Genomic DNA, 97010 nt, shown 5'->3' with positions numbered 1-97010 from the left:
GGCCCACCGGGTAGCAGCCCGAGGAGGCCAGCACCGCCAGTGGTGCGCCCAACTGCTGTTCCAGGCGTTCCACCAGCGGTGCGCCGAGGCTGAGCACGTAGCCTTCGATGTTCTCGGAGAACTGGAAACCGTGGACGCACAGCGGCGGCGTCACCTGGATGGAGGGTTCGTCGACGGGGCTGTGCCGGCCTTCCACCTCCACCACCGCCTGGCCGCGCTGCACGTAGAGCAGTTGGAACAGGTCGGCATGGCGGTGCGGCTTGATCTCCCAGTGGTGCAGGCTGCTGCGCTTGGGAATGGACTCGCAATGCAGCAGGTCGGGGGTCGGCCAGGCCTGGTTCTCGCCGTAGAGCTTGAACACGGGCACGCCGGGGATGCGGTCGGTCATGGAGGGTCTGGCACGGATCAGCGGTGGATGGCTGCCCGATAATCGGACGCTGTTTTCAAAAGTGCAATTCCTGGTACGGAAAACACCCTTCTTTTCCCAATCTTGTCGGTAAAAATGCAGGGGCATCCAAGCCACTCGTTTGCGGTCGCTGCCAGCCATCGGGCCGCAACGCCTCACTGAGAGACAAGAACAATGAAAACCCAGGTTGCCATCATCGGTGCCGGCCCCTCGGGCCTGCTGCTCGGCCAGTTGCTGTACAAGGCCGGTATCGACACCCTCATCATCGAGCGCCAGACCCCCGACTACGTTCTCGGCCGCATCCGTGCCGGCGTACTGGAGCAGGGCACGGTGGACATGCTCCGCGAGGCCGGCGTGAGTGCCCGGATGGATGCCGAGGGGCTGGTGCATGAGGGCGTCGAGCTGGTGGTCGACGGCAAGCGGGTGCCGATCCACCTGAGCGAACTCACCGGCGGCAAGAGCGTGATGGTCTATGGCCAGACCGAGGTCACCCGTGACCTGATGGAGGCCCGCGCCGCCAGCGGTGCGCCGACCGTCTACGGTGCCCGCAACGTGGCGCTGCACGAGCTGAAGGGCGAGCGCCCCTGTGTCACCTTCGAGCACGCCGGCGAGCAGGTCCGGGTCAACTGCGACTACATCGCCGGCTGCGACGGCTTCCACGGCGTGTCGCGCCAGAGCATTCCGGCCGGGGTGCTCACCGAGTACGAGCGCGTGTACCCCTTCGGCTGGCTGGGCCTGCTGTCCGACACCCCGCCGGTTCACCAGGAACTCATCTACGCCCAGCACCCGCGCGGCTTTTCCCTGTGCAGCCAGCGTTCCCTGACCCGCAGCCGCTACTACCTGCAGGTGCCGCTGACGGACAAGGTGGAGGACTGGTCCGACGAGCGTTTCTGGACCGAGCTGAAGGCACGCCTGCCGGGCGAGGTGGCCGAGCGACTGGTGACCGGGCCGTCCCTGGAGAAGAGCATTGCCCCGCTGCGCAGTTTCGTGGTGGAGCCCATGCAGTACGGCCACCTGTTCCTGGTGGGGGATGCCGCCCACATCGTCCCGCCCACCGGCGCCAAGGGCCTGAACCTGGCGGCGTCCGACGTCTGCTACCTCTACCGCATCCTGGTCAAGGTCTACCGCGAGGGGCGCACCGACCTGCTGGAGAAGTACTCCGAACTGGCCCTGCGCCGGGTCTGGAAGGGCGAGCGCTTCAGTTGGTTCATGACCAACCTGCTGCACGACTTCAACGGCCATCAGGACGCCTGGGACCAGAAGATGCAGCAGGCCGACCGCGAGTACTTCCTCAGCTCCCGGGCGGGGCTGGTGAGCATCGCCGAGAACTATGTGGGCCTGCCTTACGAGCGGGTGGAGTGAGGCCTGCCCGGTAGCTGTGAAAGGCCCCCGGTGGCTCAGGTTGCCGGGGGCTCTTTTATGAGTCGAGTGCCGTTGCGGCGGCGCTCGCCCGCCTAACGCGGCAGCTCGATCCGCTCCTGTTCCCCCGGCACCACCGGCCAGTCGGCCGCTGCCCAGCGCTGGCGGGCCGCGTCGATCAGGGCCGGGTCGCTGGCGACGAAGTTCCAGTTCATCCGCCTCGGGCCGTCCAGGGGGGCGCCGCCGATCATCACCAGGTGCGCTTCGCTGCAGGCGCTGAGGCTGAAGGTTTCGCCCTCGGGGAGCACGGTGAGGCTGTGGCGTTCCAGGGGCTGGTCGTCGAGCAGGGCTTCGCCGTCCAGCAGGTAGAGGGCGCGCTGCGGGTGTTCGTCGGGCAGCAGCAGGGTGGCGCCGGTCTGCAGGCGCAGCTCGGCGTAGAGGGTGGGGCTGGTGACCGGTACGGGGGATTCCAGGCAGAAGCCGTGGCCGGCGATGAGGCGGATGCTCACCCCCAGGCTGTCCTGCTGCGGCAGGCTGGCGGCGGGGTGGTGGCTGTAGCGGGGGGCGCCTTGCTCCTGCTCGCGGGGCAGGGCGAGCCACACCTGCAGGCCGTGCAGGCGCGAGCCGTTGGCGAGCAGCTCGGCCGGGGTGCGCTCGACATGGGCGACGCCGGCGCCGGCGGTCATCCAACTGACGTCACCGGGGCCCACGCGCTGGTCGGAGCCGAGGCTGTCCTTGTGCTGCAGCGTGCCCTCGAACAGGTAGGTGAGGGTGGAGAGGCCGATGTGCGGGTGCTGGCGCACGTTCATGCCCTGCCCAGGGGCGAAGGCGGTGGCGAGCATGTGGTCGAAGAACACGAAGGGGCCGACGCTGCGGCACTGAGCCGAGGGGATCGGCCGGAGGATGGGCAGCCCCGCCACGTCTTCGGGGCGGGGGCGGATCACGAGGGGGCTGGTCATGGGGCGGCTCCGGCGGGCTGAGCGGCAAGCATAGCGCCGCGCCGGAGCCGGTGGCGTCACTGGCTGAAGTTGCCTTCGGCCAGGCGCGTTTCGATCTTCACCTCGGCGGTGGTCATCAGCTTGTGGATCGGGCACTTGTCGGCGATGCGCAGCAGGGTGGCGCGCTGCTCGTCGGTGAGGGCGCCGCGCAGGGTCAGCTTCACGCTCACGCCGTAGTGGCCATCCTTCTCGCGGCTGCTGTCGTGGAGCACTTCCACGCCCACGCCGGTCAGCGGGATGTCGTGCTGGCGCGCGTAGTAGGTGACGGTCAGCGCCTTGCAGGCGCCGAGGGCGGTGTCGAAGTAGTCATGGGGTTCGGGCGCGCTGCCGTCGCCGCCCAGGGCCCTGGGCATGTCGGTGAACAGCGCGTGGGTCTCGTCGACGCGGATGGCGTGGCGGTAGCCGTCGGCGGATTCGGTGGTGACGGTGATGGTCATCGGCAGTCCTCGGGTGGTGGGTTCATGGAGCACCCGGCGTGCGCACGGGGGCCGTGGTGTTTGGAGCCTGCAAGCGGGCCGGGTGTTCCCGGGATTTTTCATCCGCCCTGGCGCTGTGGGTGCGTGCCGGGTCTGTCGGCGGGTGGTACCAGAGCTCGGCGCGGCCCAGGGGCACCGTGTCGGGCAGGTCGGGGTTCTGCAGTTCGATCACCCGGCGCTGGTCCAGGCGGGCGCGGCGGATGCTGTCGCCGTGGCGGCGTTGGAACAGCCTCTCGAAGCTGCCATCGGCAATGGTCCGCTCCAGCCCGCGCTCGAGGGCGGCCGTGAGGTCGGGGCGCGACTTGGAGGTGAAGAAATAGAGGGCAGTGGGGTAGTGCAGCACCAGGTGCTCGTCGACGGTGAGGTCGAGGCCTTGCTCGCGCGCGCGCCGGGCCTCGACCCAGGCCACAACCACCTCGCGTGGGAAGAGTTCGAAACGTTTGGCCTGGAGCATGCGAAACAGGCCTTCATAGCTCGGCGAGGTGAGTACGGTCAGGCCGTTGGCGCGCAGGATGGCGGTGTCGGGCCAGTCATGGCGCTGGCCGATGCGCAGCGTCTTGAGGTCGTCCAGGCTGGCGATGCTGGCCAGGCTCTGGGCCCGGTCTGCCCGTACCAACGGGACGCGCCAGCCGATCAGGCCTTTGTAGATGGGGATGCGGATGGGGGCGAGCTCCGCCTCGCGCTCGCGGGTGGTCATGGCCCACATCACCTGTAAGGTGCCGTCGTTCTGCTCCAGCGAGTACTGAGCGCGCGACTGCGGCACCGGTTCGAGGCTGCGCTCCAGGCGGTAGTCGACGCCGCTGCGGTCCAGGGCCAGTTGCAGCAGCTCGACCACATACGCCTCCGGGTCGGCGCCATGGGAGTGCTTCGGGTAGACCAGGCGCTCGGCAGCGCCGACGGTGCAGGCAACACAGGCGAGAAGCAGCGGAAGGCAGCGTTTCATGGCGAAAGCTCTCGTGACAGCTGGGCAAGCATAATCCGTAAATCCGGGCGGATCATTCTCTGAACCCCGCAGGCGAAGCGCGGGTCTACCTTGGCAAGCCCCCTGGAGGACCTGGCCTTGCCCCTGATCCGAACCTGCACGGCCACGCTGCTGGCATGCTGCGCGCTGGTGGCGCAGGCGCGTGACTACCACTACAGCGACGCGCACCTGCACTACGTGGACTTCTTCCAGGAGAGCGACGGCATGCGCCCGCTGCTCGAGGCCATGGACAAGGGCGCCATCGACCACGTGATGATTGCCGGCGTGCCGGTGGCCAAGAAGTGGCACGAGGACGAGCCCAAGCGCCCGCGCTACTACGCCGGTGACGATGCCGGCGCCTACTGGTACAGCGCCACCGACGTGCTGGTGGCCGATGCGGTGAAGCGTCTGCAGGAGCACCAGCGCGGGCGCTTCCACCCCTTTCTCAGCGGCTTCAACCCCAACGACAAGAACGCCGATGCCCACATCCGCCGGATGCTGGAGCTGGACCCGGGGCTGTGGCAGGGCATCGGCGAGGTGTTCACCCGCCACGACGACCTCACCGCCCTGACCGACGGCGACACGCCTCGGGCCAACAACGAGGCCATGGCCCGCGTCTACCACCTGGCCGCCGAATACGACCTGCCGGTGATGTTGCACTCCAACATCACCTCCAAGCGCGAGCGCAACCCGCTGTACCTGGCGGAGCTGGAGGAGCCGCTGCGCAACCACCCCCACGTGCGCTTCATCTGGGCCCACGCCGGCACCAGCAAGGAGATCCACCGCCACCAGACGAAGCTGGACTTCCTCCTGCCGACCCTGGAGCGCCTGCTGGAGAGCTACCCGAACCTCTATGTCGACCTGTCCTGGACGGTGCTGCAGCCCTATCTGCTGAACCGGGACGGCCGCGCCGACCCGCAGTGGGTGGCGCTGGTGAAGCGCTACCCCGAGCGCTTCATGCTCGGCTCCGACGTGGTCGGCCGCTTCGACGGCCTGGGCGAGTACCTGAGCGCCTACGATCCCTTCCTCGACGCACTGCCCGAGGCGGTGGCGCGCCAGGTGGCGCGGGACAACTTCCTCGCCGTGCTGCCACGCTACGGGCGCCCGGCCAGCGGAACGGCCGAATGAGCCGGCCCGGCCCAGGGCGCCTGGGCCGGGCGGGGACTCACAGGGTGAGCTGCAGGCGTTTGACCAGGGCGCCGGGGAGCAGCGAAGAGAGGGTCTGGCGTTCGCCGTAGGTGCTGGCGGAGAGGCGCAGTTGGCGTTCGACGGTGAGGGCTTCGAGCTGGTCGCCGAGCAGGTCGAAGAGGCTGTCGTCGAAGCGCATGGTGCTGACCGGTGCCTGGATGCGGCCGTCCTCCACCCAGAAGGTGGCGAAGCGGGTCATGCCGGTGATGCGGGCGGCGGGCAGGTCGGACCAGTTCAGGTACCAGAGGTTGCCGATGTAGAGCCCGGTGCCGAGGGCGGCGAGGGCGTCCGCCTCGGGCAGGGTGCCAGCGTCCATCACCAGGGCCTGGGGGCTCTCGTCACCGCTGGCGCCGTTGCCGGGCATGCCGTATTCACGGGCGCTGCGCGAGCCCACCAGGCGACCGGTGAGGCGGCCCTGCTGGATGAGGGCGACGTCGCTGCGCGGCGAGCCTTCGGCGGTGAAGGCCGGGGACAGGGCGCCGACCACCTGTTCGTGCAGGCCCAGCAGCGGGCTGAAGCGGGCGCCGTCGCCGTCCAGGCGTTGCAGCGGGCTTTCCTTGGTCGCCAGGGCACGGGCAGAGAAGCCGCCCCAGCAGAGCATGCCGGTGATTTCCTCCAGCGCAGCCGGGGCGATGTAGGCGCGGTAGCCACCCGGCGCCAGCACGCGCAGCGGCTTGCCCAGGTGCTCCAGTTGGGCGCGGGCAGCGGCGAAGCGGCGATGGAATTCCTCGTCGTTCCAGCCCTGGCCGGCGTAGTCGGCCTTCACCGCCTGGCCGTTGGCGTGGAACAGGCTGAAGTCGAAGTTGAAGCAGTGGGCGCTGTGCCAGCCGAAGGCGCCCCAGCTGTTGGCGAAGCCCCGATAGAGCGGGCCGGCGGCATAGATGCCGACCAGGTCCAGTCCTTCGGCGGCGGCGCTGATGCAGGGCAGCACGATGGCCGGGTCGGGCAGCGGCTGGGTGTCGACGTGGCGCCGCTGCCAGGGCGTGCGGTCGGGCATCAGGTAAGGGTCGGGCGGCAACTGGCCGATCACCGCGCGCAGGCGGTCGAGGCCGTCCGCCAGGCGCTGGCGGTCTTCGTCCGGCTGGCCGGAGAGGGTGACGGCCATCTGCGCCTGGCGCTCGGCGGCGATCAGTTGCAGGGTGGCCCCGGCCTGGGACACCTGGCCGGCCTGGCGCACGCGGGCGTGGTTGAAGCGGATGAAGTCGGAGGCCTCGGCGCTGTACCAGAGGGTGAAGTCCTCGCCGGGGCGCATGGCCTGGCGCAGGGAGTCGGCGAGGGCGGCGAAGCCGGCTTCGCGGGCGTCGATCTGCACGTTCATCAGGCGGCACCTCCGAATACGTCGACCTGGCTGAATACGCAGGCGGGGGAGGCGTGGCCCACCCGCACCACCTGGTTGGGCTCGCCCTTGCCGCAGAAGGGCGTGCCGAGCACTTCGAAGGTGCTGGCATCGCCCACCGCCGCGAGGCTGCGCCAGAAACTGGCGGAGATGCCCCGGTAGTTGGGGTTCTTCACCACGCCCTTGAGCTCGCCGTTCTCGATGAGCTGGCCCCATTCGCAGCCGAACTGGAACTTGTTGCGCGCATCGTCGATGGACCAGGAGCGGTTGGTGGTCATCAGGATGCCGCGCTCGATGCCGCCGATCAGTTGATCCAGGCGCTGGTCGCCGGGCTCGATGTTGAGGTTGGCCATGCGGTCGATGGGCGCGCGGTTCCAACTGCAGGCGCGGCTGTTGGCCACGCCCGGCAGGCCGCTGCGTTGCTGCGAGAGGGCGCCGCCGAGGGGCCGCAGGAGCAGGCCCTTGTCGATCAGCAGGGTCTTTTGCGCGGGGCTGCCATCGTCGTCGTGGCCGTAGCTGGCCAGTTCCTCGGGGATGCCCGGATCGAAGCTGACGTTGAGCAGCGCCGAGCCGTACTGGTAATGACCGAAGTCTTCCTGGCGGATGAAGCTGGTGCCGGCGTAGTTGCGTTCGTCGCCGAGGATGCGGTCCAGCTCCAGCGGGTGGCCGATGGATTCGTGGATCTGCAGCATCATCTGCTCGGGCATCAGCAGCAGGTCGCGCGCACCTTCCGGGGTGTTGGGCGCCAGCAGCAACTGCAGCGCCTCGTCGGCCACGCGCGGTGCCGAGCCGCGCAGCCCCAGGCGCTGGATGACCTCGGCGCCGCCCTGTTGGCCGCCGCTGTAGCCGCCGAAGCTGCGGGTCTGGCTGTCGTGGCCGTCGAAGGCGGTGACGCTGGCGCCGGGGTAGACGAATTGCAGCTCCTGCCAGTGCTCGGCGCCGACGCTGTTGAGGTAGAGCTGCTCGTGGCGGTCGACGCTGAGCAGCAGGGTCCAGTTGACCAGGCGCGGGTCGGCGGGCACCGCGGCGGACTCCTCGCGCAGCAGCTCGATGCGCTCGGCGATGCCGGGCAGCGGGGTGTCGAGGCCCGGGGAGCGGTACTCGGCGCGGCCCTGGGGCGGGGCGACGCGGGCGTCCACCAGGTTGTACGGGGCGATCAGCCGGGCGCGCGCTTCGGCCAGGTCGAGGGCGCGCTGCAGACCGGCGGTGCTGAGGTCGCTGGTGGCGGCATAGGCTTCGACGCCGCCGATGCGCACGCTGAGCATGGCGCCCAGGTCGCTGGAGAAGAGCGGCGGCTCGGCGACGTTGCGCCTTACCTCGCAGTGCTCGCCGCTCTGGCGGACGATGCGCAGGGCGTGGAAGTCGGCGCGGCTGCGCAGGGTGGAGAACTGCTGCTTGAGTCGTTCGAACACGGGGCACTCTCAGGATGCGGAAAGGCGAGCGCGCATGGTCGCGCGCCGCGCGTGGATGGACAAGAACGGGTACGGAAAGGAGATGTGACATTTGCGCAGCAGGTCGCCAAGGGCCGTCACCGCTCAAGGGCGCGACCTCGCTGGGGTCAGGAATGGGTAAATAGGCGGTAAAGAGGCTTTGCCTGGCCTCGCCGAGTGCTTATCGTGCTCGCTCTCGCACGAACCGACCGCAGAATCATGCCCTCGATCCAAGACCCGCACGCTCGTCCCGCCCGGCGCTGGCCGCTCATCCTCGTCTGTCTGTTCGCCCTGGTGGCGCTGATCTGGTGGCTGTGGCCCGCCGCCTCCGGCCACAAGGCCGATGAGCCCCGCACCCGTCCGGGAGCGGCCGGAGCGGCCCGCCCGGGCTTCGGCCCGTTCAGCGGCCCGGTGCCGGTGCGCGTGGCCGCCGCCACCCAGGGTGACTTCCCCGTCTACTACAAGGCCCTTGGCACGGTCACCGCGCTGAACACGGTGAACGTCAAGGCCCGCGTCAGCGGCGAGGTGGTCAAGCTGGCCTTCGAGGAGGGCCAGCAGGTCAAGGCCGGCGATCTGCTGGCGGTGATCGACCCGCGCCCCTACCAGGTCGCCCTGCAGCAGGCCGAAGGCACGCTGTTGCAGAGCCAGGCCCAGTTGAAGAACGCCGAGATCGACCTGGCCCGCTACCGCGGCCTGTATGCCGAGGACAGCATCGCCAAGCAGACCCTGGACACCCAGGAAGCGCTGGTGGGCCAGTACAAGGGCACGGTCAAGGCCAACCAGGCCGCCGTCGCCGAGGCCAAGCTGAACCTCAGCTTCACCCAGGTGCGCGCGCCGGTGGCCGGCCGCGTCGGCCTGCGCCAGGTGGACCTGGGCAACCAGGTCGGCACCGGCGACACCACGCCGCTGGTGGTGATCACCCAGAACCGCCCCATCAGCGTCACCTTCACCCTGCCGGAGAACCAGTTGCCCGGCGTGGTCAGCCGCTTCCGCAGCGGCCAGACGATGCCGGTGGAGGCCTGGGACCGGGGCGACACCCTGAAGCAGGCCGAGGGCGTGCTGCAGAGCCTGGACAACCAGATCGACACCACCACCGGTACGCTGAAGTTCAAGGCGCGCTTCGCCAACGACAGCGAGACCCTGTTCCCCAACCAGTTCGTCAACGTGCGCCTGCTGGCCGACACCCTGGCCGAGGCCGTGCTGGTGCCCTCGGCTGCGGTGCAGTTCGGCAGCCAGGGCACCTTCGCCTACGTGCTGGACGGCGAGAAGAAGGTGCGCGTGCAGAAACTCGAGACCGGCCCCAGCGACGGCGAGCTCACGGTGATCCGCAGCGGCCTCAAGGCCGGCGAGCGGGTGGTGCTGGAAGGCACCGACCGCCTGCGCGACGGCAGCGACGTGGAAGTGGTGCACGACAGCGATGCCGTGCCGGCCGCGCCGAGCGAGCAACTGCAAGGCGCCGACAAGGGCGAGCAGGGCGGCAAGGCTGAAAAAGGCGTATGAACATCTCCCGCCTGTTCATCCTGCGGCCGGTCGCCACCACGCTGAGCATGCTGGCGATCCTGCTGGCCGGCCTGATCGCCTACCGCCTGCTGCCGGTGTCGGCGTTGCCGGAGGTGGACTACCCGACCATCCGCGTGATGACGCTCTACCCGGGTGCCAGCCCGGACGTGATGACCAGCGCCGTGACCGCGCCGCTGGAGCGCCAGTTCGGGCAGATGCCGGGGCTGGACCAGATGTCCTCCACCAGTTCCGGCGGCGCTTCGGTGATCACCCTGCGTTTCAACCTGGACGTGCAGTTGGACGTGGCCGAGCAGGAAGTGCAGGCGGCCATCAACGCCGCCACCAACCTGCTGCCCAATGACCTGCCGGCACCGCCGGTCTACAACAAGGTCAACCCCGCCGATACCCCGGTGCTGACCGTGGCGGTGATGTCGCGCACCTTGCCGCTGCCGCAGTTGCACACCCTGGTGGATACGCGCATGGCGCAGAAGCTGTCGCAGATCAGCGGCGTCGGCATGGTCAGCATCGCCGGCGGCCAGCGCCAGGCGGTGCGCATCAAGGTCAACCCGGAGGCCCTCGCGGCCAACGGCCTGAACCTCTCCAGCGTGCGTTCGCTGATCACCGCGTCTAACGTCAACCAGCCCAAGGGCAACTTCGACGGCCCGACGCGCACTTCGATGCTGGATGCCAACGACCAACTGAAGTCGGCGGACGAGTACGCCAACCTGATCCTCGCCTACAAGAACGGTGCGGCGCTGCGCCTGAAGGATGTGGCCACCATCGTCGAAGGCGCGGAGAACGAGCGACTGGCCGCCTGGGCCAACCAGAACCAGGCCGTGCTGCTGAACATCCAGCGCCAGCCCGGCGCCAACGTCATCGAGGTGGTGGACCGCATCCAGGAGCTGCTGCCGAAGATGACCGCCAACCTGCCGGCGGGCCTGGACGTGATGGTGCTGACCGACCGTACCCAGACCATCCGCGCCTCGGTACGCGACGTGCAGCACGAGCTGATGCTGGCCATCGCCCTGGTGGTGATGGTGACCTTCTTGTTCCTGCGCCGGGTCAGCGCGACGCTGATCCCCTCCATCGCCGTGCCGCTGTCCCTGGTGGGCACCTTCGGGGTGATGTACCTGGCCGGCTTCTCGGTGAACAACCTGACGCTGATGGCCCTGACCATCGCCACCGGCTTCGTGGTGGACGACGCCATCGTCATGCTGGAGAACATCGCCCGCCATCTGGAGGAGGGCGCTACGCCGCTGGAGGCCGCGCTCAAGGGCGCCCGGCAGATCGGCTTCACGCTGATCTCCCTGACCTTCTCGCTGATCGCCGTGCTGATCCCGCTGCTGTTCATGGCTGATGTGGTGGGGCGGCTGTTCCGCGAGTTCGCCATCACCCTGGCGGTAGCCATCCTGATCTCCCTGGTGGTGTCACTGACCCTGACGCCGATGATGTGCGCGCGGCTGCTCAAGCCCGAGCCGGAGCCCAAGGACCAGGGCCGTTTCTACCGCGCCAGCGGCGCTTTCATCGACGGCATGATCGAGCGCTATTCCCATGGCCTGCGCTGGGTGTTGCGCCACCAGATGCTGACCCTGTTGGTAGCCCTCGGCACCCTGGCGCTGACCGTGGTGCTGTACCTGGCGGTGCCCAAGGGCTTCTTCCCGGTGCAGGACACCGGCGTCATCCAGGGCATCACCGAGGCGCCGCAGTCGGTGTCGTTCCGCGCCATGGGCGAGCGCCAGCAGCAGGCGGCCGAGGTGATCCTCAAGGACCCGGCGGTGGCCAGCCTGACCTCCTACATCGGCGTCGACGGCGACAACGTCACCCTCAACAGCGGGCGCATGCTGATCAACCTCAAGCCCCACGGCGAGCGCGACGTCACTGCCAGCGAAGTGATCCAGCGCCTGCAGCCGCAACTGGAGCGCCTGGTGGGCATCCGCCTGTACCTGCAGCCGGTGCAGGACCTGACCATCGAGGACCGGGTCAGCCGCACGCAGTTCCAGTTCAGCATGGAGTCCCCGGACGCCGACCTGCTGCGCGAGTGGACCGGCAAGCTGGTGGATGCCTTGCGCCAACAGCCGGAGCTGTCCGACGTGGCCAGCGACCTGCAGGACAAGGGCCTGCAGGTGTATCTGGACATCGACCGCGATATGGCCGGGCGCCTGGGGGTGGAGGTCTCGTCCATCACCGATGCGCTCTACGACGCCTTCGGCCAGCGGCAGATCTCCACCATCTTCACCCAGGCCAGCCAGTACCGCGTGGTGCTGGAGTCCGCCACGGGCGATCGCGTCGGGCCCAAGGCGCTGGAGCAGTTGCGGGTGGCCGGCACCGATGGCGTGCAGGTGCCGCTCGCGGCCCTGGCGCGCATCCAGGAGCGCCAGTCGGCCCTGGTGGTGAACCACATCAGCCAGTTCCCGGCGGTGAACCTCTCCTTCAACCTGGCGCCTGGCGTGGCCCTGGGCGAGGCGGTGCAGGTGATCGAGCGGGTGCAGCAGGAGATCGGCCTGCCGGAAGGCGTCCAGACCCGCTTCCAGGGCGCGGCGGCGGCCTTCGAGGCGTCGCTGTCGAGCACGCTGCTGCTGATCCTGGCGGCGGTGGTGACCATGTACATCGTCCTCGGCGTGCTCTACGAGAGCTACATCCACCCGATCACCATCCTTTCCACGCTGCCCTCGGCGGGTGTTGGCGCCTTGCTGGCGTTGCTGCTGTCGGGCAACGACCTGGGCCTGATCGCCATCATCGGCATCATCCTGCTGATCGGCATCGTCAAGAAGAACGCGATCATGATGATCGACTTCGCCCTGGAGGCCGAGCGCCAGCAGGGCATGGCGCCGGAGGAGGCCATCTACCAGGCGGCGCTGCTGCGCTTCCGGCCGATCCTGATGACCACCCTGGCCGCGCTGTTCGGTGCCGTGCCGCTGATGCTCGCCAGCGGTTCCGGCGCGGAGCTGCGCCAGCCCCTGGGCCTGGTGATGGTGGGCGGCCTGCTGGTGAGCCAGGTGCTGACGCTGTTCACCACGCCGGTCATCTACCTGTTCTTCGATCGCCTCTCGCGGCGCTTCACCGGCCGCAGCGCGGCAGGGGTGGCGGCATGATGCGCCTCTTGCCGGCTGCCCCGGTCGGAGCGACGCCGTGAACCTGTCCGCTCCCTTCATCCGCCGGCCGGTGGCGACCCTGCTGCTGAGCCTGGCGATCATGCTGCTGGGCGGGGTGAGCTTCGGCCTGTTGCCGGTCTCGCCGCTGCCGCAGATGGACTTTCCGGTGATCACCGTGCAGGCCAGCCTGCCCGGTGCCAGCCCGGAGATCATGGCCTCCAGCGTCACCACGCCGCTGGAACGCTCCCTGGGCACGCTCTCGGGCATTACCCAGATGACCAGCCGCACCAGCCAGGGCTCGACGCGGATCGTCATCCAGTTCGACCTGGATCGCGACATCAACGGGGCTGCCCGCGAGGTGCAGGCGGCCATCAACGCCTCGCGCAACCTGCTGCCCAGCGGCATGCGCAGCATGCCCACCTACAAGAAGGTCAACCCGTCCCAGGCGCCGATCATGGTGCTGTCACTGACCTCCGACGTGCTGGAGAAGGGTCAGCTTTACGACCTGGCCTCGACCATCCTGGCCCAGAGCCTGGCCCAGGTTCAGGGCGTGGGTGAGGTGCAGATCGGCGGCAGTTCGCTGCCGGCTGTGCGGGTGGAGCTGGAGCCGCAGTTGCTCAACCAGTACGGCATCGCCCTGGACGACGTGCGCAGGACCATCGCCGCTGCCAACCAGCGCCGCCCCAAGGGCGCGGTGGAAGACGCCGAGCGCCACTGGCAGGTGGGCGCCAGCGACCAGTTGGAGAAGGCCGCCGACTATGCGCCGCTGATCCTCCGCTACCAGGATGGCGCGGCCTTGCGTCTGGGCGATGTGGCCAAGGTGCGCGATGCCGTGGAGGACCGCTACAACAGCGGCTTCTTCAATGACCAGGACGCGGTGCTGCTGGTGATCAACCGTCAGGCCGGCGCCAACATCATCGAGACCATCGAGCGCATCAAGACGCAGTTGCCGAGCCTGCAGGCGGTGCTGCCGGCCAGCGTCAAGCTGAACCTGGCCATGGACCGCTCGCCGGTGATCCGGGCGACCCTGCACGAGGCCGAGCGCACCCTGCTGATCGCCGTGGTGCTGGTGATCCTGGTGGTCTACCTGTTCCTCGGCAGCCTGCGCGCGTCGCTGATCCCGGCGCTGGCAGTGCCGGTGTCGCTGGTGGGCACCTTCGCGGTGATGTACCTGTGCGGCTTCTCCCTCAACGTGCTGTCGCTGATGGCGCTGATCCTCGCCGCCGGCCTGGTGGTGGACGACGCCATCGTGGTGCTGGAGAACATCGCCCGGCACATCAATGAGGGCATGCCGCCGTTCAAGGCGGCGCTGCAGGGCACCCGCGAGGTGGGCTTCACCCTGCTGTCGATGAACCTGTCGCTGGTGGTGGTGTTCGTCTCCATCCTGTTCATCGGCGGCATCATCGACCGCATGTTCCGCGAGTTCTCCCTGACCCTGACGGCGGCCATCCTGGTGTCGCTGCTGGTGTCGCTGACGCTGACGCCGATGCTCTGCGCACGCTGGCTCAAGCCCCACGTGCCGGACAAAGACAGCCGCATGCAGCGTTGGAGCGAGGCGATCCACCAGCGCATGACCCGGCTCTACGACGTCAGCCTCGGCTGGGCCCTGCGCCACCCACGCCTGACCCTGGCCAGCCTGCTGGTGACCATCGGCCTCAACGTCGCGCTTTACGTGATCGTGCCCAAGACCTTCATGCCGCAGCAGGACACCGGCCAGTTGATCGGCTTCATCCGCGGTGACGATGGCCTGTCATTCAGCGTGATGCAGCCGAAGATGGAAATCTTCCGCCGCGCGGTGCTCAAGGACCCGGCAGTGGAAAGTGTGGCCGGCTTCATCGGCGGCAGCGGCGGCATCAACAACGCCTTCATGATCGTGCGGCTGAAGCCGATCAAGGAGCGCCAGCTTTCCGCCCAGAAGGTGATCGAGCGCCTGCGCAAGGACATGCCCCGGGTGCCCGGCGGCCGGCTGATGCTGATGGCCGACCAGGACATCATGACCGGCGGCTCCCGCGAGCAGCGCAGCTCCCAGTACGAGTACGTGCTGCAGGCCGGCGAGCTGGCCGACCTGCGCACCTGGCTGCCCAAGGTGACCGACGCGCTGAAGGCGCTGCCGGAGCTGACCGCCATCGACGCGCGGGAAGGCGAGGGCGCCCAGCAGGTGACCCTGAAGGTGGACCGGGACGCAGCCAAGCGCCTGGGCATCGACATGGCGATGGTCACCACGGTGCTCAACAACGCTTACAGCCAGCGGCAGATCTCCACCATCTACGACAGCCTCAACCAATACCGCGTGGTGATGGAGGTGAACCCGAAGTACGCCCAGGACCCATCGACCCTGGAGCAGGTGCAGGTGATCACCACCGACGGCCAGCGCGTGCCGCTCTCGGCCATCGCCCGCTACGAGCGCAGCCTGGAGAACGACCGGGTCAACCACGAGGGCCAGTTCGCCTCGGAGAGCATCTCCTTCGACCTGGCGCCGGGGGTGAGCCTGGACCAGGCCACGGTGGCCATCGAACGGGCCGTGGCGGCCATCGGTATGCCCAGTAGCGTGATCGCGCGCCTGGGCGGCACCGCCGACGCTTTCGCCAGTGCCCAGCAGAACCAGCCGTGGATGATCCTCGCCGCGCTGCTGCTGGTCTACCTGGTGCTGGGCATTCTCTACGAGAGCTACATCCATCCGCTGACCATCCTCTCGACGCTGCCGTCGGCAGGGGTCGGTGCGCTGCTGACCATCCAGTTGCTGGGCGGCGAGTTCAGCCTGATCTCGCTGCTGGGGCTGTTCCTGCTCATCGGCATCGTCAAGAAGAACGCCATCCTGATGATCGACCTGGCGCTGCAACTGGAGCGCGGTGAGGGGCTGGCTCCGGCAGAGTCCATCCACCGCGCCTGCCTGCTGCGCCTGCGGCCGATCCTGATGACCACCCTGGCGGCCATCCTCGGTGCCGTGCCGTTGCTGATCGGCGGGGCGGAGGGCGCGGAGATGCGCCAGCCGCTGGGCGTGACCATCATCGGCGGCCTGGTGTTGAGCCAGGTCCTCACCCTCTACACCACCCCTGTGGTCTACCTGTACCTCGACCGCCTGCGCCATCGCTTCAACCGCTGGCGCGGCGTGCGCACCGACGCTTCGCTGGAGACACCGCTATGAACCCCCATGCCCGCCCTCTGTTCCCGGCCCTGGCCCTGGCGGTCGCCCTGGCCGGTTGCGCCGTGGGCCCCGACTACCAGCGCCCGGATGTGGCTCGCGCCGCCCAGTTCAAGCACGTGGAGGGCTGGAAGGCCGCCGCGCCGGCCGACACCCTGGCCCGTGGCGCCTGGTGGGAGCTGTACAACGACCCGGTGCTGAACGACCTGCAGCAGCGTCTGGAGCGCTCCAACCAGACCCTCGCGCAGTCCGTCGCTCAGTACCGCCAGGCGCAGGCGCTGGCCCGTGGTGCGAGTGCCTCGTTCTTCCCCTCGGTGAACGCCAACGCCAGCAAGACCCGCTCCGGCCAGGGCGGCGGCAGCAGCACCGTTCGGTTGTCCGACGGCTCCACCGTGAGCAGCGGCGGGGGCAGCGGCGCCATCTCCAACAGCTACAGCGCCACCCTGGGGGTGAGCTGGGAGCTGGACCTGTGGGGCAAGCTGCGCCGCCAACTGGAGGCGGACGACGCCAGCCTTCAGGCCAGTGCTGCTGATCTTGCTGCCGTGCGCCTCAGCCAGCAGTCGCAGTTGGCGCAGAGCTACCTGCAGTTGCGGGTGCTCGATGCCCAGAAACGCCTGCTGGACGCCACCGTCGAGGCCTACAAGCGTGCGCTGACGCTCACCGAGAACCAGTTCCGCGCCGGCATCGTCACCCGCGCCGACGTGGCCCAGGCCACCACCCAACTGAGGAGCACCGAGGCCCAGGCCATCGACCTGAAGTACCAGCGCGCGCAACTGGAGAACGCCATCGCGGTGCTGATCGGCGAGCCGCCTTCTGCCTTCAGCCTGGCGGAGGTGGAGGGCATCCCCAACCTGCCGGCGGTCCCGGCCCTGGTGCCGAGCCAGTTGCTGGAGCGCCGTCCCGACGTCGCCTCGGCCGAACGCAAAGTCATGGCCGCCAACGCCCAGATCGGCGTGGCCAAGGCCGCGTACTACCCGAGCCTCAACCTCACCGCCAGTGGCGGCTACCGCACCAGCAGCCTGCACGACTGGATCACCACGCCGAACCGCTTCTGGTCCATCGGCCCCGAGTTCGCCCTCAACCTGTTCGACGGTGGCCGCATTCGCTCCCAGGTGGAACAGGCCGAGGCCGGCTACGACCAGACCGTGGCCAACTACCGGCAGACCGTGCTCACCAGCTTCCGCGAGGTGGAGGACTACCTGGTGCAACTGGCCGTGCTGGAAGAGGAAAGCGGGGTGCAACAGCAGGCGCTGGACGCTGCCCGCGAGGCCCTGCGCCTGGTCAGCAACCAGTACAAGGCCGGTATGCAGGACTACAGCAGCGTGGTCAGCAGCCAGGCCACGGCGCTGTCCAACGAGCGCAGCGTGCTCACCCTCACCGGCAGTCGCCTCACCGCCAGCGTGCAGCTCATCGCGGCCATGGGCGGCGGCTGGGATCGGGCCGGGCTGGAGCAGGTGCAGGCGGACGACGAGAGCCTGCCGACCCGCTAGGGCCTGCGTGCTGTCGGGTGAGCTGGGGCAATCGAGGGCTGCCGGGGGATGGGCAGCGAGGGAAGCCCGGCGCGGCGAGCGCCGGCCGGGCGGGGGATCAGCGGGACTTGCGGTTGACCACCTGGGCGGCCTTGACGATGTCTTCGCCGATGTCGGGGGTGTACTGGTCCCAGACCGGCTTCATGGCGGCACGCCAGGCCGCGCGTTCCTCGGGGGTGAGGGTGATGATCTGGGCCTTGCCGGCTGCCTGGATGCGCTGGCGGTCTGCCTGGTTCTGCTGGGCGGCGGCGTTGTTCACGGCGAAGGTGACCTCGTCGATGATGGCTTCCAGCTCGGTGCGGGTCTGGTGCGGGATGGCGAACCAGAAGCGCGAGTTGCTCACCAGCATGTAGTCCAGGGCGCCGTGGTTGGTCTCGATGATGTAGTGCTGCACGGTGTCGAGGTTCTGGCTGGCGAAGTTCGACCAGGTGTTCTCGGTGCCCTGTACCTGGCCACCCTTGAGCGCATCGAAGGTTTCGGCGAAAGGCATGGGCACGGCCTTGGCGCCGATCTGGGCGAACTGCGACTCCAGCACGTTGGACGCCTGGATGCGGAAGGCCAGGCCCTTGGCATCCGCCGGGGTGTGCAGCGGGCGACTGGCGGAAAGCTGCTTCATGCCGTTGTGCCAGAAGGCCAGGCCGATGATGTTCTTGTCCTCCATGGCGCGCAGCAGTTGGCGGCCCTTGGCGCGCTTCTGGAAGCGGCTGACCGCGTCCTGGTCATCGAACAGGAAGGGCAGGTCGAACAGTTGCAGTTGCTTGGTGTACTGGTCGAACTTGGCCAGGGAGGGGGCGAGCATGTCCACCTTGCCGTCCTGCAGGGCCTGCAGCTCGTCGGCGTCGCCGAACAGCGTGGAGTTGGGGTAGACCTCGACCTTCACCAGGCCGGGCAGGCGTTTTTCCGCCAGTTCCTTGAACAGCAAGGCGCCCTGGCCCTTCGGCGTGTCGTCGGCGACGACATGGGAGAAACGGATGGTGATGGGGCCGGTTTCCGCCGCCAGGGTGTGGCCGCTGGCGAGGGTAAGCGCGCAGGTCAGGGCAGCGATGTACTTCTTGATCATGGTGTGTGCCTTTTTGTTCTGGGCAGACAGTAGGTGGCCGCGACATGCGGACAGTGCCGGCTGGACGGTGCCGTTCGTGGCAGCACCGACAGGCGCGGTTCTCATGGTATCGCCCCGTCCGGTACATGGCCGGGAGGTGACGGTTCGGCAGGGTGTGGCTGGGCCAGGCAGTCCTTCGCCGACCGGCGATTATCCCAGAGTAGACGCTGCTGCGAGGGGTAGCACTGCTCAGTTCTGCGATGCGGTCGTGGTTGTGAGGGGGAAGTCCATCTGCAGGCGCGTCCAGCCGTCTGCGCTCACGCAGCGGACCTCGCCACCGTGGGCGCGGACGATGGAGCGGGTGATGGCCAGGCCGAGTCCGGCATGCTCGGCCTGGCCTTCGCGGCGGGCCGGGTCGGCGCGGAAGAAGCGGTCGAACAGGCGCGGTTGCAGTTCGGCGGGGATGGCCGGGCCCTGGTTGGCCACCTCCAGGCGCAGCGAGGGGCCGGCGGGTTGGGCGCTGAGCGCGATGGCGCCGCCGGCCGGGGTGAAACGCAGGGCGTTGTCCAGCAGGTTGGAGAGGGCGCGGCGCAGCATGGCGCGGTCGCCCTCCAGGTGGCCGCTGCCGGTGCAGGTGAGGCGGATGCCGCTCTCCTCGGCCAGGGGGGCGAAGAACTCGGCCAGTGCCTCCAGCTCGTCGGCCAGCACCAGGGGCTCACGGCGGGTGGTGAGCAGCCCGTGCTCGGCCTTGGCCAGGAACAGCATGTCGTTGACCATCTGCGCCAGGTGCTGCAGTTCCTCCAGGTTGGAATGCAGGGCCTCGCGGTAGGTGGCCAGGTCGCGGGGCTGGGCGAGGGTGACCTGGGTCTGGGTCAGCAGGTTGGACAGCGGGGTGCGCAGCTCGTGGGCGATGTCGCCGGAGAAGGCGGAGAGCCGCTGGAAGGCGTCTTCCAGGCGCGCCAGCATGGCGTTGAAGGCGCCCACCAGGTCGCTCAGCTCGGCCGGCACGCTGGTCGGGTCGAGGCGGGTGGTGAGGGAATGGGCGGAGATGCCGGCGGCCACCTCGGCCATCTGCCGCAGGGGTCGCAGGCCGCTGCGCACGGCCCAGGCGCCGAGCAGTGCAGTGGCCAGGGCGCTGAGGCCGACGGTGAGCCAGATCAGCCGCTGCATGCGTTCGAGGAAGTGCTGGTGGTGGGTGATGTCCAGCCGCAGGTCCAGGCGCGGGCTGTCGGCCTGGCCGGGGAGCAGCTCGGTGCCGTAGGCGCGCCAGGCGGTTTCGCCATGCTGGGCGTGGGCGGCGACGGCCTGGCTGTCGAACCACAGCTCGCCCCGGGGGCCGAGGATGCGCAGGGCGAGGTCGGGCTGGCGTTGCAGCTCGGCGTGCAGGTCGTCTTCCCGCGTGGCTAACGCTTCGGCGCTGCCCACCGGGCCGAGCAGGCTGCGCAGGGCTTCGGCACGGCTGGCCAGCAATTGGTTGTCCAGTTCGAGGAAGTGCGCCTCGCTGGCCCGGTCGAACAGGGCGCCGGCGATGAGCGAGACGCTGGCGGTGGCTGCGGCGAACAGCAGGCTGAGGCGGGCGCCGAGGGACTGGCGCATCAGGCGTCCCGCGCCTCGAGCACGTAGCCCATGCCGCGCACGGTGTGGATCAGACGGGTGGGCCAGGCGTCGTCCACCTTGGCCCGCAGGCGGCGGATGGCGACTTCGATGACGTTGGTGTCGCTGTCGAAGTTCATGTCCCAGACCTGGGAGGCGATCAGTGACTTGGGCAGCACTTCGCCCTGGCGCCGCAGCAGCAGCTCCAGCAGGGCGAACTCCTTGGCGGTGAGGTCGATGCGCTGGCCGCCGCGCTCCACCCGGCGCCGCAGCAGGTCGAGGCGCAGGTCCGCCAGTTGCAGGCTGGTTTCCTGCTGGCCAATGGTGCCCCGGCGCAACAGGGTGCGCACCCGCGCCAGCAGTTCGGCGAAGGCGAAGGGCTTGACCAGGTAGTCGTCGGCGCCCAGCTCCAGGCCGCGCACGCGGTCCTCGACGGCATCGCGGGCGGTGAGGAACAGCACGGGCGTCTCCAGGCCGGCTTCGCGCAGGGTGCGTAGCACCTGCCAGCCGTCGCGGCCGGGGAGCATCACGTCGAGGATGATCAGGTCGTGGTCGCCGGTCAGCGCCAGGTGCTGGCCGGCGATGCCGTCGCTGGCCAGGTCGACCAGGAAGCCGGCTTCGCCCAGTCCCTGGCGCAGGTACTGACCGGTCTTGGGTTCGTCTTCGACGATGAGCAGTTTCATGGCGGGCCTGTGTCGTGGGGTGTCCTTTATACCGTGCCGGGCGGGCGCGTTGGGCCTGGCTGACAAAGTTGTAATGTGCCGGTAAGCCAGGCGCCAGTGGCAGGGCGGCAGGATGGGGGCCTGTCCATCAGGAGACCCTGTCATGAAACGATCCGCCCTTGTTCTCGCCTGCGGCCTGTTCCTCAGCCTGCCTGTGCTGGCCGATGGTGCCGCTACCTTCGCGTTCGGTCACCCGGCCAAGGCGGCCGAAGCCGGCCGTACCGTGGCGATCACCCTGGGTGATATGTACTACGAGCCCGCCAGCCTGCAGGTGAAGGCCGGCGAGACGGTGCGCTTCGTGCTGAAGAACACCGGCAGCCTGTTTCATGAGTTCAACCTTGGCGATGCGGCCATGCATGCCCGCCACCAGCAGGAAATGCTGAAGATGCAGCAGATGGGGATGCTCACCCCTACCGGCATGAACATGAAGCACGACATGGCCGGCATGGGCATGGTGGGCATGGACCATGGCGCGATGATGAAGCATGACGACCCCAACAGCGTGCTGGTGGAGCCGGGCAAGACGGCCGAGCTGACCTGGACCTTCACCCAGGCCACCGGGCTGGAGTTCGCCTGCAACATCCCTGGTCACTACCAGGCCGGCATGGTCGGCAAGGTCGAGGTCAAGCCCTGATGCGTGCGCTGATGGGGGCCGGATTGCTGGCCCTGGCGGCCGACGCCGGGGCCGGGGCCGGCACCTATGAGCTGGTGATCGATGAGGGGCGCGTGGCCTTGAGCGATGGCAGCCGGCCGGCGTTGACCATCAACGGGCAGTCACCCGCGCCGGAGCTGCGTTTCAAGGAGGGCGAGGAGGTGCAGATCCGCGTGACCAACCGCCTGGATCGTGACACCTCGCTGCACTGGCACGGGCTGATCGTGCCCTACGACCAGGACGGCGTGCCGGGCATCAGCTTCCCGGGCATCAAGCCTGGGCAGACCTTCACCTACCGTTTCCGCGTGCAGCAGTCGGGCACCTACTGGTACCACGCCCACAGTGACTTCCAGGAGCAGGAGGGGCTGTACGGGCCGCTGGTGATCGAGCCGAGCGGGCGCGAGCCGTACCGCTACGACCGCGAGTACACGGTGATGTTGTTCGACTGGCAGGACGAAAAGCCCGAGCGCACCCTCGCCAACCTGAAGAAGGACGCCGAGTACTACAACGACCATAAGCGCACCCTGGGGGATTTCTTCACCGATGCCGCCCGTGATGGCGTCTGGACGACGCTCAAGGACCGCTGGGGTTGGGGCGACATGCGCATGTCGCCGACGGACATCGCCGATGTCAGCGGGTTTCGCTTCCTGGTCAACGGCCGCGACGCGGAGCAGAACTGGACGGCGCTGTTCAAGCCGGGCGAGCGGGTGCGCCTGCGCCTGATCAACGCTTCGGGCATGAGCTACTACGACCTGCGCATCCCCGGCCTGCCGATGACGGTGGTGCAGGCGGATGGCAACGACGTGCTGCCGGTGACGGTGGATCAGGTACGACTGGCGGTGGCCGATGCCTATGACGTGATCGTGCAGCCCCGGGAGGATCGGGCCTATACGCTGTTCGCCGCCTCCATGGACCGCCGTGGTTACGCCCGCGCCACCCTGGCGCCCAGGCCGGGCATGGTGGCCGAGGTGCCGACCCTGGGGCCGCCGCGCCTGCTGAGCATGGCCGACATGGGCATGGATCACGCCATGCCGGGGATGGGCCACGGTGCGATGGCGGGCATGGGCGATGCAGAAATGGCCGGAATGGACCATGCCGCGATGGGCCACGGAATGCCGGCCGCCGGTGGCAACCCGGACTATGCGCCGGGCAGCGGCATCGCCCCGGAGCCGGTGGAGGGCGGGCGGGTGCTGGTCTACGGCGATCTCAAGGCAATGCGCCCGGATGCCCGTTACCGCACGCCGGACCGCACCATCGAGCTGAAGCTCACCGGCAACATGGAGCGCTACTTCTGGTCTTTCGACGGGGTGAAGTACTCCGAGGCCGAGCCCATCCGCCTGCGCTACGGGGAGCGGGTGCGCTTCCGTTTCGTCAACCAGACGATGATGAACCACCCGATGCACCTGCACGGCATGTGGATGCAACTGGACAAGGGCAACGGCCGGCTCAACCCGCTCAAGCACGTGGTCAACGTGGCGCCCGGCAGCACGCTGGAAGTGGACGTGCCGGCCGATGCCATCGGCCAGTGGGCGTTTCATTGCCACCTGATCTACCACATGGCCAGCGGCATGTTCCGCAAGGTGATCGTCGAGGCGCCCGACGGCAGCAGCCACTCCCTGGGCGAGGCCATGCAACCGATGGAGGAGGCTGCTCATGCGGGTCATTGAATGGGGGGTACTGGCGGCATTGGCCAGCCCGATGTCCTGGGCGATGGAGATGGACGCCATGCCGGTCGGCTACCTGGGGTTCGATCGCCTGGAGCAGCGCTTCCACGGCAACGACGCCCAGCTGGCCTGGGAGCTGGAGGGCTGGTACGGCACCGACACCCACAAGCTGGTGTTGAAGAACGAAGGCGCCCGGGATACCGGTGGGCCGACCACGTCGAGCCACACCGAACTGCTGTACCGGCGGATGTTCAGCGACTTCTTCGACTGGCAGGCGGGCGTCGCCCATGACGACCAGCCGGGGCCGGCGCGCAGCCATGCGCTGGTGGGGGTCAAGGGGCTGGCACCGCAGTGGTTCGAGGTGGAGGGCAACCTGCTGGTGAGCGAGCGGGGTGATCCCTCGCTGCGCCTGGAGGCGGAATACCAGGTGCTGCTGACCCAGCGGCTGGTGCTGGAGCCCCGGCTGGAATACGACCTGGCCCTGGCGGACGACCGCGACCTGGATCGCGGCGCCGGCAGCGGCACGCTGGAGGCGGGGTTGCGCCTGCACTGGCGGGTGACGCCGGCGTTCTCGCCTTACCTGGGCTATGAGTGGGAGCGTACCCACGGCCGCAGCGGGGACTGGCTGCGTGCAGCCGGCGAGCCTGACGAGGAGGGGGCCTGGGTGGTGGGGCTGCGCTTCTGGCTGTGATGGTCCGGGTGTGTCGCCGAGGTTTTGCGGCAGGCCCGGGCTGTATACAATTGCGCGGTTTTTTCTCCCGCCAGGTCGCCTCTCATGCAGCATCCCGCCGAACACTCGCCGCTGGGCAAGTCCAGTGAGTACATCAGCACCTACAGCCCGCAGCTGCTGTTCCCCATTTCCCGCGTGGCGAAGTGGAACGAGCTGGGGCTGACGGCGGAGACTCTTCCTTATAAGGGCGTGGATTTCTGGAACTGCTATGAGCTGTCGTGGCTGACCCCGTCGGGCAAGCCGGTGGTGGCCATCGGCGAGTTCGCCATTCCGGCCGATTCGCCGAACATCATCGAGTCGAAGTCCTTCAAGCTGTACCTCAACTCCCTCAACCAGAGCGCCTTCGCCTCGGCGGCGGAATTGGTGGCGGTGCTGGAGAAGGACCTGTCGGCTGCTGCAGGGGCCGAGGTGAAGGTGCGCGTGCGCAGCCTGGCGGAGGTGGAAGCCGAGGGTGTGGCCCGCGCCGCCGGGACCTGCATCGATGACCTGGATGTGAGCATCGACCATTACGACCATCCGCAGCCGGAGCTGCTGCGCGCCAACGCCGCCGAGGTGGTGGAGGAGGCGCTGCACAGCCACCTGCTGAAATCCAACTGCCCGGTTACCGGCCAGCCGGACTGGGGCACGCTGGTGGTGCAGTACAAGGGGGCTCGCCTGGAGCACGCCAGCTTCCTGGCCTACCTGGTGAGCTTCCGCCAGCATTGCGACTTCCACGAGCAGTGCGTCGAGCGGGTCTTCCTCGATCTGCTGCGCCTGCTCGAGCCCGAGCACCTGACGGTGCAGGCACGTTATGTGCGCCGTGGCGGGCTGGACATCAACCCCTACCGCAGCACGCACCCCATCAGCCCGGACAACGGCCGGTTGGTGCGGCAGTAACTGATTCCGGGCTGCGCCCGGCCGCTCGCTGAAACGAAAGAACCCCGGCACCTGGCCGGGGTTCTTGCATTCGGGGTTGGGGGTCAGATGCCCATGCTGACCAGGCTCTGCATGATGTTACGCAGCGTGCCGGCCAGTGTCGGGTGGCTCAGTTCGAAACGCTCGACGGCGAGGTTGACGCCGTCTACCAGGCTGTCTTCCGAGGTATGGGCCTCGTTCGCCAGCTTAAATTCGATGTCGCGGATCAGGTCGTTGAGGTCGGCGCGCTCTTGTGCATCCATCGGGGTGTCTTGGGCCAGTTGGTCGCGCAGTTCGTTGAGTTGCTGCTGCAGGCGTTCGGACATGGTGTTCTCCCTTTTGACAAGACTCAGGAGTGGACCGCCGTCTGACGGCAAAAGGTCCCGGTGCCAGTGAGATTAATCCAGGCGGGGCGGCGCTGCCTGATCACGATCAATGCCGTTACAAAAGCGCGGCGGTCGGGATCAGGGCTTCTCGCCCTTGTGGCGGCGGTTCGCCAGGTCGTCGAGGCAGTCGGGCAGCTCGCCGAGGTGGTCGATCACCGAGTGGGCGCCCAGGTGGTACAGCTCCAGGGTGGCGCGGGCGCGCCGGGCGTCGCGTTCGCTGGCCGGCAATGCCTGCCAGTCACCCAGGGCGTGGCCGCAGAGTCGGCCGCTGGCGGCGAGGCCGACGGTCCAGAGCCCGGCGTTGAGGCCGGCCTGGAGCAGGCGGGGTTCGCCGCTGACCAGCACGCAGCCTTCCAGGCGTTCGACGCCGAGGCCGGCGAGGGCGTTCCAGCAGTTGTCCGGGGCTGGCCAGGGGCGCCCGGTACCGGTCTGGGCCGGTGGGAGCGAGTCTGGCAGCGACTGGGCGAGCACCGTGGTGACGTGTTCGGGCAGCTCTTCCAGCCAGGCTGCGGGGATGTCCTGGCTGGCCAGCCGGTCGAGGAGGGCGTCCAGGCCCGGTGCCGGCTCGGCACGCTCGTGGGCGGCTTCGACCAGGGCATCCTGCAGGCGGGCACGCTCGGCTGGGCGGGGGCGACGCTTCAGCAGCGCTTCCAGTTGGTCGGACGGGGAGAGGGCGGCGACTTCATCCGGCTGTCCGTCGTCAAGGCGAACTACGGTGCGCTGCAGGGCCAGGGGTAGGGTCCGGGCGCCGAAGTCCACCAGGCAGCCGGTCAGGCCAAGGAGCAGGGCGGTGAAGGGAGGCGGCGGGGTGCTGGGCATGGGCGGGTCATCCTGACGTGAGCGCATCCAGCCTAGCTGCCCGGTATGACGTGCAGGTTACGGTTCGGTGATGGCTGGCAAGCCCCGGAAGATGCGCCGCAGGGATTCCGGCACAGGGACCGGGCGGTTGCTGGCGTGGCAGGCAACGCGGGCTTCTACCAGGTACTGGATATAGAGGGTGTTGTTGACGTGGCCGTAGCTGTCCATATCGCCCCAGCGCACGGGGATATGGGCAACATGGAGTAAATTCTTTTCCGCCATTGGTCGCGTTACCTATGCTGCCTGTTGACCATCCAATGGCCGTATAATGCGCGCCCTGTCGGGCGGCCCGCTGGGGGCGCCACACTACTTTTCCCTAGGAGAGACTGCAATGCGAATGATCGGTGCGGGTTGGCTCGATCGAATGGGCCGTCTGCTGGCGGTCGCTGGCCTGGTGGCGCTGCCTCTGGTGGCCCAGGCTGCGGATGAGGACCCGTGGGAGGGCGTCAACCGCGCGGTGTTCAGTTTCAACGACACGGTCGACACCTACGCCCTGAAGCCGATCGCTCAGGGCTACCAGTACGTGACGCCGCAGTTCGTCGAAGATGGCGTACACAATGTCTTCCGCAACGTCGGCGACGTCGGCAACCTGGCCAACGACCTGCTGCAGGGCAAGCTGCACGCGGCAGGCGTGGACACCAGCCGGCTGATCTTCAACACCACCTTCGGCCTGCTCGGCGTGTTCGACGTGGCGACCCGCATGGGCCTGCAGCGCAGCGACGAGGACTTCGGCCAGACTCTGGGCGCCTGGGGCGTGGGCAGCGGCCCCTACGTGGTGTTGCCGTTGCTGGGCCCGAGCACCCTGCGCGACGCGCCGGCACGCTTCGTGGACAGCTACACCACGCCCTATCCCTACATCGACCATGTGCCAACCCGTAACGTGACCCTTGGGGTGAACACCGTGGACACCCGTGCCAGCCTGCTGTCGGCCGAGAAGCTGATCACCGGCGACAAGTACGTGTTCATCCGCAACGCCTACCTGCAGAACCGCGAATTCAAGGTGCGCGACGGCGAGGTCGAGGACGACTTCTGATCGTTCACGCCGTATCGCAGGTATGAAAAAGGCGGCCCAGGGGCCGCCTTCTTTCTGTGTGCGCCGGTCAGCTCATCGAGGTGATCGCGAGGCCGATGGACATGCGCCCATCATCGCCGGCCGATATGCGGACCACCTCGGCTTCGGCATCCAGGCCCTTGAGCTCGGCGTGGTCGGACGGAATGTGGACGCGCACCTTGTCCCCTATCGACAGGTGGGCATCGGCTTCCAGTTGCATGCCGGTGCTCGACAGGTCGCGGCACAGGGCCGGGTACTCGCGGCCTCCATGATGCAGAACGACCTGCGCCTCGACCTGCATGCGGATGAAGTCGCGCTTCTCGCTGTAAGAACGATGATCGTTCTGACTCATTATCTGCTGTCCTCTGGTATTGGATGGACTGACCCCGGCCTCTTATAACTCCCGCTCTTTTCATGTGTAAAGGCAGGTTTCGACAATCGGCACACGCTTGAATCGCCCTGCGGATGGGAGTACCGTCTGCGCCTTGAAGCGAACCCCTTACCCGCATCCGGCCTAGGTCGGTGCCTCAACCAGCCCACCCCCGGCGCCGTTTGCCTGGATACTCCATGCACAAAACCAGTGCCAAGCTGCTGATCATCGACGACGACGAGGTTGTCCGCACCAGCCTCGCAGCCTATCTGGAAGACAGTGGTTTCAACGTCCTGCAGGCAGGTAACGGGCTGCAGGGGTTGCAGGTCTTCGAGCAGGAACATCCCGATCTGATCATCTGCGACCTGCGCATGCCCCAGGTCGACGGGCTGGAACTCATCCGCCGTATCAACCAGTTGGAAACCGACACGCCGGTGATCGTCGTGTCCGGTGCCGGCGTGATGAGCGACGCTGTCGAAGCCCTGCGCCTCGGGGCGGCGGACTACCTGATCAAACCCCTGGAAGACCTGGCGGTGCTGGAGCATTCCGTGCGCCGCGCACTGGATCGCCATGCCCTGCGGCAGGAGAACCAGCGCTACCGCGAAGAGCTGGAAGCGGCCAACCGCGAACTCCAGGCCAGCCTGCACTTGCTGCAGGAAGACCAGAACGCCGGGCGTCAGGTGCAGATGAACATGCTGCCGGTCACGCCCTGGATGGCGGATGGGCTGCACTTCGCCCACCAGATCATTCCGTCCCTCTACCTGTCGGGGGACTTCGTCGACTACTTCCGGGTCGACGAGCGGCGCATCGCCTTCTACCTGGCGGACGTCTCCGGCCATGGTGCCTCGTCCGCTTTCGTCACCGTCCTGCTCAAGTTCATGACCACCCGGCTGCTCTACGAGTCGCGCCGCAGCGGAACCTTGCCGGAATTCAAGCCCTCCGAGGTGCTCGACCACATCAACCGTGGGCTGATCAACTGCAAGCTGGGCAAGCACGTGACCATGCTGGGCGGCGTGATCGACGAGGAGAGTGGGAAGCTGACCTACAGCATCGGCGGGCACCTGCCCCTGCCTGTGCTCTACAGCGAAGGCCAGGCCCATTACCTCACCGGGCGCGGCCTGCCTGTCGGCCTGTTCGAGGAAGCGAGCTACGAGGATCAGGTCATGGACCTGCCGGCCTCGTTCAGCCTGACGCTGATGTCCGACGGCATCCTGGACCTTTTGCCGGGCGACACGCTCAAAGAGAAAGAAGCTGCACTGCCGGAAATCGTGCAGTCAGCCGGAGGAACCCTGGATGGCCTCAGGAATGCCTTTGGCCTGGCCAACCTGGGGGATATGCCAGATGATATCGCCTTGCTGGTGTTGAGCAGGAACCTTGCATGAGTACCGGTAAAATCCAGTTTGCCGAGCAGGATGGCACCTTTGTCCTGAAGTTCGTCGGTGAAATCCGCCTGACCCTGTGTTCGGCCCTGGACACCACTATCGAGAAGATCTTCTCCGCGCTTAATTTTTCGGCGATCGTCATCGACCTGACCGAAACGCGCAGCATCGACAGCACCACCCTTGGCCTGCTGGCCAAGTTGTCGATCCTCTCCCGGCAGAAAGTCGGGCTCTTGCCCACGGTCGTCACCACCCACCCGGACATCACCCGGCTATTGCAGTCGATGGGCTTCGACCAGGTGTTCAACATCGTCGACAAGCCGCTGCCGTGCCCTGAATGCCTGGAGGACCTGCCGCCCCAGGACCAGACCGAAGACGTGGTGCGCACCAAGGTGCTCGAAGCACACCGCATCCTGATGGGGTTGAACGACTCCAACCGCGAAGCCTTCCATGACCTGGTCAGCGCGCTCGAGCGTAGCTGACCTTTCGACTTTCCCCCGCTTGAACCTGGTGCGCCTGGCCGTTGCAGCCAGGCGCTTTGGTTTCAGGCGCGTGCCTTGAGCAGGGCTTCGAGCTTTTCCTGATCGCGGGCGAACAGGCGAATGCCCTCTGCCAGCTTCTCGGTGGCCATCGCGTCTTCGTTGAACTGCCAGCGGAAGGTTGGCTGATCCAGCGTCTGGCGCGGTTCTGCCGTGCCCTCGGCGCGCAGTTGGCGGGCCAGCTCGCCGTCATCCTCGGCCAGCTTCTGCAGCAGGTCCGGGCTGATGGTCAGGCGGTCGCAGCCCGCCAGGGCTTCGATCTGCCCCAGGTTGCGGAAGCTGGCACCCATCACCACCGTCTCGTAGCCGTGGGCCTTGTAGTAGCGGTAGATACGCGAGACCGACTGTACGCCCGGGTCCTCGGCGCCCACGTAGTCGCGGCCTTCGGTCTTTTTGTACCAGTCGTAGATGCGACCGACGAAGGGGGAGATCAGGAACACCCCGGCCTCGGCGCAGGCGACCGCCTGGGCAAAATTGAACAGCAGGGTCAGGTTGGTCTGGATGCCGCTGCGCTCCAGGCGCTCGGCGGCGCGGATGCCTTCCCAGGTGGAGGCGATCTTGATCAGCACGCGCTCGCGGCCGATACCAGCCTTGTCATACAGCTCCACCAGGCGCTCGGCGCGGCGCAGGGTCGCCTCGGTATCGAAGGACAGGCGCGCGTCCACCTCGGTGGAGATGCGCCCCGGAATCACCTTGAGGATCTCCTGGCCCACGGCCACCCCGAAACGGTCGCACGCCAGCCCCAGGTCGCCGGCGCTGCCCGCCACGGCCTGGTCCAGCAGATCGGCGTAGCGGGGCAGGGCTGCCGCCTTGAGCAGCAGCGAAGGGTTGGTGGTGGCATCCACCGGCTTGAGACGGGCGATGGCATCCAGGTCGCCAGTGTCGGCCACCACGGTGGTGAACTGCTTCAGTTGGTCCAGCTTGGAAGTCATGACGAGGCCTTGTCGTTGCAGGTTGCGTGACCTTACCCGAGCAGCCAGGGCAGGCTCAACGGGCGGTCAGGGGAATTTCATGGCGGTACTGCTGCCACGTTCGTCAGACCATGGCCGCGAAAAAAATTCCGTATTTACTTGCGGGTTTTCCGTGCTGGTTCGTCTTTATTGATGAGGACCCGCTGAGCGGGTGGGGTGGCGCAGGAAGGCCGCCTCGGTGCCGACACGCCACAGGCAACAGACCAGAAGGAGCTTCGCCATGCCCCACAGCGACCATTCCCGATTGCGCCAGATGCTGCAGGACGCCGGCCTGAAGGCCAGCCTGCCGCGCCTGAAGGTGCTGGAGATACTCTGCGACGCGCAGAACGAGGACGGCGGCATTTCCACCCGCCTGCTGCACCAGCGGCTGAACGCCGCCGGCGAGCCGCTCTCCCTGGTCAGCGTGCGCCAGGTACTGGGACGGATGCTGGAAAGCGGCCTGGTGGTGCCGGAAGGACACAAGGGCTATGCCCTGGCCCCGCAGAACGCGGCTCAGTGGCCGCGCAGCAGGTCGATGGCCTGATCGAGCAGTTCCAGTGGTGCCTGGGTCTTGTGCACGTCCACCGAGAGCAGCTGGCGGAAGCGTCTTGCCCCCGGGAATCCCTGGGCCAGACCCAGCACGTGGCGGGTGATGTGATGCATCTGCCCGCCCTCGGCGATGTGCCGCTCGATGTAGGGGCGCATGGCCTCCAACGCGGCGGCGCGGGTGATCGGCTGGGCCTCCAAGCCGAACAGGCGCCCGTCCACCGACGCCAGCAGGTAGGGGTTGTGGTAAGCCTCGCGTCCCAGCATCACGCCATCGAAAGTGGCCAGGTGCGCCTCGCACTCATCGAGGGTCTTGATACCGCCGTTGAGGATGATCTCCAGGTCCGGGAAATCCCGCTTCAGCTGGGCGGCCACGTCGTAGCGCAGCGGCGGGATCTCACGGTTTTCCTTTGGTGAAAGGCCTTCGAGGATGGCGATGCGTGCATGCACGGTGAAGCTCCGGCAGCCGGCCTCCCGCACCTGCCCGACGAAATCGCAGAGCGCCTCGTAGCTGTCGCGGCCATTGATGCCGATGCGGTGCTTGACCGTCACCGGAATCTCCACCACATCGCGCATGGCCTTCACGCAGTCGGCCACCAGCGCCGGGTGTCCCATCAGGCATGCGCCGATCATGTTGTTCTGCACCCGGTCGCTGGGGCAGCCGACGTTGAGGTTCACCTCGTCGTAACCCGCTTCCTGCGCCAGCCGCGCGCAGGCTGCCAGGTCGGCCGGCACGCTGCCGCCCAGTTGCAGGGCCAGCGGATGTTCCTGCTCGTCATGACGGAGGAAGCGAGCGCGATCCCCATGCAGGATCGCGCCGGTGGTCACCATCTCCGTGTACAGCAACGCGTGCTGGGACAGTTGGCGAAGGAAGAAACGGCAATGCCGGTCAGTCCAGTCCATCATCGGCGCCACGGAGAAGCGGCGAGACAGCGAAGGGCGCGGGGTTGCTGGCGTAGGGGCGTGAGGCATCTGGCTAATCTGGCTTGCAGCCGCTTCAACTTGGGCCTGTTGGCCGGCAAGTGGGCGCTGAAGGGGCGTGTCGGTTGGGGGAGTCGCTCAGGTCATGGCCTGGCGTGGGAGGCGGGCAGTTTACCAAGAAAGGGGGCTTTCGATGTCATTTGGCGATGGCGGTGATGGGGCCTTGTCGGTTGCACCTGCAAGTTCGTCACAGGTCTGCAATGTCACCCGCGACAACACCCCGTAAGCCGTGGTATCAAGCCGTCCGTCGGGCGGTGCTGCGCGTGAAAGCCAAATGCCATTATTCTCCGCGCGCCCGGCCCAGGCCTTGCCCCGCAAGCCATCGGCGGCGGGGTGAATCCAGGAGTTGTCGCAGTCGCAGGACATCGGATGTCGCCGTATTTCTCGCCTTTCTCCGTTATCGATCGCACCCTCGTTGGCGCGTCCCGCCCGATGAGCCGGTTGTTGCCACTCCCCCTCATTCTTTCGGTCTTCGCTCGGTCATCCGACGGCGAAGGTCTTGGTTTTAAAACAAGGAGAGTCTCCATGAGCATCGTCTCGAAGCGTGCCCTGCTGCCGGTCCTGGCGGCCATGGCCCTGGCCGGCCTGTCCGGCTGCGCCACTGAAACCTCCACCGCCGTCGCGGTGCAGCAGGTCGAAAGCGTCAACCGTCCCTACAGCGGCCCGCGTGCGCCCATCGCCGTCGGCAAGTTCGACAACCGCTCCAGCTACATGCGCGGCATCTTCTCCGATGGCGTCGACCGCCTCGGTGGCCAGGCCAAGACCATCCTCATCACCCACCTGCAGCAGACCAACCGCTTCAACGTGCTGGACCGCGACAACATGAGCGAGATCCAGCAGGAAGCCGCTATCAAGGGCCAGGCTCAGCGCCTGAAGGGTGCCGACTACGTGGTGACCGGCGATGTCACCGAGTTCGGCCGCAAGGAAGTGGGTGACCACCAGCTGTTCGGCATTCTCGGCCGCGGCAAGACCCAGATCGCCTACGCCAAGGTGGCGCTGAATATCGTCAACATCTCCACCTCCGAAGTCGTCTATTCCACCCAGGGTGCGGGCGAATACGCCCTGTCCAACCGTGAAGTGATCGGCTTCGGCGGCACCGCCAGCTACGACTCCACCCTCAACGGCAAGGTGCTCGACCTGGCCATGCGCGAAGCCGTCAACAAGCTGGTCGCGGCCGTCGACAGCGGCGCCTGGAAACCGCAGAACTGAAACAAGGACGTCATGCAATGAAACCGATGAACACCTCGCTCGCCGCGCTGTTGCTGGCGAGCGTCATGCTGGCCGGCTGCAGCGGGCCCAAGACCCTCTACCAGTGGGAGGGCTACCAGACCCAGGTCAACCAGTACTTCAAGGGCGAGTCCAAGGAAGCCCAGCTTGAAGCGCTGGAAGCCGACCTGCAGAAGATCAAGGCCAAGAACGGCGCCGTACCGCCGGGTTATCACGCCCAGCTCGGCCTGCTGTATTCCAGCATCGGCAAGGATGACCAGATGGTGCGTGAGTTCGAGACCGAGAAGGCGCTGTTCCCCGAGTCCGCCACCTACATGGACATGCTGCTGAAGAACGCCAAGGGAGGTGCGCAATGAACCTTCGCCATCTGTCCCGCCTGCTGGTCTGCTGCGTCCTCGGCGCCCTGGTCACCGGCTGTGCCTCGACCCAGAAGAGCGTCGACTACTCCGCCTACAAGGAAGCCCGTCCGCGCTCGATCCTGGTGCTGCCGCCGCTGAACGAGTCGCCGGACGTAAAGGCCACGTACGGCATGATGTCCCAGGTCACCTACCCGCTGGCCGAGGCCGGTTACTACGTGCTGCCGGTGGCTCTGGTGGACGAGACCTTCCGCCAGAACGGCCTGACCTCTCCGGGTGACATCCACCAGTTGCCGCCGGCCAAGCTGCATGAGGTCTACGGGGCCGATGCGGCGCTGTACATCACCGTCACCCAGTACGGCACCCAGTACATGGTGTTCAGCAGCGCTGCCATCGTCACCGCCAGCGCCCGCCTGGTGGACCTGAAGACCGGCACCACCCTGTGGACCGGTTCTGCCAGTGCCTCCAGCGAGGAAGGCAACAACAACAGCGGGGGTGGCCTGGTCGGCATGCTGGTCACGGCGGCCGTCAAGCAGATCATCAACAGTTCCGTCGAGGATGCCGCCTACCCCATCGCCGGCATCACCAGTGCCCGTCTGCTTTCCACCGGTTACAACGGTGGCCTGCTCTACGGTCCGCGTTCGCCGAAGTACGGCACCGACTGATCCGTTCGGCGCCCCTTCACGGGGTGCCATCCCCCCAGCCGGGCTTCTGCTCAGTGGAAGTCCCGGCTGCGCACATCCAGCCCGGTCAACAGTTCGGACAGGTCCCGCAGTCGCCCGGCGATCACGTGGCGCACCCCGTCCGCACACTCGAAGTGACCGTCCACCCGCATCAGTTGCGAACGCAGCAAGGCCTGGCGCTGGTGTTCGGCCAGGTCGCGCCAGACCACCACGTTGATCATGCCGAACTCGTCTTCCAGAGTGACGAAGGTCACCCCGCTGGCGGTTTGCGGGCGCTGCCGACCGACCACCAGGCCCGCGACGCTGATGGGGCGCCCCGATTCCACCTCGGCCAGCTCCCGCGAACTGCGGCAGCGCTGGGCACGCAGGGCGTCGCGCAGCAGCGTCAGCGGGTGGGGCCCCAGGGTGGTGCCGAGGGTGGCGTAGTCGGCCATCAGATTCTCGCCGACGCTGGGCCGCGGCAGGGCCACCGGCGCTTCGATCGGAGCCGGCAGGCCGGCGAACAGGGGCAGCTGTGGCTCCACGGCGGCAATGGCCCAGCGCGCACGGTGGCGGTGCCCGGCCAGGGCCCGCAGGGCGCCGGCATCGGCCAGCCGCTCACGGGCGCGGGCATCCAGGCGGGCGCGCAGGCAGAGGTCGGTCACGTCCTGGAAAGGGGCTTGCCGGCGTGCCCGTCCGATGGCCTCGGCGTCGTCCTGGCGGAAGCCTTTCACCAGGCGCAGGCCGAGACGGATGGCCGGCTGCGGTTCGCCTTCGTCCTCCAGGCTGCAATCCCAGTCGCTGTAGCGCACGTCCACCGGGCGCACGCGGATGCCGTGGCGACGCGCGTCCTGCAGCACCTGGTCAGGGCTGTAGAAGCCCATCGGCCAACTGTTCACCAGGGCGCAGGCGTAGGCTGCCGGCTCGTGGCACTTGAGCCAGCAACTGGCGTAGGTGAGCAGGGCGAAGCTGGCCGCGTGGGACTCGGGAAAGCCATAGCTGCCGAAGCCCTTGATCTGCTCGAAGATGCGCGCGGTGAACTCGGGGGTGTAGCCCTTCTCCAGCATCCGTTCGGTCAGCCGGATGCGGTGCGGCTCCAGCCCGCCATGACGCTTCCAGGCGGCCATGGCCCGGCGCAACTGGTCCGCTTCCCCGGCGGTGTATTCCGCCGCTACCACCGCCAGCTCCATGACCTGCTCCTGGAACAGTGGCACCCCCAGGGTCCGTTCGAAGACCGGGATCAGCTCCCTGGAGGGGTACTCCACCTTTTCCTCGCCGTTACGCCGCCGCAGGTAAGGGTGGACCATGTCGCCCTGGATCGGGCCGGGGCGGACGATGGCCACCTGGATCACCAGGTCGTAGAAGGTCTGCGGCCGCAGGCGCGGCAGCATGGCCATCTGCGCGCGGGACTCGATCTGGAACACCCCGACGGTGTCAGCCTTGCTGATCATCGCGTAGGTGGCTGCGTCCTCCCGGGGCAGGCTGGCCAGGGTCCAGCGCTTGCCCCGGTAGGCGGCCAGCAGGTCGAAGCAGCGGCGCAGGGCGCTGAGCATGCCCAGGGCCAGTACGTCCACCTTGAGCAGGCCGACGGCATCGAGGTCGTCCTTGTCCCACTGGATCACCGTGCGCTCGGCCATGCTGGCGTTTTCCACCGGCACCAGCGTCGGCAGCGGGTGCTCGGAGATGACGAAGCCCCCCGGATGCTGGGACAGGTGGCGGGGGAAGCCGATCAGCTCGCCGCACAGCACCAGGATGCGGTGCAGCAGCGGGCTGCCCGGGTCGAAGCCCGCCTCGCGCAGGCGCTCCTCGGTGGGCAGGTGGTCGCTCCAGCGGCCGCAGCAGGTGGCCAGGGCGTTGATGGCATCGGCCGGCAGCCCGAGGGCCTTGGCCACGTCACGCACCGCGCCGGCAGCGTGGTAGGTGTTGACCACCGCGGTCAGCGCGGCGCGGTCGCGACCGTAGCGGCGGAACACGTACTGGATGACCTCTTCCCGACGCTCGTGCTCGAAGTCGACGTCGATGTCCGGCGGCTCCTTGCGCTCGCGGGAGAGAAAGCGCTCGAACAGCAGGCGGCTGTGGGTCGGGTCCAGTTCGGTGATGCCGAGCACGAAGCACACCACCGAGTTGGCCGCCGAGCCCCGGCCCTGGCAGAGGATGGCCTGCTCCCGGGCGAAGCGGACGATGTCGTGGACGGTGAGGAAGTAGCTTTCGTAGCCCAATTCGGTGATCAGGGCCAGCTCATGCTCGATCTGGGTGCGGACCTTCTCGCTGGCACCGCCTGGCCAGCGCCAGCGCGCGCCGTCTTCCACCAGTTGGCGCAGCCAGGTAGCGGGCGTATGGCCCTCCGGCACCAGCTCACGGGGGTAGTGGTACTCCAATTGGCCCAGGTCGAAGCGGCAGCGTTCGGCGATACGCAAGGTCTCGGCCAGCAGCTCGGGCGGGTAGAGCGCGGCCAGCTCCTCGCGGCGGCGCAGGTGCCGCTCCCCGTTGGGGAACAGCCGTGCCCCGGCCTCGGCGACGGGCAGGTGATGGCGGATGGCGGTCATGCAGTCCTGCAGGGCGCGCCGGCCCCGGGCATGCATGTGCACGTCGCCACAGGCCACCGCCGGTATTGCCAGTTGGCGGGCCAGGTGAAGGTGGCGCTGCAGTCGGGCGTCGTCGTCCGCCCCCCGGTGCAGCTCGACGCCCAGCCACAGCCGCCCCGTGAAGTGTGCCAGCCAGCGCTGGCCGGCCTCGGGGCGGCTGGTCGGCGTGGGCAACCAGATCGCCAGCAACCCCTCCGGGGGCACTTCGAAGTCCGCATCGAGCAGGCGGTAGTCGCCTTTCGGCGCGCGTCGACGGGCACGGGTGATCAACTGGCACAGCGCCTGGTAGCCAGTGATGTCTTCCACCAGCAGCACCAGGCGCTCGCCGTCGGGCCCTTGCAGCTCGCTGCCGAGGATCAGCGCCACGTCCGTGGCCTTGGCGGCCTGCCAGGCCCGCACGGCGCCGGCCAGGGTGCATTCGTCGGTGATCGCCAGGGCGCGGTAGCCCAGTTGCCGGGCGCGCTCGAAGAGTTCCGTTGCACTGGAGGCGCCGCGCTGGAAGCTGAAGTTGGACAGGCAGTGCAGCTCGGCGTAGTCCGGCGCGCTCATGCGAACCAGCCCTGCAACTGCAGCGGGCCTGTTTCACCCAGCGGACGAAAGGCCCAGCCCTGCTGGCCCCGGTGGGTCAGCACGCGGTAGTAGTCGCGGCGGATGTCCTCGCCGTCCCACCAGCCGGACTCGATGCGCTCGGGCCCGCCCAGCAGGTGCACCGAGCCTTCCGGCAGGGGCTGGGGCGTGGCCAGCAGCCAGGCCGGGCGTGGCCCCGTGGCCGGCAGCGGGGGCGCCAGGGGCACGAAGCCCGGACGCCAGGCCCGCTCGGGGCGGTGGTCGGCCTGGGTCATCAGGCCCTGCACGGCGTCGTCGCCCAGGCGCGCGCGCAGGCGTTCACGCAGTTGCTCCCAGCCGAGGCTCTGCTGGGGACGGTTGTCGAACAGGCTGTAGCGGTCCGGCACGAAGGCCGGCAGGTCCTCCGCGTCCAGGCGCAGGGCGATGACCGGGCCGGGCAACTGCAGGGCCTCCAGGCGGCCGCGGGCGAACTCCAGCAGCAGGGCCGCCTCGCGTTCGGCATTCAGCAGGCCCACCTCGACGAGGGTCGGCGTGCCCGTGCGGTGTTCCAGGTACAGGCTGAAGCGCTGCACCCCCTGGTCGCGGCTGGCCAGGTAGGCAGCCAGGTCGGCGGTCATGCGGCGCAAGGGGAAGAGCAGGGCCTGGGTGGACTCCACCTCGAAGTTCAGTTCGATGCGGGTGCTGAAGCGGTCCGCCGGGCGGTAGAAGGCCAGCGCCTGGGGCTGTCGGCCGAGCAGGGTGTCGAGGTGCTGCAGCACCCCGGCCGGGAAGCGCCGTGCCAGTTCGTTGCGCGGCAGGGCCAGCACCTGTGTCACCTCGCGCAGGCCCATGCGGGCCAGGGCGGTGGCCTGCGACGGCTCCAGGCCGATGCGGGCGAGCGGCAGCGCGCCGATGGCCGAGGGCAGGGCCGGGTCGTCCACGGCCAGGCCGTCGTGCACGTTGGCCAGGGCGCGTGCAGCCGCCGGGTTGGGCGCCAGGGTGATGCGGTGGCGAAAGCCCAGGGCTTGCAGCTCGGCTCGCAGGCGGGCCTCGAAGCGTGGCCAGGGGCCGAACAGGCCCAGGCTGCTGTGCACCTCCAGCAGCAGGCAGCGTGGGTAGTGCAGGCTGACCTGGGAGCTGAAGCCGTAGGCCCAGGCAGCGAGGAACAGGCGCCAGCGCTCGATGGCCTCGGTGTCGTACTCGGCCTGCTCGAAGCCGGAGGCCAGGGCCTGGGCGGCGCTCAGGGCCATCCCCGGGCGCAGGCCCAGGGCCCGCGCCGGTTCGCTGACCGCCTGCAGGATGCGCCGCTGGGCGGGGCCTGTGAGCAGCACCAGCGGCGCCTGGCTGTCATCCCGGCCGCGCAGCACGCCGTCCAGCGCCAACTGGGGCAAGAGGATGCAGGCCCAGCGCACGGTCAGGGCCCCACCCGCGCATCCAGCGGGATTGGCCGGGCACTGGGCTGGCCACCCCGGCACTTGATCACCCGCAGGCGCGCCGGGTTGGCTTCGATGGCCAGGCGCAGGGCGGCGGGCGAGGGGTTCCGGGCTTCCCCCAGGGAGCGGTAGGCGAAGGCGAGGGTCTGGCCGCTTTCGGCGGCCACCTGCAGGCGACGCAGGGCGCGGTCGTCGGCCCGGTCCGGCCAGGTCAGCACGGCGCCGCAGCTGCCGGAGCGCAGGCACTGCTCGGCGGCCCACAGGGCATCCCGGCCCTGTGTCTGGACCAGGCTGAGCTGCCCCAGGTCCACCCCGGCGGCCTGCCAGGCGGGCGGGTAGGGCAGGTGGGGTGGCCCCACCAGCACGATGCGCTCACCGGCCTGGCTGAGGCGGGCAAGAGTGGGCAGCAGCAGGCTCAGTTCGCCGACACCGGGCAGGCTCACCAGCAGCTCGCTCAGGGCCGCTTCCGGCCAGCCGCCGCCAGGCAGTACAGCGTCCAGCGTGGCGTGCCCGCTGGGGTAGCGGCTGGCAGGTGCAGCGGGCGTGGCCTGGCCGCGCCAGAGGCGGCGTTCGTTGAACAGGCGGTCGAGGGCGACGACGGTAGACATGGGGGGTGTGTCAGAAATTACTGTATATAAATACAGTAATTTCACTCCCCGAAGGCGGTCAAGCTGCCGTGCAGCGCCCGGACGGGTGGTGCGTCAGTGCACCTCGACGCGGTTGCGGCCTTCCGCCTTGGCCCGGTACAGGGCCATGTCGCTGCGGGACAGGGCGCCGGCGGCGGTGACGTCGGCAGGGCCCAGGGTGGTGATGCCGATGCTCACGGTCAGGGGGATGCGTTCGCCCTGGTACAGCAGCGGCACCTCTTCCAGGCGCTGCTGCAGGCGCTTGGCGAAGACCATGGCGCTGTGGTGATCGGCGTCGTGCAGCACCACGGCGAACTCTTCACCACCCATGCGCCCGGCGAAGTCGACCCGGCGCATCTGCTCGCTGAGCAGGGCGGCGAAGTGGCGCAGGGCCTCGTCGCCGGCGCTGTGGCCCCAGCGGTCGTTGATGCCCTTGAAGTGGTCCAGGTCGAACATCAGCAGTGCCGCGCCGCAGTTGCCGGGCCGTTGCAGGCGGGCCAACTGTTCTTCCAGGCGGGTCATGAAGTGCCGGCGGTTGGGCAACTGGGTGAGGAAGTCGGTGATGGCCAGGGTCTGCAGTTCGGCCTCGATGCGCTTCTGCTCGCTGATGTCGGTGATGAAGCCGTGCCAGAGCACGCTGCCATCGCCCAGGCGCTTGGGGTGGGCGTTGCCCAGGCGCCAGCCCACTTCGCCGTTGGGCAGGCACACGCGGTACTCCCGGTGCCAGGGGGTGAGGGCCATGGCGGAGGTTTCCAGGGCGCTGAGGTAGCCCGGCAGGTCGTCGGGGTGGATCAGGGCGAGGATGCGTTCGCGCCCTGCTTTCACCTGCTCGGGAGAAAGGCCATAGATGTCCAGGCTGCCGGCGCTGACGTAGCGGTATTCGCCCCTGCCGTCGGGGTGGCGCAGGTACTGGAAGACCATGCCGGGGATCTCGTTGGTGAGGTCCGTCAGCAGTTCGATGTTCTGCTCCAGCCGGCGGGCCATGCGCTTCATCTCGGTGATGTCGGTGGTGGTGCCGATCATCCGCAGGGCACGGCCCTGTGCGTCGCGTTCGACCACCTTGCCGCGGCTGCTGACCCAGATGTAGCTGCCGTCCTTGCGTTGCAGGCGATGCTCCACCTGGTAGTCGGGGGTGCGCTGCTCGAAGTGGTCGAGCATGGTGCGGTGCACGTAGTCCAGGTCATCGGGGTGGACGCGGCCGTAGCTGTCTTCGATGCGGTCGCTGATTTCCCCGACGGCGTAGCCGAGCATGGACTTCCAGCCCGGTGAGTAGTGGATGCGCCCATTGACCACGTCGCGGTCCCAGATGCCGGTGCCACTACCGGCCACGGCCAGCGCCAGGCGCTGCTCGTTTTCCTTGAGGGCGGCGGTCTCGTCCTGCATGCGTTGCAGGCGTTGCTGCTGGTCGAGCAGTTCGGCCGCCAGGCGGGCGAAGTCGGCCAGGGCCGTGGTGTCGAGGGTGTCTGCCAGGGGGGCTTCGTCGAGCAGGATGAGGCGGGTATCAGTGCCGGGCAGGGGCTGCTGATGAAGGGCTCGCAGGCCTGGCGACTCCCCATTGCAGGCGGCCACGACCTGCTCTGCGGGTGATCCGTCACAGGCGAGCAGACCCTCGGCGCTCAGCAGGGCTGCCGCACGCACACGAAAAACCTGCCGCACCAGATGCAGCAGAGGGGTGAAGCTCGTCGCCGGGGGTGTCACGTAGGACCTCTGGAGCTGTATCGGTGGGTGGCCATGGTTTCAGGGTGCCTGTCCATGGCGGGCCCGGCTTTCCGGGCCGGGCCGTGCAACCGGGAGCGACGTGACAGCCGTCGTCCCATGGATGCTAGATCAATGCAGGCCACTGGCCAGTGTCCGTGACCGGTCATTCATCGGCTGCCCGGGGGCCGTTCGTCCGGACGCGCGCTGCGGTGGTGTGCCGCGGCGCACACCGGTCAGGCGCCGCAGTCGCTCTGCAGGCTGGCCTGGGTGATGTTGCTGTCGGCCGGCACGCTGCGGGTCAGCCAGACGTTGCCGCCGATGACCGAACCCTTGCCGATGGTGATGCGCCCGAGGATGGTGGCGCCGGCGTAGATCACCACGTCGTCCTCGACGATGGGGTGGCGGGGCTGGCCCTTCTGCAGGTTGCCCGACTCGTCCGAGGGGAAGCGCTTGGCGCCCAGGGTCACCGCCTGGTAGATGCGCACACGCTCGCCGATGATCGCCGTCTCGCCGATCACCACGCCGGTGCCGTGGTCGATGAAGAAGCTCTTGCCGATGGTGGCGCCGGGGTGGATGTCGATGCCGGTGGCCGAGTGGGCGATCTCGGCGATGATGCGCGCCACCAGCGGCAGGCCGTTCTTGTAGAAGTAGTGCGCCAGGCGGTGGTGGATGACCGCGTGGATGCCGGGGTAGCACAGCAGCACTTCGTCGACACTGCGAGCAGCCGGGTCGCCCTGGAAGGCGGCCAGTACGTCGCTGTCTAGCAGGCGGCGCAGTTGCGGCAGGGCGGCGGCGAAGCCCTGGACGATGGTGATGGCTTCGCACTCGATGTCGGCGGCGCTGGTGCTGTTCTGCCGGGCGGTGTAGCCCAGCTCGCGGCGCACCTCGCCAGCCAGGGCGTTGAGTGCCACGTCCAGGGTGTGGCCGACGTAGAAGTCTTCGCTTTCCTCGCGCAGGTCCGCCGGGCCGAGGCGCATGGGGAAGAGCGCGCCGCTGATGGCTTCGATGATCTGGCCGATGGTGGTGCGCGAGGGCAGTTCGCGTCCGCCGCGATCCTGGCCGCGACCATTGCGGCTGCGCCACTCTTCACGGGCGCTGCGCAACTCGCTGACGATCTGGTCCAACTGCCAGTTGACCGGGCGGCAGCCGGTGGAAACGTAGGGGAACTTGTTCATGGACGATCCTGTGAGGGCGCAAGGCAGGGCGATAGCCTTGCGCAGGAGGGCTTCGCTCGGCAAGGGGTTTACGCTCAGTCGGCGGGAATCAGTCCCTGCACTTCTTCCTTGCGCTTCATGCTCGCGGTGGTGCCCACCGAGGCGAGGATGATGGCGCCGATGGCGGCCCACTGCAGCAGCGTCAGCTTTTCACCGAGGAACAGCAGCCCGGAGAGCGCCCCCAGGGCCGGCTCGATGCTCATCAGGGTGCCGAAGGTCCGCGCCGGCATGCGTTGCAGGGCGTACATCTCCAGGGTGTAGGGGATGGCGGTGGAGAGCAGCGCCACCCCCAGCGCGGTGGGGATCAGAGCCAGGTTGAGCAGGTCGGTGCCCGCATGGATCACGCCGAAGGGCGCGGCGGCGAAGGCGGCGATGATCACTCCCAGGCAGGCGCTCTGCATGCCGTGGTCGGCCCCGGCACGCTGGCCGAAGATGATGTACAGCCCCCAGCACACGCCGGCGCCGAGTGCATAGGCAGCGCCCAGCGGATCGATGCCGCTGGCGTTGGCGCCCACCGGCAGGAGCAGCAGCAGGCCGGCCACCGCCAGGGCGATCCAGACGAAGTCCAGCAGGCGTCGCGAGGAGAATATCGCCACTGCCAGCGGCCCGGTGAACTCCAGCGCCACCGCCACGCCCAGGGGCACCGTGCGCAGGGACATGTAGAACAGCAGGTTCATGAAGCCCAGGGCCACGCCGTAGGCCACCACGCTGCCCAGGGCGCCGGTGTTGATGCGGGCGCGCCACGGGCGCAGCACCAGGATCAGGAAGATCGCGGCGAACACCAAGCGCAGGGTGGTGGTGCCTTCGGCGCCGATGAGGGGGAACAGGCTCTTGGCCAGGGACGCGCCGCTCTGCACGGAGGTCATGGCGATGATCAGCACGCCGACGGGCAGGAGCGTCGCGGCCAGGTTGCGGGACTGGGTCATGGTTTTCCGGATCAGACAGGGAAGGGCGCGTGCTTGTGGTGCGCCAGGATGTGCAACATAATGCGCAAATTCATCTCGATGAGCAATATATTGCCCAAGTCCATGGACCGACCCAACGTACTGGAACACGTCTCCGAGAACGTTCGCCGCCTGCGCAAGGCGCTGGGCATGAGCCAGGATGCGCTCGCTTCGGAATCCGGGGTGAGCCGGCGGATGATCGTCGGCATCGAGGCCGGGGACGTGAACGTCAGCCTGGCGACCCTGGACCGCATCGCCGAGGCCCTGGGGGTGCTGTTTCCCGACCTGGTGCAGGCACCGAGTCGCCCGGATCGCTCGCGTATCGAAGCGGTGGCCTGGGTCGGCGAAAACCCGCGCAGCCGCGCGGTGCTGCTGGCCAGCGCCCCGGCGCGGCGCGAGGTGGAGCTGTGGTCCTGGGCCCTGGAGCCGGGCGAGCGCTACGCCTCGGAGGCGGATGCCGAGGGCTGGCGGGAGATGGTCTACGTCATCGAGGGGGAGCTGACGCTGGAACTGCCGGAGGGGCTGGTGACAGTCCGCGCCGGGGACTTCCATGTGTTCGCCAGCAGCCAGCCCTATGCCTACTCGAACCTGGGCGCGGTGCCCCTGCGCTACCTGCGCAACGTGGTGAGCTGAGCCTGTTCAGGCCTGCTCGGGCGCCTCGTCTTCTTCATCGTCGTCATTGCTGCCGCTGAATGCTTCCATGCACACCAGGTGGTGCTCGCCCTGGTCGCTGTCGATCCGCCAGCTGCCATCGGCTTCGGCGCGGGCCTGTTGAACCTGCTCGGCACTGAATTGCCAGACGCGACGGTCGCGGCCGTCGATGCATTCGATGCGCAGGGCCCCGTCGACCAGGTCGAATTGCCAGGCATGCAGGCCGTCGATCTCCAGCATGTCGCTGTTGTCGAGGGTGTCGAGGAGGGTGGTCGGTTCGCTCATGGTGCGGCTCGGGTGCTGTGAAAAGGCCGCGATGATAGAGCACGCCCGTCGCCAGGGCGACCCTGGGCTCAGGGCGTGCCGCTGCCCACCAGGCGATCGGCTTCGCTGATGTAGGCGTTGCCGGTCTTGCGGGCGTACAGGCACAGCTCGTTGCCGCTGCGCCCTTTCATATGCGGCTGGGGGTAGCGGCCGGTGATCATCAGCGCGGTGAGGCCGAGGCGGTCGTCGAACACCACGGGTTGGCCTGCGGGCTTTGCATCCTTGAGGGTGCTGACGGCGGTGCAGGCCGCCAGGACGCGGCGGTCGTGCTGTTTCCAGGCATCGTCGCCGGACGCCAGGGCGTTGCCGGCGCAGCACAGCAGGGTGATCAGAAGGCAGGGGATGCGGCTCACGGCGGTTCTCCAGGGTGAAGGCCAGGCACCGCCCATTTCGCGGCAGGCCGCTTGCCGGCCTGCCGCGTCGGGAATGGGGGGTGCGTACAGCTCCTAGACCACGGCCGTCTGGATTGGTTTGGGTCGGATCACGCCGTTCAGCGGCCCCCGAGCATGCTGCCGAGCACGCCGTCGCGACGGACCAGGCCGTGGAACAGCGCGGCGCCCAGGTGTGCCAGGACGCAGGCCAGCAACAGGTAGGCGAGCCAGCGGTGGGCGCTGCGCAGCACCGCGTAGAGCTGGGCGTCGTGCGGGGCGATGGCCGGCAACTGCAGGGCGTTGCCCAACTGCACCGGGTAGCCGCCGGCGGAGAGCATGCCCCAGCCCACCAGGGGCATGGCCAGCATCAGGCCGTAGAGCAGCACATGGGAGGCGTGGGCCAGGCGCTGCTGCCAAGCCGGCATGTCGCTCGGCAGCTTTGGTGCCGGCCGACGCAGGCGCACGCCCAGCCGCAGCACGGCGAGCACCAGCAGGGCGACGCCCAGCGGTTTGTGCACGGCCACCAGGGTGGTGTGCCAGGGGCTGAGCTCCACCACCATGCCGGCACCGATGAACAGCATGGCCAGGATCAGGACCGCCATCAGCCAGTGCAGCAGGCGGGCGAGCGGGGTGAAGACGGGGCGGGTGGAATTCATGGCTGGGCTCCGGGGCGAGGGGCGGGGGCGCCTTCGTGGGTGCGGCGGTTGAAGGACACGGCGTAGGCAGCCGAGCGGGCGGCGAGGATCGGGTCGGCCGAGGGCTCGATGCCGTCGGGCAGCACCAGCGGGTCGAAATTGAGGTCGCGGCAGTCTCCTTGGCCCTCGGGCTGGGCACGGTCGATCACCAGGGTGCCGGCCTCCACCTGCTGGCGCTCGGCGGGCCAGGCGCGGGACGGGTCGTCCACCGGGTCGCCGTCCTCTGCCAGGGTCAGCACCAGGTGCCAGCGCAGCGGGCCTTGGGCCAGGCGGCGGTGGAGGTCGTGGGCGAGGAAGTCCGGGTCGTCCACCTGGGTGTTCAGGGGTTCGTAGGGCGCTTCCGGCACCATCGTCCAGCGCACGTAGCGGGCCTGGCCCTCGGCGTTCACCAGGCGGAAGGCATTGAGGCCGTGGTAGCGGGCGTTGGCGAAGCTGTTGGACGGCTTGTTGGCCTGGGCCCACTGGCGGAAGGCCGCGCTCTCCGGGTGGGCGTCGAAGAAGGCCTGCACCTTCGCCGGGTTCGGCTTGCCGGTGGCCGGATCGGGGGCCGAGGCGAGCACCTGCTCGAAGAAGGCCTCCACCGTGCCCACCGCCAGCACCGCCGGGGTGTTCATGCCGGTGCGCCACTCCTGGCCGTCGGCGCTGCGCAGGCGCAGGGCCAGGCTGCGCACCGGCACGCTGGCATCGGCAGCGAAGGGGTTGCTGCCACCGATGGACAGGCGCCCGGTGACCGGGATGTCGCCCGGGGCGAAGACCTGGGCGCGGGAATAGCCGGCAGCCGCGCCGCTGGACTGGAACTGGCCGCTGATGCACAGGCCCTTCGCGTGGTTCTTGCGGTAGCCGGGGTAGTGGCCGGCATTGGCTTCGAAGGTGTCGATGATGCGTTGCGGCGTCAGGCGCTGCGGGCCGATCCAGCCGGCGGTCCAGGCGAAGGCGCCGGCCAGCCCGGCGACCGCCAGGCCGATCAGCGAGAGCCGGCCGGCGAGCTGGGCGCGGCTGAGGGGGGAAGGGGTCATGGATGGCTCCTCTGGCCAGGTCATTGAGCGGGTGGGACGTACGAGCGGAGGATTTATTCCCGCCGGCTGGAATAAAGTTGCGGCTGGGGCGTCTTCCTCCACAGCATCCTTGCCCCGAGTCCCGTTCCCCATGCATGACATCGATGACGACGAACTTCGCGAACTGCTGCAGCGCCTGCGCCGTTTCGCCCTCTGGCTGACCCGCGAGCCCGCCAGTGCCGATGACCTGGTGCAGGCCACGGTGGAGCGCGCCCTGGGCGATCGCCAGGGGCCGCGCCAGGCCGAGAGCCTGCGGGCCTGGCTGTTCGCCATCCTCTACCGCAAGTTCCTCGACGGGCAGCGGCGCGCCCGTCGCTACGCCAAGGTGCTGGGCTTCTTCGGCCTCGCCGGTGCCGACGAGAGCCCGTCGCTGGAGGCGCAGGTGGAGGCGCGTTCGACCCTCGATGCCTTCGCTCGCCTGCCGGCCGAGCAGCGTGCGCTGCTGGTGCTGGTGGGGGTGGAGGGGCTCAGCTACAAGGAGGCCGCCGAGGCCCTGGACCTGCCCATTGGCACCGTCATGTCCCGCCTCTCCCGCGCGCGCAAGGCCCTGCGCGCGCTGGCCGAGGGCGAAATCGCATCCCCTTCGTTGCGGATACTCAAATGACTTCCTTCGAACCCAGCGAACACGATCTCCACGCCTACCTGGACGGCCAGCTCGACCCCGCACAGGCCCGCCTGGTGGAAGCCTGGCTGGCCCGCCACCCCGAGGCAGCCGCCCAGGTGGAGGGCTGGCGCCAGGACATGCAGCACCTGCGTGCCGGCCTCGCCGACTTGCAGGGGCTGCCGCCCAACCCAGCGCTGGACCCGCGCGCCATCCGCCGCGCACGGCTGGCCCGCCAGCGTCGCCAATGGGCGACGGCAGCCGCCTTGCTGCTGGCCTTGGGACTGGGGGGCGTGGGTGGCTGGCAGGTCCGTGAGCAGACCCTGCTGGCGGACATCCCGCCCATGCAGGACGCCCTGGAGGCGCACCGGCTGTTCGCCCTGGGCAGCGTCGCGGTGGATGTGCAGGGCGATGCTGGCAACCTCCAGGCCTGGCTGGACCGGCGCTTCACCCATGCGTCGCGCATTCCCGACCTGTCGCCCTACGGCTTGCGCCCGGTGGGTGGGCGGCTGCTGACCAACGAGCAGGGTGCGGCGGCGATCCTGCTGTTCGAGGACGCCAACGGCCAGCGGGTCAGCCTGTACCTGCGCTCGCCCGGTGCGCTCTATGCCGAGATGCCCAGTGGCAGCCGCCAGGACGGTGACCTGGAGGCACGCTACTGGTCGCGCAATGGCTACAACTACGCGCTGGTGGGCCCCAGCGGTGACCCGCGCGGTGCGGTGGTGCAGCGGGCGCTTTCGCTGTAAGGGGTGGGCGCTGTGAGGGACGGCCCCGCGCTGGCAGGGCCGGCGCGCTTACATGCCGTTGGTGAAGGCGGGGTTGCTGAAGTCGATGCTGGCGCGCACCGGCTGCAGGGCGGTGGCGTACTTGGCGAGGATGTCCAGGTCGTAGTCCAGGCGGTCGCGGATGCGCTGGTCGTCTTCGCTGGCCACTTCGGTGCCGTTGAGCACCTTCTCCACGCCGCGGACGATCAGGTGTTCGGGCAGGTAGCAGAGGCGGCAGTTCTTGTAGCTGGAGGCGCGCAGCTCGCTGATCGGGTAGCCGCCGCCGATGCCGGAGGAGACGCCCACCAGCAGCCCTGGCTTGTGGGCCAGTTCGGCCTTGCTGGCATAGATGAAGAAGTTCTTGATGGCCGGGCAGGCCATGCCGTTCCACTCGGGGGCGATGATCACCACCGCGTCGGCGGCCTTCAGTTGTTGCTGGAAGCCGGCCCAGGGGCCGGTGTCTTCGGCGGGCCACAGTGGCAGCGGCTGCTGGCCGAGGTCGATGACCGAGGTGCCGGCCTCATCGGCCAGCTTCAGCTCGACCAGGCGTTGGCGGATGAAGCGGGCGACCTTGCCGGACTGGCTGTTGGCGCGGCTGGAACCGGCCACGATGGCGTAGTTGAGCATTGTGTTGTCCTTGCATGAACGGGAATAGGGCGCTTCTAAAAACTACCTGCGTTGTCATCGCTGCGCTAAAAACAGGCTCGTGCGCGAGTTCGATCAAAATGCTCATTTACCGCGCGTAAACTGCGCTTTTTAGCCTGTTTTTGCCTTGCGCTGACTGCCTCGCCTACGTTTTTGGAGGCGCCCAAAGGGGAGAGGCAGGCTAGCGAGCGGCACGCCGGCTAACAAGCGCCGGCGTGCCAGGGCGTGGAGCCGATGGCGTCAGACCTTGAACTGGTCCATCAGGCCCTGCTGGTGGTTGGCCAGGCGGTTGAGGTTCTGGCTGACCTCGGCCGATTCCCGCGCCCGCACCGAGAGGGATTCGGTGACATCGCGGATGGCAGCGACGTTGCGGTTGATCTCCTCGGCCACGGCGCTCTGCTCCTCGGCGGCGCTGGCGATCTGCAGGTTCATGTCGGTGATCACGGTGACGGCATCGCCGATCTTGCGCAGCGAGGCCACCGTCTGGCCGACCTGCTCGACGCTGTTCTGGGCCTGGCGGTGGCTGCTGTGCATGGAGCCGACCACTTCGCGGGTGCCGTTCTGCAGACCTTCGATGACCTGGCGGATCTCTTCCACCGAGTCCTGGGTGCGCTTGGCCAGGTTGCGCACCTCGTCGGCGACCACGGCGAAGCCGCGGCCGGCTTCCCCTGCGCGGGCGGCTTCGATGGCGGCGTTGAGCGCCAGCAGATTGGTCTGTTCGGCGATGGCGCGGATCACTTCCAGCACCGAGCCGATCTGTTCGCTGCTGCTGGAGAGGCCCTGCACTTCCTCCATGGCGGCGCTCATCTCGCTGGCCAACTGCTCGATGGCGCTGGTGGTACGGTCGATCATCGCTAGGCCTTCCTGAGTGGCCAGGTCGGCGCCCCGTGCGGCTTCGGCGGCCTGGGCTGCGCTATGGGCCACGTCGTGGGCAGTGGCGCTCATCTCGTTGGAGGCGGTGGCGACCTGGTCGACTTCCTTGTACTGCTGCTGCATGCCGGCGCTGGTCTGCTCGGCGATGGCGGAGGCCTGGTCGGCAGTGCCCCGGGCGTCCTGCACCGAGCGCTTCACGTCGGAAATGGTCGGCTGCAGCTTGTCGAGGAAGCGGTTGAACCAGCCGGCCAGCTCGCCCAGTTCGTCCTGGCGGGCGTACTCCAGGCGGCGGGTGAGGTCGCCTTCGCCGCTGGCGATGTTCTTCAGCATGGCGGCCACGCCGAGGATCGGCCGGGTGACGCCAAGGGCGGTGAGCCACATCAGGCCGAGGCCGATCACGGCGGCGGCGAGACCGATGAGGGCCGAGACCAGGCTGCTGGCGTCGCGCTGGGCATCCAGTTCCTTCTGCAGTTCGATGGCGGGGGCCAGCAGCACCTTGTCCGGCACCTCCAGCAGAACGCTCCAGGGCGAGGCAGTGGGGATCGGCTTGAAGGGCTCCATCACTCGCAGCATGCCGTCCTTGTCAACGTTGCTGGGTTTGCCGCTCTGGAGGGCTGCGGTGAGGGCGGCGGCATCGGCGCCGAAGACAGCGTCGAGCTTCTGACTGAGCTGGCTGACGTCCTTGCTGTGGCCGGCGAGCAGGCCGGCGGGGCTGAGGATGCTGATGTGGGCCTTGCCGTCGTACAGCTCCTGGCTGCCCTGCTGGCTGAGCTGCTGGAGGCTGTCGAGGCTGATGTCCAGGCCCATGACGCCGATGACCTTGCCGTTCTGGAGCAGCGGGAAGGCGATGCTGGTCATGAGGATCTTGCGGTCGCCGACGTCGTCGAAATAAGGCTCCAGCACGCAGGAGTCGCGGGTCTGGATGGGGCAGGTATACCAGGCGTTGTAGGGCGAGCCGCTGGGGCCGGTGCTGCTGTCCTCGAGCATCTTCTCGTCCATGATCTCCAACAGCAGCTCACCCGGTGTGGCCTGGGACCAGTAGAGGGCGAAGCGGCCCTTTTCGTTGCTGCCCAGTTCGCCCTGCTCGAGGAACAGTTCGTCCTTGCCGTCCAGGGCGTCGGGCTCGAATACCAAGTAGAGGCCCAGCAGGCTGGGGTTGGCCTCCAGGCTGGTGCGTACCTGGCGGGTCAGATCCTCTCGCAGGTCGAAGGCATCGAGGAAGCGCTTCTCGGCCTGCTCCTTGAGGAACAGTACCTGGCGGGAGAATCCATTGCCGTATTGATAGGCGTCCATGAAGTAGCGCTGGATGCGGATGGCCTGCAGCTCGCCACGGGCTTGCAGTCGCTGGCGGGCGCTGTGGTCGAGCATCTGGGCGCTGGAGGCCTTCACCAGTTCGGCACTGCGCTTGGATTGGTAGAGGGAGGCGCCCACCAGGAGGGTCACGATGGCCAGCAGGCACAAGCCGGCGAGCAGGGTGATCTTCCACTGGATGGAAAGGCGACTGAACGGCATGGTCTTTTCCTTCTTCTCGTCAGACTACAAGGCGGCTATCGGCCGAGTGGCCGCTTACTTGATGGCGCCGGCCCTGGCGATGGGGCTTCCCAGTGTGAAACCGCAGGCTGCACTTGGCAGCACGCAAGGATTGTGCACGCGTTGTTCGGCATTCTGAACGGGCACTCGTTTTGACAGTATCGTCCGGTTTCGGCAGAGTACGCGGCTTTTTTCGCCGCTCTCCATGAACGGGGGCGGCCTTCGGGAGAGTGGAATGAATGCAGTGATCGTGGCAGTCGGCGTGATGCTGGTGCTGAGCCTGCTGCGCGTACACGTGGTGCTGGCGCTGATTCTGGGGGCGCTGGCGGGCGGCCTGCTGGGCGGGCTTGGTGTGGACGGCACGCTGGAAGCCTTCAACAAGGGGCTGGGCGGTGGTGCGACAGTCGCGCTGTCCTACGCGATGCTGGGGGCCTTTGCCGTGGCGATTTCCTGCTCCGGCCTTGCCCATGCTCTGGCCGACCGAGCGTTGGCGCTGGTGGGGCGCCAGGACGGTAACGGCGGCGGTGCTCTGAAGTGGGGCCTGGTATCGCTGTTGCTGGGTGTTGCAATCGCTTCGCAGAACATCCTGCCGATCCACATTGCCTTCATTCCGCTGCTGGTGCCGCCGCTGCTTTACGTGCTGACCCGCCTGCAGATCGACCGCCGCCTGGTGGCTTGCGTCATCACCTTCGGGCTGATCACGCCTTACATGTTCCTGCCGGTGGGCTTCGGCAACATCTTCCTCAACGAGATCCTGCTGGCCAACGTGGCCCGCAGTGGGGCAGATGTCACTGGCGTAAACGTGACCCATGCGATGGCCATCCCGGCGCTGGGCATGGTCGCGGGCCTGCTGATCGCGGTGCTGTTCAGCTACCGGCGCAAGCGCGTCTATGACCTGGCGCGCATCACCGCCGCAGAGCAGGTGGAGGTGACCTACGACCGGCGCAGCCTGCTGGCCGCCGGTGCCGCCATCGTCGCCGCCTTCGTGGTGCAACTGTGGCTGGACTCGATGATCGTCGGCGCACTGGTGGGCTTCCTGCTGTTCTCCGCCAGCGGCGTGGTGCGCTGGCGCCAGGTGGACGGCCTGTTCACCGAGGGCATGAAGATGATGGCGATGATCGGTTTCATCATGATCGCCGCCGCCGGCTTCGCCGAGGTGATGCGTGCCACCGGCCAGGTGAACACCCTGGTGGAGGCCTCCGCCGGGCTGATCGGCAACAGCAAGGCGCTTGGTGCGCTGCTGATGCTGCTGGTGGGGCTGCTGGTGACCATGGGCATCGGCTCGTCCTTCTCCACGGTGCCGATCATCGCGGCGATCTTCGTGCCGTTGTGCCTGCAACTGGGTTTCAGCCCGCTGGCCATCGTCTCCATCGTCGGCACCGCTGGTGCCTTGGGTGATGCCGGTTCGCCGGCCTCCGATTCGACCCTGGGCCCTACCTCCGGCCTCAACGTGGACGGCCAGCACCACCACATCTGGGACACCGTGGTACCCACCTTCCTGCATTACAACCTGCCCCTGCTGGCCTTCGGCTGGCTGGCGGCCATGGTGCTGTGACGGAGCGCTCGTTCCGCCGCTTTTTTTCTCACGATTCGCTATAGCTAATGAAGGGGCAGCCGATACGTCGGCTGTCCCCTTTCGTTTTCCCGGTCTGCCGCCCTGAGGAATGGATACATGCGCCTGACACTCAAAACCAAGGTCCTGCTGCTGGCGCTCGCGCCAGTCATCCTGTTCGCCGTCGTGCTCAGCGGCGCGGCAGCCAAGGTCCTGCTGAGCCTCGCCGAGGGTGAGGTGAAGGAAACCCGCGAGCGTCTGATCGATGAGAATCGCCGGGAGCTGCAGCATTACATGCAGATCGCCCTGGGCTCGGTGCAGATGCTCTACGACGCGTCGGCCGCCAATGACATGGCGAGCCGCGAGAAGGCCATCGAGATCCTGAAGAAGATCAAGTACGGCAAGGACAGCTACTTCTTCGCCTACGACTCCCAGGTGATCCGCCTGTTCCGTGGCGACAGTCCGGTGGACGTAGGCAAGAGCTTCTCCGGCCGCAAGGACGTCAACGGCGTGGCCGTGAACGATGAACTGGTCCGGGTCGCCAAGGACGACAGCCGTTATGTCTTCTACAGCTCGCCCTTGCCGGGCAACGAGAGCGTGCAGGTACCCAAGCTCGCCTATAGCTATTACCTGCCCAAGTGGGACATGGCCCTGGGCACGGCGGTGAATCTCGACGGTGTCGAGGCTCAGGTGGCCGAGGTGCAGGAGGCGATCGACGCGCGCATCAGCACCATCCTCACCAGCATCGTGGTGATTGCGGTGATCCTGCTGGTGGTGTTCGGCATCGTCGGCACGACCCTGGCCAACGCTTTCCTCCGTCCGTTGCAGCAGATCAAGGCCAACCTTGACGACATCGCCGCCGGTGACGGCGACCTGACTCATCGCCTGCCGATCAACAGCCAGGACGAACTGGGCGAACTGGCCGGTTCCTTCAACCGCTTCGTCGAGAAGATCCACGGTCTGGTGCGCCAGATCGTCGAGATGACCGTGCAGCTCACCGGCCTGGTGGACCAGGTCTCCGCCCAGGCCCACCGCTCCGAGCAGGCCATGGAGCGCCAACGCCACGAGACCGACCAGGTGGCCACCGCCATCAACGAGATGAGCGCTGCCGCGCACGAGGTGGCCCAGAGTGCTCAGGGCGCCGCCGAAGCCGCGCAGAAAACCGATCAGGAAGGCCAGGCCGCCAAGCGCGTGGTGGACGGCAGCATCACCCGTATCCATTCGCTGGTGGGCGACATCCGTGAGAGCGGCGTGTCCCTGGACAGCCTGCAGCAGGACGTGCAGTCCATCGTCAGCGTGCTCGGGGTGATCCGCTCCATCGCCGAGCAGACCAACCTGCTGGCGCTCAACGCCGCCATCGAAGCCGCCCGTGCGGGTGAGGCCGGTCGCGGCTTCGCCGTGGTGGCCGATGAGGTGCGTGCCCTGGCCAGCCGCACCCAGCAGAGCACCCAGGAAATCCAGGGCATGATCGACCGCCTGCAGCAGGGCACCCAGGACGCGGTGACCGCCATGCGCCGCTCCAGCGATGCCGGCGAGGTCACCAGTGAGCAGGCCAACCAGGCTGGCGCCTCGCTGGACGCCATTGCCGGGCTGATCGGCACCATCAACGCCATGAACGCGCAGATCGCCAGCGCTGCCGAGGAGCAGACGGCGGTGGCCGAGGAGATCAACCGCAGCGTGCACCAGATCGCTGTCGCCGTGGACAGCGTCGCCGACGACACCCGCCAGGGTGCCGAGACCGCCCGCTCCCTGGCTGCCCTGGGCGACCGTCTGGGCGCGCTGGTGCGTCAGTTCCGTATCTGATCGCCAACCTGTTCGGCTCGGGACGCGAAGCCATTCGCGTTCCGGGCTGAAGCCCGGGCCAAGGTAAATCCACCTCGGGTCAGTGCTTTTGGGTGCTGCACCTGCAAAGTCTTCGCACTTTGTATCGGCACTGGCGGACTAAACCGGTAATCCCACTGGATACCGCCCGCCCATGTCCGCCTCCCGCTATCCCCTCGAACTCCGCTCGCTGATCCTGCTGCTGGTGCTGGTCTCCCTGGCCTTCATCTGGATTCTCCTGCCGTTCTACGGCGCCGCGTTCTGGGCGGTGGTGCTGACAGTGGTGTTCGCGCCGCTGCAGCGCCGCCTGGCCCTGCGCCTGGGCGGGCGAGGCAACCTGTCGGCGCTGCTGACCCTGGGGGTGTGCCTGCTGGTGGCGATCATCCCGGTGTGCCTGATCGGCCTGCTGCTGGTGCAGCAGGGGGCCGACCTGTATAGCCGGCTGGAGTCCGGCGAGCTGGACCTTGGCATGTACCTGGAGCGCTTCATCGATCTGCTTCCGCAGGCGTTGCAGCAGCACCTCGGCCGCTTTGGCCTGGACAACCTGAACGACCTGCGTGACCGCCTGGTGAGTGCCGCTACCCAGGGCAGCCAATTCCTCGCGACCCAGGCGTTCTCCATCGGGCAGGACACTTTCCAGGTGGTGATCAGCTTCTTCCTGATGCTCTACCTGCTGTTCTTCTTCCTCCGCGATGGCCCGGAAATCGTGCGGCACATCCGCACGGCGCTGCCCCTGGCCGATCACCACAAGCGCCGCCTGCAACTGAAGTTCACCCGTGTGGTCCGGGCGACGGTCAAGGGTAACGTGGTGGTGGCGGTGATCCAGGGCGGGTTGGGCGGCGTGGTGTTCTGGCTGCTGGGCATCCCCAGCGCATTGCTCTGGGGCGTGCTGATGGCCTTCCTGTCCCTGCTGCCGGCGGTGGGCTCGGGACTGATCTGGGCGCCGGTGGCGGCCTGGCTGATGCTCAGTGGCGAGCTCTGGCAGGGCGCGGTGCTGGTGCTGGCAGGCGTGCTGGTGATCGGCATGGTGGACAACCTGCTGCGGCCGATCCTGGTGGGCAAGGATACGCGCATGCCGGACTACCTGGTGCTGCTCTCCACCCTGGGTGGGATTTCGCTGTTCGGCCTCAATGGCTTCGTCATCGGACCGTTGGTGGCAGCGTTGTTCATGGCCAGTTGGGGGCTGTATGTCAGCACCCGTCGGCGGGTCCGCCTGCCTTAAGGCGCCGCCCGCAGGCGGCGGAAGGTAAGGCTGATACGCGGGCCGACGGCTGCGGTCCGGGGGGATGGCGTGCAGCCAGTGGGCCTGGACGGCCTGGTCCATGTAGAGCAAGGAGCCGGAAGGTAGCGTCCAGGCCACTTCGTGCTCGCGGTCGGCCTTGCTGCGGAAGCGGATCTCGCGGGAGTCCCCGAGGGAGAGGATGGCCACCCCCGTGCCGGGCTCCAGCACCTCGCACTCATCGGAATGAAAGCCCATGGATGACTGGCCGTCCTCGTAGAGGTTGAGCAGGCAGTTGTTGGCAGAGAAGCCAATGACCGGCTGCAGGCGCTCGCCAAGCCATTGGGCCCAGGCCGGCAGTGGCGTGGCGGGGTAGTTAATCTGCGAGTAGTTGTAGGCGACCCCGTAGCTGGCAGTGCGCCGCGCGCGCATCCGGGTGTCCCAGGTGACCGTTTCGAGCAGTTGATGCAAGTGCCTGTCCGGCTCGTCGAGGAAATCGGGGATGAACAGCAGGTCGGGTCTTGGGTGCACGGCTTCGTCCTTGATGGGGCGGCTGCAGGGTTGCCCGCTGGAGCAGGCTGCCGATGATGCCGGGACTTGCCGGCTGGCGCCATTGTCTTGCTGGTCTCACCTGCCTGGAGGCGGAAGGGGAGGGCACCCCGAGGTGAACAGGTATGAAAAAGCCCGGCATTCGCCGGGCTTTTTCGTCACTGCCGTGGGGCACTCAGTGGCCGAGTGCGACCAGGCCGGAGTGCTGGACCAGGTCCAGCAACGGCTGCGGGTAGACGCCGAGCACGAAGGTGAGCAGGGCGACGATCAGCAGCATGATGCCGCCGGCGCGCTGGGCCCAGTGCAGGTCGGCGTCGTGACGACGCAGGTTCGGCTCCACCAGGAACAGCGTGACCATGACCCGCAGGTAATAGAACACGCCGATGGCGCTGCCCAGGATCATCACGCCCAGCAGTAGCCAGAGGTGGGATTCGACACCGGCGGCGATGACGAAGAACTTGCCGATGAAGCCTGCGGTGAGCGGAATGCCGGCGAGCGACAGCATCATCACGGTGAGTACGGCGGTCAGGTACGGACGGCGCCAGAACAGGCCACGGTATTCGTACAGGGCGTCGCAGTCACGGCCGTTGTAGGGCGTGGACATCAGTGTCACCACACCGAACGCACCCAGGCTGGTGAGCACGTAGGTGGCCAGGTAGACGCCGATGGCCTCCACGGCCATGCCCTTGGTGGCGATCAGGGCGATCAGCAGGTAGCCGAAGTGGGCGATGGAGGAGTATCCCAGCAGGCGCTTGATGTTGCTTTGCAACAGGGCCAGCAGGTTGCCGAACAGGATCGAGGCGATGGCGATGGCGGCCAGCAGGTCGTTCAGCCAGCCACCGGCGGTGGCCGGGGAGATCTGGTAAAGGCGAACCAGCACGGCGAACACGGCGACCTTGCTGGCGGTGGCCAGGAAGGCCGACACCGGCGCCGGGGAGCCTTCGTAGACGTCTGGCGTCCAGAGGTGGAAGGGCACCAGGGACAGCTTGAACGCCAGGCCGACCAGCATCATGCCGATGCCCAGTTGCACCAGGCCTCCGGGAACGCCCTGGCCGGAGAACTTGGCGCCGATGCCGGCGAAGCTCAGGGTGCCGGCGTCGGCGTAGAGCAGGGCCATGCCGAACAGCAGGAAGGCGGAACCGGCGGCCGAAAGCACCATGTATTTGATGCCGGCTTCCAGCGAGCGCTTGTTGAAGAAGGCGTAGGCCACCATGCCGTAGACCGGCACCGACAGCAGCTCCAGGCCGATGAACAGGCCGGCCATGTGCTGCGCGGTGACCAGCACCAGGCCACCGCAGGCGGACAGGAGGATCAGCAGGTACATCTCCTCGCGGTTGCCCGGGTAGCCCTGGCCGGTGTTGCCGCCCAGATAGGCGTGGATCAGGGTGACGCACGCCAGGGTGGAGGCCAGTACCAGCGCCATGTAGTAGCAGCCGAAGGTGTCGACCTTCAGCAGCGGGGTCACCTCGATGGGGGTGACGCCCAACGCGGGGATGATGGCCAGCAGGGCGGCGTTGAGGCCGACCACCGACATGCCGAAGGTCAGGGTGTGGTTACGCTTCCAGGCCACGGCCAGCATCACTGCGACGACAGTGGCGCAGGCAACCAGCAGCGGCAGCAGGGCGATCAGGTGTTGAGTCGTGAATTCCACAGCGTGATGTTCCATGACAGCTACCGGGCCGAGGCGAGTTGGGTGAAGGCGGCGTCCATCCACTGCTGCACGCCGTGCATGCTGGCAGCGGAGGTGTCCAGCACCGGTTGCGGGTAGACGCCCAGGAGGATCAGCAGCGCGGCGAGGCCGAGCACCATGATCAGTTCGCGGGGCTTGAGGCCCTGCAGCGGGGCGTCGGACTTGGCGGCACCGAAGTGGGCGCGGTGGATCATGATCAGCGAGTAGACCGAGCCGAACACCAGGCCGGTGGCGGCGATGATGGTCACCCACATGGCTTTCTCGAAGGAGCCCAGGAGGATCAGGAACTCGCCCACGAAGTTGCCGGTGCCGGGCAGGCCGAGGGCTGCGGCAGCGAAGAACAGGCTGATGGCCGGCAGATAGGGCATGCGGCTCCAGATGCCACCCATCTGGCGCATGTCACGGGTGTGCAGGCGCTCGTACAGTTGGCCACAGAGGATGAACAGCGCGGCGGCGGACAGGCCGTGGGCCATCATCTGCACCACTGCACCCTGCAGTGCGATCTGGCTGCCGGAGTAGATGGCGATCAGCACGAAGCCCATGTGGGACACGCTGGAGAACGCCACCAGGCGCTTGATATCGGTCTGCGCGAAGGAGAGCAGGGCGCCGTAGACGATGGCGAACACGCCGAGCCAGTGGGCGATGGGCGCGAACTCGGCCGAGGCGTTGGGGAACAGCGGCAGGGCGAAGCGCATCAGGCCGTAGGCGGCAGTCTTCAGCAGGATGCCGGCCAGGTCCACGGAGCCCGCAGTGGGCGCCTGGGCGTGGGCATCCGGCAGCCAGGAGTGGAACGGCACCACCGGGAACTTCACCGCGAAGGCGATGAAGAAGCCCAGCATCAGCAGGTACTCGGCGGTGGGCGTGAGCGGCGTCTTCAGCAGGTCGGCGTAGTTGAAGGTCAGCACGCCGGTGGCGTTGTAGTGCACCAGCACCAGACCGAGGATCGCCACCAGCATCACCAGGCCGCTGGCCTGGGTGAAGATGAAGAACTTGGTGGCGGCGTAGATGCGGGTCTTGCCCTTGCTGCCGCTGTGACCCCAGAGCGCGATGAGGAAGTACATCGGCACCAGCATCATTTCCCAGAAGAAGAAGAACAGGAACAGATCGACGGCCAGGAACACGCCGACCACGCCGCCGAGGATCCACATCAGGTTGAGGTGGAAGAAGCCGACGCGGTTCTGGATTTCGTTCCAGGAGCACAGCACGGACAGCACGCCGAGCAGGCCGGTGAGGGTCACCATCAGCACCGACAGGCCATCCATCGCAAGGTGGATGGTGATGCCGAAGCGCTCGATCCAGTTGACCTTGAACTCGTGCGCCCAGACCGGATCGGCACCCGGGGCGGGGGCCAGGTTGAAGTTGCCGGTGGCCCACAGCCAGAGGCCGAGGCCGAACAACATGGACATGGTCAGCAGCGCAATCCAGCGCGGCAGGGTGGTGCCGAAGCGCTCACCTTGCCAGCACAGCAGGCCGCCGATGAAGGGAATCAGGATTAGCCAGGGCAGAATCATGACGGGCTCAATTCCTTAAGAAGATTCAGGTCAGCAGCACGGCGCCGAGCACCAGCACGGCACCACCCACCAGGGAGACCGCGTACCAGCGGAGCTGGCCGGTCTGGCTGCTGCTCAGCATGCCGTTGCCGCCACGAACGAGGCGCGGGATCAGGCTGATGCCGGAGTCGATCGGGTCGTTGCCCAGCAGGCGGGTGGCCAGCAGGTAGGGCTTGACGAACAGTTTGTCGTAGAGCCAGTCGAAGCCCCAGGCGGCGTACCACCAGGTCCCGAGGAAGCGGCCCGGCGCGCTCTGGGCGACGGCGCTGACGAAGCGACGCTTGCCGAGGAAGAGCAGGGCGGCCAGCAGGATGCCCGCCAGGGCGATGGCGCCCGAGGCGATTTCCAGGCTGTGCTTGGCTTCGCCACCGGCATGGCCGACGCTCTGCGGCAGCACGCCGGCCAGCGGCGGAGTGATCAGCGCACCGATGAAGGTGGACAGCACGATCAGCACCGACAGCGGCAGCCAGTGGGCCACACCATGGCCGGCATGGGCCTCGGTCTTCGCTTCGCCGTGGAAGGCGATGAAGATCAGGCGGAAGGTGTAGATCGAGGTCAGGAAGGCACCGGCCAGGCCTGCGTAGAGCAGCCACTGGTGACCGCTGGCGAAGGCTTCCCAGAGGATCTCGTCCTTGGAGTAGAAACCCGCGGTGACCAGGGGCAGTGCCGCCAGGGCCGCGCCGCCGACGATGAAGCTGGCGTAGGCGAGGGGGAGCTTCTTCCACAGGCCGCCCATCTTGAAGATGTTCTGCTCGTGGTGACAGGCGTTGATCACCGCACCGGAGGCGAGGAACAACAGGGCCTTGAAGAAGGCGTGGGTCATCAGGTGGAAGATCGCCGCATCCCATGCCCCCACGCCCAGGGCGAGGAACATGTAGCCGATCTGGCTCATGGTGGAGTAGGCGAGGATGCGCTTGATGTCGGTCTGCACCAGCGCGGCGAAGCCGGCCAGCACCAGGGTGACGCCACCGACGATGCCCACCAGTTCGAGGATCTCGGGGGTGAGCAGGAACAGGCCGTGGGTCCGGGCGATCAGGTAGACGCCCGCGGTGACCATGGTGGCCGCGTGGATCAGTGCGGAAACCGGGGTCGGGCCGGCCATGGCGTCGGCCAGCCAGGTCTGCAGCGGCAGTTGGGCGGACTTGCCCACGGCGCCGCCGAGCAGCATCAGGGTGGCGAACCACAGCCAGCTGTCACCGGCCACGTACTTCTCGGGTGCCAGCTTCATCAGCTCCTGGATGTTCAGGGTGCCGAGGTACATGAACAGGATGAACAGGCCGATGGCCATGAACACGTCGCCGATGCGGGTGACGATGAAGGCCTTGAGCGCGGCGTTACCGTTGTTCGGGTTGCTGTAGTAGAAGCCGATCAGCAGGTAGGAGCACAGGCCCACGCCTTCCCAGCCGAAGTACAGGAACAGCAGGTTATCGCCCAGCACCAGGAACAGCATGCTGGTGATGAACAGGTTGGTGTAGGAGAAGAAGCGCGAGTAGCCCTCTTCACCGCGCATGTACCAGGAGGCGAACAGGTGGATCAGGAAGCCGACGCCGGTGACCACGCCGAGCATGGTGACCGAGAGGCCGTCCAGGTAGAGCGTGAAGCTGGGCGCGAAGTTGTTCACGCTCATCCACTGCCAGAGCACCTGGGTGTAGACACCGCCTTCCGGTGGCGACACGTGGAACTGCCAGATGACCCAGGCGGCCGTGAGCGCGGAGAGGCCGACGGAGCCGACGCCGATCACGGCGGAGGCGTTTTCGGAGAGACGCCCGCGGGAGAACGACAGGACGAACCAGCCGAGCAGCGGGAACAGGAAGGTCAGGAATAGAAGGTTCATCCGCGCATCTCGCTGGCAGCGTCGATATCGAGGGTGTGGAAGCGGCGATACAGTTGCAGCAGGATCGCCAGGCCGATGCTGGCCTCGGCGGCTGCGAGGGTGATCACCAGAATGAACATGATCTGGCCGTCGGCCTGGGCCCAGCGGGCACCGGCGACCACGAAGGCCAGGGCGGCCGAGTTCATCATCACTTCCAGGCTCATCAGGACGAAGAGGATGTTACGGCGCACCATCAGGCCGGCGAGCCCAAGGGCGAAGAGGATGCCGGCGACGGCGAGCCCGTGTTCCAGTGGGATTGCACTCATGGCATTACTCCTTCGCTTCGTGGCGGCCGAGGTGGTAGGCCGCGACCAGTGCTGCCAGCAGCAGCATGGAGGCCAGCTCCACCGCCAGCAGGTAAGGGCCGAACAGGCTGATGCCGACGGCTTTCGCGTCCACGGTGGTGTGGCCGATTGCAGCGCCGCTCTGCTGGCTGAACAGCACGTACAGCAGCTCGGCCAGCAGGGCGAAGGAGAGGGCGGCAGGGCTGACCCAGATCCCGGGCGTGAGCCACTTGCGCTCCTGCTCCACCACGGCCGGGCCGAGGTTGAGCATCATCACCACGAAGACGAAGAGCACCATGATGGCGCCAGCGTAGACGATGATCTCCAGGGCACCGGCGAAGGGCGCACCCAGGGCGAAGAAGCACATCGATACCGCCAGCAGCGAGACGATGAGGTAGAGCAGGGCATGCACCGGGTTGGTGTTGGTGATCACCCGCAGGGTGGACACCACGGCGACGCCGGCAGCGAAATAGAAAGCGAATTCCACGCAACGTCTCCTTAGGGCAGCAGGCTCTTCACGTTGATCGGTTCGGCCTCGTTCTGCGCGGCACCTTTCGGTTTGCCGGCAATGGCCATGCCCGCCACGCGATAGAAGTTGTAGTCCGGGTTCTTGCCGGGGCCGGAGATCAGCAGGTCTTCCTTCTCGTAGACCAGGTCCTGGCGCTTGTACTCGCCCATCTCGAAATCCGGCGTCAGCTGGATCGCGGTGGTGGGGCAGGCTTCTTCGCACAGGCCGCAGAAGATGCAGCGGGAGAAGTTGATGCGGAAGAACTCGGGGTACCAGCGCCCGTCTTCGGTCTCGGCCTTCTGCAGCGAGATGCAGCCGACCGGGCAGGCCACGGCGCACAGGTTGCAGGCCACGCAGCGTTCTTCGCCGTCGGGGTCGCGGGTCAGCACGATGCGGCCGCGGTAGCGCGGCGGCAGGTACACGGGCTCTTCGGGGTATTGCAGGGTGTCACGCTTGCGGAAGCCGTGGGAGAACACCATCACCAGGCTGCGAAGTTGGGTGAAGGTGCCGGCTACCACGTCATAGATGTACTTGATCATGGGCTTCTCCTTACTGGACCGCGAGCACGACGGCGCCGGTCACCAGCAGGTTGATCAGGGTCAGCGGGAGGCAGAACTTCCAGCTGAAGGCCATCACCTGGTCATAGCGCGGACGCGGGATCGACGCGCGGAGCAGGATGAACAGCATGATGAAGAAGGCGGTCTTCAGGGCGAACCAGATGAACGGGATCTGCGGCAGGATGCCGAAGGGGCCGTGCCAACCGCCGAAGAACAGGGTGACCAGCAGCGCGGACACCAGCACGATGCCGATGTACTCGCCGACGAAGAACATGCCCCATTTCATGCCGGCGTACTCGATGTGGTAGCCGTCGGCCAGTTCCTGTTCCGCTTCCGGCTGGTCGAAGGGGTGACGGTGGGTCACTGCGACGCCGGCGATGAAGAAGGTACAGAAGCCGAAGAACTGCGGAATGATGAACCACAGGTGCTGGGCCTGGTATTCGACGATGTCGCGCAGGTTGAACGAGCCGACCTGGGCGACGATACCCATCAGCGACAGGGCCAGGAACACCTCGTAGGAGACGGTCTGGGCCGAGGCGCGCAGGCTGCCGAGCAGGGCGAACTTGTTGTTGCTCGACCAGCCGGCGAAGAGCACCGCGTACACGGTGATGCCGGCCATGGCGAAGAAGAACAGGATGCCGATGTTCAGGTCGGCGACGCCCCAGGTGGGGGTGATCGGCACCACGGCGAAGGCGATGAGCAGGGCGCTCATGGCGATCACCGGCGCCAGGGTGAAGATCATCTTGTCGGCGAACGGCGGCGTCCAGTCTTCCTTGAAGAACATCTTCAGCATGTCGGCGGCGATCTGGAACATGCCGAACGGACCGACGCGGTTGGGGCCGTAGCGATCCTGCCACCAGCCCAGCAGGCGTCGTTCGACGAAGCTCAGCAGGGCGCCGCAGACGACCACGGCAAGCAGGATGACGATGGCCTTGACCACCGCGATGATGACGTCGATCACCTCGGGAGTGAGCCAGCTCATTGCGCGGCCTCCTGCAGCAGGGTGACGGTGGCGCCAGCGACGGCGCCCGGGATGCCCGGCAGACCGGCTGGCAGGCCTACCAGGCCGACGGCCAGCTCTTCGCGTATTTGCAGCGGCAGGCGCAGGGCCTGGCCGTTGACCCGAACGATCAGGTGAGCGCCATCGTTGACGCCGAGGCGGTCCGCCTCGGACTTTGCCAGGGCCACGTAGGCCTCGGGCATACGCGCCTGGATCGGCGCGGCGCGGGAGGAGTTCTCCTCGCTGCCGAACAGGTGATGCAGCGGGACGACCTGCCAGGTACCTTGCACCGGGTTGAACGGCGCGGCGACGCTGAACCAGGGCAGGGGATTGCCCTTGGCCTCGATCAGGCGCACGCCCGGATCACCGGCACGCAGGTGGCCGCCGACTTCGTCCTGGAACTTGTTCCAGGCCTGGGGCGAGTTCCAGCCGGGCGACCAGGCGAAGGGGATCTGCTGACGGGGCTCGGCACTGCCGGCGTAGCCTTCCATGGAGAAGGCGAACGGGGAGTCCTGGTCCTGCGGCTGGCGCGGCTCGTGCACGCTGATGTTGGCGCGCATGGCGGTACGACCGCTGTAGCGGTGCGGCTCGCGGGCCAGCTTGAGGCCCTTGATGCGGAACGAGGCGCTGGGCGCGGCGTCGCGGATCGAGGCCAGTTGGTTGTTGCTGTCGGCGACGGCGGCGGTGACCTGGTCCAGTTGGGTCCAGTCGACGGACTTGCCTTCCAGGGTGCTGTGCAGAGCATGCAGCCAGCGCCAGCCCTCGCGAACGAGGATGTTGGCGTCGTAATAGGTCGGGTCGTAGACCTGGAAGAAACGCTGGGCGCGGCCTTCCTGGCTGACCAGGGTGCCGTCGCCTTCGGCGAAGCTGGCGGCCGGCAGCACCAGATGGGCGCGTTCGACGGTCGCGGTCTGCTGGTGGTCGGCGACGATCACCACCTTGGCGGCGGCCAGGGCGGCGTCCACCTTGGCGGTGTCGGCACGGCGGTAGAGGTCGTTCTCGAGGACGACGACCGCGTCGGCCTGGCCGGAGATCAGGGCCTCCAGGGCTGCGTCCAGGGATTCACCGCCGAACAGGGCCAGGCCCATGCTGTTGGCTTCCGGTACCACCAGGCTGATGGAGCCGTTCTTCTCGCGGTTCTTCAGGGCGCTGGCGATGTTCGCGGCGGCTTCGATGAGGGCTTTTTCGCCCAGGGAAGCGCCGGAGACGATCAGCGGGCGCTTGGCGGCCAGCAGGGCATTGGCAATGCGCTGGACCAGCTCGCGGGCCTCGGCCTCCAGCCCTTCCACGGCGGGTGCGCTCGGGTCGATGGCGTGGGCCACGGCGAAGCCGATGCGGGCCAGGTCAGCCGGGGCGGCATGCACGCTTTCGGTGGCGACGTCGTCGAGGCGGGTCTCGGTGACGCTGGCGATGAACAGCGGGTTCAGGGCGTGCTGGGCGACGTTCTGCACGGCGGCCATGTGCCAGTCCTGGATCTTCATCGAGGCGGCGATCTCGGTGGCCTTGCCCTTGACCGACTGGCGCAGGGCCAGGGCGACGCGCGCGGCGGTCTGGGTGAGGTCTTCGCCGAGGACGAAGACGGCGTCGTGGCTTTCGATATCACGCAGGGTGGGCACCGGCAGCGGGCCGTTCTGCAGGATGTCGCGGATGAGGCGGATGTTTTCCAGTTCGCCGGCAGCGATGCCGGAGTAGTAGCTGGCTTCGCCCACCAGTTCACGCAGGGCGAAGTTGGACTCCAGGCTGGCGCGCGGCGAGCCGATGCCGATCACGCGCTTGCCCTTGAGCAGTTCGGCGGCCTTGTCCAGCGCGGCGTCGAGCCCCAGCTTCTGGGTGCCGAACAGTGGTTGGCGCGGGCGATCTTCACGGTTGACGTAGCCGTAGCCGAAACGGCCGCGGTCGCAGAGGAAGTACTGGTTCACCGAGCCGTTGAAGCGGTTCTCGATGCGGCGGATCTCGCCGTAGCGCTCACCAGGGCTGATGTTGCAGCCGCTGGAGCAGCCGTGGCAGATGCTCGGGGCGAACTGCATGTCCCACTTGCGGTTGTAGCGCTCGGAGTGGGTCTTGTCGGTGAACACACCGGTCGGGCAGACCTCGACCAGGTTGCCGGAGAATTCGCTCTCCAGGGTGCCGTTCTCGACCCGTCCGAAGTAGACGTTGTCGTGGGCGCCGTAGACGCCCAGGTCGGTGCCGCCGGCGTAGTCCTTGTAGTAGCGCACGCAGCGGTAGCAGGCGATGCAGCGGTTCATCTCGTGGGCGATGAACGGGCCGAGTTCCTGGTTCTGGTGGGTGCGCTTGGTGAAGCGGTAGCGACGGGCGTTGTGGCCGGTCATCACCGTCATGTCCTGCAGGTGGCAGTGACCGCCTTCCTCGCACACAGGGCAGTCGTGCGGGTGGTTGGTCATCAGCCATTCGACGACGCTGGCGCGGAACTGCTTCGCCTCTTCGTCCTCGATGGAGATCCAGGTGTTGTCAGTGGCAGGGGTCATGCAGGACATGACGAGGCGACCGCGTTTGTCGTTTTCGTCGGTGTACTGCTTGACCGCGCACTGGCGGCAGGCGCCGACGCTACCGAGCGCCGGGTGCCAGCAGAAGTAGGGGATGTCGAGTCCGAGTGACAGACAGGCCTGCAGGAGGTTGTCTGCACCATCGACTTCGAGCGTCTTGCCGTCTACGTGGATAGTGGCCATGGTTCAGTCTTCATCTGCCCGTTACCGGGCTTGGCTAATGGAATCTGGTTGCGATCGGGGCCGCTTGTGGCAGCCGCCAACCGTCGGAACTGGCTCTTATGCGCCGACCACTTCGGGTCGGTTCGCCGGTGCGTTGCGGGCAATGCCTGCCTCGAACTCCGGTCGGAAATACTTCAGCGCGCTACCCAGTGGCTCGACGGCACCCGGTGCGTGGGCGCAGAAGGTCTTGCCTGGGCCGAGGAAATTCACCAGGCCTTCCAGGGTCTCCAGGTCGCCGGCCTGACCCTCGCCGCGCTCGAGGGCGCGCAGGACCTTGACACTCCAGGGCAGGCCATCCCGGCAGGGGGTGCACCAGCCACAGGACTCGCGGGCGAAGAACTCTTCCATGTTGCGCAGCAGCGAGACCATGTTGATGCTGTCATCCACGGCGAGCGCCAGGCCGGTGCCCATGCGGGTGCCGACCTTGGCGATGCCGGCGGCGTACATGGAGGCATCCAGATGCTCGGGCAGCAGGAAACCGGTGCCGGCGCCGCCGGGCTGCCAGGCCTTCAGCTTGAAGCCGTCGCGCATGCCGCCAGCGTAGTCCTCGAACAGCTCGCGGGCGCTGACGCCGAAGGGCAGTTCCCAGAGGCCGGGGTTCTTCACCTTGCCGGAGAAGCCCATGAGCTTGGTGCCCATGTCTTCGCTGCCCGGGCGGGCGAGTCCCTTGTACCAGTCCACGCCGTTGGCAACGATCGCCGGGACGTTGCACAGGGTCTCGACGTTGTTGACGCAGGTGGGCTTGCCCCAGACGCCGACGGCGGCGGGGAAGGGCGGCTTGGCGCGGGGGTTGGCGCGGCGACCTTCGAGGGAGTTGATCAGGGCGGTTTCTTCACCGCAGATGTAGCGGCCGGCGCCCGTGTGGACGAACAGCTCGAAGTCGAAGCCCGACCCGAGGATGTTCTTGCCCAGCAGGCCGGCGGCCTTGGCTTCGTCGATGGCGCGGTTGAGGTTGCGGGCGGCGTCGACGTACTCGCCACGCAGGAAGATGTAGCCGCGATAGGCCTTGAGGGCGCGGGCGCTGATCAGCATGCCTTCCACCAGCAGGTGGGGCAGTTGCTCCATCAGCAGGCGGTCCTTCCAGGTGTTGGGTTCCATCTCATCCGCGTTGCACAGCAGGTAGCGGATGTTCATGGATTCGTCGGCGGGCATCAGGCCCCACTTCACGCCGGTGGGGAAGCCCGCACCGCCGCGGCCCTTGAGGCCGGAGTCCTTGACCTGCTGGACGATGTCGGCCTGGGCCATCTCGCCCAGAGCCTTGCGTGCCGCCGCGTAGCCGTTCTTCTGCTGGTATTCCTCGAGCCAGACAGGCTGGGCGTCTTCACGCAGGCGCCAGGTCAGCGGGTGCGTCTCGGCGCTGCGCTGGATGCGGTTGGCCGGTCCTACGGAGGTGAGGGTGCTCATTGATAGGCCTCCAGCAGTTGCGCGACGCCCTCGGCGCTGACGTTGCCGAAGGTGTCGTCGTCGATCATCAGAGCCGGCGCCTTGTCGCAGTTGCCCAGGCAGCACACCGGCAGCAGGGTGAAGCGGTTGTCGGCTGTGGTCTGGCCAAGCCCGATGCCGAGCTGCTCCTGGATACGGCCCAGCACGGATTCATGGCCACCGATGAAGCAGGTCATGCTGTCGCACACGCGGATCACGTGGCGGCCGACCGGCTGGCGGAAGATCTGGCTGTAGAAGGTGGCAACGCCTTCGACGTCGCTGGCAGGGATGCCGAGGATCTCGCCAATGGCGTCGGCGGCGCCATCCGGCACCCAGCCACGCTCCTTCTGGACGATCTTGAGGGCTTCGATGGACGCCGCGCGCGGGTCCTCGTAATGGTGCATTTCGTGCTCGATGGCCGAGCGCTCGGTTTCGCTGAGGACGAAACGGTCGGTCTGGATAATGCTCATGTCAGCGGTCCACGTCAGCCATAACGAAGTCGATACTGCCCAGATAGGCGATCAGGTCGGCCACCATGCTGCCGCGGATCACTGAGGGGATCTGTTGCAGGTGAGGGAAGCTGGGCGTCCGGATCCGGGTGCGGTAGCTCATGGTGCTGCCGTCGCTCGTCAGGTAGTAGCTGTTGATGCCCTTGGTCGCCTCGATCATCTGGAAGGCCTCATTGGCCGGCATGACCGGGCCCCAGGAAACCTGCAGGAAGTGGGTGATCAGGGTTTCGATGTGCTGCAGCGTGCGCTCTTTCGGTGGCGGCGTGGTCAGCGGGTGGTCAGCTTTGTAGGGGCCTTCCGGCATGTTTTTCAGGCACTGGTCGATGATGCGGATACTCTGGCGCATCTCTTCCACGCGGACCATGCAGCGGTCGTAGGCATCGCCGTTGTGGGCCAGCGGGACTTCGAATTCGAAGTTCTCGTAGCCGGAGTAGGGGCGAGCCTTGCGCAGGTCGAAATCGCAGCCGGTGGCACGTAGGCCGGCACCGGTGGTGCCCCATTCCAGGGCTTCCTTGGTGTTGTACTGGGCGACGCCGATGGTCCGGCCTTTGAGAATGCTGTTCTGCAGGGCGGCCTTGGTGTACTCGTCCAGGCGCTTGGGCAGCCAGTCGACGAACTCCTTGACCAGCTTGTCCCAGCCGCGCGGCAGGTCATGGGCGACACCGCCGATGCGGTACCAGGCCGGGTGCAGGCGGAAGCCGGTGATGGCCTCGATGACCTTGTAGGCGCGCTGGCGGTCGGTGAAAGTGAAGAACACCGGCGTCATGGCGCCCACGTCCTGGATATAGGTGCCCAGGAACAGCAGGTGGCTGGTAATGCGGAAGAACTCGGCCAGCATGATGCGGATGGTATCGACCTTCTGCGGTACCTGGATGCCGGCGAGCTTCTCGACAGCCAGTACGTACGGCAGGTTGTTCATCACCCCGCCGAGGTAGTCGATGCGGTCGGTGTAGGGGATGAAGCTGTGCCAGGACTGGCGCTCGGCCATTTTCTCGGCGCCACGGTGGTGGTAGCCGATGTCCGGGACGCAGTCGACGATCTCTTCACCGTCCAGCTGCAGCACGATGCGGAAGGCACCGTGGGCGGAGGGGTGGTTGGGGCCGAGGTTGAGGAACATGTAGTCCTCGTTCTCGCCCTGGCGCTTCATGCCCCAGTCCTCGGGGTTGAAGCGGGCGGCTTCTTCCTCGAGCTGCTGCTTGGCCAGCGTGAGGCTGTAGGGATCGAACTCGGTGGCGCGCGCCGGGTAGTCCTTGCGCAGTGGGTGACCCTGCCAGGTGGGCGGCATCATGATGCGGGTCAGGTGTGGGTGCCCGGTGAAGGTGATGCCGTAGAGGTCCCAGACCTCGCGTTCGTACCAGTTGGCGTTGGGCCAGATCCTGGTGACGCTGGGCAGGTTGAGGTCGCCCTCGGACAAGGCGACCTTGATCATCACGTCACTGTTACGTTCCAGCGAGATCAGGTGGTAGAACACCGTGAAGTCGGCGCCCGGCAGGCCGCGGCGCTGGGTGCGCAGGCGCTCGTCGACGCCATGCAGGTCGTACAGCATGACGAAGGGGCGGGGGGCGTTGCGCAGGAAGGTCAGTACTTCGACGAGCTTTTCGCGGGGGACCCAGATCACCGGCATGCCGGTGCGGGTTGCCTGGATAGTGAAGCTCTCGGCGCCGAAGCGGGAGTTCAGCTCAACGACGACATCTTGGTCGTCAGCCTTGTAAGGCGGAATAGACAGAACGGTGTCTGCAGTCATGGTCTCGGTCGCTTTCGGTCAACGTACAGAGTGAAACGGGCCTCCTCGTGGAAGGGCCCGAATCAGACTTCGTCGGGGCTGCGCAGGTTGGTGACCTGAATACGCTGTTCGCGGCGCTGTTCCTTCTGCGACGGCATTTCGGCACGGTAGATGCCTTGGTCGCCGACGACCCAGGAAAGCGGGCGGCGCTCCTGGCCGATGGATTCCTGCAGCAGCATCAGGCCTTGCAGGAATGCCTCCGGACGGGGAGGGCAGCCAGGGATGTACACATCCACGGGGAGGAATTTGTCCACGCCCTGGACCACCGAGTAGATGTCGTACATGCCACCGGAGTTTGCGCAAGAGCCCATCGAGATCACCCACTTGGGCTCCAGCATCTGCTCATAGAGGCGCTGGATGATGGGCGCCATCTTGATGAAGCAGGTGCCGGCGATGACCATGAAGTCAGCCTGGCGGGGTGATGCGCGAATGACCTCGGCACCGAAGCGGGCAATGTCGTGGGGAGCAGTGAAAGCGGTGGTCATCTCCACGTAGCAGCACGACAGACCGAAGTTGTACGGCCAAAGGGAGTTCTTGCGACCCCAGTTGACCGCGTTGCTCAGAACATCTTCGAGTTTGCCCATGAAGATGTTCTTGTGGACCTGATCTTCTAGCAGAGGGTCAGTGACGACCTCCCGCTCGCCGATCGGGTACTGCTCGTTGGGAGCAGTCGGATCGATCCGAGTAAGTTTGTATTGCATTGCCAAAGCCTCATTGTTTTAGCTTCGCCTGCCGATTGCGACGACCTTCGGGGGCCCAGTCCAGGGCCCCGATGCGCCAGAGATAGGCAAGACCTGCCAACAGAATTGCTATGAAAATGGATGCTTCGATGAGCCCGGCCCATCCGCTTTCGCGAACAGAAACGGCCCATGCGAAGAGAAAGAGGGCTTCGACGTCGAAGATCACGAAGAGCATCGCGACCAGATAGAACTTGGCGGAAAGGCGGAGGCGGGCGCTGCCGGTAGGCAGCATCCCGGATTCGAAGGGGTCGTTCTTCGCGCGGCCAAAGGCGCGACTGCCGAGGAGGGCGGAGACGCCGAGCATGAATGCGATCAGGCCGAACACGCCCAGCAGGAAAACAGCGAAACCCCAGTTATGGGACAGGATGGCAGTGGCTTCCGACATGCCCGAACTCCTTCTACAAGGAACGGCGTTCACTCGAGTTATTAGGGTTATGCCGGAGCAGAAGCACCCAGCAATCTATTCGAACAATTTTATGCCCGTAAGGGGGAACAAGTAAATTTTTCAGGTCGAAAAATTAACTCCAAGGGCAGTAAAAGGACCTTGTACTGCCATGAAAGCCCCGTAGGTCGGGGTTTTCAGCTTTTTGTTAGGCCTTGGTCGGATTGCGTCGCTATGCCGCAGCGGCAAGTTATGTTTTGTGGATGAGAGTCATTCGCGTTTGATTGGGGAATATTTAGCCACTACTGAATTAATCCTACAAAGGCGACTAAAAGTTACCGGTGCATTAGCGCCAACTACTACAACGGTAGCGGTTTCTATCCCGAATAATTCTGGCAACAGCTTATTGAGGCACTTTGGATGCTGTACTAGCGTACCAGCTGCGCTTTTCTACAGCGCTTTCCCCTGTTTCCCGGCGGTACTCAGGGGGTCAATCGGACCCCCATGTCCTTGGATATTCCGGGGCTTGGTGGTCACCACCAAAACACCAAGAAAGAGGGAACTGCCCATGAGGCTTGCTACACGCCTGCGTTGCAGCGTCATTCTACTGTCCTGCCTATTACCCGCCGTACATGCTCATGCCGAAGTTGGCGACTACGGTTTCTGGAAGACACTCCGTAACCTGACCTCCCCGCCCTCAGCGGACAACCCTGTGCGTGCTGAGCAGCGCGTGGGGCCTTATCCCATGCTCGGCAACCCTGCAGGCTTCAAGTCAGGTTTCTCGCCGGCGCGTTACTACGCCTGGCAGACCGTCCAGCTTGCACCCGAAACCGGCGCAGTGTGCGGCGACGGCTCGCCGTACAAGTTCTTCATCAACCGGGTTCCGAACACCACCAATACGATCATCTACATGGAAGGTGGTGGAGCCTGCTGGGACTACGCCAGTTGCACAGGACAGACCGGTATCCGCGGGGCGCGCAACCCCAATGGCATTCCGGATGACTACATGAAACTGATGAACCCCAGTGCCAGCCTTGTCAGCCCCTTCGTGGTCCGTCTTCATCCCTATTCGCGGGTGAAGACCCAGAAGTGGAACATGGTTTATATCCCCTACTGCACGGGGGATCTCTATGCCGGGGACAAGGTCGCCACGTACGACGATCCGGCTGGACAGAAGCCGCCCCTGACTTGGCACCACAACGGCTTGCGCAATGGTCGCGCCGTGCTGGGCTGGCTGAAAGACAACATGCCTCGTCCTGGGCAGATGCTTTCTACCGGTTGCAGTGCCGGCGGCGCAGGTAGCTTGGTCAGCCACGGTATCCTGCGACAGGACCTGGCTCCGGATCGCGGCTTCCTGATTGATGACTCGGGGCCGATATTCGATGCGATGGTCGGTGGTGACAGCCAGACATATCCCTCCTTGCCCTTGCAAAATCTCATACGCGGTGCGTGGGGGTTGGATGAAGGGCCGCTGCAATACCTGCAACGTCGCTTGCCAGGTGTGAGCTTGTCCAATCTCGGCAGCATCTATCCGGCGCTGGCTTCTAACCTGCCGGGTGATCGTCTGGGACACACCCATTTCTGGCAGGACCTCAACTACTCGTCCTACTCCTACGAGCGGTTCTACCCGGAGATCATGAACGCGCCTGACAAGGCCACCAAGGAGGCCTTGATCAAGGCCAAATGGAAGGCAGATACGGAGCGCTTGAACAGTACGCTGGCCAACCTGCCGAACTTCGGCGGTTACTTCCCTCAGTACCGGGCTCTGAACGAAAGCCATTGCACAACGATCGTCGATTTCAAAAATGGCGATATTCAGGAGCAAGGGCTTGAGCTGAGCCACTTCATCGACAGCGTGCTCAATGGCAGGGGGCCGGTGTTGGACGCCTCCGAGATCAGCGATGCCGCTGACCGTGCGAAGCCCTACAACCTCATCTACGCCCTGATCAACAAACTGCTGTAAAGAAAGGCCGGGGGCGCATTGCGCGCCCTCGGTCAGCGGTAGGCTTGCTCTCGTGCTTCCTGCAGCCGTTGGCGCAGGTACTCATTGCGACTGAGGCCTTCGGGTATGGCCTGCATGGCGTTGACTTCATCGACGATGCGCCTTTCCTCCCGCTTGTATCGCTCGAATTGCGGTGAGCGCTGTTGGGCGCGGGCTTTCTCCCTTGCCTCGCTGGCGGCCTGATAACGGCCTATCAGTGCTTCTGAGCGGGCAGTCTGCTCCGCAGGGTCGTCGACACTGGCGCGGATCAGTGCAATCTGCAGCAGTACGGACTCGCCGGCGGCCAGTTCACCTTTTGCCTCCTTCTCCTCCAGTCCTTTGCGCAGACGCTCGGCTTCAGCCTCACGCTCAGCGGGGGAAAGTGCGGCGGCTTTGTCGAAGAAGCCCCGGTATTCGGCATCGAATGCCAAGCGCTTGGCGTACTCGTCCGCTTGGGCCAGGTCATTGGCGCTCTTGGCGCCCGATCGAGCATCTGTCGGTGCTTGCAAGGGGTTGGTGGATGCGTTGCTTTCCGAAAGAGTGGGCAGCGTCGACGCCTGAAGGGGAGAGGCATCAGGCTGCAAGCGCCAGAATAGGGTGGCACCTGCTGTGGTGATCGCGAGCGCAATGGCGCTGAGGAACATGGTCTTGTTGGTCATCGTGCCTCCTGCACAGGATTAAGTGCCGGCAAGCTTAGTCGACGCGCTCTTTCCTACGCGGCACCCAGGCCCAGATCATCTCGCAGCGGATCGGCTCGGCACCGCTCTCGTCGGTCACGCGCACCTCCACGGTCACCTCGCCCTTTTCCTCCTCCTCGATCCGGCGTAATTGCTCGGACGAAAGCCGCGCTTCGGCCCTGAGGCCGCCACTTGCTCGCCGAAGGTAGTCCACGTGCAGCGTGCGAATCAGCGGAATGCGGGTATCCGGCACGCTCATGCCCACCAGGATGCCCGTCGCCGACTCCGCCAGCAGCGCCATGCACGCCTCCGATGTGGTTTTGTACGCGCCTGCGGTTGGCCAGGCTCATCACCGCCCGGTCGGGGCCCAGGTGATGGACGCGGATGCGCCCGGTACCGGCGAACTTCACCTGGCTGCCGATCAGCAGGCTCAGCAAGGGGGTGTGCAGTGCAGCGGGGAGGCGGGTGATCAGCCAGGTGGCTTTGGCAAGGCGGTTGGTCGGCATGGCGAGGCTCGTGGTGAGTGAGCCGCCAGTCTCCCAGTGTCAAAAGGGACCGGCCATTGCTGGCCGGTCGGAGTGCCCTGGCAGTTCGGCCAGTGGCGGAGGGGTCAGAGGATGCGTCGGCGGTCTTCCCGGGTGATCACCACCGTTGCCGAACGCGGCCGGCGGCCTGGGCCGTCCGGCCAGGTGCTGGTCAGGTTGGTCGGGGTCGAGCCCTCGCCCGGGTGCTGGATGTTGACGAACAGCGTGCGGAAGTCCGGGGTCGCCGTGATCCCGGTGATCTCCGCGCCCAGCGGCCCTACCAGGAAGCGCTTCATCTCCCCGGTGCGCGGGTCCGCCACCAGCATCTGGTTGTTGCCGAACGGGCCGGACGCCAGTTGGCTGCCGCTCATGTCGGTCTGGATCCACAGGCGGCCGTCCTCGTCGAACCACAGCCCGTCCGGGCTGGCGAGGATGGAGCCGGCGTCCAGCGGTTGGCCGTTCGGGCCACGGCTGTCGCTTTGCGGGCCGGCCAGCAGGAACAGGTTCCAGTTGAAGCGTGCGCCCGCGTAGTCACGGCTCTGCTCGCGCCAGCGGATGATGTGGCCGTAGGCATTGTTCGGACGCGGGTTGGGCGCGTCCGGCGTGGTGCGTGCGGTGTTGTTGGTGAGGGTGAAGTACACCTCGCCGTTGTCCGGGTTCACCGCACCCCATTCCGGGCGGTCCATCTTGGTCGCGCCCACGGCATCGGCGGCCAGGCGGGTGTTCACCAGCACATCGCCCTGGTCGGCGAAGGTCACGCCGGCCTTCTGGCAGGCCTGCTGGAAGGCCGGGTCGTTGATGTCCAGGGCCAGCCACTGGCCGCTGCCATCGGCGTTGAAGCGCGCCACGTAGAGTGTGCCGTTGTCCAGCAGGCGATGGTTGCGCTTGCCCGGGCGGAACGTGTCACGGCTCACGTACTTGTAGATGTACTCGTTCTGCGAGTCATCGCCGGAGTAGCAGACCACCCGACGGCCCGGCTTCACCGGCGCGAAGATCAGGCCCTCGTGGGCGAAGCGGCCCAGGGCCGTCCGCTTGACCGGGGTGGAGGTGGGGTCGAACGGGTCGATCTCCACGATCCAGCCGAACTGGTTCGGCTCGTTGCGGTAGTCGCCCTTGGCATCGGCAGCCTTGCGGGTCGCGTCGAAGCGCTCGAACTCATCGCCCGCCAGCGTCTCCCAGCCGAAGCGACTGGTGTTGCGCAGGCCATAGCGTTTCAGCTCGCGGGGCAGGTCGGCGTCGCGGGTGGCGAAGTAGCCGGCCCAGTTCTCCTCGCAGGTCAGGTAGGTTCCCCAGGGGGTGAAACCGTTGGAGCAGTTGTTCTGGGTACCGCGCGATTGGGTGCCGTCCGGGCTGTAGCGGGTCTGCATCAGCGCGTGTCCACGTGCCGGGCCGCTGATGCGCATCGGCGTCGCTGCTGTTATGCGGCGGTTGCGCGGGCTGGGTACCACATTCCACTCGCCGCGCACGTCACGGCGGATCTCCACCACCGACACCCCATGGGCGTTGATCTCCTTGCGGACCTCCTCGGCACTGGTGCGCTTGCCGTTCACCACGGTCGGGCCGTTCGGGTGCAGCAGCGGCGCGTCGATGTACTCGTGGTTCAGCACCAACAGGCCGTGGTCCGAACGTATCCCGAAACCGTGGCGGGCATCGATGGGGAAGAAGTGCATGCCGTCGTGGTGCATGCCGGTCTGCTCGGCCTGGTCCTGGGCGCTGTTGCTGGCGTCATCGGCAAAGGCCGGGTAGCGGCCGGTGATGGGCGTACCCCAGGGAATGAACGCGGTGGCCTTGTAGCCCGGCGGCACCGTCACGGTGTCGGCGCGACCGGTGGGGATGCCCTCGAAGCCCAAGCGCTTGCGCGGACGGAAGGGGAAGCCCAGGCCGCGTGCCTCGGCCTCGATCTCGGTGGCCTGGGCCTGGCCGGGCAGGCTCACGCCAAGGAAGGCGAGGGCGCCCAGGGTGGCGCCACCGGCCAGCACCTCGCGGCGCTTCAGACCGGCGATCAGGTCACTGATGTGCAGGTTGTCCGAGCCGTTGCTGGGCAGCTCGTCGCCGTTGCCGAACAGCACGGCGGTGTCGTTGTTTTCGTGGTTCAAGGCATGTCTCCATACAGGCGAATCGACGGAGACCTGACGCTAAAGCCCAAAAGCGACCGGAAAATGACAGTGCCACCCGGCGGCGTGAGCCGGCACGCAAAATCGTCAGCGCGGACCGATGGCGAAGATCAGTGCGCCACCCTGCAACTGGCGGATCACCCGGTCACGGTCGGCGCTGGCCAGCACCAGGCAGCCGTTGCTGCGGCCCGCCACACCGTGGGCCTCGATGAAGTCCCGCTCCATGTAGTCCCGTGCATGCACCACGATGGCCCGTGCCATCGCATTGCGGTTGCTGTGGCTCAGCCCCTCCAGGCGCATGGAGAGGCCGTGGCCCGGGGCCTCGCTCTTGAACACCTCGGCCGTGCGGAACACCCCGAGTGAAGACGCCAGGCTGCCTGGACGATCGGAAAAACGCTCCGCGTAGCCATCGTGGTCCGTGTCCGAGCCGCGCCCGTGGGCCACGCGAAACCGCCCCAGCAGCGCATGGCTGCGCCGCTCGAACAGCAGGAAGCGTGGCTCGTTGGAGCGCTGGCCGTAATCCACCACGGCGAAATGCGAGTGGTTATCACCGCGAAGTCGCTCTAGGATTCCAGGCATCTCGCTGGCCGGCACCCATTGGCGCAAGTCGTCTGCCAGGGCGGCAACAGGCGAGAGCAACAGCAGGAGGACGACGAGGGATTGGCGCATGGGGCGGCCTCGTTGGAGCAGCCGCCGCTGAACCCCGGAGTCACGGAGGACGCAAGATGAGGGACAGGTATCGACGCGGCCAGGCAAGGATCGAAGGCCGCGTCCAGGCGACCCGCAAGGGGTCGCCGGCGGGGCACAGAGTGTCAGCGCTTGCCCATGGAACGGCGCGAGCCGCGCGGCGGCATGCCGGGGCGTTGGCCACGGTCGTGGCCTTTCAGGGTCTGGTACCAGGGCAGGCTCTGCTTCGGCTTTTTCTCGGTCGCCTCAGGGCTGGTCTCGGGGGCGGCCGGAGCGCCGGTGTCTTGAAGGGTGTCGTTCATACAAGGTCCATGGCGCCTTGGCGCCGGTCACTGGAGAGTCTGGCCGATCAGGCCGGGCGCCATCATATCGCAAGTCGCTGGAAGCGCCCTCATCCTCGGCGGAGGCACCCTGACCTGTATCAAGGTGATTTCCGTGGAGTTATCGGATGATCCCCACCATCACAAGGAAATGGACTGAAAAATGAAGCAACCAAGCAAACAGGTTCGGGGCTGGATCGTCTCCGCGCTCGTGGTCGCCGCGCTCGGCGCCGGCGCCTGGTGGGTGCTGCGCCCGGCCGGCCTGGGAGAGGGCTTCGCCAGCGGCAATGGCCGCATCGAGGCCACCGAAGTGGACGTGGCCACCAAGCTGGCCGGCCGCGTGGCCGAAATCCTCGTGGACGAGGGTGACTTCGTGAAGGTCGGCCAGGTGGTCGCGCGTATGGACACCCAGGTGCTCCAGGCCCAGCTCGCCCAGGCCGAAGCCCAGGTGCGCCAGACCGAGAACGCTCGCCTCACCGCCCAGGCCCTGGTGGCCCAGCGACAGAGCGAGCAGGCCACTGCCGAAGCCGTGGTCGGCCAGCGTGAGGCCGAGCTGACCGCCGCCAGCAAGCGCTTCACCCGCACCGAGGCCCTGGTCAAGCGCAATGCCTTGCCCCAACAGCAACTGGACGATGACCGCGCCGTGATGCAGAGCGCCCAGGCCGCCCTGGCCGCCTCGCGCTCCCAGGTGGTCTCGGCCAAGGCCGGTATCGAAGCCGCCCGTTCCCAGGTGATCGAGGCCGAATCCGCCATCGAAGCCGCGCGCGCCTCCGTCACCCGGCTGGCAGCCGACATCGAAGACAGCCTGCTCAAGGCCCCCCGCGACGGCCGCGTGCAGTACCGCGTCGCCCAGCCCGGCGAAGTGCTGGGGGCCGGTGGCAAGCTGCTCAACCTGGTGGACCTGGGCGACGTCTACATGACCTTCTTCCTCCCCGCGCCCCAGGCTGGCCGCGTCACCCTCGGCTCCGAAGCGCGGCTGGTGATCGACGCCGTGCCGCAGTACGTCATCCCCGCCAAGGTCTCCTACGTCGCCAGCGTCGCCCAATTCACCCCCAAGACCGTAGAGACCGCCAGCGAGCGCGAGAAGCTGGTGTTCCGCGTCAAGGCCCGCATCGACCCGGCGCTGCTCAAGCAGCACATCACCGCCGTGAAGACCGGCGTACCCGGCATGGCCTACCTCAAGCTGGATGAAGCGGCCACCTGGCCCGAGCACCTCGAAATCAAGGTGCCCTGATGAACGCCGTCAGCCATGTAGCGCAGTTGAGCGGGGTCTCGCTGCGCTACGGCGACACCTTCGCCCTGAACGAGGTCGACCTGGCCATCCCCGCCAACTGCATGGTCGGGCTCATCGGCCCCGACGGCGTCGGCAAGTCCAGCCTCCTGGCGCTGCTCTCCGGCGCCCGGCGCATGCAGAGCGGCAGCATCCGCGTGCTCGACGGCGACATGCGCTCGGCCCGCCACCGCCGCGCCATCTGCCAGCGGGTCGCGTACATGCCCCAGGGGCTGGGCAAGAACCTCTACCCGACGCTCACCGTGTTCGAGAACGTCGACTTCTTCGGACGCCTGTTCGGCCACGACCGTGCCGAACGCGAACGGCGCATCGACGACCTGCTGCGCAGCACCGGGCTCGACCCCTTCCGCGAACGGCCCGCCGGCAAACTCTCCGGTGGTATGAAGCAGAAGCTCGGCCTGTGCTGCGCGCTGATCCACGACCCCGACCTGCTGATCCTCGACGAGCCCACCACCGGCGTCGACCCGCTGTCGCGCAACCAGTTCTGGGAACTGATCGGGCGCATCCGCCAGGGCCGCGAAGGCATGAGCGTGCTGGTGGCCACCGCCTACATGGAAGAGGCGGACCGCTTCGACAGCCTGGTGGCCATGGACGCCGGCCGGGTACTCGCCACCGGCACCCCGGCCGAGATCCGCCAGCGCACCGGCTGCGACACCCTTGAAGAAGCCTTCATCGCCCTGCTGCCCGAAGAGAAGCGCAGCGGCCACCACCGCCTGAGCATCCCGCCCCGCAAGCGCGGCAACGGCGAGATCGCCATCGAAGCCGAAGGGCTCACCTGCCGCTTCGGTGATTTCGTCGCCGTGGACCGCGTGAGCTTCCGCATCGAGCGCGGCGAGATCTTCGGCTTCCTCGGCTCCAACGGCTGCGGCAAGTCCACCACCATGAAGATGCTCACCGGCCTGCTGCCGGCCAGCGAAGGGCGCTGCGCCCTGTTCGGGCAGGACGTCGACGCCAGCGACCTGGCCACCCGCCGGCGGGTCGGCTACATGTCCCAGGCCTTCTCCCTCTACGGCGAACTGACGGTGCGGCAGAACCTCGAACTGCACGCCCGGCTGTTCCACCTCCCGCCCGAGCGCATCGGCCCGCGGGTGGGCGAAATGCTCCAGCGCTTCGACCTCGACGGCGTGCAGGACGAGCTGCCCGAAGGCCTGCCTCTGGGCATCCGCCAGCGCCTGTCGCTGGCCGTGGCGGTGATCCACGGTCCCGAGCTGCTGATCCTCGACGAACCCACTTCCGGCGTGGACCCGGTGGCCCGCGACGGCTTCTGGGAGCTGATGATCGACCTCTCGCGCAACGACGGCGTCACCATCTTCATCTCCACCCACTTCATGAACGAAGCCGAGCGCTGCGACCGCATCTCCCTCATGCACGCCGGGCGCGTGCTGGACAGCGACACCCCCGCCGGCCTCATCGCCAAGCGCAACCTGCCCACTCTGGAAGCCACCTTCATCGCCTACCTCGAAGAGGCCGCCGGCATCAGCGGCCAGGCGCCCCAGGCCGCACCGGTGCTGGCAAAGGGCGGGGAGGGCACGAGCAAGGACCGGGGCTTCAGCTTCGCCCGCCTGTTCAGCTACGCCCGGCGCGAAAGCATGGAGCTGCGCCGCGACCCGATCCGCCTGACCCTCGCGCTGCTGGGCACCGTGCTGCTGATGTTCATCATCGGCTACGGCATCAGCATGGACGTCGAAGACCTCTCCTATGCCGTGCTCGACCGCGACCAGACCACCACCAGCGAGGCCTATGCCCTCAACCTGGCCGGCTCGCGTTACTTCATCGAGCGCGCGCCGATCCACGACTACGCCGAACTGGACCGGCGCATGCGCAGCGGCGAGCTGAGCCTGGCGGTGGAGATCCCGCCGGGCTTCGGCCGCGACCTCAAGCGCGGCGCCCGGCCCACCGTCGGCGTGTGGATCGACGGTGCCATGCCCACCCGCGCCAACACCGTCAAGGGCTACGTCCAGGGCCTGCACCTGGAGTACCTCGCTGAACTCGCGCGGCGCTCGCCCTCCGGCGGCTACACCACGGCAGTCACCACCGAAGTGCGCTACCGCTACAACCCCGACGTGGAGAGCCTGGAAGCCATGGTGCCGGCGGTGATCCCGCTGCTGCTGATCATGATCCCGGCCATGCTCACCGCCCTCGGCGTGGTGCGCGAGAAGGAGCTGGGCTCCATCACCAACCTCTACGTCACGCCGGTCACCCGCCTGGAATTCCTCCTTGGCAAGCAACTGCCCTACGTCGCCATGGGCATGATCAACTTCCTGCTCATGGTGGCTCTGGCCGTGGTGGTGTTCGGGGTGTCCCTCAAGGGCAGCTTCGTCACCCTGGTGCTGGCCGCGTTGTGCTACGTCATCACCGCCACCGGACTCGGCCTGCTGCTGTCCACCTTCATGCGCAGCCAGATCGCCGCCGTGTTCGGCGTGGCCATCGCCACCATGGTCCCGGCGATCCAGTTCTCCGGGCTGATCCACCCGGTGTCGTCCCTGGAGGGGGCGGCGGCCCTGGTCGGGCAGGCCTATCCGGCCACCCACTTCCTCATCATCAGCCGCGGGGTGTTTTCCAAGGCCCTGGGGTTCAGCGACCTGGCCGGCTACTTCGTGCCGTTGCTGATCACCATCCCCGTGCTGCTCGGCCTCAGCGTCCTGTCGCTGAAGAAGCAGGAGGTCTGAAATGGGCAGCCTGAGCAACATCCTGCAACTGGGGCTCAAGGAGTTCCGCAGCCTGCAGCGTGACTACGCGATGCTGGCGCTGATCCTCTGGGCCTTCAGCATGGGCGTCTACAGCTCCGCCACCGGCCTGCCGGAAACCCTCCACCACGCGCCCATCGCCGTGGTCGACGAGGACCGCTCGCAGCTCTCCAATCGCCTGGTCAATGCCTTCCAGCCGCCGTACTTCCGCACGCCCGAGCTGATCGACCAGGCCGGCATGGACCGTGGCATGGACACCGGCCGCTACACCTTCACCCTCGACATCCCGCCGGACTTCCAGCGCGACGTGCTCGCCGGACGCAACCCGGTGGTGCAGCTCAACGTCGACGCCACGCAGATCGGCCAGGCCTTCAGCGGCGCCGGCTACGTGCAGAACATCATCTCCACCGAGGTCAACGAATTCGTCGCCCGGCACCGGGGCCAGCAGGCCATGCCGGTGGAACTGGAGATGCGCACCCTGTTCAACCCCAACCTCACCCAGGCCTGGTTCGGCGGGGTGATGGAGGTGATCAACCAGATCACCATGCTCTCCATCATCCTCACCGGCGCCGCGCTGATCCGCGAGCGCGAACACGGCACCGTCGAGCACCTGCTGGTGATGCCGCTCACCGCCTTCGAGATCATGCTGGCCAAGGTCTGGTCCATGGGGCTGGTGGTGCTGGTGGCCACCGCCCTGAGCCTGGTGTTCGTGGTACGCGGCTGGCTGGCCGTGCCCATCAGCGGCTCGCTGTCGCTGTTCCTGGTAGGGGCCGCGCTGCACCTGTTTGCCACTACTTCCATGGGCATCTTCCTCGGCACCGTTGCCCGCTCCATGCCGCAGCTCGGGTTGCTCACCATCCTGGTGCTGATGCCGCTGCAGATCCTCTCCGGTGCCACCACCCCGCGCGAGAGCATGCCGGAGCTGGTGCAGCACGTGATGCTGATCGCCCCCACCACCCACTTCGTCGCCCTGGCCCAGGGCATCCTCTACCGCGGTGCCGGCCTCGACATCGTCTGGCCGCAGTTCCTCGCCATCCTCGCCATCGGCAGCGCCTTCTTCCTCGCCGCCCTGCGGCGCTTCCGCGCCACCATCACGCAGATGGCCTGATACGGGGGCGCCGGCCCTCCGTCTGCCGGCCGCCCCGCTGCCCATACCCACGGGTGGACGGGGCGCGCTGCCTCGCCGTGGTGCGTGGAAATACGCCGTAAAGGATTTTGCCGACGGCAGGCTGCACCCCGCCGCACTACCAGCGCCACGAGTACCGGCGCCACGACTGGCGCCAACCCCGGAACGACTGGGACGAACGCCGCCACGACTACACCCCGCGCCTGCAGAACTGGGGCGGCCAGCCGGAAGGCGGACCACGTTACTGGCAGGGCCGTGGCCGTCATGACCATGATGGCCGCAGTGGCTGGGGGCGCTAGCTCAGCCAGGCAAGGCCGCAGGGGTGCGGGCGTCCTCGTCGAGGATCAACTCGCGCATCGCCTCGGCGGCCGGTGACAAGGTGCGCCCGGCGCGGCTGACCAGGCCGTAGGCCGAGCGTTGTGACAGCAGGCCGGGCGCCAGCTCCAGCAGGGCCAGGCGCCCGGCTTCGATCTCTTCGGCCACCACGTCCAGTGGCGCCATGCTCAGCACGTCGCTTGCCGCCACCAGGGCCTTCAGCACCATGAAGTTGTCACACTCGATGCCCAGTGGCTGGCCGTTTTCTGCCAGCCGCCCCAGGGCCTGCGCCACCTCGGCGGGCACCTGGGTGCCGGCCAGCGGGTAGGCTGCCAGGTCGGCCGCCGTCAGCCGGTGCCGGCGTCGGCCCAGCAGCGGGTGACCCGGTCGGCAGAAGATCACCCCGGGCCAGCTACGCAGGGACGTGACCTCCAGTTGCGGGTCGTCGCGCAGCTCCCGCACATCGGCCACGAACAGCTCCAGGGCATCGTCCAGCAGGCGCTGGTGCAGGCTGTACCAGGTGTCGATGGCCAGTTGCACCCGCACCCCCGGGTGCGCCCCGGCAAAGCGCCCCAGCGCTCGTGGCACCAGGCGGGCGGCGGGGTAGGGGCCGGCACCCAGGCGCAGTTCACCGCTGCCCAGGTTGTCCAGTTGGGAGACGGCGCTGCGCAGCGCACGGTCGCCGTCCAGCAGGCGCCGGGCATGCTCCAGCACCAGCCGGCCGTGGGCGGTCAGGCTCACCTGGCGCGGGCCCCGGTCCAGCAGGCGGCAGCCCAGGCCGTTCTCCAGGGCCTGGATACTGCGGCTCAGGGCCGGCTGGCTGAGGCTCACCGCCTCGGCGGCACGGGCGAAGTGGCCGTGTTCGGCCAGGGCGACGAAGTGGCGGAGCTGGCGAAGGTCGTTCATGCGCGGTCTGCATTGAAAACTGAATAAGAATGCATTGGCATTATCGTTCGGCCGCTGCCAGCCTGTCAGCGCTCATCCACAACAACAACGAGCCGACCATGCGACTGACTACCCGCTTCAGCAGCCTGCTGCTGGCCGCGACCCTGCCCCTGGGGGCCGACGCCGCGCTGCCTGACGAAACCCTGAAAGCCAGCATCAACCCCGAGCTGGCCGAACACACCCGGCACTTCAACCAGAAGGTCTACCAGGTGGCCGACAACGTCTGGTCGGCGGTGGGCTGGAACCTCGCCAACAGCGTGATGATCGAGGCGCCCGAGGGTCTGATCATCGTCGACACCGGCGAGTCGGTGGATCAGTCGCGCAAGGTCCTCGCCGAGTTCCGCAAGATCAGCGACAAGCCCATCAAGGCCATCGTCTACACCCACTTCCACCCGGACCACATCAACGGCGTGAAGGCCTTCGTCAGTGAAGAACAGGTCAAGAGCGGCGAGGTGCGTATCTACGCCCAGGAAACCCTGCTGGAAAACGTCGTCACCCAGGGTTCGCTGGTGGGGCCGATCCTCGCCATGCGCTCGGGCTACAGCTTCGGCGTTGCGCTCTCCGACGAGGACAGGCGCGACATGAACGCCGGGATCGGGCCGCAGGCCCACGAGGGCGCCTCCACCTTCATCGCCCCCACCGACACCTTCCGCGACAGCCTCGACACCACCATCGCCGGCCTGCCGGTGCAGTTCCTCCATGTGCCCAGCGAGGCCCCGGACGAAATCGTCCTCTACCTGCCCGGCAACCGCGTGCTGATCAGTGCCGAAGTGATCCAGGGGCCGACCTTGCCCAACATCCACACCCTGCGCGGCACCAAGTTCCGCGACCCGGTGGTGTGGGTGGCGAGCCTGGACAAATTGCGCGCTTTCCAGGCTGACGTGATGGTGCCGCTGCACGGCCAGCCGGTGAGTGGGCGGGAGAAGGTGGAGGAGGTGCTGCGCATGACCCGCGACGGCATCGCCTATATCCACGACCAGACCGTGCGCTGGATGAACAAGGGCCTGACCCCTGACGAACTGGTGGAGAAGGTCAAGCTGCCGCCGCACCTGGCCGGCTACACGCCCTACCTGCGCGAGTACTACGGCACCGTGAAGCACAGCGTGCGGCAGATCTACCAGGGCTATCTGGGCTGGTTCCAGGGTGACCCGGTGGACCTCGACCCCATCCCGCCGGCGGAGAAGGCCAAGCGCCTGATCGCCCTCATGGGTGGGCGCGACAAGGTGCTGATGGCAGCCGGCGACGCCTACCTGAAAGGTGACTGGCAGTGGGCGGCCGAGCTGGCCGGTTACGCCATTCGCATCGACCATGACGACACGCTCGCCCGCGACATCAAGGCCCGCAGCTTCCGTCGCCTGGGCTACGCCAGCATGAACATCAACTGGCGCAACTGGTACCTGATGAGCGCCATGGAGCTGGAGGGCAAGCTGGAGGGCGACGTGGCGCTGGAAATGTCCCGCCGGGTGCGTTCGGCCTTCCTCTCGCCGGACATGCTGAAGAACCTGCCGGCGCGCATCTTCCTGCAGAACTGGGTGACCCGCATCGACCCGGAGAAGAGCGGCGACGTCGAACTGGCCCTGGGCTTCGCCTTCCCCGACATCGACGAAGCCTGGACCTTGGAAGTCCGCCGCGGCGTGGCCCAGCTCAAGTCCGGCATCGACCCTGCCGTACCCCTGCGCCTGACCCTCGACAAGCGCTACCTGGACACCGTCATCAGTGGCGAGAACAGCCTGCTCAAGGGCGCGCTGCTGGGGGACGTGAAGGTCGATGGCAACCTGCTCGACATCAAGACCTTCCTCGGCTGCTTCGATTTCGAGGACGCCCCCATCGCCCTCACCGTGCGCTGAGCCGGGCAGGGCGCGCCCGCCGGGGCGTCCTGCCAACCAAAAGTGCGGAGAGTCGTGCCGTCACCAGGCGGCACACTCTGTCTCCCGCCCCTCACGATGGAGACACCATGCACCTGCCTTCCTTCCTCAAGGGCGCGCTGGCCATGTTCTGGCTGGTGGCGCTGCTCAACGTCATCTACCCCTTCGGCGATACCCTGCACCGGCCGTTGCTGCTGGTTTCCGCCCTGGTCCTGCTGGCCCACATCGGCGAAGCCGCGCTGTTCAACCGCAAGCTGCGGGCCCGGCCTTCGCCCTGGCTGGAGCGCGTCCAGGTCCTGCTGTTCGGCTTCCTGCACCTGCGCGGCCTGCGTTGAGGCCGGGCGCCTCTGCCTGTCATAGCCCTGTAATGGCAACTGCGTAGGAGATGTCGGACCCCGTCGCACCTGACGGGGTCCTGTCTGTTCTGTTGAACGATCGGCTGAACCTGGAGCGGGATGGCGTGTTCATAACCCTGTCGATGCGCCAGGGAGCGCCGACTATCGGGCACTTCTGAAAACGACCTGCGCTGACGGCCTCGCCCAGGTTTTAAGAGGTGCCCCTGCGAGGACGCATGCAAGGAGCCCACATGATGAAGATTTCCTCCGAACTGGCCTTGAACAATGCGCGCACGCAACTGGCCCTGATGCGCAGCGCGCCGGACCGCCGGGCGCTTGCCTACCGCTTCGCGGTGGCGCGCGGCTACATCGATGCGCTGCACGATTTCGCCGTGATCGATGCCCGGCAGTGGCGCCAACTGCTCGACGAGGCCGATGCCTTGCGCCTGGAGGCCGATACCGCGTTGCACAGCCTGCCCATGGCCAACCTGCCGCTGGGTCGCAGCCTCGCCGAGCCGTCCCCGGCCCAGGTGGCCTGACCGCCTGCACATTGCCGGCCCGATAGCGGGCGCCGTATGCTCGGCGCCTTTCCCTCCTGGGCCGGATGCGATGTTCTCTTCCCGACAGGCCATGCTGGGCTGGATGGAAGTTGCCCATTGCAGCGGCACCGGCCACCGCTTCGCCAAACACAGCCACGACGAATGCGTCATCGGGGTCAACCTCGTCGGCGTGGAAGAGGTGTGGCTGGATCGGCGCACCTTCAGCGCCCAACCGGGCGACATCACCCTCTACAACCCCGGCCAGATCCAGGGCGGTGGCGTGAAGGACGGCGAGCCCTGGCGCTTCGCCGGTCTCTACCTGGCCGCTGACCGACTGGCGGCCGACTTCGGCCTGGCCCACCTGGAGTTCGAGCGTGCCTGCTGGCGCCAGCCGCGTCTGGGGCAGTGCCTGAGCGAAGCGGTCGTATTGGGCCTGCAGGCTGATCCCCACGTCCGCGAGCGCGCCGAGGAACGCCTGCTGGAGGCGTTGGCGCACCTGGTGGATGCCTGCGCCGCACGCCTGCCGCGCACCACCGCCCTCGGGCGCGGGCCGGTGGCTCGGGTCCAGGCCCTGCTGGCCGACCGTCTGCAGGACGCGCCCGACCTGGAGGAAATGGCCGCGCTGGTGGGCGTCTCGCGTTTCCACCTGTTGCGTGCCTTCAAGAAGGAAACCGGCCTGAGCCCGCGCCAGTGGGCCATGCAACTGCGCACCTGCCGCGCCCGTGGGCTGCTGCGGGCGGGCGTGCCGGCCACCGACGTGGCCCATGCCCTGGGTTTCGCCGACCAGAGCCACCTCAACCGGCACTTCCGCGCCGCCTACGGCATCACCCCTGGCGAACTGGGGCGGCGCCTGCGCGGCCAGGCTGCAATCTGATCCAAGTCCGCCCTGGGGCGAGCCGGCATACTCGCGCCTTTCTGGCCGTGCCCTGGGAGCATTCGATGTCGATGGTGTTCATTTCCGCCTTTCTGTTCGGCGTGGCGTTCTGCCTGTCGCCTGGTGCCGTCCTGGCCGAGACCCTGCGCCGGGGCCTGCTGCATGGCTTCCGTCCGGCGCTGATGGTGCAGGTTGGGTCACTGGCCGGCGATGCCCTCTGGGCACTGCTGGGGTTGGCCGGGCTGACCCTGCTGCTGGCCCAGGACGCGGTGCGCGTGCCGCTGACCCTGGCCTGTGCCGCCTACCTTGCCTGGCTCGGTTGGCGAAGCCTGGGGGATGCCTGGCGACTGCCGGAGGCCGGCGACGAAGCCGCTCCAACGGCGGACCGGGGCGCCTTGCTGACCGGCGCGGCGATCTCCCTGACCAACCCGAAGAACATCGTCTACTGGGGGGCTCTGGGCAGCGCTCTGGCCGGCATCGTCGGCGAGGCCCCGAGCCTGGCCCAGACCGCCACCTTCTTCGCCGGTTTCATGACCGCCTCGGTGGCCTGCTGCTTCCTCTGCGCCGGCCTGGTGGCCTGGCTGCGGCGCAACGCCTCGGCCTTCTGGCAGCGGGCCAGCCACGGGCTGTGCGGCGTGCTCCTGCTGGGCCTGGCAGCGCTCGCCCTGCGCGGGCTGTAACCATTGGGCGCCGCTCTGTGTCGCCTGTCTGGAGTGCCGCCTGCTACCCGAGGCGCACATCGCCGGCGGGCATGGTCTGGTGATCGGTGAGGGCGTGGAGGGCCGGGCATTGCCGACCAGGGCGTGAGGACTTCAGGCTGCCGTCGCCCGGACTTCGGTCCGGGAACGCGCCAGGCGCGTGTTCAGGTCCCGTAGGAGCGCGCTCTGCTCGCGAACGTTTTCACCTGGGAGCCTGGGTTTCAGCCCGGCTTGTAGCTGAATGTCGTGCGGAAGCGGCTTCAGCCGCGATGCCCCGCCCAGGGCGGGCGGGGCAGGGGGGGATCAGAGTGCGGCGGCCGGGGCCGGGGTGCTCTCGGCCTGGACGGGGATGAACTCCAGCTGCAGGCGCTCGTGACTCCAGGCGCGGGTGCTGTTGGTCAGGTCCAGGTCGTCGTTCAGCTTGCGGCCGTAGGACGGGATGATGGCCTTCAGGCGCGCCTGCCAGGCGTCGCTCTTGAGCTTCTCGGGGAAGGTCTTCTCCAGCACGCTGAGCATGATCGGCGCAGCGGTGGAGGCGCCCGGGGAGGCGCCCAGCAGGGCCGCGATGGAGCCGTCAGCGGCGCTCACCACTTCGGTGCCGAACTGCAGCACGCCACCTTTCACCGGGTCTTTCTTGATCACCTGCACACGCTGGCCGGCCTGTATCAGTTCCCAGTCGGCGTCCTGCGCATCGGGGAAGTACTCGCGCAGGGCGGCCATGCGGTCGTCCTGGTCGAGCATCAACTGGCCGACCAGGTACTGGCTGAGGTCCAGGTTGTCGATGCCGGCGGTGGTCATCGGGCCGATGTTGTCGGTGGTGATGGCGCTGAACATGTCCATGTGCGAGCCGTTCTTCAGGAACTTGGTGGAGAAGGTCGCGAAGGGGCCGAACAGCAGCACTTCCTGGCCGTCCACCACGCGGGTGTCCAGGTGCGGGACGGACATGGGCGGGGAGCCGACCGAGGCCTTGCCGTAGAGCTTGGCGTGGTGACGGGCGACGATTTCCTGGTTGCGGGTCATCAGGAAGGAGCCGCCCACCGGGAAGCCGGCGTAGCCTTCGGCTTCCGCAATGCCGGATTTCTGCAGCAGCTTCAGCGCGCCGCCGCCGGCACCGATGAACACGAAGCGAGCGTTGACGGCGCGTTCGGCACCGTCGTTTGCCAGGTCGGCCACCACCACCTTCCAGGTGCCGTCGGCGTTGCGCACGATGTCGCGCACTTCATGGCTCAGGTTCAGCTTGAACTTGGGTGATTCGGACAGGGAGGCGAACAGTTGGCGGGTGATCTCGCCGAAGTTCACGTCGGTGCCGATGGTCATGCGGGTGGCGGCGATCTTCTGGGCCGGGTCGCGGTCCTGCATCACCAGCGGTACCCACTGGGCGATCTGGGCGTGGTCTTCGCTGTATTCCATGCCGCGGAACAGGTTGCTGTGCTGCAGGGCGGCGTGGCGCTTCTTCAGGTAGGCGACGTTGTCGTCACCCCATACGAAGCTCATGTGCGGGACGTTGTTGATGAACGAACGGGGGTTCTTCAGCACGCCACGATCGATCTGGTAGGCCCAGAACTGCTTGGAGATCTCGAAGGATTCGTTGATTGCCACGGCCTTGCTGATGTCGATGCCGCCGTCGGCGGTCTCGGGGGTGTAGTTCAGCTCGCAGAAGGCGGAGTGGCCAGTGCCGGCGTTGTTCAGGGCGTTGGAGCTTTCCTCGGCGACCTGGTCGAGGCGTTCGAAGGTCTCGATCGTCCACTCGGGCTCCAGCTCGTGGAGGTAGGTGCCGAGGCTGGCACTCATGATGCCGCCGCCGATCAGCAGCACGTCGAGGGGTTGTTCGGGGGCGTCGGGCTGGGAGCAGCCGACCACGCTCAGGCACGTCAGTGCCAGCAGCAGTTTCTTCATCGATGAACCTTCCAGTCTTCCGGGCTGCGCCTGCCACCCTGTGCACGCGGTGTGGCCGGGCCCTTTGTAAGGGCGCGACCGGGCGGTGGCGCTGCGTTCTTCTGGCCGTCGCCTGTGGCGGCGGCTGCGAACGGTGGTCCGAGACCACCGTGGGCGGCCAAATTAGCAAGGGCTGTGCCATATGGTCGCAGGCTGGGTGGCGCGGGGCTTGCAGGATGGCGCGTCACCAACCGGGTGGCGGGTACCCGCCATCCGGATGGTGTCTGGAGGGGGGTGAGTGGCGGAAATCCGCCCATCCGCCTCAACCGCGAGTGCGCGGAACGATACAGCCGGTGATGCGTTGACGGGAGGTGAGACAGTCCCGCGTCTTGGCCGGGACCTGCGTCGGTCGCAGGGCGTTGGCAAGCGCTTTCTCCTTGGGCACCTGGCTGTCCTGGAGGGGCAGCGTCGGCCTCGGCGGCTGGCTCGGGCGCAAGTCCAGCGCCAGGCCGTAGCGGCCGTCTTCCAGCCTCACCAGGCTGCCCGGCGGGTATCCAGCCGGGTGCGCTGAGTCTTTCCTGATGCGGCGGGTCCGGTCGTCTTGCCTGGCGGCCTGGTGCCTGGCCCTTGGGCTCAGGACAGGACGATGTAGTCGCTGCGCTGGGTGATGCCCCGGTGCTCGCCTTCAGTGAGGTGCACGTAGCGGCCGTCGAGCAGGTCGATGGGGATGCAGTCGTCCACGTCCAGCAGGGCGTCGGTGTGGGGTTTGTCCCAATCGGCGTGCATGCGGCGCTTGCCGCGCTCCTTGGCCTCGGCGCGGTCGCGGGCGACCACCAGCAGGTAGCGGTGGGCTTCGCCGAAGGAGCCGGGCTCGTAGCCGCCGAGGTTGATGAAGTAGAGCCGGGGCGAGCCGGGCGCCGGGGCCAGGCTGCTGAGGCTGACGCGGTAGCCGTCGACGCCTTCGATGGCCATCCAGGAGTCGATGTGCAGGCCTTCGCGGCTGCCGAACCACTCTTCACGCAGGCGGGGGTAGGTGTCTTCGATGGTGTCGGCGAAGGCGAACACCACGTCGTGGACTTCGATCTTGGCCCGGGGGTGCCGACCACCGAGCATGACGACGTACAGCATTGTCGTTGTCGTTCCTTGGAAGAACAGGGGGAAAACGCCCGGCATCCACTGCCGGGCGGCGCGCCATGGTAACGCACGGCTGTGGTCACGGTGCAGCGCTTTTTGACGGTCTGCAGGGCTCAGGATGCCGGCGGGTGAACCCGGTCACGGCCTGCACCCTTCGCCTGGTACAGGGCTTCGTCGGCGGCGCGCAGCAGTTGCGCCTCGTGGGGGCTGCTGTCCTGGGGGAGGGGCATGTACACGTGGTACCCGAGGCTGACGGTGACCACGCCGTGGTCGCTGCCGCTGTGTGGGATTTCCAGCGCACGCACGGCCTGGCGGATCTGCTCGGCGATGCAGTGGGTGTCCTCGGGGGCAGCGTTGGGCAGCAGCAGGGTCATTTCCTCGCCACCGTAGCGCGCGGCCAGGTCGCCGGGGCGACGGGCGAAACCGGCCAGCACCTGGGCGACGGCGCGGATGCACTGGTCGCCGGCGAGGTGGCCGTAGTGGTCGTTGTAGCGTTTGAAGTAATCGATATCGAGCATGACGATGCCCAGTGGCGTGCCCAGGCGTCGGGCCCGACTGGCTTCGATGGGCAGCACGGCGTCCAGGCGTCGGCGGTTGGCCAGGCCGGTGAGGGCGTCTTCCAGGGCCAGTTGCTCCAGGGTCTCGTGGGCCAGGCGCAGCTCCTCCTCGGCCAATGCGCCCTGTTCCATTTGCCGCACCAGGGTGGCGGCGAACAGCACCAGGCCGGCGATCACGACCACCACCACGAGGCATGAGCGGGCCACCTGGTTGAGCCAGGGCGCGGCGATGGACTGGGTGGCGATGCCGGTTTCCACCAGCAGGGGATAGTCCTGCAGTTGGCGGTAGCTGAACAGGCGCTCGACGTCGTCCAGCGAGGAGCGGGCCACCGTGAGCCCGGCGGGTGCCTCCGGCAGCAGGTCCTTGACGATGTGGGTATTGGCCAGGCTGCGGCCGGTGGCGTAGGGGTCGAAGGGGTGGCGGACGAGGATGGCGCCGTTCTGCTCGGCCAGCACGATGATGCCGCGCTCGCCCAGGTCGAAGGTTTCGTAGTAACGGTTGAAGTAGGCCACTTCCAGGGTGGCCACGGCCACGCCGACGAACTGGCCGTTGCGGTCGTCGATGCGCCGCGAGATGGGGATCACCAGGTCGCCGGTGAAGCGGCTGCGGATCACCTGGCTGACGTGTACCCGGTCGTCGGGGTCGTCGCGGTGGTAGCGGAAGTACTCGCGATCGGCGTTGTTCATCGGCTGGCCACCCACCTCGCGGTCGGTTACCACGCAGTTGCCTTCCTTGTCGTAGATGAACAACTCGTGGAGTTGGGGCAGGAACTGCTGCTGGCGCTTCATCAGCCGGTGCATGCGGGTCGTGTCCAGCCGCGCCAGGCCGTCGTGCTCGACTTGCTCGATGAGGTCGTAGAGCAGCGCGTCGGCCTGGCGGATGGCGTCCCGCGCGTGCTCGGCGGCGGCTCCGGTGACGTTGGTGGCGCTGACCTCGGCGCGGTGGAATTCCTGCCGGTAGTCGAGCCAGACCTGCCAGGCCTCCATGGCCAGGATCGCCAGGATGGCCAGGGTGGTGAACAGGCGTGCCAACCGTTGGGTGCGCTGATGGGGAGGAGGCTTGGAAGGGGCGGATGCATTCATGCTCGGGGTCGTGATCCTGGGTACTGCGGGTCCGGGCGGCCGTGTCGGTGCCCGGATGGGGGAACCTTGGTTCTGAGCGTAGCGGAAGGCGCCGATGACTCCAGCGAGGCGGCCCTTGGTTTAGAATGCCGCCCCTTTTCCCGACGCATATCGCCATGACTCCCGACTCCTTCGACATTCTCCGGCACCGACTCGTCACCGCCCTGGCTGAGCCGCCGGCCGAAACCCGGCGTGTGTTCCATGGGCGTGGTCGGCTCTGGCCGGGGTTGGAGCACGTCACCGTGGACTGGCTGGAGGGCGTGGTGCTGGTGGCGCTGTTCCGCGAGCCTCCGGCCGAGGCGCTGGAGGAACTGCGCGCGCTGCTGCTGGCACTGGCCGAGGTGCCTGTCTGGCCTGCTGGAGCCGTTCGCAGTGTGCTGCTGCAGCACCGCTACCGACCCGGCAGCGAGACCGAGTGCCTGTGGGGCGAGGCAGTGGATGCCTGGACCATGCACGAGGACGGCCTGGCCTATCGGCTGGACCTGATGCGCAACCAGAACATCGGCCTGTTCCTCGACATGCGCCATGGCCGCCGCTGGGTGCGCGAGGTGGCGGCAGGGCGCCGGGTGTTGAACCTGTTCGCCTACACTTGCGGCTTTTCCGTGGCGGCCATCGCCGGTGGTGCCGAGGCCGTGGTGAACCTGGACATGGCCCGCGCGGCGCTGGCCCGTGGGCGTGACAACCACCGCCTCAATGGCCATGAACTGGGGCGGCTGAGCTTTCTCGGGCATGAGCTGTTCAAGTCCTGGGGGCGGCTGAAGCGGGAAGGGCCCTATGGGCTGGTGATCATCGACCCGCCGTCGTTCCAGCGCGGCAGCTTCGAGCTGGACCGGGACTACCGCAAGATTCTCCGCCGCGTGCCGGAATTGCTGGCGCCTGGTGCGCGGGTGCTGGCCTGTGTGAACGACCCGTCCACCGGTGCCGACTTCATCATTCGCACGATGGGTGAGGAAGCACCGGGGCTGGTGTTCCGCGAACGCCTGGCCAACCCACCGGAGTTCGCCGACGAGGACCCGGAGGGTGGGCTCAAGGCCCTGGTGTTCGAATGGGACGGTGCCGGGCCGGCCGGGGTCTGAGCGCTGGCCTGGAGGGCGGCAGGCGGTGTGAGCCTGCCCGGTGCGGCGTTCAGATCACGCCTGCATCGTCGTCGTTGATCAGCCGGTTGAGCCCGCCCAGGGCTTCCCGCGCCTGGGTCCGGCTGAGCAGCTTGGACTGGGCAGCCGGTGGCAGGTCGGTGATGCGCAGGACGCCCTTGGCCATCAGCACGCTGATCAGGTCTTCCAGCACCCGGATCATTTCGCTGTCGCTCTGCTTGAGCTGCAGCAGGCTGGCCTCGATGGTCTGGTTGGAGTACCAGGCGAGCACTTCCTGATCGTCGGCGGGGAGCTGGCCGTGGTGGCCGGCGAACTCGGCCGCTTCGACGCGGACCAGTTTGCCCCGGTCGTCGCGCTGCACGTAAAGCATGGATACCCCCTGGTTGGACATGGTGCGCCGGACGCACATCTATACGCGTGGCTCGGCGGGCAGACAACAGGCACTTTCTAAAGCCACCTGCGTTGTCATCGTGTGGTGTTGTCAACGGGTGCAACAGGCTTGTTCACACCCTGTAAACGGCGTTCAGCCATGCGCTGACGACCGCGCCCGGGTTTTCAAGGGCGCCCTGCAGCGGCCGGGCAGGGTGGACTTCCCACCGCGCGGCCGGGCGCGGCGGGAAGGGACCTCATCAGCTGTGCTCGGTCTTCACCAACGGGTCGGAGCCGGCCACCAGCGAGCTGACGATCTGCGAGGAAGTCGACCCGTACTGGGTCAGGTCCACGCCTTCGAGCTTGATGGTCACATCGGCGCCGTTGGCGACGTTGCCGCTGGTGCTCACCTGCAGGGTGCTGGTGGTGGTGTCGACCTTGAGGTAGTCAAGGATGTTGTTGGCGTTGGCGGCATCGGGCAGCAGGTCGCTGAGGTCGATGCGGTCGCCTTCGCCGGCGTTGAAGTCCTTGATCACGTCGTTGCCGATGTCGCCGGCCTTCCAGACGAAGATGTCGGCGCCGGCACCGCCGGTGAGGGTGTCGTTGCCCACGCCGCCGATCAGCAGGTCATTGCCGTCACCGCCATTGAGCAGGTCGTGGCCAGCGTTGCCGTAGAGCACGTCGTGGCCGTTGCCGCCGTTGAGGATGTCGGCGTACTTGCTGCCGTTGATCAGGTCGCTGGCCTCGGTCCCGTTGGTGGTGCCGATGGTATGCAGCGCCCAGCCGGTGTCGGTCTGCACCAGTTCCTGCCCGGCGCCCGGGGCCTGGAAGATCTCCAGTCCGCTGCCGCTGGCGCCCAGCACCTTGTAGGTGGAGTCGGCACTGCCACTGAGCTTGAACTCAACTTTCAGGCTGGCCGCGGCGCCCTGGTCCCAATACAGCAGCTCCAGCGCCTGCAGGTCACCGCTGAGGCCGATGCCGCTGAACACCTTGGAGGTGGTGCTCTGGATGTAGTCGGCCTCGGCCACCACCTGGCCACCGATCATCAGGCGGTAACCGTCGTCCGCGGTGACGCGGATGTCGTAGGTGCCACCCTGGGCCAGGTCGAGGAAACCGTGGGCGCGGATGATCGCGTCCGAGGTGTCGCCCAGGCCCGCGCCGCCGGCCTTGAGGTTGGAAACGTTGCCCGTGCTGGCTGCCGTGAGGAAGTCGTACAGGTTGTTCCGGTTGTTGCCCGAGCTGCCGATGGTGGCACCGTTGGACAGGCTGCGGTTGTCGCCCAGATCGTCGCTGAACACCGGGGAACCGTTCCTCAGGCCGTAGTCGATGACGTTGGCGACGAAGGTGGCGTTGACCGATGCGGCGGCCGCGTTGTCGTTGGAGCCGATCAGGCTGGTGCTGTTGCCACTGCGGGACTCGACGTAGTCCTCCACCAGCTTGAGGCTGGTGAGGTTCGGCCGGGTGCTGCCGCTTTCTGCGTAGCCCCAGTATTCGCCGGTCAGGCCGCTGGACAGCGCAGTGCTGGTGTCCGCCACGTTGATGGTGTTGGTGGTGAGGCTTTCATGGCCGACGCCACCGTCGACGATCTTCAGCGTCAGGTGCTGGCTGGCGGAACTGGCGGTGTTGCCGTTGGGCTCCACCGACACGGCCTTGACGTCCAGGTCGATCTCGCCACGTACCGAGCCGCTGACCTGCAGCTTGGCGGTGGCCAACTGGGCTGCAGTCAGGGAAATGACGCCGTTCGTCGCCGTCAGGGTGGTGTTGCCGACCACCACGCTGGCCCCGCTGGGCAGGTTGGAGAGGTCGTAGCGCAGGCTCTCGGAGCCGTCGGTGTCGGTCAGCGCGCCGCTGATGTAGTTGGCCAGGGCGATGCTGGTCTTGCCGCTGACGCCGCCGTCACCGGCCACCACGCCCTGGGAGGAGGTGAGGGTGATGTTGTCGATCAGCGCACCGCGACCTGCGGAGTCGGTGGAGGTGCCGGCCAGCTTGATGGTCAGCGCTTCGGTCTTGCCGGTGCCGGTGAAGCTGAAGTGGATGTTCTCCCAGTTCAGGCTGGTCTGGCTGCTGGTGGAGCTGTACTCGCCCACCAGGGTGTTGCCGAGGTAGACCGCGATCTTGGTGAAGCTGGCGTCGAAGCCCAGACGACCGGCGTAGTCCATGTTCAGCTCGTAGACCTTGCCGACCTCGGTGGCGACGTTGCGGGTGACGCCCAGGGTCTGGGACATGTTGCCGCCGGCGTCGTTGAGTTCCAGCGCGTCCCCATTGTTGGTGCCCGGCAGCCTGACGGTGATGGAGTTGCCGGCCTGGTTCTGCATGCTGTCGCCGTTGGCCCAGACTTCGAACACGTTCCTGCCGCCACTGCGAACGTCGCCAGTGGTGACCAGGGTCCAGTCCTCGAAGGTCGGCCCGGCCACGTCCTGGGAGGTGCTGTTGCTGTTGGGCGCGGAGTCCCAGGTGGTGGTGAACAGCGTGCTGGTCGCAGCGGACTTCACGGTCAGGGTCGGTACGTCGGCCACCGGAGCGATGTCGATGCTCATGGTGCTGCTGGCGGTGCTCAGGGCGCCGTCGCTGCCGCTGTACTTGAAGGTGGCGTAGGTGGCCTGGTTCAGCCCGACGCCGGTGCCGCCGAAGTTGTCGTGGCCGGACTCGTTGCTGTCCGGCACGAAGCGCAGTCCGCCGGCGTCGATCACCGACTTGGTGACGGTGGTGTTGGCGGTGACGTTGGTCCAGGCGCCGTTCACCTGCATCTGCAGTTTGCCTTCGATCGGCAGGCTCTCGACCTTGATCGACAGGGTGCTGTTGGCGTCGACGTCGCTGACCTTGAAGTCGCTCCAGGCGAAGGTGTAGTGGGTGTCTTCGACGCCGTTGACGTTGGCGCCGGCGACCACCACGGGGGCCTCGTTGACGTTGTTCACCTGGATGTTGAACGACTGGGTGTTGGTGCTGCCGTCGGAGCTGGTGGCCTTGACCACGATGGTGTGGCTGGTGGCGGTTTCGTAATCCAGCTTGGTGCCATCGGCAACCGTCACCACACCGGTGGTGGCGTTGATGGCGAAGCGGCCACCGGCGTTGTCCACCAGCTCGTACTGGGTGATGGTGGCGCCCACGTCGCCGTCCACGCCCTTGGCCGTGATGCCCACGACAG

The 97010-nt window shown here is 67.2% G+C and carries 82 protein-coding genes and 5 pseudogenes; 34 read left to right on the top strand and 53 right to left on the bottom strand.

Annotated elements, in window-relative coordinates; translation table 11 throughout:
• Positions 1-388: AraC family ligand binding domain-containing protein (locus A9G05_RS13660; protein ID WP_171902718.1), on the bottom strand; the 388-nt coding region annotated here is incomplete at its 3' end.
• A 192-nt stretch (positions 389-580) separates the two neighbouring features.
• Between A9G05_RS13660 and pobA the strand changes: the two genes are divergently transcribed.
• Positions 581-1768, top strand: a complete 1188-nt coding sequence (gene pobA, locus A9G05_RS13655; RefSeq protein WP_069561498.1) for a 4-hydroxybenzoate 3-monooxygenase — start codon at positions 581-583, stop codon at positions 1766-1768.
• Positions 1769-1860: 92 nt separating this feature from the next.
• On the opposite strand, the gene A9G05_RS13650 is transcribed toward pobA, so the two are convergent.
• From A9G05_RS13650 to A9G05_RS13640, 3 genes are read right to left on the bottom strand one after another with little or no spacing between them, the layout of a single operon-like run.
• A complete protein-coding gene (locus A9G05_RS13650) occupies positions 1861-2724 on the bottom strand; it encodes a pirin family protein (RefSeq protein ID WP_069561497.1) in 864 nt (287 codons plus the stop codon).
• A gap of 56 nt (positions 2725-2780) precedes the next feature.
• Positions 2781-3200: an OsmC family protein gene (locus tag A9G05_RS13645; protein WP_069561496.1), complete on the bottom strand. Its 420-nt coding sequence runs from the start codon at positions 3198-3200 to the stop codon at positions 2781-2783.
• A gap of 22 nt (positions 3201-3222) precedes the next feature.
• A complete protein-coding gene (locus A9G05_RS13640; protein ID WP_069561495.1) occupies positions 3223-4182 on the bottom strand; it encodes an ABC transporter substrate-binding protein in 960 nt (319 codons plus the stop codon).
• 117 nt (positions 4183-4299) lie between these two features.
• Here A9G05_RS13640 and A9G05_RS13635 point away from each other — a divergent pair, with 117 nt between their 5' ends.
• A complete protein-coding gene (locus A9G05_RS13635) occupies positions 4300-5328 on the top strand; it encodes an amidohydrolase family protein (protein ID WP_069561494.1) in 1029 nt (342 codons plus the stop codon).
• Positions 5329-5365: 37 nt separating this feature from the next.
• Here the strand turns inward: A9G05_RS13635 and A9G05_RS13630 are convergent, their stop codons facing one another.
• Both A9G05_RS13630 and A9G05_RS13625 read right to left on the bottom strand, forming a co-directional pair.
• On the bottom strand, positions 5366-6706 hold the full coding sequence (locus A9G05_RS13630) for a TldD/PmbA family protein (protein ID WP_069561493.1): 1341 nt from the start codon (positions 6704-6706) through the stop codon (positions 5366-5368).
• Positions 6706-8136 (bottom strand): TldD/PmbA family protein, encoded by a 1431-nt coding sequence (locus A9G05_RS13625; protein ID WP_069561492.1) that lies wholly within the window; start codon positions 8134-8136, stop codon positions 6706-6708. The genes A9G05_RS13630 and A9G05_RS13625 overlap by 1 nt, the downstream gene beginning before the upstream one ends.
• Before the next feature lie 237 nt (positions 8137-8373).
• On the opposite strand from A9G05_RS13625, the gene A9G05_RS13620 reads away from it, so the two are divergent.
• From A9G05_RS13620 to A9G05_RS13605, 4 genes are read left to right on the top strand one after another with little or no spacing between them, the layout of a single operon-like run.
• Positions 8374-9654: an MdtA/MuxA family multidrug efflux RND transporter periplasmic adaptor subunit gene (locus A9G05_RS13620; RefSeq protein WP_083272578.1), complete on the top strand. Its 1281-nt coding sequence runs from the start codon at positions 8374-8376 to the stop codon at positions 9652-9654.
• Entirely contained in the window at positions 9651-12746 is a 3096-nt protein-coding gene (locus A9G05_RS13615; RefSeq protein ID WP_069561491.1) for an MdtB/MuxB family multidrug efflux RND transporter permease subunit, read from the top strand. Before A9G05_RS13620 ends, A9G05_RS13615 begins: the two co-directional genes overlap by 4 nt.
• 37 nt (positions 12747-12783) lie before the next feature.
• Entirely contained in the window at positions 12784-15891 is a 3108-nt protein-coding gene (locus tag A9G05_RS13610) for an efflux RND transporter permease subunit (protein WP_069561490.1), read from the top strand.
• A complete protein-coding gene (locus A9G05_RS13605; protein ID WP_069561489.1) occupies positions 15888-17378 on the top strand; it encodes an efflux transporter outer membrane subunit in 1491 nt (496 codons plus the stop codon). Before A9G05_RS13610 ends, A9G05_RS13605 begins: the two co-directional genes overlap by 4 nt.
• A 97-nt stretch (positions 17379-17475) precedes the next feature.
• Here the strand turns inward: A9G05_RS13605 and A9G05_RS13600 are convergent, their stop codons facing one another.
• The 3 genes from A9G05_RS13600 to A9G05_RS13590 all read right to left on the bottom strand — a co-directional run bounded on the left by A9G05_RS13600 (position 17476) and on the right by A9G05_RS13590 (position 20732).
• Positions 17476-18477 (bottom strand): DctP family TRAP transporter solute-binding subunit, encoded by a 1002-nt coding sequence (locus tag A9G05_RS13600; RefSeq protein WP_083265575.1) that lies wholly within the window; start codon positions 18475-18477, stop codon positions 17476-17478.
• A 228-nt stretch (positions 18478-18705) separates the two neighbouring features.
• Positions 18706-20052 (bottom strand): heavy metal sensor histidine kinase, encoded by a 1347-nt coding sequence (locus tag A9G05_RS13595; RefSeq protein ID WP_083265574.1) that lies wholly within the window; start codon positions 20050-20052, stop codon positions 18706-18708.
• On the bottom strand, positions 20052-20732 hold the full coding sequence (locus A9G05_RS13590; RefSeq protein ID WP_069561487.1) for a heavy metal response regulator transcription factor: 681 nt from the start codon (positions 20730-20732) through the stop codon (positions 20052-20054). Before A9G05_RS13590 ends, A9G05_RS13595 begins: the two co-directional genes overlap by 1 nt.
• Positions 20733-20874: 142 nt before the next feature.
• Between A9G05_RS13590 and A9G05_RS13585 the strand changes: the two genes are divergently transcribed.
• The 4 genes from A9G05_RS13585 to queF all read left to right on the top strand — a co-directional run bounded on the left by A9G05_RS13585 (position 20875) and on the right by queF (position 24693).
• Positions 20875-21405: a plastocyanin/azurin family copper-binding protein gene (locus A9G05_RS13585; protein WP_069561486.1), complete on the top strand. Its 531-nt coding sequence runs from the start codon at positions 20875-20877 to the stop codon at positions 21403-21405.
• Positions 21405-23090 (top strand): copper resistance system multicopper oxidase, encoded by a 1686-nt coding sequence (locus tag A9G05_RS13580; protein WP_069561485.1) that lies wholly within the window; start codon positions 21405-21407, stop codon positions 23088-23090. Before A9G05_RS13585 ends, A9G05_RS13580 begins: the two co-directional genes overlap by 1 nt.
• Complete coding sequence (locus tag A9G05_RS13575; RefSeq protein ID WP_069561484.1) at positions 23077-23778, top strand: copper resistance protein B; 702 nt, start codon at positions 23077-23079, stop codon at positions 23776-23778. Before A9G05_RS13580 ends, A9G05_RS13575 begins: the two co-directional genes overlap by 14 nt.
• An 84-nt stretch (positions 23779-23862) precedes the next feature.
• Positions 23863-24693: an NADPH-dependent 7-cyano-7-deazaguanine reductase QueF gene (queF, locus tag A9G05_RS13570; protein WP_069561483.1), complete on the top strand. Its 831-nt coding sequence runs from the start codon at positions 23863-23865 to the stop codon at positions 24691-24693.
• Between the two features lie 83 nt (positions 24694-24776).
• Here queF and A9G05_RS13565 read toward each other — a convergent pair whose 3' ends face one another.
• The 3 genes and pseudogenes from A9G05_RS13565 to A9G05_RS26620 all read right to left on the bottom strand — a co-directional run.
• Positions 24777-25037 (bottom strand): DUF4404 family protein, encoded by a 261-nt coding sequence (locus tag A9G05_RS13565; RefSeq protein WP_069561482.1) that lies wholly within the window; start codon positions 25035-25037, stop codon positions 24777-24779.
• 138 nt (positions 25038-25175) lie between these two features.
• Positions 25176-25916 carry a phosphatase gene (locus tag A9G05_RS13560; protein WP_069561481.1) on the bottom strand — a complete coding sequence of 247 codons (741 nt, stop codon included), beginning with the start codon at positions 25914-25916 and terminating at the stop codon, positions 25176-25178.
• 141 nt (positions 25917-26057) lie between these two features.
• A pseudogene (locus A9G05_RS26620) lies at positions 26058-26177 on the bottom strand (acyl-CoA thioesterase); the annotation flags it as partial.
• Between the two features lie 109 nt (positions 26178-26286).
• On the opposite strand from A9G05_RS26620, the gene A9G05_RS13555 reads away from it, so the two are divergent.
• Entirely contained in the window at positions 26287-26988 is a 702-nt protein-coding gene (locus A9G05_RS13555) for a VacJ family lipoprotein (protein ID WP_069561480.1), read from the top strand.
• 67 nt (positions 26989-27055) lie between these two features.
• Here the strand turns inward: A9G05_RS13555 and A9G05_RS13550 are convergent, their stop codons facing one another.
• Entirely contained in the window at positions 27056-27358 is a 303-nt protein-coding gene (locus tag A9G05_RS13550; RefSeq protein WP_044404188.1) for a PilZ domain-containing protein, read from the bottom strand.
• A gap of 215 nt (positions 27359-27573) precedes the next feature.
• On the opposite strand from A9G05_RS13550, the gene rssB reads away from it, so the two are divergent.
• Positions 27574-28758 (top strand): two-component system response regulator RssB, encoded by a 1185-nt coding sequence (gene rssB / locus A9G05_RS13545; protein WP_069561479.1) that lies wholly within the window; start codon positions 27574-27576, stop codon positions 28756-28758.
• Positions 28755-29237, top strand: coding sequence for an anti-sigma factor antagonist RssC (rssC, locus tag A9G05_RS13540; protein WP_069561478.1), 483 nt, complete (start codon positions 28755-28757; stop codon positions 29235-29237). Before rssB ends, rssC begins: the two co-directional genes overlap by 4 nt.
• Before the next feature lie 62 nt (positions 29238-29299).
• Here rssC and tal read toward each other — a convergent pair whose 3' ends face one another.
• Entirely contained in the window at positions 29300-30226 is a 927-nt protein-coding gene (tal, locus tag A9G05_RS13535; protein ID WP_069561477.1) for a transaldolase, read from the bottom strand.
• A 259-nt stretch (positions 30227-30485) separates the two neighbouring features.
• Here tal and A9G05_RS13530 point away from each other — a divergent pair, with 259 nt between their 5' ends.
• The gene (locus A9G05_RS13530) at positions 30486-30788 is read left to right on the top strand and encodes a hypothetical protein (protein WP_044404196.1); all 303 of its coding nucleotides are present in this window, start codon (positions 30486-30488) and stop codon (positions 30786-30788) included.
• Here the strand turns inward: A9G05_RS13530 and dusA are convergent.
• Complete coding sequence (gene dusA, locus A9G05_RS13525) at positions 30758-31762, bottom strand: tRNA dihydrouridine(20/20a) synthase DusA (RefSeq protein WP_069561476.1); 1005 nt, start codon at positions 31760-31762, stop codon at positions 30758-30760. The genes A9G05_RS13530 and dusA overlap by 31 nt on opposite strands.
• 534 nt (positions 31763-32296) lie before the next feature.
• Here dusA and A9G05_RS13520 point away from each other — a divergent pair.
• The 3 genes from A9G05_RS13520 to A9G05_RS13510 are packed head-to-tail and all read left to right on the top strand — an operon-like array spanning position 32297 to position 34019.
• Positions 32297-32980: a CsgG/HfaB family protein gene (locus A9G05_RS13520; protein WP_044404206.1), complete on the top strand. Its 684-nt coding sequence runs from the start codon at positions 32297-32299 to the stop codon at positions 32978-32980.
• A 26-nt stretch (positions 32981-33006) separates the two neighbouring features.
• Complete coding sequence (locus A9G05_RS13515; RefSeq protein ID WP_069561502.1) at positions 33007-33354, top strand: DUF4810 domain-containing protein; 348 nt, start codon at positions 33007-33009, stop codon at positions 33352-33354.
• The gene (locus A9G05_RS13510) at positions 33351-34019 is read left to right on the top strand and encodes a DUF799 domain-containing protein (protein WP_069561475.1); all 669 of its coding nucleotides are present in this window, start codon (positions 33351-33353) and stop codon (positions 34017-34019) included. Before A9G05_RS13515 ends, A9G05_RS13510 begins: the two co-directional genes overlap by 4 nt.
• A 50-nt stretch (positions 34020-34069) precedes the next feature.
• Here the strand turns inward: A9G05_RS13510 and A9G05_RS13505 are convergent, their stop codons facing one another.
• The 6 genes from A9G05_RS13505 to rhtA all read right to left on the bottom strand — a co-directional run bounded on the left by A9G05_RS13505 (position 34070) and on the right by rhtA (position 43044).
• Positions 34070-37150, bottom strand: a complete 3081-nt coding sequence (locus tag A9G05_RS13505; protein WP_069561474.1) for an error-prone DNA polymerase — start codon at positions 37148-37150, stop codon at positions 34070-34072.
• A complete protein-coding gene (locus A9G05_RS13500; RefSeq protein WP_069561473.1) occupies positions 37147-38559 on the bottom strand; it encodes a DNA polymerase Y family protein in 1413 nt (470 codons plus the stop codon). The genes A9G05_RS13505 and A9G05_RS13500 overlap by 4 nt, the downstream gene beginning before the upstream one ends.
• 2 nt (positions 38560-38561) lie before the next feature.
• Positions 38562-39188: a translesion DNA synthesis-associated protein ImuA gene (gene imuA / locus A9G05_RS13495; RefSeq protein ID WP_069561472.1), complete on the bottom strand. Its 627-nt coding sequence runs from the start codon at positions 39186-39188 to the stop codon at positions 38562-38564.
• Positions 39189-39281: 93 nt separating this feature from the next.
• A complete protein-coding gene (locus A9G05_RS13490) occupies positions 39282-40775 on the bottom strand; it encodes a sensor domain-containing diguanylate cyclase (RefSeq protein WP_240921160.1) in 1494 nt (497 codons plus the stop codon).
• Between the two features lie 362 nt (positions 40776-41137).
• Positions 41138-42079 carry a serine O-acetyltransferase EpsC gene (epsC, locus tag A9G05_RS13485; protein ID WP_069561471.1) on the bottom strand — a complete coding sequence of 314 codons (942 nt, stop codon included), beginning with the start codon at positions 42077-42079 and terminating at the stop codon, positions 41138-41140.
• 74 nt (positions 42080-42153) lie between these two features.
• Complete coding sequence (gene rhtA, locus A9G05_RS13480) at positions 42154-43044, bottom strand: threonine/homoserine exporter RhtA (RefSeq protein WP_069561470.1); 891 nt, start codon at positions 43042-43044, stop codon at positions 42154-42156.
• A gap of 60 nt (positions 43045-43104) precedes the next feature.
• On the opposite strand from rhtA, the gene A9G05_RS13475 reads away from it, so the two are divergent.
• Positions 43105-43695, top strand: a complete 591-nt coding sequence (locus tag A9G05_RS13475; protein WP_083272577.1) for an XRE family transcriptional regulator — start codon at positions 43105-43107, stop codon at positions 43693-43695.
• Positions 43696-43701: 6 nt separating this feature from the next.
• Here the strand turns inward: A9G05_RS13475 and A9G05_RS13470 are convergent, their stop codons facing one another.
• The 4 genes from A9G05_RS13470 to A9G05_RS13455 all read right to left on the bottom strand — a co-directional run bounded on the left by A9G05_RS13470 (position 43702) and on the right by A9G05_RS13455 (position 46119).
• Positions 43702-43998: a DUF5629 family protein gene (locus A9G05_RS13470; RefSeq protein WP_069561468.1), complete on the bottom strand. Its 297-nt coding sequence runs from the start codon at positions 43996-43998 to the stop codon at positions 43702-43704.
• A gap of 68 nt (positions 43999-44066) precedes the next feature.
• Complete coding sequence (locus A9G05_RS13465; protein ID WP_338135392.1) at positions 44067-44390, bottom strand: hypothetical protein; 324 nt, start codon at positions 44388-44390, stop codon at positions 44067-44069.
• A gap of 137 nt (positions 44391-44527) precedes the next feature.
• Positions 44528-45064 carry a cytochrome b gene (locus A9G05_RS13460; RefSeq protein WP_069561466.1) on the bottom strand — a complete coding sequence of 179 codons (537 nt, stop codon included), beginning with the start codon at positions 45062-45064 and terminating at the stop codon, positions 44528-44530.
• Positions 45061-46119 (bottom strand): catalase family peroxidase, encoded by a 1059-nt coding sequence (locus A9G05_RS13455; protein WP_069561465.1) that lies wholly within the window; start codon positions 46117-46119, stop codon positions 45061-45063. The genes A9G05_RS13460 and A9G05_RS13455 overlap by 4 nt, the downstream gene beginning before the upstream one ends.
• Before the next feature lie 130 nt (positions 46120-46249).
• Between A9G05_RS13455 and A9G05_RS13450 the strand changes: the two genes are divergently transcribed.
• Together A9G05_RS13450 and A9G05_RS13445 are read left to right on the top strand one after the other, a co-directional pair.
• The gene (locus A9G05_RS13450; RefSeq protein WP_069561464.1) at positions 46250-46762 is read left to right on the top strand and encodes a sigma-70 family RNA polymerase sigma factor; all 513 of its coding nucleotides are present in this window, start codon (positions 46250-46252) and stop codon (positions 46760-46762) included.
• Positions 46759-47505 (top strand): anti-sigma factor, encoded by a 747-nt coding sequence (locus tag A9G05_RS13445; RefSeq protein ID WP_069561463.1) that lies wholly within the window; start codon positions 46759-46761, stop codon positions 47503-47505. Before A9G05_RS13450 ends, A9G05_RS13445 begins: the two co-directional genes overlap by 4 nt.
• Before the next feature lie 48 nt (positions 47506-47553).
• Here A9G05_RS13445 and A9G05_RS13440 read toward each other — a convergent pair whose 3' ends face one another.
• The 3 genes and pseudogenes from A9G05_RS13440 to A9G05_RS28455 form a co-directional block, all read right to left on the bottom strand.
• Positions 47554-48150 carry an NADPH-dependent FMN reductase gene (locus tag A9G05_RS13440; RefSeq protein ID WP_069561462.1) on the bottom strand — a complete coding sequence of 199 codons (597 nt, stop codon included), beginning with the start codon at positions 48148-48150 and terminating at the stop codon, positions 47554-47556.
• 258 nt (positions 48151-48408) lie between these two features.
• Positions 48409-48936: pseudogene (locus A9G05_RS28460) on the bottom strand (methyl-accepting chemotaxis protein); the annotation flags it as partial.
• Between the two features lie 330 nt (positions 48937-49266).
• Positions 49267-50334, bottom strand: a pseudogene (locus A9G05_RS28455) (HAMP domain-containing protein); the annotation flags it as partial.
• A 472-nt stretch (positions 50335-50806) separates the two neighbouring features.
• On the opposite strand from A9G05_RS28455, the gene A9G05_RS13430 reads away from it, so the two are divergent.
• From A9G05_RS13430 to A9G05_RS13420, 3 genes are all read left to right on the top strand, one after another.
• On the top strand, positions 50807-52126 hold the full coding sequence (locus tag A9G05_RS13430; RefSeq protein ID WP_069561460.1) for a Na+/H+ antiporter family protein: 1320 nt from the start codon (positions 50807-50809) through the stop codon (positions 52124-52126).
• A gap of 117 nt (positions 52127-52243) precedes the next feature.
• On the top strand, positions 52244-53926 hold the full coding sequence (locus tag A9G05_RS13425; protein WP_069561459.1) for a methyl-accepting chemotaxis protein: 1683 nt from the start codon (positions 52244-52246) through the stop codon (positions 53924-53926).
• Between the two features lie 172 nt (positions 53927-54098).
• Positions 54099-55166, top strand: a complete 1068-nt coding sequence (locus A9G05_RS13420; protein ID WP_069561458.1) for an AI-2E family transporter — start codon at positions 54099-54101, stop codon at positions 55164-55166.
• Positions 55167-55271: 105 nt separating this feature from the next.
• Here A9G05_RS13420 and A9G05_RS26615 read toward each other — a convergent pair.
• The 14 genes and pseudogenes from A9G05_RS26615 to A9G05_RS13355 form a co-directional block, all read right to left on the bottom strand.
• Positions 55272-55595, bottom strand: a pseudogene (locus A9G05_RS26615) (alpha-ketoglutarate-dependent dioxygenase AlkB); the annotation flags it as partial.
• 292 nt (positions 55596-55887) lie between these two features.
• A complete protein-coding gene (gene nuoN / locus A9G05_RS13415) occupies positions 55888-57363 on the bottom strand; it encodes an NADH-quinone oxidoreductase subunit NuoN (protein ID WP_069561457.1) in 1476 nt (491 codons plus the stop codon).
• A gap of 20 nt (positions 57364-57383) precedes the next feature.
• Positions 57384-58913, bottom strand: a complete 1530-nt coding sequence (gene nuoM, locus A9G05_RS13410; protein WP_069561456.1) for an NADH-quinone oxidoreductase subunit M — start codon at positions 58911-58913, stop codon at positions 57384-57386.
• 25 nt (positions 58914-58938) lie between these two features.
• The gene (gene nuoL / locus A9G05_RS13405; protein ID WP_069561455.1) at positions 58939-60786 is read right to left on the bottom strand and encodes an NADH-quinone oxidoreductase subunit L; all 1848 of its coding nucleotides are present in this window, start codon (positions 60784-60786) and stop codon (positions 58939-58941) included.
• Positions 60783-61091, bottom strand: a complete 309-nt coding sequence (gene nuoK / locus A9G05_RS13400; RefSeq protein WP_044405825.1) for an NADH-quinone oxidoreductase subunit NuoK — start codon at positions 61089-61091, stop codon at positions 60783-60785. The genes nuoL and nuoK overlap by 4 nt, the downstream gene beginning before the upstream one ends.
• A gap of 4 nt (positions 61092-61095) precedes the next feature.
• On the bottom strand, positions 61096-61596 hold the full coding sequence (nuoJ, locus tag A9G05_RS13395; RefSeq protein ID WP_069561454.1) for an NADH-quinone oxidoreductase subunit J: 501 nt from the start codon (positions 61594-61596) through the stop codon (positions 61096-61098).
• A gap of 11 nt (positions 61597-61607) precedes the next feature.
• On the bottom strand, positions 61608-62156 hold the full coding sequence (gene nuoI / locus A9G05_RS13390) for an NADH-quinone oxidoreductase subunit NuoI (protein WP_044405822.1): 549 nt from the start codon (positions 62154-62156) through the stop codon (positions 61608-61610).
• Between the two features lie 10 nt (positions 62157-62166).
• Entirely contained in the window at positions 62167-63156 is a 990-nt protein-coding gene (nuoH, locus tag A9G05_RS13385) for an NADH-quinone oxidoreductase subunit NuoH (RefSeq protein WP_069561453.1), read from the bottom strand.
• Positions 63153-65861: an NADH-quinone oxidoreductase subunit NuoG gene (gene nuoG / locus A9G05_RS13380; protein WP_069561452.1), complete on the bottom strand. Its 2709-nt coding sequence runs from the start codon at positions 65859-65861 to the stop codon at positions 63153-63155. The genes nuoH and nuoG overlap by 4 nt, the downstream gene beginning before the upstream one ends.
• Before the next feature lie 96 nt (positions 65862-65957).
• Complete coding sequence (gene nuoF / locus A9G05_RS13375) at positions 65958-67304, bottom strand: NADH-quinone oxidoreductase subunit NuoF (protein ID WP_069561451.1); 1347 nt, start codon at positions 67302-67304, stop codon at positions 65958-65960.
• Positions 67301-67792: an NADH-quinone oxidoreductase subunit NuoE gene (gene nuoE / locus A9G05_RS13370; protein ID WP_069561450.1), complete on the bottom strand. Its 492-nt coding sequence runs from the start codon at positions 67790-67792 to the stop codon at positions 67301-67303. The genes nuoF and nuoE overlap by 4 nt, the downstream gene beginning before the upstream one ends.
• Position 67793: 1 nt before the next feature.
• Positions 67794-69575 carry an NADH-quinone oxidoreductase subunit C/D gene (nuoC, locus tag A9G05_RS13365; protein WP_069561449.1) on the bottom strand — a complete coding sequence of 594 codons (1782 nt, stop codon included), beginning with the start codon at positions 69573-69575 and terminating at the stop codon, positions 67794-67796.
• 62 nt (positions 69576-69637) lie between these two features.
• Positions 69638-70315, bottom strand: coding sequence for an NADH-quinone oxidoreductase subunit B family protein (locus A9G05_RS13360; RefSeq protein WP_044405811.1), 678 nt, complete (start codon positions 70313-70315; stop codon positions 69638-69640).
• A gap of 10 nt (positions 70316-70325) precedes the next feature.
• Complete coding sequence (locus tag A9G05_RS13355) at positions 70326-70739, bottom strand: NADH-quinone oxidoreductase subunit A (protein ID WP_069561448.1); 414 nt, start codon at positions 70737-70739, stop codon at positions 70326-70328.
• 709 nt (positions 70740-71448) lie between these two features.
• Here A9G05_RS13355 and A9G05_RS13350 point away from each other — a divergent pair.
• Entirely contained in the window at positions 71449-72699 is a 1251-nt protein-coding gene (locus A9G05_RS13350) for a pectinacetylesterase family protein (protein ID WP_240920381.1), read from the top strand.
• A gap of 32 nt (positions 72700-72731) precedes the next feature.
• On the opposite strand, the gene A9G05_RS13345 is transcribed toward A9G05_RS13350, so the two are convergent.
• The 5 genes and pseudogenes from A9G05_RS13345 to A9G05_RS27665 form a co-directional block, all read right to left on the bottom strand.
• Positions 72732-73376 carry a hypothetical protein gene (locus A9G05_RS13345; RefSeq protein WP_240923086.1) on the bottom strand — a complete coding sequence of 215 codons (645 nt, stop codon included), beginning with the start codon at positions 73374-73376 and terminating at the stop codon, positions 72732-72734.
• A 34-nt stretch (positions 73377-73410) separates the two neighbouring features.
• Positions 73411-73900 (bottom strand): annotated as a pseudogene (locus A9G05_RS13340) (DUF4442 domain-containing protein).
• A 104-nt stretch (positions 73901-74004) separates the two neighbouring features.
• Positions 74005-76014 (bottom strand): PhoX family phosphatase, encoded by a 2010-nt coding sequence (locus A9G05_RS13335; RefSeq protein WP_069561446.1) that lies wholly within the window; start codon positions 76012-76014, stop codon positions 74005-74007.
• Between the two features lie 105 nt (positions 76015-76119).
• Positions 76120-76701 (bottom strand): murein L,D-transpeptidase catalytic domain-containing protein, encoded by a 582-nt coding sequence (locus tag A9G05_RS13330; RefSeq protein WP_069561445.1) that lies wholly within the window; start codon positions 76699-76701, stop codon positions 76120-76122.
• Positions 76702-76844: 143 nt separating this feature from the next.
• Positions 76845-77021, bottom strand: a complete 177-nt coding sequence (locus A9G05_RS27665) for a hypothetical protein (protein ID WP_171902717.1) — start codon at positions 77019-77021, stop codon at positions 76845-76847.
• Positions 77022-77202: 181 nt separating this feature from the next.
• Here A9G05_RS27665 and A9G05_RS13325 point away from each other — a divergent pair, with 181 nt between their 5' ends.
• The 4 genes from A9G05_RS13325 (at position 77203) to A9G05_RS13310 (ending at position 82442) form a co-directional block, all read left to right on the top strand.
• Positions 77203-78273: an HlyD family secretion protein gene (locus A9G05_RS13325; protein WP_069561444.1), complete on the top strand. Its 1071-nt coding sequence runs from the start codon at positions 77203-77205 to the stop codon at positions 78271-78273.
• Entirely contained in the window at positions 78273-80999 is a 2727-nt protein-coding gene (gene rbbA / locus A9G05_RS13320) for a ribosome-associated ATPase/putative transporter RbbA (RefSeq protein ID WP_069561443.1), read from the top strand. Before A9G05_RS13325 ends, rbbA begins: the two co-directional genes overlap by 1 nt.
• Before the next feature lies 1 nt (position 81000).
• Complete coding sequence (locus A9G05_RS13315; RefSeq protein ID WP_044405802.1) at positions 81001-82125, top strand: ABC transporter permease; 1125 nt, start codon at positions 81001-81003, stop codon at positions 82123-82125.
• 107 nt (positions 82126-82232) lie between these two features.
• The gene (locus tag A9G05_RS13310; RefSeq protein ID WP_069561442.1) at positions 82233-82442 is read left to right on the top strand and encodes a hypothetical protein; all 210 of its coding nucleotides are present in this window, start codon (positions 82233-82235) and stop codon (positions 82440-82442) included.
• A gap of 1 nt (position 82443) precedes the next feature.
• Here A9G05_RS13310 and A9G05_RS13305 read toward each other — a convergent pair whose 3' ends face one another.
• Positions 82444-83364: a LysR family transcriptional regulator gene (locus A9G05_RS13305; protein WP_069561441.1), complete on the bottom strand. Its 921-nt coding sequence runs from the start codon at positions 83362-83364 to the stop codon at positions 82444-82446.
• Positions 83365-83462: 98 nt separating this feature from the next.
• Between A9G05_RS13305 and A9G05_RS13300 the strand changes: the two genes are divergently transcribed.
• The 5 genes from A9G05_RS13300 (at position 83463) to A9G05_RS13280 (ending at position 87696) form a co-directional block, all read left to right on the top strand.
• On the top strand, positions 83463-85250 hold the full coding sequence (locus A9G05_RS13300) for an alkyl/aryl-sulfatase (protein ID WP_069561499.1): 1788 nt from the start codon (positions 83463-83465) through the stop codon (positions 85248-85250).
• A 107-nt stretch (positions 85251-85357) separates the two neighbouring features.
• On the top strand, positions 85358-85603 hold the full coding sequence (locus A9G05_RS13295; RefSeq protein WP_069561440.1) for a DUF1145 domain-containing protein: 246 nt from the start codon (positions 85358-85360) through the stop codon (positions 85601-85603).
• 251 nt (positions 85604-85854) lie between these two features.
• On the top strand, positions 85855-86142 hold the full coding sequence (locus A9G05_RS13290) for a hypothetical protein (RefSeq protein ID WP_069561439.1): 288 nt from the start codon (positions 85855-85857) through the stop codon (positions 86140-86142).
• Positions 86143-86212: 70 nt separating this feature from the next.
• Complete coding sequence (locus tag A9G05_RS13285) at positions 86213-87016, top strand: AraC family transcriptional regulator (protein WP_069561438.1); 804 nt, start codon at positions 86213-86215, stop codon at positions 87014-87016.
• A 65-nt stretch (positions 87017-87081) separates the two neighbouring features.
• On the top strand, positions 87082-87696 hold the full coding sequence (locus A9G05_RS13280; RefSeq protein WP_069561437.1) for a LysE family transporter: 615 nt from the start codon (positions 87082-87084) through the stop codon (positions 87694-87696).
• Positions 87697-88017: 321 nt separating this feature from the next.
• On the opposite strand, the gene mqo is transcribed toward A9G05_RS13280, so the two are convergent.
• The 3 genes from mqo to A9G05_RS13265 all read right to left on the bottom strand — a co-directional run bounded on the left by mqo (position 88018) and on the right by A9G05_RS13265 (position 92363).
• Positions 88018-89610, bottom strand: coding sequence for a malate dehydrogenase (quinone) (gene mqo, locus A9G05_RS13275; protein WP_069561436.1), 1593 nt, complete (start codon positions 89608-89610; stop codon positions 88018-88020).
• A gap of 612 nt (positions 89611-90222) precedes the next feature.
• Entirely contained in the window at positions 90223-90717 is a 495-nt protein-coding gene (locus A9G05_RS13270; protein WP_069561435.1) for a DUF1543 domain-containing protein, read from the bottom strand.
• Between the two features lie 119 nt (positions 90718-90836).
• Positions 90837-92363 (bottom strand): diguanylate cyclase, encoded by a 1527-nt coding sequence (locus tag A9G05_RS13265; protein WP_069561434.1) that lies wholly within the window; start codon positions 92361-92363, stop codon positions 90837-90839.
• A 155-nt stretch (positions 92364-92518) separates the two neighbouring features.
• Here A9G05_RS13265 and A9G05_RS13260 point away from each other — a divergent pair, with 155 nt between their 5' ends.
• Complete coding sequence (locus tag A9G05_RS13260; protein WP_069561433.1) at positions 92519-93478, top strand: class I SAM-dependent methyltransferase; 960 nt, start codon at positions 92519-92521, stop codon at positions 93476-93478.
• Between the two features lie 49 nt (positions 93479-93527).
• Here the strand turns inward: A9G05_RS13260 and A9G05_RS13255 are convergent, their stop codons facing one another.
• Positions 93528-93866, bottom strand: coding sequence for a tryptophan synthase subunit beta (locus A9G05_RS13255; RefSeq protein ID WP_069561432.1), 339 nt, complete (start codon positions 93864-93866; stop codon positions 93528-93530).
• A gap of 259 nt (positions 93867-94125) precedes the next feature.
• A partial coding sequence (locus A9G05_RS13250; RefSeq protein WP_139131156.1) for a type I secretion C-terminal target domain-containing protein occupies positions 94126-97010 on the bottom strand: 2885 nt, incomplete at its 5' end.

This window comes from Pseudomonas sp. ENNP23 (assembly GCF_001728945.1).
GTDB classification, from domain to species: domain Bacteria; phylum Pseudomonadota; class Gammaproteobacteria; order Pseudomonadales; family Pseudomonadaceae; genus Metapseudomonas; species Metapseudomonas otitidis.
The sequence above is the reverse complement of the archived record's forward strand: the minus strand, read 5'-3'. Positions and strand labels throughout refer to the sequence as shown.

Coding starts and splice junctions, on each gene's coding strand:
- nuoF (WP_069561451.1), bottom strand. CDS start 67,304: ATGAGCACCCTCACCTCCGTAGGACCGGCCAACCGCATCCAGCGCAGC.
- A9G05_RS13330 (WP_069561445.1), bottom strand. CDS start 76,701: ATGCGCCAATCCCTCGTCGTCCTCCTGCTGTTGCTCTCGCCTGTTGCC.
- A9G05_RS27665 (WP_171902717.1), bottom strand. CDS start 77,021: ATGAACGACACCCTTCAAGACACCGGCGCTCCGGCCGCCCCCGAGACC.
- nuoE (WP_069561450.1), bottom strand. CDS start 67,792: ATGAGCATTATCCAGACCGACCGTTTCGTCCTCAGCGAAACCGAGCGC.
- dusA (WP_069561476.1), bottom strand. CDS start 31,762: ATGCCTCACGCCCCTACGCCAGCAACCCCGCGCCCTTCGCTGTCTCGC.
- A9G05_RS13515 (WP_069561502.1), top strand. CDS start 33,007: ATGAACACCTCGCTCGCCGCGCTGTTGCTGGCGAGCGTCATGCTGGCC.
- A9G05_RS13630 (WP_069561493.1), bottom strand. CDS start 6,706: ATGAACGTGCAGATCGACGCCCGCGAAGCCGGCTTCGCCGCCCTCGCC.
- A9G05_RS13555 (WP_069561480.1), top strand. CDS start 26,287: ATGCGAATGATCGGTGCGGGTTGGCTCGATCGAATGGGCCGTCTGCTG.
- A9G05_RS13615 (WP_069561491.1), top strand. CDS start 9,651: ATGAACATCTCCCGCCTGTTCATCCTGCGGCCGGTCGCCACCACGCTG.
- tal (WP_069561477.1), bottom strand. CDS start 30,226: ATGACTTCCAAGCTGGACCAACTGAAGCAGTTCACCACCGTGGTGGCC.
- nuoM (WP_069561456.1), bottom strand. CDS start 58,913: ATGATTCTGCCCTGGCTAATCCTGATTCCCTTCATCGGCGGCCTGCTG.
- nuoL (WP_069561455.1), bottom strand. CDS start 60,786: ATGAACCTTCTATTCCTGACCTTCCTGTTCCCGCTGCTCGGCTGGTTC.
- A9G05_RS13580 (WP_069561485.1), top strand. CDS start 21,405: ATGCGTGCGCTGATGGGGGCCGGATTGCTGGCCCTGGCGGCCGACGCC.
- A9G05_RS13620 (WP_083272578.1), top strand. CDS start 8,374: ATGCCCTCGATCCAAGACCCGCACGCTCGTCCCGCCCGGCGCTGGCCG.
- A9G05_RS13325 (WP_069561444.1), top strand. CDS start 77,203: ATGAAGCAACCAAGCAAACAGGTTCGGGGCTGGATCGTCTCCGCGCTC.
- A9G05_RS13290 (WP_069561439.1), top strand. CDS start 85,855: ATGATGAAGATTTCCTCCGAACTGGCCTTGAACAATGCGCGCACGCAA.
- A9G05_RS13260 (WP_069561433.1), top strand. CDS start 92,519: ATGACTCCCGACTCCTTCGACATTCTCCGGCACCGACTCGTCACCGCC.
- A9G05_RS13270 (WP_069561435.1), bottom strand. CDS start 90,717: ATGCTGTACGTCGTCATGCTCGGTGGTCGGCACCCCCGGGCCAAGATC.
- nuoK (WP_044405825.1), bottom strand. CDS start 61,091: ATGAGTGCAATCCCACTGGAACACGGGCTCGCCGTCGCCGGCATCCTC.
- pobA (WP_069561498.1), top strand. CDS start 581: ATGAAAACCCAGGTTGCCATCATCGGTGCCGGCCCCTCGGGCCTGCTG.
- A9G05_RS13470 (WP_069561468.1), bottom strand. CDS start 43,998: ATGAGCGAACCGACCACCCTCCTCGACACCCTCGACAACAGCGACATG.
- A9G05_RS13445 (WP_069561463.1), top strand. CDS start 46,759: ATGACTTCCTTCGAACCCAGCGAACACGATCTCCACGCCTACCTGGAC.
- A9G05_RS13510 (WP_069561475.1), top strand. CDS start 33,351: ATGAACCTTCGCCATCTGTCCCGCCTGCTGGTCTGCTGCGTCCTCGGC.
- rssB (WP_069561479.1), top strand. CDS start 27,574: ATGCACAAAACCAGTGCCAAGCTGCTGATCATCGACGACGACGAGGTT.
- A9G05_RS13450 (WP_069561464.1), top strand. CDS start 46,250: ATGCATGACATCGATGACGACGAACTTCGCGAACTGCTGCAGCGCCTG.
- A9G05_RS13520 (WP_044404206.1), top strand. CDS start 32,297: ATGAGCATCGTCTCGAAGCGTGCCCTGCTGCCGGTCCTGGCGGCCATG.
- mqo (WP_069561436.1), bottom strand. CDS start 89,610: ATGAAGAAACTGCTGCTGGCACTGACGTGCCTGAGCGTGGTCGGCTGC.
- imuA (WP_069561472.1), bottom strand. CDS start 39,188: ATGTCTACCGTCGTCGCCCTCGACCGCCTGTTCAACGAACGCCGCCTC.
- A9G05_RS13315 (WP_044405802.1), top strand. CDS start 81,001: ATGGGCAGCCTGAGCAACATCCTGCAACTGGGGCTCAAGGAGTTCCGC.
- A9G05_RS13455 (WP_069561465.1), bottom strand. CDS start 46,119: ATGACCCCTTCCCCCCTCAGCCGCGCCCAGCTCGCCGGCCGGCTCTCG.
- queF (WP_069561483.1), top strand. CDS start 23,863: ATGCAGCATCCCGCCGAACACTCGCCGCTGGGCAAGTCCAGTGAGTAC.
- A9G05_RS13280 (WP_069561437.1), top strand. CDS start 87,082: ATGTCGATGGTGTTCATTTCCGCCTTTCTGTTCGGCGTGGCGTTCTGC.
- A9G05_RS13575 (WP_069561484.1), top strand. CDS start 23,077: ATGCGGGTCATTGAATGGGGGGTACTGGCGGCATTGGCCAGCCCGATG.
- A9G05_RS13300 (WP_069561499.1), top strand. CDS start 83,463: ATGCGACTGACTACCCGCTTCAGCAGCCTGCTGCTGGCCGCGACCCTG.
- A9G05_RS13265 (WP_069561434.1), bottom strand. CDS start 92,363: ATGAATGCATCCGCCCCTTCCAAGCCTCCTCCCCATCAGCGCACCCAA.
- A9G05_RS13560 (WP_069561481.1), bottom strand. CDS start 25,916: ATGCCCAGCACCCCGCCGCCTCCCTTCACCGCCCTGCTCCTTGGCCTG.
- A9G05_RS13590 (WP_069561487.1), bottom strand. CDS start 20,732: ATGAAACTGCTCATCGTCGAAGACGAACCCAAGACCGGTCAGTACCTG.
- epsC (WP_069561471.1), bottom strand. CDS start 42,079: ATGAACAAGTTCCCCTACGTTTCCACCGGCTGCCGCCCGGTCAACTGG.
- A9G05_RS13355 (WP_069561448.1), bottom strand. CDS start 70,739: ATGTCGGAAGCCACTGCCATCCTGTCCCATAACTGGGGTTTCGCTGTT.
- rssC (WP_069561478.1), top strand. CDS start 28,755: ATGAGTACCGGTAAAATCCAGTTTGCCGAGCAGGATGGCACCTTTGTC.
- A9G05_RS13285 (WP_069561438.1), top strand. CDS start 86,213: ATGTTCTCTTCCCGACAGGCCATGCTGGGCTGGATGGAAGTTGCCCAT.
- A9G05_RS13475 (WP_083272577.1), top strand. CDS start 43,105: ATGCGCAAATTCATCTCGATGAGCAATATATTGCCCAAGTCCATGGAC.
- A9G05_RS13305 (WP_069561441.1), bottom strand. CDS start 83,364: ATGAACGACCTTCGCCAGCTCCGCCACTTCGTCGCCCTGGCCGAACAC.
- A9G05_RS13645 (WP_069561496.1), bottom strand. CDS start 3,200: ATGACCATCACCGTCACCACCGAATCCGCCGACGGCTACCGCCACGCC.
- nuoC (WP_069561449.1), bottom strand. CDS start 69,575: ATGACTGCAGACACCGTTCTGTCTATTCCGCCTTACAAGGCTGACGAC.
- A9G05_RS13650 (WP_069561497.1), bottom strand. CDS start 2,724: ATGACCAGCCCCCTCGTGATCCGCCCCCGCCCCGAAGACGTGGCGGGG.
- A9G05_RS13605 (WP_069561489.1), top strand. CDS start 15,888: ATGAACCCCCATGCCCGCCCTCTGTTCCCGGCCCTGGCCCTGGCGGTC.
- A9G05_RS13420 (WP_069561458.1), top strand. CDS start 54,099: ATGTCCGCCTCCCGCTATCCCCTCGAACTCCGCTCGCTGATCCTGCTG.
- A9G05_RS13640 (WP_069561495.1), bottom strand. CDS start 4,182: ATGAAACGCTGCCTTCCGCTGCTTCTCGCCTGTGTTGCCTGCACCGTC.
- nuoG (WP_069561452.1), bottom strand. CDS start 65,861: ATGGCCACTATCCACGTAGACGGCAAGACGCTCGAAGTCGATGGTGCA.
- A9G05_RS13565 (WP_069561482.1), bottom strand. CDS start 25,037: ATGTCCGAACGCCTGCAGCAGCAACTCAACGAACTGCGCGACCAACTG.
- rbbA (WP_069561443.1), top strand. CDS start 78,273: ATGAACGCCGTCAGCCATGTAGCGCAGTTGAGCGGGGTCTCGCTGCGC.
- A9G05_RS13600 (WP_083265575.1), bottom strand. CDS start 18,477: ATGATCAAGAAGTACATCGCTGCCCTGACCTGCGCGCTTACCCTCGCC.
- A9G05_RS13595 (WP_083265574.1), bottom strand. CDS start 20,052: ATGCGCCAGTCCCTCGGCGCCCGCCTCAGCCTGCTGTTCGCCGCAGCC.
- rhtA (WP_069561470.1), bottom strand. CDS start 43,044: ATGACCCAGTCCCGCAACCTGGCCGCGACGCTCCTGCCCGTCGGCGTG.
- A9G05_RS13430 (WP_069561460.1), top strand. CDS start 50,807: ATGAATGCAGTGATCGTGGCAGTCGGCGTGATGCTGGTGCTGAGCCTG.
- A9G05_RS13460 (WP_069561466.1), bottom strand. CDS start 45,064: ATGAATTCCACCCGCCCCGTCTTCACCCCGCTCGCCCGCCTGCTGCAC.
- A9G05_RS13345 (WP_240923086.1), bottom strand. CDS start 73,376: ATGACCAACAAGACCATGTTCCTCAGCGCCATTGCGCTCGCGATCACC.
- A9G05_RS13530 (WP_044404196.1), top strand. CDS start 30,486: ATGCCCCACAGCGACCATTCCCGATTGCGCCAGATGCTGCAGGACGCC.
- A9G05_RS13550 (WP_044404188.1), bottom strand. CDS start 27,358: ATGAGTCAGAACGATCATCGTTCTTACAGCGAGAAGCGCGACTTCATC.
- A9G05_RS13255 (WP_069561432.1), bottom strand. CDS start 93,866: ATGCTTTACGTGCAGCGCGACGACCGGGGCAAACTGGTCCGCGTCGAA.
- nuoI (WP_044405822.1), bottom strand. CDS start 62,156: ATGATCAAGTACATCTATGACGTGGTAGCCGGCACCTTCACCCAACTT.
- A9G05_RS13505 (WP_069561474.1), bottom strand. CDS start 37,150: ATGAGCGCGCCGGACTACGCCGAGCTGCACTGCCTGTCCAACTTCAGC.
- A9G05_RS13360 (WP_044405811.1), bottom strand. CDS start 70,315: ATGCAATACAAACTTACTCGGATCGATCCGACTGCTCCCAACGAGCAG.
- nuoH (WP_069561453.1), bottom strand. CDS start 63,156: ATGAGCTGGCTCACTCCCGAGGTGATCGACGTCATCATCGCGGTGGTC.
- A9G05_RS13295 (WP_069561440.1), top strand. CDS start 85,358: ATGCACCTGCCTTCCTTCCTCAAGGGCGCGCTGGCCATGTTCTGGCTG.
- A9G05_RS13425 (WP_069561459.1), top strand. CDS start 52,244: ATGCGCCTGACACTCAAAACCAAGGTCCTGCTGCTGGCGCTCGCGCCA.
- A9G05_RS13440 (WP_069561462.1), bottom strand. CDS start 48,150: ATGCTCAACTACGCCATCGTGGCCGGTTCCAGCCGCGCCAACAGCCAG.
- A9G05_RS13585 (WP_069561486.1), top strand. CDS start 20,875: ATGAAACGATCCGCCCTTGTTCTCGCCTGCGGCCTGTTCCTCAGCCTG.